We start from the raw sequence: 111,366 nt of genomic DNA, 5'->3' as shown, positions 1-111,366 counted from the left end.
CGTGCAGCTGACCCCGCCGGGGTCGGCCTGCTCGATCGCGATCGGCAAGGGCCTCACCCGCATGACGCCGGGTTCCCTCGACAACATGCAGGTCGTCGTCACCGACATCGAGGAGGCGTACGAGGACCTGCGCGGCCGGGGAGTCGAGGTGACGGAGATCCAGGACCTGCCGTGGGGGTCCTTCGTCTACTTCTCCGACCCGGACGGCAACGGCTGGGCGGTCCAGCAGACCACGCCGCGCAAGTCGGCCGAACCCGGCGCGTGACGCCGGCCGGCCGCGGCCGGCGTCACTGCCCGCGCCGCACGGTGCGGGCAGCGCCGTGCGGCAGGGCCGGGCGGGTCTGGCGCGGTCAGGCTTGGTCAGGCTCGGTCCGGCGCGGTCAGGCCCCGGCTGCGGCGTGGTGGTGGTCGAGCTCCCAGGCGTGGTGCTTGAACTCGTGGCGGAAGTCGGCGTGGTCCTCCCACTGGCGGGCGATGCCGCGCAGCACGTCCCAGTGGTGCTCGACGGACTGGTCGATGACGCGGCGCACGGCCGGTTCGGCGGATTCCCGCTTCTCGATGAGGCCCTTGACGGCCGAGGCCTCCAGGACGGAGTTGCGCAGCGCGCGCAGCGCACGGGAGGTGTCGTCCATGGAGAAGCCGTGCTCGCTGCCCGTCGCCTCGTCGAACAGCGGGGTGAGCCGCGCCTCGATGAAAGCGGTGATCCGCTCGAAGTGCTGCACGTCCATCGGGGGCTTCCTCTCCTGCCGGACCACCGCGTGGCCCGGCGTCTCCACTGCTGGTGCCGTTCGCGGCCATTATGGCCGACGCTCCTTCCCGGTGATCTATTTTGAAGATCCACTACGAGGAGGGGACGTGGTACGGGTGGACGGGCGTACAACGCTGGCGGAGCGGTTCGAAGAGCACCGCTCTCATCTCAGGGCGGTGTCCTACCGGATGCTGGGCTCGCTCTCCGAGGCCGACGACGCCGTCCAGGAGGCGTGGCTGCGCCTGGACCGCTCCGACGTCGGGGAGGTCGAGAACCTCGGCGGGTGGCTGACCACGGTCGTGTCGCGGGTGTGCCTGAACATGCTGCGCTCGCGCGGGACCCGGCGCGAGGACCCGTGGGAGGCCCGCTCCACCGAACTCGCCACCGGCCGTGAGGACCGTGTCGACCCCGAGCAGGAGGCCGTGATGGCCGACTCGGTCGGGCTCGCGCTGCTGGTGGTGCTCGACACGCTGACGCCCGCCGAACGCCTCGCGTTCGTGCTGCACGACCTGTTCGCCGTGTCCTTCGACGAGATCGCACCCCTGCTCGGCAAGACCTCCGCCGCCACCCGGCAGCTCGCCAGCCGGGCCCGCCGCAGGGTCAAGGGGGCGCCGCTGGTGTCCGGGGCGGACCTGACCCGCCGGCGCCGCGTCGTGGAGGCCTTCCTCGCCGCCACCCGCGGCGGCCATTTCGACGACCTCGTCTCGCTGCTCCACCCCGATGTGGTGCTCCGGGCCGACCGGGCCGTCGGCCCCACCCCGAGGCCGCTCGTCGTCACCGGGGCGGTCACCGTCGCCAAGGGCGCCATGGCCGCGATGCAGCGGGCACGGTCCACGCAGCCGGCGCTGGTGGCCGGCACGGTGGGCCTCGCGATGGCTCCGCTGGGGCGGCTGTCGCTGGTACTGGAGTTCACCGTCGAGGAAGGCCTGATCACCGGGATCGACATCACGGCGGAACCGGAGCGCCTCGCCGGACTGGAACTGGCCGTGCTCGACGCCTGAGGCCGCGCCCGCCCGCCCCGCCCAGGAAGCGGCCGTAGCGATTCCGTGCCGCGGCCGCACCTTCTGGGCCCGGCACGGCGCTCCCATACTGGCGCCGTGACCGACTTCGTCAAGCACCTGCCCCGGGCATCGATACCCGAGGGCGCGGTCCGGTTCTGGGACGTCGACGACGCCCGGCGCTGGCTCGGCGTCCGGGTCCCGGCCGCTTTCGCACCCGTCCGCGGAGCCTGGCTCCTCGGCGCTACGGTCGTCCTCTCCCTCGTCCTGACGTCCTGGAACGGCGCGCAGCCCGCAGGGCTCGGCGCCGTCCGTCCCGGCCCGGCCGGCTACGGCCTGGCCGTCCTGCTGGCCGCCCTGCCGCTGTGGTTCCGGTACCTGCCCGCGGCCGTCCTGGCCGCCGCTCCCGTCCTCGCCGCGGACGCCGCCGTCGCCGCGGCCCGCGCCTCCGGCGTCGCGGGCAGGACCGGCCGGGTCCTGGCCGTCGCCTGCTGCGCGTGGGCGTTCACCGGGGCGCTGCTGCGGCTGCGTGCCCGCCGCCGCCGGCGCGCGCTGTCCCTCGCCGCCGCCGGCCCGGCCCGGTTCCCGCTGCCGTCCCCGCTCCCGGACGCGCACCGGCGCCGCGGTCTGACGGGGCTCGTCCTCGGGTGCCTGTGCTGTGCCGCGGCCGCCGCCCTCGCGGGCACGGGGGCCGGGCCCGACCCGTACGCCCCGTCGGGCCGTCAGGTGGCCGCCGGGGCCCTGCTGATCGCCGGCTCGGCACTGCTGGGCCGGGGTGCGGGCAGCCGCCTGGCGGCGTGGCGGGTGCACGCACGTCCGCAGCCCGCGCTGCTGGTCGGCGTACGCAAGGACCCGTCGGGGCACCTGTGGCTGTACCCGGACGCCGCCACCCGCAGCGCTCCCCCGCTGATCTGCCTGTCCGGGACGGCCCGGAACTCCCGCACGGGGCGGCGCACGCTCTTCGCGGGCTCCGAGCGGAGCCTGCGCACGACGCACCACGACGTCGACCTCACGGCGGAGCCGGTCGAGGCCGTCCTGTACGGCGTCGTGCACGAGGGGGCCGAAGTGGTCCTGGAATGCGCCGTCTACGAGGGCGGCACCCGGCTCGTCCCGCAGGTGACCGCCGCCCCGCTGCTGGTGCGCCGCCGCCACGCGCCGGCCGGCTGGCAGCCGTCCACCGGGTCCTTCCGTGAGCGCGTACGGGAACAGCAGCGCCTGGCGCGCGAGTTGCAGGCGGAGCGGGACCGCGAGCGCAAGGAGTCGCGCGGCTCCGACACCGCGGCGGCCGGCTGCGGCGGCGGCGACTGCGGCGGGGGCTGCGGCGGTTGTGGAGGGTGCGGCTGACACGCGCCCCTACGGCGCGAGCAGGACGTCCAGTTCCTCCAGGGCGCCCTCGGCGATCCGCCGGGTCAGCGCCTCGGCGCGGGCGGCGTCGCCCTCGCGCACCGCCTCGGCCACCTGGACGTGCAGGGTGACGGCGGCGGGGTCGGGGTCGTGGAACATCACCTCGTGCTCGGTGCGCCCGGTCAGCACCTCGGCGACGACGTCCCCGAGCCGGGCGAACATCTCGTTCCCCGAGGCGTTCAGCACCACGCGGTGGAACGCGATGTCGTGCCGCAGATAGTCCTCCAGCCGGTGGCCGCGCGAGGTGCGGACCATGCCCAGGGCCGCGGCGGTGAGCTCGGCGCAGTGCTGCGGCGTGGCCAGCCTCGCGGCGAGCCCGGCCGCCACCGGCTCGATCGCGGAGCGCAGCACGGTGAGGGAGCGCAGCTGCCGGGGCCGGTCGGGGCCGGCCAGCCGCCAGCGGATCACCCGCGGGTCGTAGACGTTCCACTGGTCGGTCGGACGCACGGTGACGCCGACCCGGCGGCGGGACTCGACCAGGTGCATCGACTCCAGCACGCGGACGACCTCGCGCACCACCGTGCGGGACGCGTCGAAGCGTTCGGCGATCTCGTCGGTGCGCAGGACGCTGCCGGGCGGGTACTCCCCCGCGGCGATCGCGAGGCCGATCGTGTCCAGCACATGGGAGTGGAGGCCCTGGCCGGGACCGCTTCCGGCGGCTTCGGTGGTCATGGCGCAAGCGTACGGTGACGACCCCTCGGGCAAAAGATGTGATGTATTCGACCTGGGGCTTGAATACGTAGTACTTAATGCGCTTCAGTGGTGCCGCACGAACCGATGTCGACGAGGACAGCGAGGTGGACGTGAGCACCCAGCGCGTCATTGTGGTGATGGGCGTGGCCGGCACGGGCAAGACGACCGTGGGCCGGCTGCTCGCGGAACGGCTCGGCCTTCCCTACGCGGAGGGCGACGCCTTCCACCCGGCGGCCAACGTCGCCAAGATGGCGGCCGGCCACCCGCTGGACGACGCGGACCGGTGGCCCTGGCTGGATGCCGTCGGCGAGTGGATCCGCAACCGCGCCGGGGCGTGCGGCGGCGTGATCGCCGCGTCCTCGCTCAAGCGCGTCTACCGCGACCGGCTGCGCGCGGCGGCCCCCGGGGCCGTCTTCGTGCACCTCACCGGGGAGCGGCCGCTGGTCGAGGAGCGGATGGCGGCGCGCAAGGGCCACTTCATGCCCACCACCCTGCTGCAGTCGCAGTTCGCGACCCTGGAGCCGCTCCAGGACGACGAGCTCGGCGTCGCGGTCGACGTGGCCGGCTCACCGCAGGACGTCACCGAGCGGGCCCTGGCCGCGCTGGGCCGGCTCTGCCCGTCCGAGAGCTGAGGGAACGTCACCGTGACCAGTCTCAGCCTCCCGGCACTGACGGCCGCCGCCGGCGCCGCGCCGATCACCTCCGCCGGCAACACGCAGCTCGGGATCGCCGTCCTCGCCGCCATCGCCCTCATCGTCCTGCTCATCACCCGCCTCAAACTGCACGCCTTCCTGGCGCTCACCGTCGGCTCGCTGGCCCTCGGTGTCTTCGCGGGCGCGCCCCTGGCCAAGACCATGGCCAGTTTCACCGCCGGACTCGGCGCCACGGTCGCGGGTGTCGGCGTACTGATCGCGCTCGGCGCGATCCTCGGCAAGCTGCTCGCGGACTCGGGCGGTGCGGACGAGATCGTCGACACCATCCTGGCCCGCGCCAAGGGCCGGGCCATGCCGTGGGCGATGGTGCTGATCGCGTCGGTGATCGGGCTGCCGCTCTTCTTCGAGGTCGGCATCGTGCTGCTGATCCCGGTGGTGCTGCTCGTGGCCAAGCGCGGCAACTACTCCCTGATGCGGATCGGCATCCCCGCGCTGGCCGGACTGTCCGTGATGCACGGGCTGATACCGCCGCACCCCGGGCCCCTCGTCGCCGTCGACGCGCTCCACGCGAACCTGGGCGTCACCCTCGCGCTCGGCGTCGTCGTCGCCGTCCCGACCGTGATCATCGCCGGGCCGTTGTTCTCCCGGTACGCGGCGCGGTGGGTGGACATCCCCGCGCCGGAGGAGATGATCGCCCGGGCCCGCCCCTCGGAGGAGCCCGAGCACCGCCCCCGGTTCGGGGCGACGGTGTTCACCATCTTGCTGCCGGTGGCCCTGATGCTGGTCAAGGCCCTCGTCGACATCGTGGTCGACGATCCCGCGAACCCGGTGCAGCGCGTGACCGACGTCGTCGGCTCCCCGCTGATCGCGCTGCTCGCGGCCGTGCTGGTGGGCATGTTCACCCTCGGCCGGGCGGCCGGCTTCACCCGCGCGCGGATCTCGGTCACGGTGGAGAAGTCCCTCGCCCCGATCGCGGGCATCCTGCTGATCGTCGGCGCCGGCGGCGGCTTCAAGCAGACCCTCATCGACGTGGGCGTGGGCGGGATGATCCTGGACGTGTCGCAGAACTGGGCCGTCCCGGCCCTGCTGCTGGCCTGGCTGATCGCCGTGGCGATCCGGCTGGCCACCGGGTCGGCGACCGTGGCCACCATCTCCGCGGCCGGTCTGGTGGCCCCGCTCGCGGCGGACATGTCCACCACGGGGACCGCGCTGCTGGTCCTCGCCATCGGCTCCGGCTCGCTCTTCTTCAGCCACGTCAACGACGCCGGTTTCTGGCTGGTCAAGGAGTACTTCGGGATGACCGTCGGGCAGACGGTGAAGACCTGGTCGGTGATGGAGACGGTGATCTCGGTGGTCGGCCTGGGCTGCGTCCTGCTGCTGTCGCTCGTGCTGTAGCCGCAGCCGTACCTGTAGGTCCTTGCGGTCCTGGAGCCGTCACGGGTCCTGCAGTTGGGCCGCGGCGAGGGCGAGGCCGCCCGCAGCCGTCGCGCAGCGGGCCGCCAGGTTCTCGACCTCGGCGCGCAGGGCCTCCGTCTCCCGCCCCTGCCATCCCGGCGACCAGGCCGCGGCCCTGCGCAGCCGGAGCGCGTGCGTGCGCAGCGCGGCGGCGTGGCCCTGCAGGCTCCCGTTCTGGGGCCGCGGCGCCGGCCGGAGCGGGCGCGGCCGCTGGGGCGGCCGGGCCGCGACCCGACGCCGGACGACGGGAGCGCGATCGGGATCGGGGCCCGCCGGAGGCCGTACGGGCAGGCCCGGGCCGCTGTCGCAGAAGGCCCACAGGGCGGCGCCGAGTCCGAGGAGCGGCCGGGCCGGTTCGGCCCGGCCGGTGGCGACCTGCCAGCCGGCGTGGTCGTTGAAGGGGTTCGCGTCGGTCAGCGCGTGCCAGGCGAGGATGTCGGCGAACGACGGTGCCAGCAACGAGAACGCGTGCTCGGCGCCCCGCTCGCGCATGATGGCGCGGAACAGCCGGACGGCCTCGGCCTGACGGCCGGCCTCGACGGCCCGCAGGACGGCCGCGGTGCCCGGGTCCTCCCGCAGTTCGGGGCGGTCGGCACTGACCGCCCGGATCCGGGCCTTGAGTCCGCAGACGGCGATGCTGACGGCGAGGCTCTCCCGGCCGGCCAGGACCCCCGCGAGCCGGCCGGCGCGGGCCGCACCCCGGCCGCGCGCGGCCCAGCCGAGGCCCGCCGGATCGGTGAGGGTGCGCAGCAGGGTGCGCCAGCCCCGCCTGGCGCGGCCTCCCCCGGCGAGTGCCGCCGCGGGCAGGCGGGCGCCGAAGGCAAGACCGGAGGCGTAGCGGGCGGCCTCGCCGACCGCGTCGGCGGCCTCGGCAAGTGCGCGGCACGGGGCGTCGAGCTGGTCGGCGTCCGGGGCGGTGGACGCGGAGGTCGCGGCGTCGGACATGGGATCCTCGTGGGTTTCGGCAGGGGCGTACGGGCGTGCGGGGCAGGGTGGAAAAGCAGTGCGGGCGGGGCGGGTGCGCCGGGTGGTGCGGGTGGGACGGCGCCGGCGGGGAGAGCGCGTCAGCGGCGGGTGAGGGCGATCCGGATGCCGTGCGGATCGAGCGTCACGGGCAGGGGTCCGACCGGGTCCAGGACGGGCCGGGTGCCGGTGACCCGGTGGCCGCGCAGCACCTCGGCGCAGAACGCGGCGGTGATCATCAGTCCGAGCTGGTCGCCCGGGCAGCGGCCCCCGCCGTGGCTGAAGGGCGCCATCCGGATGTCGTGGTCGGCCCCGGGGTTCTTCCACCGGCCGGGTACGAAGACGTGGGCGGCCGGTACCCGTTCGGGGTCGCGCTGGTGGAACGCGGCGGGCAGGAGCACCGAGGTGCCGGCCGGGTGGCGCACACCGCGCCATTCGGTCTCGCCGCGGGTGACGCGGATCAGGTCGGGCACCACCGGGTACAGCCGCAGCGACTCGCGGACGCAGGCCCGCAGCCTGGGCAGTTCGCCCCGGGCCGGTCCGGCGGCGACTTCGGCGGCCGCTTCGGCGGCGGCCGCGTCCTGTTCGCAGGGGTGGGCGCCGAGCAGGAGCAGCGTGCGCAGCAGGGTGTCGGGGACGGCGTCCATGGCCAGCAGCCAGAGCCGGGCCTCGTCGCCGGGGTCGACGGCGCCTTCGGGGTCGGCGGGGCCGGCGTGGCGGGCGGCGCGGCCGGCGAGCGTGTCGTCGCCGGCGTACCGGACGTACTCGCCGATGCGGGCGCGGGCCTTGTCGTCCACCGAACGCGCGGCGCGCCTCGGGCCGCCGCGCGGGCGCTTGTCCTCGGCGCGCAGCTGCGTGAGCCATCCGGCGAGTTCGTCGTCCTCGGCGGCCGGGTCGCCGAGCACGATCCGCCGGGCGGCCCGGTTCACCGCGTGCCGGGCCCGGGCGAGTTCGAGGGACCCGGTGGCGGTGAGGTACCGGGCCTCTTCGGCGACGGCCGTGAGGATCGGTCCGGCCGCGGGGTGCACGGGCACTCCGGCGGCCAGCACCTCCTCGTTCATCCGCCGCCGCTCGGCGCGCTGTTCACCGCGGGCGCAGCCGGCACCGTCCCCGTCGGGGTCGGGCTCGTGCGTGCTCAGGCCCCGGCACTTCTGCGGCGGGTCGGCCGCGAGGACTCCGACGGGTTCGGCGTAGAAGCGGCGCAGGTCCCGCGGGTCGAGGAGGACGAGGAGCGTCTTTCCGGACCGCGTGCGGACGAGAGCGGGCGCGTCCCCGTGCCGTGCGCGCAGGGCGCGGAGCGCGACGGCGGAGGCGCGTGCCCCGTCGGGCCGCCGGCGCAGCGGGCGGGGCCGGCCGGTGCCGGAGAGCAGGGCTCCCAGGGCGGCGAGAACGGTGGTCGCGGCCGCGGGGGACACGGTGGGCACGAGCGGTGCGGCGGGCCCGGGGGGCGCCTTGCGGAGCACCGCCCTCACGGCGGTCCGCCGGCCGGGGGCCTGCGCGCCGGGCGGCGGCGCGGGCGGCCCGGGGTCCCCGGGCGCCGGTGCGCCTCGGCGGGTCCGGCCGACGCCCTCCTCGGGGCGCAGGCGGACGGCCGGGCCGCCGTGCGTGCGGGGTGCGCCCCGTGCGGCGCGCACCGGCAGCCCGGTCCGTTCCGCGAGAGCCCGTACCCGGGCCTTGATCCCGTCGAGGGCGGCCCCTTGGACCGTACGCATCCGTGTACCTCCGCGGCGGGAACGACGACAACGGTCGGTGACATCGGCATCACCGTACGTCCCGGCCGCGGAGCGCGCGCTCCGAGCGCTACGTGCGGGGGATCCCGCCCGGCCCGCTGCTCCGTGCGGCTCCGTCCGGGGCGAAGACGGCCTCGCGGAAGGTGGTGCGCAGGGGCCCGCCGGCGGCCGGGACGAGTACGGCCCAGCGGTGGTGGCGGGGGGAGATCCAGACGGCGGGGCCCGGGTCGGTCGGGGCGTGGTGGGTCCAGACGCCGTGCGGGGCGGGGTGCCAGAGGAGCCCGCGGGCGGGGGTGAGTTCGCCCGTGCGGATGCGCAGGGACTCGGCCGTCCAGGCGGGGGTGAGGGGTGCCGGTGCGGTCGCGCCGTCTCCGGCCTCCGGAGCGCCCGCCGTGCCCGCGGCGCCCGGGCCACTCGGGTGCAGCAGGTGCCCCAGGAACAGGGCGAGGTCCGCGAGGGGCGCGCGGAGGGTGCCTTCGGCGAGGCGGGTGCGGGTCATGCCGAGCGGGTTCCAGACCCGTACGGCCGCGAGCTCGGCGAGGGTGCTGCCGCAGAGGTGCTCGACGAGACGGGTGAGGGCGGCCGTTCCGCCGGGGTGGGTGAGGAGGTGGTGGGCGGTGGTCCCGGCGGGGGTGTCCGCCGCGGCCTCGTCCCCGTAGGCGGTGAGCGGGGTGTGCAGCCGCAGCGCGCCCTCGTCGACGAGGGTTCCGACGGCCGGCCACAGCGCGAGGACGGCGGTGAGTCCGCCGACGTCGTGGACGTCGTCCGCGGTGCCCGAACCGGCGTGCGGGCCGTCGGGTCCGCCGACGGCCCACGCCGCGCCGGGATCGGCGGACTCCACGAGGGCCCGGACGGCGTCTGCCTGGTCGCTCAGGAGCGTCATGGTCGCCCACGCTAACGACCCGGGCCGCGGGCCCGCGGCAGGTCGCGCGGATCCGCGGCTCCCGCCACCCGAATGGGCCGGAGAGCCGCGGAGCCCGGACCGGAGGGGAGGGGGCGGGGCCGGCGGGCGCCCCGCCCCCTCACCGGATCAGCCCTTGTCCGGGCGGTCGGTCACCCGGAGCGTGTTGAGCAGGGGCTTGCCGAAGCCGGAGTGCGTCACGAAGCGGACGTTGAGCACCCCGTCGGTGACCGTGACCGTGTAGGTGCGGGTCAGGGCCTTGTAGGTGCCCGCCTCCAGGGCGATGTCGAGGGAGGGCAGGACCTGCGTGCCCTCGGCCAGGACGTCGAAGACGCGCTTGTTGGGCTTGGTGGAGGAGAGCTCGGCGAAGCCCAGCTCCACCGTGTAGGTGCCGTTCGGCACGTTGTCGAAGCGGTACTCGTACATGCCCTCGCGGGCGTTGCGGAAGAGCCGCTGCTCGTCCGTGCCGGCGATGGTGCGCCCGGTGGACTGGACGCTGCCGTTGCCCTGGTAGCCGTAGGAGCCGGCCGTGTACTTGCGGTCCGGGGACCAGGCGTCGCCGAGGGCGTCGGTGCTGCCGTAGCCGGAGCCCGCGTCCAGGGCGACCTGGTAGCGCGGGACGACGACCTTGACCGGGACGGTGAGGACCGGGGTGCGGCCGCTCGCCGAGGCGATCTTCAGGTCGGCGGTCAGGACCGTGCCGGCGGCCAGGCCGGTCGTGTCGACCGCGAGGGTGACCGCGGCCTTCCCGCCCGTCGGCAGCTCGCCGGCGGCCGGGGTGGCGGCCAGCCAGGCCGCGTCCTCGGTCACGGTGAACGCCGTGCCCAGGCCCGGGTTGGTGAGCTCCACGGTCCGGGTCCGCTGCTGGTCGGCCGGGAGGACGACCTCCAGGGCCGGCGTGGACGCCGTCACCCTGCCGGTGCGCAGGGACTGCGTGACCTTCGTGACGTCGGCGGCCTTGACCTCCACGGTGGCCGTGGCGGACTCGTACTGGGCCGCCGCGAGGGAGACGGTGCGCGAGCCGGAGGGGCTCTGGACGACGTACCCGCCGTCGGCGGCGGTGGTCGCCGACACGGCGGTGTCGCCCGTGCCGACGGTCACCGTGGCGCCCGCGACGCCGTTGCCGTCGTTGGCGTCGAGCACCCGGCCGGCCACGACGCCGCTCTTGGTGGTGCGGAAGGCGATGGAGAGGCCGTTGGTGATGACCGGGGTGTTGAAGGAGTACCTGAAGGCGTCGGTTCCGGTGGCGTTCTCCACGCCCACGGTGGCCGTGGAGCCGCCCTTGATGCCGCTGCCGCCGGTGCCCTTGTAGGAGTAGGTGACGGTGCCGTCCTCGCCGATGGCGGCCGAGAAGGAGAACTTGTCGGCCTGCGCCGACCAGTGGGACACCTCGCGCCACTCGATGACGTAGCTGCGGTGCGGGGCGGTGCCGGTGACCGCGGTGAAGACGCCCGAGCCGCTGCCCGCCGCGCCGACGACCAGGTCGTCCCAGAACGGGTAGAGGGCCGCGTTGGGCGTGGCCGTGCTCGGGAGGTCGCCGTTGATGTCGCCGGTGTGGTTGCCGCCGAAGCTGACCGTGCCGTTCGTGCCGATCCAGGCCTGGGCGTACGTCTTGCCGTACAGCGGCAGCGGGAAGGGCAGGTCGACCCGTTCGGTGGTGTTGTCGCCGGTCAGCGCGAGCTGGCGGCTCCCCTCCGCGTACGGCCGGTCGGCGGTGGCGCAGGCGTAGCCGTAGCCGTCGGTGCGCTCGGGGAGGTTGACCGCGACGGTGGTGTCGCCGCCGACGGTGACCTCGGCCGTGCCGCCGCTGAGGCAGCGGGAGGTGTGGGTGGCGTTCACCCGGTAGGTGCCGTGCGGCAGGGTGACCTCGAAGCGGCCCTGGGCGTCGGCGGTCGCGGTCACCGGGGTGTCGGCGATGGTGACGGCGGCCCCGGCGGCCGGCCCGGAGGCCGAGGCGACGGTGCCGGTGACCTTGCCGGAGGCCGCCTGGGTGAGGGTGAAGTCACCGGTGGCGGTGGCGTTCTCGGTCACCGTGGCGGTCGCGGTCTGCTGCCCGTAGCCGAACTTGGCCGCGGTCAGGGTGTACTCGCCGACCGAGAGGGCCGGGAAGGAGTAGCTGCCGTCGGCCGCCGTGGTGGCCGTACGGTCGATCGGGCCGTCGGCGGTGACCTTCACGCCCGCGAGGGGCTGGCCGCCGGAGCGGACGGTGCCGCCGAGGGCGCCGAGGGCGCCGCGCGGGGCGGCGTTGACGGCGGCGAGGACGTCGAGGCGGCCCTCTCCGAAGACGTTGTTGTCGGCGGCGTTGCCACCGCACTGGCTGCTGTCGGTGTCCAGGGCGGTGCCGTCCAGGAGCGACTCGGTCTGCGCGATGTCTCCTTCGAGGGCCGGGGCGGCGGACCACAGCAGGGCCACGGCGGCCGCGGTGTGCGGCGAGGCCATGGAGGTGCCGGAGAAGGCCTCGTACGCGCCGCCGGGGACGGAGGAGCGGACGTTCACGCCCGGCGCGGAGATGTTGGGCTTGACGATGCCGCCGGGGCCCGCGCCGCGCGAGGAGAAGGACGCGATCGCGTTGTTGATGTCGAAGGCGCCGGAGCTGTAGGAGCTCGCGTAGTCACCGGGCGAGCCGCTGGTGTTGCAGCCGGGTCCGGCGTTGCCGTTGGAGAAGGCCGGGAAGATGCCGGCGGCCCGCCAGGTGTCGACGATCTGCTGGTACCAGCTGTCGCCGCCGCTGCCGCCCCAGGAGTTGTTGACGATGTGCGGGGCGAGGTCGGGACGCGGGTTCTGGCCGTTCAGGTCCGTCGGGGCGACGATCCACTGGCCGGAGGCCAGCAGCGAGGCCTCGGAGCAGGAGTTGGACTCGCAGCCCTTGGCGGCGATCCACTTGGCGCCGGGGGCGACGCCGATCTTGTTGGCTCCGCCGTCGTCGCCGACCATCGTGCCCATGGTGTGGGTGCCGTGGTCGTTGTTGTCGCAGGGTGCGGCGCCCGCGCAGACGCCCGCCGGGTCGAACCAGTTGTAGGCGTGGGAGTAGCTGCCGTCCGCGTTCTTGCCGCGGTACTGGTTGGCGACGGCCGGGTGCGTGAAGTCGACGCCGCTGTCGATGTTGGCGACGACGATGCCCTCGCCGCGGACGCCGATCTGGTCCCACACCTGCGGGGCCTTGATCCGGTCGATGTTCCACTCGACGGCGTCGGCGACGGCCTTCTCGCGCTTGCCCTCGGCGGGCTTGGGGAGGTCGACCTTGTCGTCGGCGTCGATCCGGGCGACCTCGGGGCGCTGCGCGAGCGTGCCGGCGAGCTTCTCGCTGCCGACGACGCGGACCGCGTTGACGATCCAGTACGAGGTGTACTCGGCCCCCGCGCCTTCCAGGGCCTTGATGACATCGGCCTGGCTGCGCGCGGCGTGGTCCTTCTTCGTCCTCAGCACGGTCTCGGCCTTGGCGGCGCGGGTCTGCTGCTTCCCCGCGGCGGTGAGGTCGGCGGCGCTGTCGAGGTAGACCCAGAAGGCGGCTTTGGCGGAGCCGTCGAGCTGGGCGCGGAGCTTGGGTTCGATCTTGCGCTCGGCCGCGCTCGGTGCGCCGGGTCCGGGATCCGGTGCGGCGGCCGCGACGCCCGCGCCGAGCGGGAGCAGCAGGACCGAGGTGAGGGCGGCGAGCGCCGTGCGTAAGGACCGTGCGGACCTGCCCGGCCTCGTGGGCCTCAGGGCTCGTGAGGACCGCTTGTCGCGTTGGGCCACGTGTTGTCTCCTCGTACGCCGTGTGCGGGATGTGCGGGAAGGGTGCGCGTGACGTGCGCGGGTCATGGTGAAGGAGACGTCATGTTCATTACAAGAGGGCCTTATGAGCCGTTCCCCGCCCCAGGGCATGCCGTCTCTCCCGCGAACGCGCCGCCGCGCCCCGGTGGCCCTTCCCCGCCGGGCGGGCCAGCCTTGGAGGCATGACCGTGCCCGCCCAGTCGCCCGACACCCCGCCCGAGCCCTCCGTCGCGCTCGCCTCGGCCCGCGGCCGGTGGATCCTGCTGACCACGGTGCTGGGCTCGACCATGGCCATGCTGGACGGCACCGTGGTGAACGTGGCGCTGCCGCGCATCGGCGAGGATCTCGACGCCGATCTGGCGGTGCTCCAGTGGACGGTGAACGCCTATCTGCTGACCCTGGCCGGGCTGATCCTGGTCGGAGGCTCTCTGAGCGACCGCTTCGGGCGGCGCCGGATCTTCACACTCGGCGTGGTCTGGTTCGCCGTCGGCTCGCTGCTGTGCGGCCTCGCGCCGAACGCCGGGGTGCTGATCGCCGCCCGGGCCCTGCAGGGCATCGGCGGGGCGCTGCTGGCGCCCGGTTCCCTGGCCCTGATCCAGGCGTCCATCCGGGCCGAGGACCGGGGGCGTGCGATCGGCCTGTGGTCGGGGTTCGGCGGGGTGGGCGCGGCGGTGGGGCCGTTCCTCGGCGGCTGGCTGGTGGACGGGCCCGGCTGGCGGTGGGTCTTCCTGCTGAACGTCCCGCTGGCCGCGGTGTGCGTGCCGGTCGCCCTGCGGCACGTACCGGAGTCCCGGGACGCGCAGGCCCACGGGCGGTTCGACGTGGCCGGCGCGGCACTCGGCGCGGGCGCCCTGGGGCTGGTCACCTACGCCCTGATCGAGGCCCGGTCCGGATCGCCGGCGGTGATCGCCGCGGCGGTCCTGGGCATCCTGATGGGCGCCGCCTTCGTGTACGTGGAGCGGCGGCGGGCCGACCCGATGGTGCCGCCGGACATCTTCGCGTCCCGGCTGTTCACCGCCGTCAACCTCGTCACCCTGTGCGTGTACGCGGCCATCGGCGGGTTCTTCTTCCTCGTCGTGCTCCAGCTCCAGGTGGTGTCCGGGTACTCGGCGCTGGCCGCCGGGGCCGCGATGCTGCCCACGACCCTGCTGATGCTGCTGCTGTCCGCGCGCTCGGGTGAACTCGGGGAGCGGATCGGACCGCGCATCCCGCTCACGGTGGGGCCGGTGCTGTGCGCGGCGGGGACGCTGCTGATGCTGCGGGTGGGCCCCGCGGCCTCCTACATCACGGACGTACTGCCCGCGATGGTCGTGATGGGCATGGGCCTGGTGGCACTGGTCGCCCCGCTGACGTCCACCGTGCTCGCCTCCGTGGACCCCGGCCGGGCCGGACTGGCCAGCGGCATCAACAACGCGGCGGCGCGTGTCGCCGGGCTGCTCGCGGTGGCGGCGCTGCCGCTGCTGTCGGGGATGGGACCCGAGTCGTACCGCTCGGCGCCCCAGTTCGACGCCGCGTTCGGCCGGGCCATGCTCTGGTGCACGGGGGCCTTCCTGGCCGGCGCCGCCGTGGCCTGGGCGACCGTGCGCACCCCCGCGTCCAGGGCGTGCCACCCGCAGTGCCACACCTACTGCGCGGTGTCGGCCCCGCCGCTCGAACCCCGCGAGCGGGGTGGACGCACGGCGCCGGACTGATCCCGTGTGCTGGAGCGCGACGGCCGATCTGGTGGCCGGCACGGCCGTCGCCGCCGTCGGACTCGTCTGCGTGGCGCGCGTGCGCCGGGCCCGCGACCTGCCGGTGGCGGCGCTGCCGCTGCTGCTGGGCGTGCACCAGCTGGTGGAGGCCGCGGTCTGGGGTACGGGCGGCGGCTGCTCCCCGGCCGCCACCGCCTGGGCGGTGATCGCCCTGCCCCTGCTGCCGGTGTGGGTTCCCGTCGGGGTGCTGCTCGCGGCGGCGCCGGGGGTGCGGCGGCGCCTGTGGGGACCGGTGGCGGTCGGTCTCGCGACCGCCGCGGTCCTCGCGTACTCCCTCGCGACCCGGCCGGTGACTGCCGAGATCCGGGGCCGCACCATCGGCTACGGCGTGAATGTTCCGTGGATGCCGCTGGTCCTGACGGGCTATCTGTTCGCCACCCTGGGCGCGCTGCTGCTCGCCGGGGACCGGCGGCTGCGGACCCTCGGCATGGTGCTGGCCGCGGGGGCGCTGGCCTGCTCAGCGCTGTGGCGGCTGGAATTCGCCTCCACCTGGTGCGCCTTCGCCGCGGTCGCCTCGCTGCTGGTGCTGGGCTGGGTCCGGGGCCGCGAACCGGCCTCCGGGGACGCCTGATCGACCGAAAGTTACCTAGACGTATGTAGTGACTTCACACGCGAGCGGCAGTAGAACTCGTTCCCATTCCATCGAGAGTGAGGAACGTCACATGGGTGACAACGCCCTGCCCAAAAGAGGCTCCAATGGAATTTCACGCCGCGGATTTCTGGGTAGAACAGGTTCCATAATCGGGGCCGTGGCGCTGGCCGGTCACATCACCCCGGCCCAGGCCGCCGCGGCGGCCGCCGTCGCACCCGCAGCGATCGCCGACGGTGCCCGGGTGCCGGCCCTGGTCATCGGCACCGGCTACGGCGGCTCGGTCGCGGCGCTGCGCCTGGCCCAGGCCGGGGTCGACGTACAGATGATCGAGATGGGCATGAACTGGGACACCCCGGGCCCGGACGGCAAGGTCTTCCCGAAGGTGACCAGCCCCGACTACCGCTCCTTCTGGCTCCGTACGCGGACCAAGGCCCCGCTCAGCAACTTCCTCGGCTTTCCCATCGACAAGGACGTCCCCAAGTACACGGGGATCCTGGACGCCGAGGACTTCGCCGGCATCACGGTCTACCAGGGCCGCGGCGTGGGCGGCGGTTCGCTGGTCAACGGCGGCATGGCCGTCACGCCCAAGCGCGCGAACTTCGCCGCCGTCCTCCCCTCGGTGGACGCCGACGAGATGTACGACACCTACTACCCGAGGGCCAACGCCGGACTCGGGGTCGGGATGGTCGACCCGGCCTGGTTCGACACCGCCGACTGCTACCAGTTCTCCCGCGTCGGCCGCAAGCACGCCCAGCGGTCCGGCTTCGCGTGGACCTTCGTGCCCGACGTGTACGACTGGGACTACATGAAGCGCGAGGCCGCCGGCACCGCCACCAAGTCCGCCCTGGCCGGGGAGATCCTCTACGGCAACAACCACGGCAAGAAGTCGCTGGTGCAGACGTACCTCGCGCAGGCCCGGGCCACGGGCCGGGTCGCCGTCTCGGCACTGCACAAGGTCACCACGGTCTCCCCCGCCGCCGGCGGCGGCTACACGGTCACCATCGACCAGCTCAACACCACCGGCGACACCGTGGCCACCAAGACCGTCACCGCCGACCGGGTGTTCTTCGCGGCCGGCAGCGTCGGCACGTCCAAGCTCCTGGTCAAGCTGAAGGCGACCGGGGCACTGCCGAACCTCAACGGCGAGGTGGGCAAGGGCTGGGGCGAGAACGGGAACGTCATGTGCGGCCGCGCCAACCACATGTGGGACCCGACCGGCAAGCTCCAGTCGACCATCCCCTGCTCCGGCATCGACAACTGGGACGCGGGCGGCGCCTTCGCCGAGGTCGCCCCGCTGCCCACCGGGATCGAGACCTACGCCTCCTTCTACCTGTCGATCACGAAGAACCCCCACCGCGCCGAGTTCACCTGGAACGCCGCGACGGGCAGCGTGGACCTGAGCTGGCAGACGGCCTGGAAGCAGCCGTCGATCACCATGGCCAAGACCATCTTCGACAAGATCAATTCCAAGGAGGGGACGATCTACCGGACCGACCTGTTCGGCGCCTACAAGATCTGGAACGACACCCTCACCTACCACCCGCTCGGCGGCGCCGTCCTGAACAGGGCCACCGACAACTACGGCCGGCTGCACGGCTACACCGGTCTGTACGTGATCGACGGCGCGCTGATCCCCGGAAACGCCAGCGTGAACCCGTTCGTCACCATCACCGCGCTCGCCGAGCGCAACATCGAGAAGATCATCGCGACAGACCTCTCGTAGGGCCGCGTCCTCCCCCCAGCGGCCGGGGCCGTTCGGATCGCCGAACGGCCCCTTTTCCCTGCCCTGACAGGCCCTGACAGGCCCTGACGGGCCCCGCCCCGGCTCAGTGCCCGGGCAGCACGCAGACGCTGTCGAGGCCCAGCACGTGGTTGAGCCGCCCGAAGGCCAGCCAGGACCCGATGCTCATGGTGAGCTCCACGATCTCCAACTGGCTGTAGTGCGCGGTCATCCGGTCCCAGAACTCCTCGTCGAGCCCGTGGTGGTCGAGGGTGTACCGCTCGGCGTACTCCGCGGCCAGCCGGGTGCGCTCGTCGAACGCGTCGGTGGTGCGCCACTCGGTGACCGCGTCGGCGAACTCCTCCTCGACCTTCTGCCCGTCCCGCTCGGTACGCCAGTCCAAGCAGAAGACGCACCCGTTGATCTGCGCGACGCGCAGCCGGGCGGCCTCGAACTCGCGCAGTCCCAGGGTGGTGTGGGCGTACACCGACAGGGAGAAGTTGGCGGCGGCCATGCCGATCCCGGGGACCATGTCGCCCCACACGTACTCGATCGGGTGCTGGCCTTCGGGGATGTCGATCCTCATGACGGTTTCCTTCCGAGTCTGCCGGTGGCGGGGCGCAGCGGGACGTCGAGGGCGTCGTACAGGCCGGGCTCCGCCGCGACGAGCCAGTCGATGGCGCCGACGAGGCGGCCGACGGCGGTGGCGTTGCCGCCCGCGGAGCGGTTCTCGCCCTCGTCGGTGGCCTCGACGGTGACCTGGATGCGGGGGCGGCCCTCGATGACGACGCGGTGGGCGCCGTCGCCGCCGTCCGGCGGTACCGGCCAGTCCGGTGCGCACGAGGGGTGGATGCGGGTGACGTGCTCGATGACGATGCGGGGCTCCCCGCCGACGATGCCCTGGACCTCGAAGCGGATGGCGCCCTGGGTGCCCGCTTCGAATGCGCCCATGGTGCGGGTGGTCACGGTGGTGTCGAGGGCGCGGCGCTCCGACGTCTCGCGGATCTCGTCGAGTTCGACGCCGAGCGCCCGGGCCATCATCCGTATCTGGCCGCCCCACACCATCGTCGGGATCGAGGGCATGAGCATCATCGGTTCGAAGTCCATGGGGTGGCCCATGCCGATGAGGTTGCGGACGGAGTCCGGCTGGTCGTAGGTGGAGTAGTCGAAGATCTCCTGGCAGCGGACCGCGTCGATGGTGGTGCCGAGTCCGCTGAGCAGGAGCGGGAGTACGTCGTTGCCCCAGCCGGGGTCGACGCCGGAGGCGAAGAGCGAGCCGCCGCCCTCCGCGACGGCCGCCAGGACCGGGTCGCGGAACTCCGGCGGGGCGCTGCGGTGGTCGTAGAGCGGGTAGAGGGCCGGGCTGACGACGACCGCGCCCGCCCGGACGGCACGGGTGATGTCGGCGAGGGCCTCGTCGGGACGGACGTCCCCGGACGCGGCGTACACCACCGCTCGGGGGCGGCCGGCGAGTACGGCTTCGGCGTCGTCGGTGGCCTCGACGCCCAACAGGTGGTCGAGGCCACCGAGTTCGCCCGCGTCGCGGCCGACCTTGGCTGGATTGTGGACGATGACTGCGCGGAGTTCGAGCGCGGGATGGGCCGCGACGGCGCGGATGGCCAGACGGCCGACGTTGCCGGTGCCCCAGACAACCGTGGGAATCATGCGCGGAGGGTAGCCACCGCCCCCGCACCTTTCCATAGCCGCGCGGCCCGAACTCGCGCGCTGCGGGCGGCTACTGGTTCTGGCCACCCAGGACGAAGAGGAGGTAGACGAAGAAGGCGAAGAGGTGGCCCACGAAGAGGTAGGCGATCAGCCGGATGATCAGGCCGCGCGGGAACTTGGCCTCGAAGCGCGCACGGACGCCGACGGGCTCGTCGGCAGGGGGCACGGGGGTCATGGGTGGGCTCCTCGCCTATCGGTGGTGCGTGGTGGTCGTGGCCCCGCCGAGGCAGAGCCCCGCGAGGCTGCTCTGGAGCAGGGTGTGGACGAACAGCAGGTCGGCTCCGCCCGGGGAGGCGGCGCCGATCCGGTGCGGGGTGAGGGAGTCGAAGTGGGCGCTGTCCCCCGGCTCCAGCAGGTGCTCGGCCTCGCCCAGGTGCAGGCGCAGCCGTCCCTGGAGGACGTAGAGCCATTCCTCGCCGGGATGGACGCGGACCAGTTCGTCCGGTCCGCGTCCGTCCGCTCCGCGGCCGTGCGGCACGTGGACGCGCAGGGCCTGCATGCCGCGCCCGGCGCCGCCCGCCTGCCAATACGTCCAGCCGTCGGCCTCGCGGGCTCCCGGCCCGCCCGCCCGTACGATGGGATCGGCGACGGCGGGGGTCTCGCCGAGCAGCTCGGAGACCGTCGTACCGTAGGTGCGGGCGAGCCCCAGCAGGAGCGGCAGCGAGGGCTGGCGCCGGCCGGTCTCCAGCCGGGACAGGTGTGCGGGCGACAGCCGGGCCCGCGCGGCTGCGGCCTCCAGGGTGAGGCCGGCCCGTCGGCGCAGCTCGCGCAGCTGCGGCGCCACGGCGGGCAGCTCGTCGACCGCGTCGTGCGGGTGGTCGGGGTCGGGACCGGGTGTCATGTCCTCGATTGAGCCAGAATCTTGCCTTCCTGGCAAACCTCCTTGCCTCTGAGGCAAAAGCGGCGGTCTCCACAGCTGCTACCACCAGCGGACCGGGTAGCCGTCCGCCGCCCGGCGTGCCCGGGAGGCGGCCACGCCGCCGAGGACGAGGAGCACGGTCGCGCCGAACAGCAGCGGGACGAACCGGGCCGGTGGCGGGGTCTGCAGCACGACGACGACGGCGGTCGCGCAGGCGGGTGAGTGCGGGGTCCGGGCGAGGGTCGTGGCGGCGAAGGTCAGGCCTCCCGCCAGGGCCGCGCTCCAGGGGGCGCTCGGTGCCACGGCGAGGAGCGCGTAGCCGGCCCCGGCGCCCAGGAGGTGCGCGACGACGACGGTCCGGGGCTGGGCGGTCGGCAGGGTGGGGGTGTGGTGGAGGACGGCGGCGCTGGCGGCCAGGGAGGGTATGAGGACCGGTTCGCCGATCATCGTGCCGACGGCCGCGAGGGCGAGGAGGACCCCGGCGACCGCGCCGGTGCGATGGAGGACCGCGACGGCGCCGGCCCGGGCACGGTGCAGGCGTCCGGGCCCGGTCCCCCGCGGGGGCGCTCCGGGTGACGGCCGGCGGGTCGGCACGGTGTCGAGGTCCACGAGGGCGGCTCCTGGCACGGCGGGTCACGGACAGGGACAAGGACAAGGTCGAGCGGGGGGCGGGGCGGACCCGCCGTGGTGCGCGCCGCCGTCGGGGCCGGCACGTGGACAGCCACCTTGGCCCGCCCGTCCATGGCCGTCCTATGACGCTTCGATGACGCGGCCGGCCGTGCCCCGGGCGACGCCTGCCGGGGGGCGACACCTTCGGGCCGGCTTCGGGGCCGGTGGGCCGCGCCCTCAGGAGGCGTTCCGCCGACCGAGCACCGTCTCGACGGTGTCGGCCTGCTCCGCGTCCTTGTCCGGGCGGTGCCTCACCACCCGCGCGAAGCGCAGGGCCACTCCGGCCGGGTAGCGCGTCGAGCGCTGCAGCCCGTCGTAGGCGATCTCCACGACCAGCTCCGGGCGCACCCGTACGGTGAAACCGTCGTCCGAGGTGGCGAGCGCCCGCAGTGCCTGCGTCTGCCAGCGCAGCATCTCGTCGCTCAGGCCCTTGAAGGTCTTGCCCAGCATGGCGTAGGTGCCGTCGGCGGCCCGGGCCCCCAGGTGCAGGTTCGACAGCAGTCCGGTACGCCGCCCGTGGCCCCATTCGGCGGCCAGCACGACGAGGTCCAGGGTGTGCACCGGCTTCACCTTCAGCCAGTGCTTCCCGCGCCGGCCCGCCGCGTAGGCGGAGTCCAGGGCCTTGACCACCACGCCCTCGTGGCCGCGGCGCAGGGTCTCGGCCCAGAACTGCACGGCCTCGGCCTCCTGGGCCGCCGGGTCCCGCACCTCCAGGCGGCGGACCCGGGCGTCCTCGGGCACGAGGGCGGCGAGGGCCTCGTGCCGCTCGCGGACCGGGAGGTCCAGCAGGACCTCGTCGCCGACGGCCAGGACGTCGAAGAAGTAGGGGACCACCGGCAGAGTCCGCCGGGCGGCGGCCACGTCCACCCGGGAGCCGACGCGGCTCGCGATCTCCTGGAAGGGGACGGGGCGGCCGTCCGCGGTCTGCCCGATGACCTCCCCGTCGAGGATGAACCGCTCCCCCGGCAGCGACCTGGCCAGTTCGGCGACCTCCGGCAGCCGCCCGGTGATCTCGTCGAGGGAGCGCGTGTAGACGCGTACCTCGTCCCCCTCGCGGTGGACCTGCACGCGGATCCCGTCGAGCTTCTCCTCCACGGCGCACGGCCCGAGCCCGGCCAGCGCCTCGGCGACGGACCCGGCCGTGCCCGCCAGCATCGGCTGTACGGGCCGCCCCACCGTCAGGGTCACGGCGCGCAGCGCCTCGGCGCCGTCGGCGAGCACCGCCTCGGCCACCCGCGGCAGGGAGCCGTCCAGCATCACCGCCCGGCGCAGCTCGGCGGCGGGTACGCCGGCGGCCGCGGCCACGCCCTCCAGCGCCACCGCGTCGAGTGCGCCCTGGCGCACTTCGCCCGACAGCAGGCTGCGCAGGAAGGCCTGCTCGGGTTCGGTGGCCGCGCCGAGCAGCCCGGCGACGATCCCGCTGCGCCGGGCGGCGGAGCCGGCGCCGGCCTGCGCCGCGAGTGCGCCGACCGCCTCGTCGACGTCGCGGACCCCGAGGGTGGGCTGCGCCGCGGGCGGGGTCTCCTGGGCCAGGGTGCGCCAGCCGATGCCGGGACGACCCTGCGGGAGGCGGCCGGAGAGGTAGGAGATGACGAGCCCGGCCTCCTCGGGCGGCGCGGCCGCGAAGAGCTCCGCGAGCAGCGCGGTCTTGCGGGACCGGGCGGAAGTGGCGGCGACTTCCCGTGACACGCGAGCGACCTCGGCCAGCAGCATGCGGCCATCCTGCCGCCCGGCGGCGCGGTGTGCAGGTCGGACGCCCGTACCGCAGGTGCGGTACGCGGGGGCCGCGGCCTAGTCCCTGAGAAGGTCGCCGGTTCCGCCTGTGGGTGCTCGGAGGCCGGGTGGCGGGCGTTTAGGGTGCCCGTATGAAGCTCCGAATGCCCCGGCGCCGCCGAGACCGCCTGCTGGCGGGCGCCGCCGCGCTGGCCGTCGTGGCGGGTGCCGGCACGTGGACGGCCGCGTCCGCGTCCGGCGACGCACCCGCCGTGCACCGCCAGGACCAGGTCCTGAAGATGCCCGGTGCCGACATCGACACCTCCTACTTCTTCACGGGCGACGGGGAGGACGACGGGGCGAAACGTCCGGCCGTGCTCCTCGGGCACGGCTTCGGGGGCAGCAAGGACGACGTCCGTGAACAGGCCGAGCGGCTGGCCCGCGACGGCTACGCCGTCATGACCTGGTCGGCGCGCGGCTTCGGCCGCTCCGGCGGCCGGATCGGGCTGAACGACCCCGAGCACGAGGTCAAGGACGTCTCCCGGCTCATCGACTGGCTCGCGGCCCGGCCCGAGGTGCGGCTCGACGCGGACGGCGACCCGCGGGTCGGGGTGTCCGGAGCCTCCTACGGCGGGGCCGTCTCGCTGCTGGCCGCCGGCCACGACCGGCGCGTGGACGCGATCGCCCCGGAGATCACCTACTGGAACCTCGCCGACTCCCTCTTCCCGGGCGGCGTCTTCAAGAAGCTGTGGTCCGGCATCTTCTTCACGACCGGCTCGGCCGGCGGGATGCAGCAGGCGGGGGCGGGGACGGCGCCGCAGGACGCGGACGGCGGACGGCCGCAGGACGGCGGGGCCGGACGGCCGGAGGCCGCCGCCCCGACCGGGACCGGGACCGCGAGCGGGTCCGCGACCGAGTCCGGGTCCGCGACCGGGTCCGGGTCCGGTTCCGGTCCGCAGGACGGCGCCCCGGCCGGGCCCGGCTGCGGGCGGTTCACGCCCGAGCTGTGCGCGATGTACGAACGGGTCGCCGTGGCCGGGAAGCCCGACGAGGAGGCCCGCACCCTGCTGGAAGGGCGCAGCCCCTCCGCGGTGGCCGACCGGATCAAGGTGCCGGCCCTCATCGTGCAGGGCCAGGACGACTCCCTCTTCCCGCTGGACCAGGCCGATGCCATGGCCGCCGCCATCGCGGCGAACGGCGCACCCGTGTCGGTGGACTGGGCGGCCGGCGGGCACGACGGCGGCATGCGCGAGGCGGACCGGGTGGAGGCCCGGGTGGCCGCCTGGTTCGACCGCCATCTCAAGGGCGACGAGGGCGCGGACACCGGGCCGGCGTTCCGGGTCTCCCGTTCCGGCGGGATCGACTCCACCGACGGCGAGGTGATCCTGCGCGGGGCGAGCGGCGAGCGCTACCCGGGGCTGGCTTCCGGCCCGAGGGAGTTCGCCCTGACCGGGCGGGAGCAGACCTTCACCAATCCTGCGGGCGGCGCGCCCCCCGCGCTGTCCTCGCTGCCCGGCATCGGCGGGCAGCTCGCCTCCTTCGGAGCCGGGCTCTCGCTGGACTTCCCCGGGCAGAACGCCCGCTTCGAGTCGGCGCCGCTGGACGAGGACCTGCAGATCACCGGGACCCCGACCGTAACCCTGAAGGTGAGGTCGACGGCTGCCGACGGTTCGGCCGTGCTGTTCGGCAAGGTCTACGACGTGGGGCCCGACGGACGACAGCAGGTGCTGCCCTCCCAGCTGGTGGCCCCACTGCGGGTGGAGAACGCGGCGCAGGGCACGACCGTGCGGCTGAGGCTGCCCGCGATCGACCACTCCGTCGCGGCCGGACACCGGCTGCGGCTCGTGGTCGCCGCCACGGACCTGGGCTATGCGACCCCGGCCGCGACGGCCGCCTACACGGTCTCGGTGGACGGCCCGCTGGCCGTGCCCGTCGCGCCGCAGGTCCGGACCGCCACGGCGGGGATGCCCGCCTGGACCTGGGGGCTGCCGCTGGGTGCGCTGGCCCTGGCCGCGGCGCTGCTCGGGGTCCGTCGGCCCGGCCGGGGCGCCGCCGGGGCGCGGGCCGGCGTACCGCAGCCGGACCCGGCGCTGGCCGGCGTACCGCTGCAGATCACGGGACTGACGAAGCGGTACGCGAAGTCGCAGGACCGGTACGCGGTGCGGGACCTGTCGTTCCGGGTGGAGAAGGGGCAGGTACTGGGACTGCTCGGACCCAACGGGGCCGGGAAGACCACCACCCTGCGCATGCTGATGGGTCTGATCTCGCCGGACGCCGGGGAGATCCGGGTGTTCGGGCACGCGGTGCGGGCCGGGGCGCCGGTCCTGTCGCGGGTCGGGGCCTTCGTCGAGGGCGCGGGCTTCCTGCCGCACCTGACGGGCCGCGCCAACCTGGAGCTGTACTGGCAGGCCACCGGCCGCCCGGCCGAGGACTCGCACATGGCGGAGGCCCTGGAGATCGCGGGGCTCGGCGACGCGCTGGAGCGCGCGGTGCGCACGTACTCGCAGGGCATGCGGCAGCGGCTCGCGATCGCGCAGGCGATGCTCGGGATGCCGGACCTGCTGATCCTCGACGAACCGACCAACGGTCTGGACCCGCCGCAGATCCGCGAGATGCGGGACGTGATGATCCGCTACGCGGCCGGCGGGCGGACGGTCATCGTCTCCAGCCACCTGCTGTCGGAGGTCGAGCAGTCCTGCACGCACCTGGTGGTCATGGACCGCGGGCAGCGGGTGGCGGCGGGCGAGGTCGCCGAGATCACCGGCGGCGGGGACACCCTGCTGGTGACCCTGGCCGAGCCGGTGGACGAGGTGACCGTCGAGAAGGTGGCGGCGCTGGAGGGCGTGGGTTCGGTGGTCGCGGCGGACGACGGGCTGCTGGTGCGGCTCGAAGGCGCGTCGGCCGCCGGGCTGATCGCCGAACTCGTGCGGCTGGAGGTGCCGGTGTCCGGAGTGGGGCCGCACCGCAGACTCGAGGACGCGTTCCTCACCCTGATCGGAGGTGCGGCGTGAGTACGGCGACGACGGCGCGGGAGGTGGCTCCGGGCTACCGGGCGAGCCGCACGCTGCCGCTGCGCGTGGAGGCGCTGCGGCAGTGGCGCCGGCGGCGGACGCTGGTGATGGGCGGGGTGCTGGCCGCGCTGCCCTTCATCCTGATGATCGCGTTCGCGGTCGGCGGCGGGCCGGGCAGCCGGGGCGGCGGGAACGGCCGGATCACCCTGATCGACACGGCCACGGCCTCGGGCGCGAACTTCGCCGCCACCTGCCTCTTCGTGTCGGCCGGCTTCCTGCTGGTGGTGCCGGTGGCACTGTTCTGCGGGGACACCGTGGCCTCGGAGGCGAGCTGGTCCTCGCTGCGCTACCTGCTCGCGTCGCCGGTGCCGCGGGCGCGGCTGCTGTGGAGCAAGCTGGTGGTGGCGCTGGGCTTCAGCCTGGCGGCCATCGTGCTGCTGCCGGTGGTGGCGCTGGCGGCGGGCACGGCCGCGTACGGCTGGGGTCCGCTCAAGCTCCCGGCGGGCGGCGCGCTGGCGGCCGGGGACACGGTGCCGCGGCTGGCGCTGGCGGTGGCCTTCGTCTTCGTGTCGCAGCTGGTGACGGCCGGCCTGGCGTTCTGGCTGTCCACGCGGACGGACGCGCCGCTGGGCGCGGTGGGCGGCGCGGTCGGCCTGACGATCGTCGGGAACGTGCTGGACGCGGTGACGGCGCTGGGCTCGTGGCGCGAGTTCCTGCCGGCGCACTGGCAGTTCGCGTGGGCGGACGCCCTGCAGCCGCAGCTGGAGTGGGGCGGGATGGCCAAGGGGGCGGTGGTGTCGGTGTCGTACGCGCTGGTGCTGTTCGCCCTGGCCTTCCGCGGCTTCTCCCGCAAGGACATCGTGTCCTGACCGGGCGGCCGACGACTGGCCGGCGGCGGGGCGGCCGGCACCCGGCCGCCTCGCCGCGACGAGCGCTCCCCATGCCCGCCCGGGCGTGGGGAGCGCTCGTCGGCGTTCACGGCCCCTACGCGGTGACGGCCCCTACGCGGTGACGGCCCCTAGGCGGTGACGGCCGGGGCGATCGCGTCGATCTCGGCGAGCAGGTCCGCGTCGAGGGGGCGTTCGCCGGCGGCCGCGTTGGCGCGCACCTGCTCGGCGGAGGTGGCCCCCGCGATGACGGAGGCGCAGCCGGGCCGGGCGGAGAGCCAGCCGATGGCCAGTTCGAGGACGGTGCGGCCGTGCTTCTCGGCGATCGCGGCCAGCGCCTCGACCACGTCGAGGCGCTCCTCGGTGAGGTAGGTGTCCCGGCCGTCGAGGCGGGAGCCGGCCGGCACGGGCGCGCCGCGGCGGATCTTGCCGGTCAGCAGGCCGTTGGCGAGCGGGAAGTACGGCAGGACGCCGACGCCGTAGTGCAGGGCCGCCGGGACCAGCTCGCGCTCGGCCGACCGCTCCAGCAGCGACCACTCGTTCTGCGCGGACACGAAGGGGACGGAGCCGGTCTCGCGGGCGACGTGGGCGGCCTCGGCCAGCTGCCAGCCGGTGAGGTTGGAGTGGCCGATGTAGCGGACCTTGCCCTCGGCGACGAGCTCCGTGAGCGCGGCCAGCGTCTCGGCGATGGGCGTGGCCGGGTCGGGGCTGTGCAGCTGGAGCAGGTCGATGTGGTCGGTTTCGAGGCGGCGCAGGGACTCCTCGACGGCGCGCCGGATGTAGGCGCGGCCGCCGCGGGACCCGGCGGCGGGGCCGTACTTCATGTCGACGCCGTCGTAGCCGAACTTGGTGGCGAGGACGACCTGGTCGCGACGGCCCTTCAGGGCCTGCCCGAGGTGCCGCTCGGAGCCGCCCGCGCCGCCGTAGATGTCGGCGGTGTCGAGGAGGGTGACGCCCGCGTCCAGGGCGGCGTCGACGACGTCACGGGTGGCCCGGGCGTCGAGCCGCCCGCCGAAGTTGTTGCAGCCGAGGCCGACGGCGGACACGAGCAGACCTGAACTGCCCAGGGGGAGATGGCGCATGCGTTTTCGTTCCTCCGACTCGGCGGGTGCATGATCAAAGAATCGTCAGTCTAGGCGCCCGGTCCGGCCGGGTCAGGGTGTCCGGCAGAGTGCGCGGTCGACCAGTTCGCGCAGGGCCTCCTCCTGCCGCTGCGCGGTCCGCGGGTCCGCGGAGCGGCTGTGCGCGGACACCGTGACGGTGCGCCGGCCGTCGGTGGTGGTGGCTGCGTGGACGACGTAGCCGAAGCCGCTTCCGCCGTGCCCGAGGTAGCCGCCCCCGCAGGACAACGGGGTCCGGAAGAGGCCCAGGCCGTCGCGGGTGCCTGCCGGGTGGCCGCCGTCGTCGGGCACCGCGACCATGGTCCGCATGGCGGCGAGCTCGGCCGGCTTCAGCAGCCGCCCGCCGGCCAGGGCGGCGAAGAAGCGGTTGAGGTCCCGGGCCGTGCCGGTCATCGAGCCGTCGGCCCCGCTGTCGAAGGGACGGTAGGGGATGGTGGTGTCGACCAGCGGGCCGTCGGGCGTGAACTGCTGGTAGTTGGTGGTGTGCGGATCCGGGAGGAAGGGGGTCGTGGCTTCGGCGGTGGTGTCCCGCAGGCCGAGGGGGCGCAGGATGCGGTCGTGGACCTGCTGCTGCCAGGTACGGCCGGTGACCTTCTCGATGATCATGCCGGCGAGCACGTAGTTCGTGTTGGAGTAGGCCCACCCGCCGCCGGCCGGGAAAGCGGGCGCGTGGCGCACGGCCAGGGCGACCAGTTCCTCCGGCCGGTGGGAACGCCACCGTTCGGCGAAGTAGGTGCGGGCACTGGGGTCGGGGAAGACGTCCTGGACGTAGTCGGACAGGCCGCTGGTGTGCCGCAGCAGGTCGCGCACCGTGATGGTCCGGCCGTCGTTGCCGTTCTCCGACACGACTCCGGGCAGCAGCTCTTCGACGGTCTGGTCGAGGGACATCCGCCCCTCGCCGACGAGCTGGAGGACGACGGTGGCGACGAACGTCTTGGTGGTGCTGCCCAGTCGCAGGGGGCCGTCCTGCGGTACGGGACGGCGGTCCGCCAGGTCCCGTACGCCGGAGGCGGCCGTGACCGTCCCGCGCGGGGTGTCCACGCGGACGGCCACGGCGGTGACCCCGGTGTCGCGCAGCGCGTCGGCGTCACGCTGCACGGACCAGGCCGCGGCGGGGTCGGGCGGCGCGGCCGAAGCGGTGGCGGAGGGCAGGGAGGACACGGCGAGGGCGAGAACGGCGGCGGAGGGCCACACAGCACGAATGATCATGAACCCGAGGCTAGGAACGGAAAGGACCACCGGCCATCGGGCCCGCGCCCTTCCCCATACGGGTGCCAGCCGGATGGACAGGCGCGCCGCCGGACCCGCCGGCGCGGCGCCGCGGGTCAGTCCTGCCGCAGGGCCAACTCCAGCAGACCGGGAAAGCGCGCGTCGAACTCCGGCCGCCTGAGCCGGTTGAGCCGCTTGGGGCCGGCATCGCGCTGCTCCAACAGGCCGGCATCCCGCAGTACGGCGAAGTGCCTGCTCAGGGTGGCTTTGGTCACCGGTACGTCGAAGCTCCCGCAGGAGCGTTCCCAGTCGTCGGCCCCAGCCAGTTCCTGTACGAGCATGCGCCTGACCGGGTCGGCGAGCGCGAGCAGGGCCGCCTCCAGCGGAACCTCGGCCGGGTCCGTATGGACCGGCGGGAGCCGGTGTCCCGGGCCGGGGGGCCTGTTCGCTGCCGTCATGGCGATGCTCCGTCCGTCGGGGTGACCAGAACCGGCGGTCACCGATTGCAGAGTGTTCGATGATTTGCGTACACTCCCGACTGTTCGTCTTGCATCGAACAGTCTACGGGGTCCGGCCCGATCCGCGGCACCCGTCCACCGGCTCGGACGACCCGGCTCCCTCCCCCGTCCCCCTTCTCCCCTTTCATCCCGCACGGAAGGACGAGTACGTGACACCCCATGAACCCGCCCCCACCCCGGCCCCCGCCCCCGCGGCCCTGCCCGGCCCGACTCTCTTCGCCGCTTGCCTGGGCTTCGTGGTCGTCATCCTCGACGTCAGCGTGGTCAACGTCGCTTCCAAGGCGCTCACCGGTGAGTTCGGCGACAGCCTCGCCGGCCTGGAATGGGTGATCAACGGGTACACCCTCACCTTCGCCGCCTTCCTCCTCACCGCGGGCGCGCTGGGCGACCGCTTCGACCCCCGGCGCATCTTCGTCGTGGGCTTCGCCCTCTTCGCCGTGACTTCCCTGGCCTGCGGCGCCGCCCCCACACTCGCCACCCTCGTCGCCGCCCGCGTTCTGCAGGGCGTCGGGGCGGCCCTGATCGTGCCGTCCTCACTCTCTTTGGTGAACACCAACTTCCCGGACCCGGCCCGGCGCACCAGGGCAGTCAGCCTCTGGGCGGCCGCGGGCGGACTCGCCCTCGCGCTGGGCCCGGTTGTCGGCGGACTTCTCGTCGAAAACCTCGGCTGGCGTTCGATCTTCTACGTCAACATCCCCATCGCCGCCGTCGGCATCCTGCTCACTCAGCGCTACGCCCAGGCCGCGCCGGCACGAGACTCCTCGCGCCGCCGTTCGCTCGACCTGCCCGGCCAGTTGCTCGCCATCGCCGGCCTCGGCGCGCTGACCGCCGCCATCGTCGAGGCCAACTCCCGGGGCTGGGGCGACGTACTCGTCGTCACCTGTATCGCCGTCTTCGCCGCCGCCCTGATCGGCTTCCTCGCCGTCGAACGACGCAGCGCCGACCCGATGCTGCCCCTGCACCTGTTCGGCCGGCGGGCGTTCAGTGCCACCTCGCTCATCGGCGTCCTGCTCAACTTCGCCTTCTACGGCCTCATCTTCGTCTTCAGCCTCTTCTTCCAGCAGGTGTGGGAGTACTCCCCCATCACCGCCGGGCTCGCCTTCCTGCCCATGACCGGCGCCATCATGGCCGCCAACCTGGCCTGCGGCCCCCTGGTCAAGAAGTACGGTCCGCGCGGCGTGCTGCTCACCGGCAACCTCCTCGCCGCGCTCGGGTTCCTGGCCGTCGCCCCGGCCGTCGGAGCCGACTCGTACCCGGCGGTCATCGTCCCGTTCCTCGTCGCGGGATTCGGCATCGGCCTCGTGGTCCCCGCCATGACCAACGCAATGCTCGGCGCGGCCGACCCGGCCAACGCGGGCATCGCCTCCGGTGTCCTCAACGCCTCCCGCCAGTTGGGAGGGCTTGTCGGTGTCGCCTTCATGGGCCTCCTCGTCGGGCAGGCCGCCACCGGACACTTCCTGACCGGACTGCGCGCCGCCCTCCTCTCCGCCGTCGTCGCGCTGGCGATCGCCGCCGTCCTGAGCGCCACCGCAATCCGCAGGGCCCCCGTTCCCGCAATCTGCGCCGCGACCACCAGGACCCCCTCGAGGCTTCCCGCCACAGCGGCTGGGCCGACGGATCCGGCGTCTTCGCCGGCCACCACGACCGCGCCGCCGCCTTCGACGAGGAACTGAACCCGCTGTACGGCATCGGCCGGTAGCCCCCTCAGCGAGCGCAGGTGCTTCCCGACGCCCCAACTGGCGGGGAGCGCCATACCGAGGTGCGGTAGTCCTTCCTCGGCGACCGGCTCCGAGGTCACGGTTCGAGCCCTTCCAACCAACCAGGCGGTCGTATCCAGGGACCGTTGCAGGGCTGGTTCAAAGGGGTCGGGGTCGGCCTCGGCCAGGGCGCGTTTCACGGGCGGTTCGGGCGGTCTCCCTGCCTTTAGGGTGGCTTCGTCTCCTGCCTGTAGCCCCGGCGCGGGGGTTGCGGCTTCACCAATGCGGGCCGCCCCCGAGCAGGCGGGCCGGTGCTTGCCGGCGCACGTGTTGGTGGGCCTGAACCAAGTAGCTGCGGCCACCGCCCCTGGGGAGGTGGGGATGGTGGCCGCCCGACGGGATGAGCGGACTCATGGACTTGCCGAGCTTGGAGCCCGCCGAGGCGTCGTAGTGCGGCGCCCACGGGTTGAGGCCCCGTTCCGCCCGCACGCCGGCTGCTTCCACCTCTCGTTCTCGTCGGCGATCGTTCCGCTCTCATTGCGGCTGGGCACCCGGTGCAGGGGGGCGCCGCGCAGCCCCTCGCTGACGGTCATCTTGTCGGTCAGCACCGGGTAGGCGTTTGTGTAGATGCAGGCGTGCGGGAAACGCTTGGCGCCGTTGTTGAAGCAGTCGGCCGAGTCACAGCGGATACCGTGGTGGGCAGATTGGCGCCCGGCACGCATTCGGGGGTGATTTCCGGCTTCAGGTTCGGGCCGAGGGTCCGCTTCTCCAAGGGGTTCCACCCGTCGTACTTGACCTGGCCGGTTTCAGCCGGAAGAAGATGCGGGTGGCGCGGGTGTCGTTGTAGCCGATGGCGGCGGCCTGGAACCCAATGGTATTGGTGCCCTTCAGGACGGGCTTGCCGTCCACCTTCTTGTAGTACCTGTTCTTGAATTCGCATTCCTGGCACCACTGGAACCGGTTGCAGACGCGGCCGTCGGGGTCTTGGGCATCCGGGGAACCGAGACAGTGGTCCATTCCTCCGGCGGCCCGTTTCGGGCACACCGAAGGAATGGAACCGGGCAACCCCTGCTCACATCAACGGAGAATGCGACAGTTCCTGATCGCATTTGGCTAGTTGTGGTACAGACCTGCCGCCCCCGGCGGCGCTAGTTTCACTCAGCACTCACCTCACAGATCACACACAGGGGAAAGCGATGACGCGCCGTACGAAAACCCGCCTGAGCCGAGGGCTCGGAGCGCTCTTAACCACCGCGACGGCCGCCGTGGGCCTGGTCGCCACCCCGGCCGCCGCCACCCCGGCCGCCGCCATTCCGGCCGCCTCCGGGCAGACGGTCCAGCCCGGCCAGGCCTGTACTGCGGCCGATCTCGGCAAGCGCCACCCGATCATCAAGAGCACGGAGGTCGCCCCGACGATCACCCACTTCAAGGGCTGGTACGTCACCGCGGGCTCGACCGGCAACCAGAACGTCACCACCAGCACCCAGACCACCGTCTCGGTCTCCGTCGGCCTCAACGGCGAGATCAAGGGCGATTTCGCCGTCGAAGCCCTCGGCAGCGTCGGTGCGATGCTGGGCCTGAACGTACAGGTGAACTACTCCTCCACCAGCAGCGAGTCGACCTCAGTCAGCTGGAACTTCAACGACCCCGGCTACTACGGCGTCTACAAGGGCACCAAGAAGGTCACCGGCACCTACGGAAGCCTCAACTGCAACCGCGTCCAACAGGCCGACGGAAGCTGGGCGCTGAAGTGGATCGAGGGACCCGACAGCGGCAGCTACACGACCTACACCGCCCTCGAAGAGGGCGCGGTGCGCTGCGAGGACAAGGTGCCCGCCAACAGCATCATGCGCAAGGCGCAGGGTCTCCTGGACTGCGAGACCCCGGCCCGGGCCGGACACGCACCAGGGCCAGTGGCCTCCGCCAAGGCCACGGCCGGGAACGCGGCAGCGGAGGACACGGTGAAGGACACGGCGGACGAGGCGACCACCGCGCACACCAGTGCGCCCGCCACGCGGGCCGCCCTGAACTGCCAGCCTGACGTCTACAGAATCCACGTCCCCGGCAAGCCCCTGAACTGGAGCGCACCGCTCCTGGCCAACGACGGCATCCGGCTGCGCGAGTCCAACTGGACCAGCGCCCACCTGGACAACTGGCGCCTGTGCAACGTCACGGAGACCAACGGAGTCCTCGAAGCGACTTTGTGGAACTGGGGCAACGGCGGATGCGCGACCATCCCCGCCAACATCGCCAACCAGGAGCAGGCCCACCTGACGACGGCCACCTGCGGTGAGGACGACCTCCAGCGGTTCTACGTCTACCGCGACGTACCCGGCAGCTCGAAGATCGGTCTGCAGAACAAGTACACCGGCTCGATGCTGGGCCACGACCGGTACGCGGACGGAGAGTTGATCCGCCAGTACTCCAGCGGCAGGCAGAACGGTACGGGTACGTACGCCCTGGTGAAGGTCTGACCCTTCCCCGCCTGACGCGGCCCCCTCTGGCCCAGGTCGCCCGACTTGCATCTCGGGTGAACCGAGGTCGGGCGTCCTGGGCCTACGCCACGGACATGCCGTAGACGCCTGAGCGGCTCTGAGTTCCCGGCGGGCACACCGCCTCCAGCCGCAGGTTCCCGCCCACAAGGTCCCGCCACGGCGCGAGCAGGTTCTCGGCGTCGGCGTACCGGCCCAGGACCTTCCAGGACACCACCGGCGCTCCCCCGCCGGCCCCCGCGTGCGCGGCCGACACCAGTGGGCACAGCCGCCCCCACTCGCTGCGCTGCGGGCCAGGAGCTCGACCCGCAGCGGCGGCTCCACCACGTGCGCGCCGCCGCGCGCAGAGGTCCGGCGTCGGGGCGGGACGGTGCGTGCGGGGCAATGGCGACATCGACGCCGAAGACGGGTCGGCCCCCTGCGTCCAGGTCGGCCTTCGCGAACCGCACGGCGCCGGTCACGGTGCCATACCTCCTCCCAGGGCGCACTACAGGAGCCGAGCCACCGGATGCGACACCCGAACGCGTCATCCGGCCAGCGCCGTGGCCGCCGGCACCATCGGGGCTGAGGATCTGCTGTGAGTCCGGTCGGCGAGACCTCTCACCCTTGCGTGAAACGTGAACAACGGGGAGGGTGAGCGTGAACAAGGTGTTCACTGTTTACCGCTGAACGCGCTGACCGTGCCCGGGACGCCCAGCCGGCCGGCGCTGCACACCGAGGTTGTCCATGCAGGGTGTCCACCGTCTTGTGCCCATCAGATTGCGCCGACTCGCGCGGACGCTGCGCCGCCAGGGCGGAGTACCGCCCCAGCCCAGCTCCGCCGGACGCGAACGTGTCGGCGACCGGCCCCCTTCCAGTGGGCTCACCGTCTCCGAGGAAAGACTGCTCGAAGAGGTACCGGGTCTGATCAGCCGCCATGGACGACTAGCCCTCGTACGTGACGACCTCCTCCCTGCCGATGCCCCTGCGGCCAACCTGCGGGCCACTGCAGAGGCACTCGAAGCTGCTGCAGTCCCCTATGCGCTGGTCCCCGATGGCGAGCTCCTTCATCGGGTGGCCATCGCCCCAGGAGACCGGAATGCAGCCTTGAAGGCCTGCGCCTCCGCCTTTACCGGGCTCCCGATCTACGCACGTCTCCTCACGGAGCACGGCGAGGCTGACGACGTACTTGCCGAGGAGCTCCAGACAGCGGTCGAGGCCTTGGAAGCGGGCGGGGACGCAGCCGCGGGCTCCTCGCCGAGCGGCAGAGGCAGGGAAGGGCAGGCTGCGCCTGGTAGGCGTGTGCGGGCTGTGCGCCTCTATCAACCGGTTGTCACCTCCGGACGGACCTTGGCGTACGGGCCTGAGATGGGTTGTGACCTGGAGTTCTGGGAGTACCCGGAGTCCGGCGAAGGAGCCGTCGCCGTTCTGCGTGAAACCCCCTATGGATGGTGGGTTCCCTCTCTGGCCTCCTCGACCGTCAGCCGAATCGGCGGTCGCGACTACCCCGTCGTCGACTGCTTTTCGGGCCGCTTCCCCGAGGACATCGACTTCCCGATCGATGCAGTGATCACATGGGTGGACGCTTCCGACCCTGCCTGGCGACTCCGCCGGGACCAGGCCGCCGAGACGGCAGTAGCTGCCGCTGCCGACAATGACGACGGCTCCCCCAGAGTCGACCTCGCCGAAAACCGGTTCCGTGATCGCGGCGAGCTCCGCTACTGCCTGCGGTCCATAGCCGCCTACGCCCCTTGGGTGCGGCGCGTCTTCCTCGTCACCGACCGCCAGGTTCCGGCATGGCTCATAACGGACCACCCCGGTGTCACTGTCGTCGATCATCGCGAGATGGGCGCTGATCCCCATGCCCCTGCCGTTTTCAACTCGCATGCCATCGAAAGTCGGCTGCATCACATCCCTGGCCTGGCCGAGCACTTCCTCTACTTCAACGACGACATCTTCCTGGGCCGGCTCCAGAAGCCCCAGAACTACTTCCTGCCCTCCGGGCTGCCGAAGGTGTTCCACGACTGGAGAGCTGTTGACCCCGGTGGCCGGGACGGCGACGACGTGTTCACTTCCTCCCAGAAGGTCACCAGGCAGGCTGTCGAGGTTGCCGTCGGCCGCACCTACGCGCACATACTGGCTCACGCCCCCTACCCCATGACGCGCTCGCTCTTCGCCCGTGTCGAGGAACTGCTGCCCGGCCGACTCGCAGCCACCGCCCGGTCGGTGTTCCGTAGCGCCGACGATCTCGCACCTGTCACACTTGCCGCGCACATCGCACTTGCCGAGGGGCACGCGGTAGAGGGGGACGCGCTCTCACACGTCTACGTCAGCACCGCATGCCGCAGCGAGATCGAACGGTTGCCCGTGCTGGTCCGGGAGCGTGAACACGACACCTTCTGTCTTGCCGACGACGAGATTCTTGAAGAATCGGCACTGCCGGCAGCTCAGCAGCGAAACGTCGTCGCTGCCTTCCTAGAGGCGTACTTTCCGGTGCCTTCCCCGTTCGAATAGCCGGACCGGCTCACATCCCGGGGGCAGGGCCTCCACTCTGCGGAGCTGGAGCCGACGATCCCAGGACGGAGATCAGCGGCACCCCGTCAAGCCCGCACCCGGCGCGAGTTCGATACGGAGCCCAGGCGGGCGGCACCGTCATCGCCACCCCCGCGAGCACGGGCCGACGCTGACGATTTGCCGGCTGTCAGTCAGCTCCTCGTACCCGGGCCGCGTACGCGGCGAGGCTCCCGGCCGCCTCCCCGGCCGGATCCCGGTCCCGACATGGAGGTCTTCTCGAAGCGCCCGATGCGGGGCGCCGAGGCTGCTGACCCTCCGGCCGGCCTCCACGCGTGCTCGTCGCGGCCCGCCCGCCGGATCCTTGCGCTGGGGGCTCGCGGATCAGGCCGGGTAGCCTCAGCCGCGTGCCTCGCCATGCGAAGAAGCCCAGACGGCTGGTCGTCGACGGACGCGTGTTCATGTGGACCATGCGCCATACCCACCGGAGGGACGACGAGGGCCGGGCCGCGGACTGCCGCCAAACCCTCACGCTGTCCCCGCAGCCCGCCGGCACCGGAGGCCCGCTGCGCATCGTCTTCGCCGACGGCCCCGGCCGGTACGTCCCGGGCGGGGCTCCCTTCGGCTCCGGGGACGTGGGCTTCACGCGGGGCGCCGACCTGAACCTGCACGAGCCGGGCGCCGTGCGGGCCCTGCTCGACGTGGCGATGGCCCGTGGCTGGCAGCCGGGAGAGCGACGCCCGGTGGAGATCGACGGCTGGTCCCTGCTGGTGGAGGCGGCAGCCGCGCGAGCCGGGGGCGCCGGCCCCGAGAGTCCGTAGGGGCGGCCGACGGACGACTCCGTGGGCCCACCGTTCTGCACCACGGGCACACACTGCCCCGGGCCTCCGCCGGCCATGTCCTGCGGGGGAGGGTGCGGTGGTCGAATCCGTCCTGGTCGCAGATGAGCATGCGCCGCCTCCCGAGAACGGCAACGGGCCAGCCTAGAACGGCCGGGTGGGGTGTCCGCCAGCCCTCTCCCCCGTTCTGCGGCGCGGCTGCGTCCGAATCAAGTCGATCGTTACGCACACTTACCGACCGCATTCGATCGCCTCGCTTCGCATCTTGACCGCTTGCCGCGTCCCCGGAGCGCAGGACTCGTTCAAACCGTCTGCACGGGTGAATCGCACAGACTGCCGCCAAGGGCGCAGATGTCCTGATATGCGCTACGGGACGCCCTGGCGGGACTAGAACGGGTGCCCCCCACGCACCGACCGGCCCGTCCGGTCGGCGACTTCGAGAGGACGGCCTCGTGAGCCACTCGCAGGACGACAACCCGATCACCCCCGTCACCCCGGCGCAGTTGAACCGGATCGCCGGGCAGGGCATCTTCACCTCGCCCACTTCCGTCGACCCGGCCGCCGTCAACGTCGCCGAGGCGCTGGTCGCCACCCTGAACGGCTCGGCCGAGGCCCCGCTGCTCACCCCCGAACTCCAGAAGCTGACCGAGCAGGTGCGGCAGAAGGCGGCCATCGGCTTTCCCCGCATCACCGCCGACGACGGAGTACGGCTCTCCGCGCACACGATCAAGCTCAACACCTCGGAGCCCCGTCCCGTCGTGATCGTGCCGTCGGGCTGGACGCCCTTCGGCTGGATCCTCTTCGAGTACGCGTACCTGCAGCTGGCGCTGCGCGGCTACCACGTGCTGGCCTACACCCCTCGGGGCATCGGCCTCACGTCTCCCCTCCCGGGCGGCTCCTTCATCGACGCGCCCTGGACCTCCGAGGGCACGATCGACGTGGCCGGCCCGCTGGACTGGGCCGACGGCTCCACGGTCATCGACTACGCGCAGCAGCACTTCGACCCGAGCAGGATCGTCTTCCTCGGCGAGTCCTACGGGTCGGGCATCAGCCAGCTGGTGGCGGCCCACGACCCGGCGGCCCGGGTGGACGCGGTCGTCGCCCTCAGCACGTGGGGCGACCTGGCCGACAGCCTCTGCCAGAACGAGACCCGGCACCTGGCGGCGGTCAAGGCGCTGATCTCCTTCACCGGCGGCCCGGTCGAGCGGAAGTTCAACCCGGCCATGCAGCAGATCCTGGCGGACTTCGAGAAGGGCGAGAACCTCGACGAGGTCGTGGCCTGGGGCAAGGAGCGGTCGCCGTCCTCGTACGCCGACCAGACCAACGCCCGCGGCATCCCCACCTTCTTCTCCAACACCTGGCACGAGACGCTGTTCCCCGTCAACACCGTCGTCGAGCACTTCGAGCGGCTCACCGTGCCCAAGCACCTCAACCTGTGGATCGGCGACCACGCGGCACCCGAGGGCGCCGGACTCACGATCCCGTCCAGCGGGCCGAACCTGCCCGTCGAGGAGGCGTTCGCCTGGCTCGACCACCACGCGCTCGGTGCCGACAACGGGGTTGGCGGCTGGCCCGCGGTCAACAGCCAGATCATGTTCACCTACAAGACCGCGGACGACGCCATCACCGAACCGGCCGTCCGCGAGCCCCGCGAGGCGTGGTCGGACGTCACCACCTCCACCGAGACCTGGTACCTCACCACCACCGGGTCGGGGCGGCAGGACGGCGGCCTCGGCACCGCGCCGGAGTCGGGATGGAAGTCCGAGTTCACCGCCGGGGAACTCACCGAGGCCACCGCGGTGGACGCCGTCATCACGACGGGCCAGGCCGAGTGGAAGGGCAACCCGAAGACGTACACCACCGGTACCTTCGACCGCCGGCGCCTCGCCGTGTGGAGCGGCGGCCCGCTCCAGGCCGGCCGCCGCATCCGCGGTGTCCCCGAGCTCACGCTGACCGTCCGCAGCTCGGCGACCGCCACGACCCTGGTGGCCTACCTGTTCGACGTCGCGCCCGACGACACCGCCCGGATCATCACGCACGAGCCCCTCACCGTGTCGGAGCTGTCCCCCGGTGAGGACCGCACGGTCGCCTGGCGGCTCCAGGCGGCCGGCTACGACCTCGCCGCGAACCACCGGCTCATGCTCGTGGTGAACGGCAGGGACCAGCTCTACTCCGACGCGGGCAACGGTGCCCGCAGCACCACCACGATCACGTCCGCCGAGGACGCCGCCCGCCTGGTTCTGCCCCTGGGATAGTTCCCGGGCCGGGGACAGGACACCCGCGCCGCGTCTCCCCCACCCCGCCGGGGCGGTGGAGGCGGGGCGCGAAGGGTGACATAGCGTGCCCCTCATGGATCAGGAGCACATGTCCGGACCGGCCGCCGCCGTCGAAGGCACGGGCGCGGGCGGCGGCGACGGCGCGGTCGACGGCGGCGACGGCACGGTCGACGGCACGGCCAGGCGGCGGTTCCTCGCGATCGCCACGGGCGCAGCGACCGCCGCGGGACTCGGCGCGGCGGCCGGCTGCGCCGGCGGGGACGGGGGCGGGAACCTCCGGGCCGGCGCCGGCGAGAAGGGCGCCGCCCCCGCGCCGGACGGCAAGCCGCCCGCCGGAGGGTCGCAAGGCTTCGACGTGAAGGCCGAGAACGCCCGCCCGGGCAACGCCGACTGGGCCGTGACGAAGGCCGGGCCGGCGCGGGCCGTCGAGGGCTTCGCCGACAAGGTCAGTGTGCTGCCCGGTGAGTCCTTCGGCCTGTACGTGTCGACGACCGCACCCCGGTTCACCGTCTCCGCCTACCGCATGGGCTGGTACGCCGGCGCCCGCGCCCGGCTGGTGTGGCGTTCGCAGGCCCTGACCGGAGTGCGGCAGCCCGAGCACACCGTGGATCCCGGCACCCGGATGGTCCGCACGCGGTGGGCCCGGACCACCACCGTCGAGACGAAGGACTGGCCGGAGGGCAGCTACCTGCTGCGCCTCGACGCGCAGGGCGGCGAGGGCGGCCAGCGTTTCGTACCGGTGACCGTCCGGTCGGCGGCGACGGCCGGGCGCACGGTCGTGGTCAACGCCGTCGCCACCTGGCAGGCCTACAACCGGTGGGGCGGGTACGGCAGTTACGACGGTCCCAGCGGCGGCTACGCCTCGCGCTCCCTCGCCGTGTCCTTCGACCGGCCGTACGAGTACGACGACGGCGCGGGCCTGTTCCTGGTGTACGAGGCCCCGCTGATCGCACTGGCCGAACGGCTCGGCATACCCCTGGCCTACGCGACCACCACGGACGTGGCGCGGGAGAAGCGGCTGCTGGAGGGCGCCGCCGCGGTGCTCTCCCTCGGGCACGACGAATACTGGTCGCCCGAGCAGCGCGCCCACTTCACGGCCGCCCGCGACTCCGGCACCAACATCGCGGTCCTGGGCGCGAACTGCTGCTTCCGCCGGATCCGGCTGGAGGCCTCCGAGCTGGGGCCGGACCGCACCCTGGTCTGCTACAAGTCCTCCTACGCCCAGGACCCGGGCTTCAAGAGGGGCCATCCGGCGACCGTGGACTTCCGCTCGGCTCCCGGAGCGGACCCGGAGAGCTCCCTGCTCGGCGTGATCTACGACGGCTACCCGGTGGACGCCCCGTACGTGGTGACCCACCCCGGCCATTGGCTGTTCGAGGGCACCGGGGTGAAGGCCGGCGACCGCTTCGAGCACCTGGTCGGGGTGGAGTACGACAAGGTCGACACCGGTTTCACGACGCCCCGGCCGATCGAGATACTGGCCCACTCCCCCGTGGTGTGCGAGGGCCGCCCCAGCCACCAGGACACGGCGTACTACACGGTGCCCAGCGGTGCCGGGGTCTTCGCGACGGGCACGATGCGGTGGGTGGAGGCCCTGGACGCGACGGGCGACGGCCGCAGCGGACGCAACCACGGCCTGGACGCGCGCTCCGGTGCGCTGACGACCCGGGTGACGGAGAACCTCCTGCGGGCGTTCGCGGCGGGCCCGGCCGGCCGCTCCCATCCGGCGCAGGACAACGTCAGGGCGGTGTACGGGGGTTCGTGATCCGGGGGTGGCGGAAACGGGCTTGGCTCCGGCCCGCCGGGATGTCTAGGATCGTGATCACGGCATCGCGTGTCGGTCACCGACCGGGTGAGGCATGGAGGTGCCCGTGAGGTGCCTTCCGGAGGCATTCACCCATGGCCGTACAGCTCAACCACACGATCATCCACTCCCGTGACAACCGGGAGTCCGCCGAGTTCCTGGCGAACATCCTCGGTCTCGAAGTCGGCACCGAGTGGGGGCCGTTCGTCCCCGTCGACACCGCCAACGGCGTCACCCTGGACTTCGCGACCATCCCGGCCGAGTCCATCACCCCGCAGCACTACGCCTTCCTCATCTCCGAGGAGGAGTTCGACACGGCGTTCGAGAAGATCCGCTCGGCAGGGGTCCCGTACTTCGCCGACCCGCACCGCAGGCTCCCGGGCGAGATCAACCACAACGACGGGGGCCGCGGCGTGTACTTCACGGACCCCGCCGGGCACGGGATGGAGATCATCACGCGCCCGTACGGCTACCAGGAACCCGCCGCCACGGGCAGGTAGACCACGTGGGGCGAGCCCGTGTCGGGGTGGACCTCGACACGGGCCCGCACCCCGTACACCTCGGCCAGCAGCTCCTCGGTGAGTACCTCGCCCGGCGGCCCCGAGGCCGCGACCCGGCCGCCCGCGAGGACGTACAGCCGGTCGCAGAACGCGGCCGCGAGGTTCAGGTCGTGCAGGACGAGAAGGCCGGTGGCGGGCAGGGCCCGGACCAGGCCGAGGACCTCCAACTGGTAGCGGATGTCGAGGTGGTTGGTCGGCTCGTCGAGCGCGAGCAGTCCCGGGTCCTGGACGAGGGCCCGGGCCACCAGGACGCGCTGGCGTTCGCCCCCGGACAGCTCGTCGAAGCGGCGGGCCGCGAAGGGGCCCGCGCCGACGGTCTCCAGGGCGTCGGCGACGCGCCGCACGTCGTCCGGGCCGTCCTGCTCCCAGAAGCGCTTGTGCGGACTGCGGCCCATGGCCACGACCTCGCGGACGGTCAGCCCGAAGGTGCCGCTCGCGTCCTGCGGCACCACGGCCACGCGCCGCGCCCGTTCCTTGACGGTGAGCGCGCCCGCGTCCGCGCCGTCCAGCAGCACCCGGCCGGCGGTCGCCCGCAGGGCCCCGTAGACGCAGCGCAGCAGGGTGGTCTTGCCGCTGCCGTTGGGACCGACGACGCCCACCGTCTCGCCGGGCCGGGCGGTGAGGTCGATCCCGTGGAGCAGGACGTGCCCGTCGGTCTCGTAGCGCACGCCCTCGACGGCCAGTTCCACCGGTCGGGCCGGTCCGGTCCCTTCCGTCGCCCGGTCCTCCGTCGCCCGGTCCTCCGTCATCCCATCACCCCTTCGGTACGGCTGGAGCGGCGCAGCATCCAGAGGAAGAACGGCCCGCCGACGAGCGCGGTGACCACGCCCACCGGTATCTCCTCGGGGGCGGCCGCCGTACGGGCGATCAGGTCGGCCAGGATCAGGAACACCGCCCCGCCCAGGGCGGCGACGGGCAGCAGGGCCCGGTGTCCGGCGCCCACGACCATCCGGGCGGCGTGCGGGACCATCAGCCCGACGAAGCCGATGGCCCCGCTGCACGCGACGAGCACGCCGATGACGAGGGAGGTCAGGACGAACACGGCGGCGCGGAAGCGTCCGGTGTCCAGTCCCAGGGTGTGCGCGCCCTCCTCCCCGGTCAGGAGCAGGTCGAGCGGCCGGGCGAGGGTGAGGAGCAGGGCTCCGCCGACGAGCAGCGCGACGGTCGGCAGGGCCAGTTCGTCCCAGCGGGCGCCGCCGAGACCGCCGAGGGTCCAGAACAGCACCGAGCGGATCTGGTCGGGGTGCGCGGCGAGCACGAGGACGAGGCTGGTGACGGCGGACAGGATGTACTGGACGGCCACGCCGGCCAGGATCAGCCGGCCGGTCGTCATGGTGCCGCCGCGCCGGGCCATCGCGTAGACGGCGACGAGCGCGGCCATGGACCCCGCGAACGCGGCCAGCGGCACGCCCATGCCGAATCCGGCCGCGGCCGTACCGAAGACGATCACGAGGACGGCTCCGGCGGAGGCCCCGGAGGAGGCGCCGAGGAGGAACGGGTCCGCGAGCTGGTTGCGCACCAGGGCCTGGAGCACGGTGCCCGCGACGGCGAGGCCCGCTCCGACGACGGCGCCGAGGAGGATCCGCGGCATGCGCACGTCCCAGACGATGGAGGCGAAGGCGCCGGTGGGCCGGTTCCCCGACAGGCCCCCGACGACGATGTCGAGGACCCGGCCGGGGGCGATCCGTACGGGCCCCAGCGCCAGGCCCGCGATCGCCGAGACGGCGAGCGCGGCGGCCAGGACGGCGAGGACCGCGCCGGTGCGCAGCCTCACGCGGGGTTCGGGTGGAGCTGGCTGCCCAGCGATTCCACCGCGTCCGCCACGCGGACGCCGAGGACGGCCGAGGAGAGCGGCAGGACGACGAACCGCCGGTTCTTGACGGCGGGCACCTCGGCCAGTGCCGGGTCGTTGAGCAGGCGCTGCTTCTTGGCCTCGACGGTGGTGCCGCCGTAGTCGTAGATGAGGACGACCTCGGGCTTGCGCTCGATGACCTTCTCCCAGGCGACGTCGCCGAAGGTGTCCTGGAGGTCGGCGAAGACGTTGGTGCCGCCGGCGAGGGAGATGATCTCGTTGCCCACGCCGTTGCCCCCGGAGGTGGAGGCGGTGGCCTCGCCGGAGTCGTAGGCGAAGACGGTCGGCCGGGGCCGGTCCTTGACGCGGGCGGCCACGGCGTCGATGCGGCGCTGCTCGTCCTCGATGAGCTTCGCGCCCCGGTCGGGTACGCCGAAGGTCCGCGCGACCTCGGTGATCTCGGTCTTGAGCTGGTCGAGGCCGACTTTGCCCCCGGTGCAGTACTCCACGTTGAGGCGGGAGTTGATGCCGGACGCGGCGAGGCCCTCGCGGTCGCGGCCCTGCGCCTTGTCGAAGGCGCTGGCGTAGCCGCCGTAGACGAAGTCCGGGTCGGCCCCGAGCAGGACCTCCTTGGACGGGTACTCCTCGGCCAGCACCTTGATCTTGTCGTAGGCGGGCTTGTAGGCGGGCAGCACGGCGTCGTCGAGGTAGGCGGTACCGGCGATCCGGTCGCCGAGGCCGAGGGCGAGCATCAGCTCGGTGGCGTGCTGGTTCATGGTGACCGCCCGCCGGGGCGGGGCCTGGTAGGTGCTGCTGACACCGCAGTTGGTGAGGGTGTACGGGAAACCGGGCGCGGCGGAGGCGTCGGCCGCGGCCCCGTCCTGCCCGGCCCCGGGCGAACCGGCGCAGGCGGTCAGGGATATCAGGAGCGCGACGGGGGTGAACGCGCGCAGGGCGGCGCGGGAACGCGACATGGCGGGGCCTCTCCGGGGGATCCGCGTCCCCTGGTCGACGTGAAGGAGCAGGGGCGGTGCGTCAGTGTCTGACTCCCGGCGTCCCGTGCGGGGACGACCGGTCACAGTGGCGGGACCGCACCGGAATCGCACCGGTTTCCTGTCCTGCACCGCCTGGTTGTGCGCCCAGTCTGCCAGAACGCCCAAGCGACCCGGGGCGGCCCCCCGCCCCGCCCTCCGGGACACCACCCGCCGGCGGGCTCTCGCCGGCGCACCCGCCCCGAAGCCGGCGGGCAGACGGACGGCAGGTCGGGTATGGGCGCGGCAGAGCCCCGTCGAAGCTTCGACGGGGCTCATGCCCGGCAGGGGCGGCAGGATTCGAACCTGCGGCCTACGGTTTTGGAGACCGTTGCTCTGACCAGCTGAGCTACACCCCTTCGGCGAGACCAACCATGGCACGGCCGGGCCCGGCGATCCAGTGAATTCCCCTCGAGTCGCCCGACGGGATCAGCGGCAGAGCTCCATGATCATGTCGTCGAAGCCGGGGAACTCCTCGGCGGCCAGCTCGACCACCGCGCCGGCCGTACGCCGCGCGTCGGGGGCGAACCGGTCCGCGACGGCCGTCAGGGCTTCGTCCGGGCGCGAGGTCAGGTCGGCCCCGTACGGCGCGGCCGCCTCGTACGGGCCGCAGCCGTCGGCCAGCAGCCACAGGAAGTCGCCCAGATCGCGCGCCACGACGCCGGTCTCCCCCTCGGACCCGAAGAAGACCACGGGCTGTTCGGCGAGCGGCCGGCCCGGGCGGACCAGCCAGAACGCCGCGTACCCGCCGGAGCCGTCCTGGCCGAAGACGCGGAAGGCACTGCCGTCCAGGTCGTTGTTCCCCGTCCACGCCCGCAACCAGTCGTCGGTGTCCTCGGCGGACAGGAAGGCCTCGAAGGGCTCGAAGTCGACTCCGTCGCCGTCCGCGTAGTCGAAGGGGACCGCCAGGGCGGCGGCGAGGGCGGCGGGGAACTGTCGATCGTCGGTGAGCGTCACTCGCACACACTAACGGGACGGCGTCGGCGGGTCAGGCCTGGGCCGGAAGGTAGCCGCCGCGGGAGGTGCCGGAGCCCAGCAGGTGCGGCCAGTCCAGCGTCTGCGGCAGTGCGTCGAGGGACAGGACCACGGCCCCGCCCGCCCGTTCCGCGTCCGCGCACCAGTCGGCCATGTCGCCGGGCCGCAGGCTCCCGTCCGACCCGTCGAGCACCGGCGCGACCATCGCGGGAACGACGAGCCCGGCGTCGCCGGGACCGTCGACGACGCACAGCGTCAGCTTGGGGACGATGCTCCACCCGTCGCAGCGGGGCACCGCCCCGTCCTGCGCGGCCAGCGCCGGCAGGGCGGCGTGCACGGGAGCTCCGGCCATCAGCAGGACCGGGGTGGCGCCTCGGACGAACAGGGTCTTCTCGGGATCGAGCAGCATCGGGCCACCCTCGCAGATCGGTGCGGCCGAGTTCCGGCCACCCCCTTGACCACTCTGGTCCAGACCAATAGTTTCCGGCATGCACCGCCGCACGCGCTCACGCCCACTCCTCGCATCCGCAAAGGAAGCCCATGCGCCGCAGCATGCTCGGCAGACTGGCCGTAGCCGCCTGTTCCCTCTCCCTGCTGACCGCCTTCGCCCCCGCCGCCGTCGGCGCGGACGGCGGCGCCACCGCCGCGGGCGGATCCGGCCGCTCGTACAAGAAGGTCGGCTACTTCACCCAATGGGGCGTCTATGGACGGGACTTCCAGGTCCAGGACCTCGATGCGAACGGCTCCGCCGGCAAGCTCACCCACATCAACTACGCCTTCGGCAACGTCAGCGCCGAGGGCAAGTGCTTCACCGGGAACGTCCCCGGCGAGGCCGACGCCTGGGCCGACTACGCCCGCCCGCTGGACGCCGCGAACTCCGTCGACGGGGTCGCCGACACCTGGGACCAGCCGCTCGCCGGCAACTTCAACCAGCTGCGCGAGCTCAAGGCCAAGCACCCCGGACTCAAGGTGCTGATCTCGCTGGGCGGATGGAGCTGGTCCACCCACTTCTCCGACGCCGCGCTGACGCCGGCGTCCCGCAAGGCGTTCGTCGAGTCCTGCATCGACCTCTACATCAAGGGCAACCTCCCCCAGGACGGCACCCGCGGCGGCGCCGGAGCCGCCGCCGGCGTGTTCGACGGGATCGACCTCGACTGGGAGTGGCCCGGCTCCGCCGGCGACACCGACACGAAGTACCGGCCCGAGGACAAGCGCAACTTCACCGCCCTCGTCAAGGAGTTCCGCACCCAGCTCGACGCGTACGCGCGCAGCCAGAAGAGGAAGGCCGCGTACGAGCTGACCGCCTTTGTCCCGACCGCCCCCGCCAAGATCGACGCGGGCTTCGACGTCCGCCGCATCATGCGCGACCTGGACTTCGTCAACCTCCAGGGCTACGACTTCCACGTATCCGGCGAACCGAGGACCGCGCAGCAGTCCGCCCTGTACGCCCGCGGCGACTTCAGCGTCCACGGCACCGTGGAGGCCTGGCAGCGGCGCGGCGCACCCGCGCACAAGCTCGTGATGGGCATGCCGTTCTACGGGCAGGGCTGGACCGGAGTCAGTGGCGGCGGGGACGGCCTGGGCCAGCCCGCCACCGGGCCGGCCCCGGCCACCTGGGCCGCCGGGTACGAGGACTACAAGGCGCTGAAGAAGCTCGCCGATTCGGGCGCCTACCAGGTCCACCGCGACCGGCGGGGCGGCCACGCCTGGCTCTTCGACGGCACCACCCTGTGGACGTACGACGACCCCCAGGTGCTGCGCGCCAAGACCGGCTACATCCGCGAACACGGCCTGGGAGGCGCCATGTTCTGGTCCCTCGACGCGGACACCGCCGACGGGGAGCTGATGACGGCCGTCGACCGGGGCCTGCGCGGCCGCTGACCGGCGCCGCCGGGCCGTGGACGTCCGTCCGGCCCGGCGGCGCCCCTCCACGTACGCTCCCCGGCATGACGCAGCAGCAGAAGCAGCAGCAGAAGCAGACCCAGGCGCTTACGCGGGCGGATTCGACGGTGCGGGCGGTCAACCGCCTCACCACGCGCTGGGCCGCGCTGGCCGCTCCCGGCACCGGAGGGACCGTCTTCACCGCGGCCGGGGTCTGGCCGCTGCTCGCCCTGCTCGCGGACGGCGCCGGCGGGCCCGCCCGCGACGAACTGGCGCAGGCGCTGGGCATACCCGCCGAGGACGCGGCCGGGGCCGCGCGGGAGCTGCTGGCCGCGCTGGCCGGCGTACGGGGGCTCGGCACCGCGACCGGCCTGTGGGCCGCGGCCGGCCTGCCGCTGGCGGAGGGGTGGTCGGCGAAGCTCCCGCCCGGCAGCCGGGGCACCCTGACCGGGGACCCGGACGGGGACACCAGGACCCTGGACGGATGGGCGTCGGACCGGACCGGCGGCCTGATCGAACGCATGCCGGTCACCCTCCGGCAGGACACCCGCCTCGTCCTCGCCTCCGCGCTCGCGCTCACCCTGAAGTGGGCGGAGCCCTTCCGGGAGTTTCCGGGCCGGCCGTCCGAGGGCCCCTGGGCCGGGCGCGCCCTGCGGCAGCTCTCGCGCACCACGTCCTCGCTGGATCCGGTACGGGTGGCCGAAGGCGCGGCCGGGCCGGTCACGGCCCTTACGGTCGCCGGCGCCGGCGACACGGACCTGGACGTGCACCTGCTCCTCGGCGCCCCGGCGGCGCCGGCCGCCGACGTCCTGGCGACCGGTGTCGCGGCCGCCTGCGGAGCCCTCCCCTCGGTCGCCGGCCCGGCCCTCCCGGACGGAACCCCCGGACCCGGCCTGGCGATCGCGACCGTGGAGGCGTTCGGCCCGCAGCCCCGGCTGTCCGTGTCCACGGCGGCCTTCTCGCTGTCCGCGGAGCACGACCTGCTGGAGGACGCGGCGCTGTTCGGGCTCCTGACCGCGACCGACGGGGCCCGGGGGCACTTCCCCGGCATCAGCGCCGAACCGCTGGCCATCGGCTCGGCACGGCAGTCGGCCGTGGCCCGGTTCCACGCCGCGGGGTTCGAGGCGGCCGCCGTGACCGCCATCGCCGCCAGGCCCGGCGGGGCTCCGCGGCAGCCGGTGCACCGGGCCCGGCACGCCGAGGTCCGGCTCGACCGGCCGTTCGGGTTCCTGGCCGTCCACCGCACCTCCGGGCTGGTCCTCGCCGCAGGCTGGGTCACCGATCCGGATCCGGCGGCTCAGCCCGGGCCCGGGGCCCCCGGCCTGCTCCCTCCGCCGCCCTTCCCCGGTGTGCGGCCGCCAACGCCGCCGTCTCGGTGAAGGCGGGGACCCGCCCGGTGCCGCCGCGGCCGGAGACCGACAGCGAGGCGGCGGCGGCGCCGTGGGCCACGGCGTCCGCCAGGGTGTCGCCGAGGACGAGCCGGGCGGTCGCGGTGCCCGTGAAGCAGTCGCCCGCACCCGTCGCGTCGACGGGCGCCGGGTTCACGGGCACCGGGTGGTAGTCGGCACGCGTGCCGTCGTCCAGCAGCAGCCGGCCGGCGCCCGCGGTCACCGCCACCGCACCGGCCCCCAGCGCGCGCAGGCGGGCGGCGGCCGTGCTCGGGTCGGCGGTGTCGACGAGGGCCAGCGCGTCGGCCGGACAGGAGGCTTTGAGCAGCCCGGTCAGCGGGGCGATCCGGGCGAGCAGCTCGCGGGCCTCGGCCCGGCCGGTCAGCCGGGGGCGGAAGTTGGGGTCGTACGTCAGGTGCCCGCCCGAGGTGTGGACCAGGCGGGCGGCGGCCAGGACGGCGGCCCTGCTGCTCGGTGACAGCGCACCGGTGATCCCGCTGGTCACGAGCGCCCCGCAGCGGGTCAGCAGGGCGCGCCAGGATCCGATGTGCCGCGGCGCGAGGGTGGATCCCGCGCTGCCGGTGCGCCAGTAGACGAACTCGCGGTCGCCGTCGGGGTCGGCGGAGAGCAGGTAGGCGCCGTTGGGTCGCGGGGCGCGGCGGACGTGGGAGACGTCCACACCGAGTTCGGCGGCCCTGCGCAGCAGCGGGACGCTGAGCTCGTCGTCCCCGACCACGGCCAGCAGGGCGGTGCGGGCTCCGGCGGCGGCCGCCGCGGCCGCCGCGTTGAGGGCGTCGCCGGAGTAGGAGAGACGGGCCCCGGTGCCGGCGGCGGCCTCGCGCAGAGCGGTGCCCGCGTGGATCTCGACCAGGACCTCACCGAGTACGAGGACGTCGTAGCCCGTGGCGGCCCGCCCGGTCACGGCCGGAGCCCCCGCGCCCCGGCTCCCGGTCACCCGCCCGGTCACGGCCGGAGCCCCGGGGCCGTGGCGTCACGGCCCGCCGGTCCCCCGCGACCGGGCACCCCGCGGCCGGGCCCCACCGCCCGGGAGCGGGTGAACACGGCGGCGAGCGCGTCCGGGTCGGCCGGCAGTCCGCTGCCGATGCCGACGGCGGTGGCTCCGGCGGCGATCCAGTCGGGGACCTCCCCGGGCCGGATGCCGCCGGCCGGGACGAGCACCGCGTCCGGCAGGACGGCGCGGAGGGAGCGGATGAACCCCGGGCCGCCCACATGGGCCGGGAAGACCTTGGCCGCTCCGGCCGCCCGGACGGCGGAGGCGATCTCGGCGGGGGTGAATCCGCCCTCGATGAAGACGGCTTCGCGTCGCGCGGCGACCTCGCGGACCTCGGGCGCCGGGTACGGGGAGACCAGGAAGGCGGCGCCCGCGTCCAGGGCGGCCCGGGCCTGCGCGGCGGTCGTCACCGTCCCCACGCCGATCAGGGCGGACCGCCCGTGGCAGTCGGCCAGTTCGGCCGTACGGGCGACGGCCCCGGGCCAACCGGGGGTGGAGGTGGTCAGCTCCACCGCGCGGCAGCCGGCGGCGAGCAGGGCGGTGGTGGCGTGGACGGCCTCGTCGGCACCGGTGTTGCGCAGCACCGGAAGGAGCCGCTGGGCGGCCAGCACCTCGTACGGGTGGCTGGACATGGGAACCCTCCCCACTTGTTCCACGTAGTGGAACTGCGTATCGTTTGATGGAACGATGTGGTCCAGACCATACACACTCAGGGAGTTGTCGTGCCGACGAACGGCGAGGAAGACCCCGTCCCCGGCGGAGTGCGCGCGGGCCGGTCGTCGGCCGCCGGTTCGGCGGCGGAGAAGTCCCTGCGCGTCCTGGAGGCGGTGGCGGCCCCGGGCGGCCCGCACCGGCTGACCGATGTGGCGGCGGCCGCCGCCGTGCCCAAGTCGAGCGCTTTCCGCATCCTCGCCTCCCTGGTCGACCAGGGCTTCGTCCGCCAGGAACCCGAGAGCCGCTACGGGGTGGGGCCGCGGCTGCGCGCGCTGTCCGCCCTGGTCGACGGCGGACAGCCGGCCGGGATCGGGCGCATCCTCGGCGAACTGCAGCGGAGCACCGGACAGACGGTCCACCTCGCCCTGCACACCGGGGAGACCATCACCTACATCCGCAAGCTGGAGGGCGACCAGCCCTTCCGGACGGCCTCCCGGGTCGGCCTGCGGATGCCGCTCCACACGACGGCCATCGGCAAGGCCGTCCTGGCCCACCTGCCCGCCGGGGAGGTGGCCGAGCGCGTCGCCGCCACCGGACTGCCGCGCCGGACACCGAACACCCTCACCACCCCGCAGGCCCTGTACGCGCAGTTGGAGGCGGTCCGCTCCCGCGGCTACGCGCTCGACGACGAGGAGAACGAGCCCACCATCCGCTGCATCGGGGCGGCGGTGCTCGGACCGTCGGGCCGGCCGGTCGGCGGGGTCAGCGTCACCACCGTCACCTTCCTCGTCCCCCGGGAGGAGATCGAGTCGTACGCGCCCGCCCTGCGCGCCGCCGCGGAGGCGCTTGCTCCCCTTCTGTGACCCCGGTGGGTGCCCGGAATTGGCCTCCGGGAAAATTCTTCCGATTAACTGTTATCGAGGCCCCCGTCGGCGGTCTCCCATGTATCGGGCATCATCGACCGCCGGTACGGACAGGGACACTCACATGACTACTCAGCACACCGCAGCGCTGGTGGCAGCGGCCCGCGCGGGCGATCCCCGCGCGCAGGACGAGCTCGTCGGCACCCACCTCCCGCTCGTCTACAACATCGTCGGGCGGGCCCTGGGCGGCTCCTGCGACGTGGACGACGTGGTGCAGGACACGATGCTGCGGGCCCTCGACGGGCTGGGCGGCCTGCGCGCGGACGAGTCCTTCCGGTCCTGGCTGGTGGCCATCGCGATGAACCGGGTGCGGGCGCACTGGCAGGCCCGGCAGAGCGGATTCGGCGAGAGCACCCTGGAGTCGGCCTGGGACGTGGCCGACCCCGGCGCGGACTTCGTCGACCTGACCGTCGTACGCCTCAACCTGTCGGGCCAGCGCCGTGAGACGGCCCGGGCGACGCGCTGGCTGGAGCCCGACGACCGGGGGCTGCTGTCCCTGTGGTGGCTGGAGTGCGCCGGGGAGCTGACCCGGGCGGAGGTCGCCTCGGCCCTGGAGCTGTCCCCCCAGCACACGGCGGTCCGGGTGCAGCGGATGAAGGCGCAGCTGGAGGCGGCGCGGGTGGTCGAGCGCGCCCTGGACGCCCAGCCGGGCTGCGAGGAGCTGCGGTCCGTGCTGGCGGGCTGGGACGGTCAGCCGTCGGCGCTGTGGCGCAAGCGAATAGCCCGTCACGCGCGTGAGTGCGTACGGTGCTCCGGGCTGTGGAGCGGCCTGGTCCCGGCCGAGGGGCTGCTGGCCGGTCTGGCTCTCGTCCCGGTCTCGGCGGCCCTGCTGGAGGCGGTGCGCACGACCGGAACGGCCGGCTTCGCCCCAGCCGCCTTCGCGGACGACGCGCTCGCCGTGAACGGCGCGCACGGCGCCGACGGCGGGTTCGGCCCCGACGGCGGGTTCGGCGAAGCCGCGACGCAGCTCACCCCGGTGGCCAGTACGGGTGCCGGCGGCCGGGGCGCCCTGCGCAAGCGCCGGCAGGGCCGGCGCCGGGTGGTCGGCGGCGCGGTGGTCGCCGCCTGCGTCGCCGGCGGCGGCCTGGTCTACGTCGGAGGACTCCCCGGTTCGGGCAGCGCGAAGGAGGACGCGGGCGCGTCCGCGGCGCCGCTGGCGGCGCTCTCGGCCACGGAGTCCGCCGGAGCCCCCTCCCCGTCGTCGTCCCCCTCGCCCTCCGCCTCGGCCTCCCCCTCCCCCTCCGTGTCGGCCTCGGCGAGCCCGTCGGCCAGCCCGAGCCCCACGCAGAGCCGCAGCACCTCGCCCAGCCCGCGCACCTCGGCGCCCAAGCCGGCGCCCGCGCCGCCGGGCATCGCCGGCCAGGTGGTGGCGCTGGTCAACACCGAGCGGGCGGCGGCCGGCTGCGGCCCCCTCAAGGAGGACCCGCAGCTGCGGGCCGCGGCGCAGGGGCACTCCGACGACATGGCCGCACGGAGCTTCTTCGACCACACCAACCCGGACGGCAAGGACCCCGGGCAGCGCACGACGGCGTCCGGCTACCGCTGGTCGACGTACGGCGAGAACATCGCCAGGGGCCAGCAGAACGCGCAGTCGGTGATGGACTCGTGGATGAAGAGCCCGGGCCACCGCGCGAACATCCTCAACTGCTCCTTCAAGGACATCGGCGTGGGTGTCCACCAGGGCGCGGGCGGCCCCTGGTGGACGCAGAACTTCGGCGCCAAGTAGGAGGCGCCCGCCGGGCGGCCGGGCCGGAGCCCCGGCCGCCTCAGCCACGGGCGAGCGCGCGCAGTCCCGCGACGCAGTCCGGGTGGCTCGGGGCCCAGCCCAGCTCCGCCTTCGCCCTGGCGTTGGACACCCGCATGTTCGTCGTGACCATCCGGTGGACGTACGGGTAGGCGCGCATCAGCCAGGTCGGAGCGTTCAGGGGCTTCGGAGCGGCGAACGCCTCCGCGACCGCCTTCACGTGCGCGCCGAAGCCCATCGGCGTGTCGTCGACGATGTTGTAGGCCTGTCCGGCCCGGCCGCCCTCGACGGCGAGCGCCACGGCCCGGCCGGCGTCCGCGAGGTCGACCCAGGGCAGGATCCGCCCGTGGTCGGCGACCGCGGGGAGCTTGCGCCGGCGCAGCAGCTCCACGAGGGCGTCGGTGCCGCCGGCCCCGTAGAACAGGCCGAACCGCAGGGCGATCCCCTCGATGTCCCCGGCGCCCAGGACGAGTTGCTCCTTGACCCGCATGGCCTCCACGTGCCGGTCCACCGCACGGTCTCCGGCCGGTCCGAACGGGTCCCCGGCCTCGGTGACCACATGCCGGCCGAAGTCGCGGTAGCCGTACCCGAAGACCATCGATTCGGCGATGACGCGCCGGGCACCGAGTTCGCGGGCGGCCTCCATCAGGTGCCCGGTCCCGATGAGCCGCAGGTCGTCGGTGGCGTACATGTCCCGGTGTCTCATCGGGGCGTCGCGCAGGGCGGTCGCGGCGTGCACCACCGTGTCGATCCGCAGGCCCTCGACCGCGCGCAGCAGCCCGTCACGGTCCATCAGGTCGGCCCGCACATCGGCGTCCGCGCCGCGGCCGAGGCCGGTCACGGTGTGGCCGGCGCGGGTGAGCGCGGCGGTGATGTGGCGTCCCAGGACTCCGCTCGCCCCGGCCAGCAGTACGTTCTTGGTGTCGGTCATACCCTCAGGACCGGCGGCCGGCGGCGGATGTGACACCCGGGCGCGTGACCCGCGTCACGTCTCTCCCCCGCATCACTCCCGTTCCCCGTGCTCCTCCCTTTCCCCGCGTCACTCCCGTACGTCATCGCTCCGCGCCGGCCGGGCGCCTGCCCCGGGCCGCCCATGCGCGGGCGGCGAGGGCGACCGAGCCGTCGGGGCGGACGGGGAGGCTCGCGGCGAGCCGCCCGCGCAGCCGATCACGGGCCCCGGGGGTGAGGGTCGCGACGTAGCCGGGCGCCGGCCCCTGGCCGGAGAGGAACGGCTCCCACAGGTCCTCGAAGCGGCCGAAGACCGTGGGCACCTCGATGGGGGCGACCGTCACGTCGACCAGCCCGGCACCGCTCCAGAGGCCGCGCAGCGGGCCGGGCCGGCACAGCGTGAACCGGCGGCCCTCGTCGAGTGCCGCGGCGGCCGGATCGAGGGCGGTCGCGGCGTCCCAGAAGCGGCGCAGGAGGGCCATGCCGTCGGCGTAGTCCCAGACGTACGCGGCGACGAGGCCGCCCGGCCGGACCACCCGGGCGGCCTCGGCGACGGCCGTCCCGGGCGGTTCGAGGAAGTTGAGGGCGAGCCCGCTGACGACCGCGTCGCACACGGCGTCGCGCAGCGGCAGCGCCGACGCGTCGGCCACGGCGAAACGGGCGGGCCCGGGCACGGCGGCGGACCGGGCCGCACGCACGAACTCCCCGGACCGGTCCAGCCCCAGTACGGTGCGCGGCCGGCACCGGGATGCGACGGCCCCGGTCAGTGCCCCGGTGCCGCAGCCGACGTCCAGCCAGCACAGTCCGGCCGGTTCGCCGAGCCGTGCCACGAACACCTCGGCGACCCGGCGGCTCCACCGTCCCATGTACCGCTCGTAGGCGTCGCCCTCCGCCCAGACGTCGGACGGGCCTCCCTCCCGCATCCGGCGCGGCTAGTGGTGGAAGCCGGACCGGGGCTCGGCGGCCGGTACGGGCGGGGGCGAGGCCGTGAGGTGTTCCACGGCCCGGCGCAGGTCCTCGACGAGCAGGGCGATCTGGTCGCGGGTCACGCCGTGGCGGACCAGTACGCGCTGGATGACGGTGTCGTCGCGGTTGGCGGGCAGGGGGTACGAGGGCACCTGCCAGCCGCGCATGCGCAGCCGGTCGGAGAGGTCGTAGAGGGTGAAGGGGGAGGAGGCCGGGTCGGTGAGCGTGTAGGAGACGGCGGGCAGGGCTCCCTCGCCGTCGTAGAGGAGCGTGAAGGGGCCCATGTCGGCGATCTGCCGCGCCAGGTACTGGGCGGTGTCGGCGCAGGCCTGCTGGACGCGGGTGTAGCCGCCCCGCCCGAGGCGCAGGAACAGGTAGTACTGGGCGACGATCTCCCCGCCGGGGCGGGAGAAGTTGAGGGCGAAGGTCGGCATGTCGCCGCCCAGGTAGTCCACCTTGAACACGAGGTCGGCGGGCAGCAGGTCGGCGGAGCGCCAGATGATCCAGCCGACGCCGAGGGGCGCGAGCCCGTACTTGTGGCCGGAGGTGTTGACCGAGGCGACGCGCGGCAGCCTGAAGTCCCACACCACGTCGGGGTGGAGGAAGGGCGCGACGAAGCCGCCGCTGGCGCCGTCGACGTGGATGGGGATGTCCCACCCGTGCTCGGCCTGGATCCGGTCGAGTTCGGCGGCGAGTTCGGCGACGGGCTCGTAGTCGCAGGTGTAGGTGACGCCGAGGATGGCGACGACGCCGATGGTGTTCTCGTCGACGTACTGGGCGAGCTGGTGGGGCTGCAGGCCGGTGGCGCCGGGCTCCAGCGGGACCTGGCGCAGTTCGACGTCGAAGTAGCGGGCGAACTTGTCCCAGCAGATCTGGACCGGCCCGCAGACGAGGTTCGGGCGGTCCGTGGGGAGCCCTTCGGCGCGGCGGCGCTCGCGCCAGCGCCACTTGAGGGCGAGCCCGCCGAGCATGGCGGCCTCGCTGGAGCCGGTGGTGGAGCATCCGGTCGCGGTGGTGCCCGCGGGGGCGTTCCACAGGTCGGCCAGGATGTTGACGCACCGGGACTCGATCTCGGCGGTCTGCGGGTACTCGTCCTTGTCGATCATGTTCTTGTCGAGACAGACGTTCATCAGGCGGTGCACGCCCTCGTCCGACCAGGTGGTGCAGAAGGTCGCGAGGTTCTGGGCGGCGTTGCCGTCGAGCAGGAGCTCGTTGCGCAGGAGCTCGTACACGACCTCGGTGGGCGAGTGCTCCTCCGGGATCCGGTACTTGGGGAGGATCTGGCCGCTCAACGTGGACGCGAACACGTCCGTGTCGGCGTCCTGGTCGGATGCGTCCTTCGTCTCATGCAGAGCCATATCGGGACTATAAGTGACGAAACTTATCATTCACCGGCAGAACGGGCATCGACGCGGGGCGGGGTCCGGCGGTCGCCGCCGGACGGAGCCCCCGGTGACCGCCGGCCGCCGCGGCCGGGCCGCAGGCCCGACCACAGGCCCGACCACAGGAGGGCCGCGGCCAGGAGGGCGGCGCCTCCCAGCAGCCAGGGCAGCGGGCCCGGCGGGAGGAGGCTCGCGACGGAACCGGTGAGGGCGGCCGACAGTTGCAGGGCGAGGGACTGGACGGACAGGGCCGTGGCCCGCCCCGACGCTCCGACCCGGCGGTGCATCAGCTCGTTCTCGTTCGGGCCCGCCGCGCCGCGGCCCAGGTAGACCAGCCCGAAGCCGGTGGCGGCCAGGACCGCCGGGCCCACCCCGCCGGCCGCCGCCGTGGCGCCCAGCAGGAACAGGCCGCCGGCGGCGGCGCCGAGTCCGATCAGGACCGCGCGCTCTCCACCGCCCGCGAGCCTGGCGGCGAGGGGGGCGAGGTGGCTGCCGACGGCGGAACAGGCGAACCCGGCACAGGCCAGCAGGGCGAAGAGCACCGCACCCGACTCCGGAGCACCCGTCAGGGCCGCGGTGCGGCCCGGGGTGAGCAGTTCGACCACGGCCAGCGCACTGCCGGCGCCCGCCGCGCTGAGGAGCACCCGGCGGACCAGCGCGTCGCGGCCGCCGAGGCGCAGCCCGCTCCCCACGGTGGCCGGGATCCCGCGGAGCACGCCGCGCAGGGTCGCCGGCGGCCGGGGCGGCTCGGGCAGGGCCGTCAGCGCGTACAGGACGAAGCCGACCACGACCGCCGCCCCCAGCAGCAGCGGGACGGACAGGGGCAGTACCAGCCCGGAGGTCGCCCCGCTCAGCCGGTCGCCGAGGTCCGGCCCGAGTCCGAGCAGCCAGGGCAGGGCGCCGCCGAGCAGGGTGCCGCCCGCGAGCGCGGCGGAGGTCGCCGAGGCGCCGCGGGCCAGGCCGGTGCGCAGGTCGGCGCCGGGTCCGGACCGGGCGTGGACGGTGTCGACGTACCAGGCCTCGGCCGGCCCGCTGGACAGGGCGCGCCCCGCGCCCATCAGGGCCATGCCGAGTCCGAGCTGCCAGGGGGCGGTGCCCAGGGCCACGAGGAGGAGTGCGGCCAGGTTGGCGACGCCCGCGGCGGCCAGGACGGCGCGGCGCCCGAGGACGTCGGACAGGCCACCGGTGGGCAGTTCCAGCGCGGCGGCGGTGAGGGAGTGCGCGGCGAAGCATCCGGCGACGGCCGCCAGGGTCATCCCGCGCTCGGTGAGCAGCAGGATCAGCGGGGCGATGGTCAGCCCGATCGGCAGCCAGAACAGGACGCAGACCGTGACGTAGCGTCGGCGCGCGGCGGACGGCTCCGGTATGCCGTTCACGACGCGCCCTCCACTGCCGAGCCTGCGCCTGCGTCCGCGCCGTTGCCGTCGCCGTCGCCGTCGAGCGGGGCGGCGGCGTCCGGTGCGGACGCGGCCGGGCGCGGAGCCAGCGGCAGGCCGGCGGTGAGCAGGACGACCTGCACCGCGCGCGGGTCGCCCGCGTCACGCGCGGTCAGCTCCTCCAGCCTCCGGGCGAACGTCTCCCGGAGCTCGGCGAGGGACTCGGGGGTCAGCCTGGGCATCAGGTCGCTGATCCCGGAGGGCTCCACCCATTCCGGGCCCAGCCGGCCGTCGGCGATGTCGGCTTCGTACCGGGCCAGGCACTCCTCCAGTCGCTGGATCTGCACCCGGCGGGAGAGGTTGACGTAGGCGCGGCTGCCGGGCGTGGCCTCCATGGCCCTGTTGCTCCAGGAGGTCAGGGCGTGCACCGCCCGCCAGCGGCGCTCCCGGCCGTCGCGGTGCTCGGCCTCGGCGACGAACGCGTACTTGGCCAGGACCCGCAGGTGGTAGCTGGTGGAAGCGGACGACTCCCCCGTGCTGACCGCCAGTTCGCTGGCGGTGGCCGGGCCGTCCGCCCGGAGCATCCCGAGCAGCCGGATGCGCAGGGGGTGCGTGAGGGCCTTGAGTGCCGCCGCGTCCTGTTCGGGATCGAGTACGCGCTTTTGATCTTCGCTGGGCATGAGGGGGAGCGTAGAGCGGCCGGCACCCTTTCCAGAAGTATTTTTGCAGAAAGTTTTTTGCAGAGTCCGCCGGCGCCACATTCTCTGATGGGACGTCAACTCTCAGTGGTCGGTGCGGAGGTACGCGTCCAGCCCGGCGGCGCCGGCCAGCAGGGAGCGGCCGCGGGATGACAGGCGGTCGCGCCAGGTGCCCAGCGCCGCCTCCAGCGGCTCCAGGCCGCCGGCCGAACGGACCTCCGCGAGCAGGGGTGCGATCTGCGCCGGCGGATAGCCGCCCCGCCGGAGCTGGTGGGTCAGGCGGGCGTCCCGAACGGCGGCTCCGTCGTAGACCCGGTAGCCGGTCAGCGGATCGCGGCGCGGCCGGACGAGCCCGGCCCGCTCCCATGCGCGCAGGGTCGCGGGGCGGATGCCGAGTTGCCGCGCGAGCGGACCGATGAAGGTGTCGCCGGACGCGGGCGCGTCCCGGACGGGCACCAGGTCGCGCAGGGCGTTCTCCACGGCTCGGAGGGTCCGCCGGTCCTCCAGCAGCTGGGCGTGGCCCTCGTCGACGAGGCGGAGCGCCTCGTCGACCGCGCCCTCGTTCACCGCCCGCATGATCGCCGTCGCCGCCTGGTGGCCGTGGCCGGGCACGAGGGCGAGGAAGGCGTCCAGGGCGCGCGCGTGCAGCCGGGTGTAGGTGCGGTAGCCGTGGGGCGTGCGGTCGGCGGCCGGAAGGGCGCCGGCCTCCTCGTAGTTCCTGATCGCCTGCGTGGACAGGCCGTGGCCGCGCGCCAGGTCGACCGGCCGCAGCTTCTCACCGCTTTTAAGGTTTCTCCCCATGCTGCCCACGGTATAGCGGAAAAGTTTCAACCGGAGCTTCAACGATAGCGTTGAAGGCATGGCCACTGACATCCAGGACACCGTGCACGCCGTCGACGCCGCTGCCGTCATGGGGCTGCTCGCGGCCCGGCCGCGGGTGCTCGCGCTGGGCGAGCCCACCCACGGCGAGGACGCGCTGCTCGACGTGCGCAACGAACTCTTCCGGCAGCTCGTCGAGGAGGAGGGCTACCGGACGATCGCGATCGAGAGCGACTGCCTGGCGGCGCTGCGCGTCGACGCGTACGTCACCTCCGGCGCGGGCAGCCTCGACGAGGTCATGGCGCGCGGGTTCAGCCACGACCTGGGCGATTCCGCCTCCAACCGCGAACTCGTGCGCTGGGTGCGGGCGTTCAACGAGGGCCGGTCCGCGTCCGATCGGCTCCGCTTCGCCGGCATCGACGGCCCGCTGGAGTGGACCGGAGCCGCGAGCCCCCGCGAGGCCCTGACCTCGCTGCACGGCTACCTCGCCCGCCACCTCGACGCCGGACTGCTCCCCTGCACGGTCCGGACGCTCGACCGCCTGCTCGGAGCCGACGAGCGGTGGACCGAGCCCGCCGCGATGACGGACCCGGCCCGGTCGGCGGGCCGGTCCGCCGAGGCTGCGGAACTGCGGCTGCTCGCCGACGAACTCGCGGCCCTGCTCGACGCGCAGACGCCGCACCTGATCACGGCGACCTCCCGGGAGGAGTGGGAGCGGGCCCGCCTGTACGGGCGCACCGCCACCGGCCTGCTGCGCTACCACCACGGGATGGCCGACCCCTCCCCCGGCCGCATGGCGCGGCTGACCGGCGTACGGGACCTGATGATGGCCGACAACCTCCTGGCCCTCGCCGAGCGCGGCCCCACCCTGGTCCACGCCCACAACAGCCACCTGCAGCGGGACGTGAGTTCCATGCAGATGGGGGGCCGGCGCGTGGAGTGGTGGGGCGCGGGCTCGATCGTGAGCGCGCGCCTGGGCGGTAGCTACGCCTTCTTCGCGACGGCCCTCGGCACGATCCGGCACCGGGGAGTGGAGTCCCCGCAGCCGGGCACGCTGGAAGGACTGCTGTACGCGCTCCCGGACGACGTCTGCGTGGTGGACTCGCCCGCCCTCGGCGCGGCGCTGGCCGGCGCCCTCGCCTCGCCCCGGGCGTCCGCCTGGTTCGGCTACTTCCCGTTCGAGCCGGCCCACTTGACGGCGACCGACGGGCTCGTGTTCATCAAAGACATCCCGCAGGGCCGGGCCGCGTCCATCTGACCGCCCCCCTGACACTCCGCTTCCGGCCGACTCTGCAGTGTGACACCGCTCATACGACCCCCGTTCTCCAGCAGAAATTACTGTCCAGTAGACTCAATCCCGCAGATCTTCCCGTCCGGCCCTCTGGAGCCGGGCCGGACGGGAAGATCATCCAACTTGTTCTACCGGCAACTTATCCGCCGATGTCCGGATACCAGCCAAGGCCCTCCCGAGCGCTGATACCTCTTCGGGCATGAACAAGATCACCCGCCGTCAGGCTCTGGGGACAACTGCCGGTGCACTCACCGTCCTCGGCCTGACCGCCGCAGCAACGAGCGTCGCCACGAGCGCCGCCGCGACCCCCGCCGCCGCACCCACACCCCCGGGCACGGTCGACGAGGTCTACCAGGGCCGCCGCATCCAGATCACCACGGGCGGCGGAGGCCACCACGGCGGCCACCACTCACCCGGCCAACCCACCGTCCGGATAGACGGCAGAGAACTCCACATCATGCGCAACGCCGACGGCAGCTGGATCAGCGTGATCAACCACTACGAGACGTTCACCGAGCCCAAGCTCCTCGCCCGCGCCGCCGTCCGCGACCTCCAGGGCGCCCCCCTCGTCCCCTTCGGAGGTGCGGCATGACCGTCCGCAAGAACCAGGCCACGCTGACCCCCGACGAGAAGCGCGCCTTCACCTCGGCGCTGCTGGAGCTCAAGCGCAACGGCAGCTACGACCGCTTCGTCACCACCCACAACGGCTTCATCATGAGCGACACCGACTCGGGCGACCGCGTCGGCCACCGCTCCCCCTCCTTCCTGCCCTGGCACCGCCGCTTCCTCCTGGAGTTCGAGGAGGCGCTGCAGAAAGTGGACGCGAGCGTCGCGCTCCCCTACTGGGACTGGACCGTCGACCGCACCACCCGCTCCTCCCTGTGGGCCCCCGACTTCCTCGGCGGCACCGGGCGGGCCCGTGACGGGCAGGTCATCGACGGCCCCTTCGCCTACTCGACGGGCCGCTGGAACGTAGACGTCCGCGTCGACGGCCGCCCGTACCTGCGGCGCGCCCTCGGCACCGGCGTCGCCCAGCTGCCGACGCGGGCGGAGGTGGACTCCGTACTCGCCATGCCGGTCTACGACATGGCCCCCTGGAACAGCTCCTCCAACGGCTTCCGCAACCACCTGGAGGGCTGGCGCGGCGCCAACCTGCACAACCGGGTGCACGTGTGGGTCGGCGGACAGATGTCCTCCGGGGTCTCCCCCAACGACCCGGTGTTCTGGATGCACCACGCCTTCATCGACAAGCTGTGGGCGGACTGGCAGGCCAAGCACCCGCAGTCCACGTACCTGCCCGCCGCGGGCACGACGAACGTGGTGGACCTGGGCGACACCATGCGGCCGTGGAACAACGTGACCCCGGCGGACATGCTCGACCACCGGAAGTTCTACACGTTCGACACCGAACCGGTCGCCGCCAACCAGCGGTAGTGCAGTTCGGGGCGGCCGACCTGGCCGTACCGGGGCGTGCGGTCCGCACGGCCGGTGTCCACCAGGTGCTCCAGGTAGCGGCGGGCGGTGATCCGCGAGATCCCGGCCGCCTCGGCCGCCCCCGCCGCGGTCAGCCCCTCGGTCGCGGCCCGCAGCAGGGCCGCGACCCGGTCCAGGGTCGGCGCGCTCAGCCCCTTGGGGAGCTCGGCCGGGCGGGGCGCGCGCAGGGCCGCCATCGCCCGGTCGACGTCGTCCTGGCCGGCCGCCTCGCCCGCCGCCTGGCGGAACTCGGCGTAGCGCAGGAGCCGTTCGCGCAAGGTGGGAAAGGCGAAGGGCTTGAGGACATACTGGACCACGCCGAGCGAAACGCTCTCGCGGACCACGGCCAGGTCCCGGGCGGACGTCACCACGATCACGTCGACGGGATGCCCGGCGGCCCGCAGTCCGCGTGCGAAGCGCAGGCCGTGGCCGTCGGGCAGGCCGAGGTCGAGCAGCAGCAGGTCGACCCGGGTGCGCTCCAGCACCCGGGTGGCCTCGGCGAGCGAGTGGACGGCGCCGACGGCCGTGAAGCCGGGCACCCGGTCGACGTAGAGCGCGTGCGCGTCGGCGGCGACCTGGTCGTCCTCGACCACCAGCACGCGCACCCCGGTCCCGCTCACTGCGGGCCCACTCACTGCGGGCCGCCCGCGGCCGGGGTCCGGTCGGCGGACGGGCCGGCGGCCCGGTCCGCGGCCCGGTCGGGCGCCGTGGGCAGCCGTACGGTGAACTCCGCGCCGCCTCCGGGTCCCTGCGCGGCGACCACCGCGCCGCCGTAGCGCTGCGCGACCTGGGCGACGAGTGCGAGGCCGAGCCCGCGCCCCTCCCCCTTGCCCGACCAGCCCCGGCGGAACACGTCCACGCCTTCGGGCAGACCGGGCCCGTTGTCGGCGACCCGCAGCAGCAGCTCGTCGCGCTCGGGCCGCAGGGTGACCGCGATCCGCGCTCCGGGGACGGCCGTCACCGCGTCGACGGCGTTGTCTATGAGGTTGCCCAGCACCGTGACGAGGTCGCGGGCGGGCGGCAGTCCGCCCAGGTCGGCGAGGCTGCGGCTGTCGGCTGTGACGACGAGCTCGACGCCCCGTTCGTGCGCCTGGGCGGCCTTGCCCAGCAGCAGCGCGACGAGGACCGGCTCCCCCACGGCGGAGACCACCTCGTCGGTGAGGGCCTGGGCCAGTTCCAGCTCGGCGGTGGCGAAGTCCACCGCCTCCTGCGCACGGCCGAGCTCGATGAGGGAGACCACGGTGTGCAGCCGGTTGGCCGCCTCGTGGGCCTGGGAGCGCAGCGCCTGCGTGAAGCCCCGTTCGTGGTCCAGCTCTCCGGTCAGCGACTGCAGTTCCGTGTGGTCGCGCAGGGTGACGACGGTGCCGCGGCGGCCGCCGCCGGCGACCGGCGAGCTGTTGACGACGAGCACCCGGTCCGCCGTCAGGTGCACCTCGTCCACCCGGGGCCGGTCGGCGAGCAGCACACCGGTGAGGGGGGCCGGCAGCCCGAGGTCGGCGGCCCCGGTGCCGGTGACGTCCCCCGGCAGGCCGAGCAGCTCGCGGCCGGCGTCGTTGATCAGGGTGATCCTGCGCTGCCCGTCGAGCATGAGCAGCCCCTCGCGCACCCCGTGCAGGGCCGCCTGGTGGTAGTCGTACATCCGGCTGAGCTCGGCCGCGTTCATGCCATGAGTGTGGCGGCGCAGGCGCGCGTTGACGACGTACGTGCCCGCACCGCCCAGGGCGAGCGCGCCTCCCGCGACCCAGACGAGCGCGGCGAGCTGCGCGCCGAGCCGGTCGCTGATGGCGCGGACGGTGATGCCCGCGCTGACGAGGCCGACGATCCGGCCGTCGTCCTCCAGCGGGGTGACCACGCGGATGGAGGGGCCGAGGGTGCCGGTGTAGGTCTCGCTGAAGGTCTCGCCGCGCAGGGCCGGGGCGGTGTTGCCCAGGAAGGGCTCGCCGATCCGGCGCGGGTCGGGATGCGTCCAGCGCCTGCCGTCGGGCGCCATGATCGTCACGAAGTCGACCCCGGAGTCCACGCGGACCTTCTGCGCGTAGGGCTGGAGCTCGGCCGACGGGTCGTTCCCGCGCGCCGCTCCCCGTACGGCCTCGTGTACGGAGGGTGAGTCCGCGACCGCGCGGGCCACGGCCCCGGCCTGGCGCGCGGCGGCCTCCTCGGCCTGGCCCCGGGCGGTGGCGTAGGCGAAGACGGCGCAGCCCGCGACGACCACGGCGACCAGCAGGACCTGCATGGCGAAGAGCTGGCCGGCGAGGCTGCGCGGCGGACGAGGGAAGCGGAACATGGCGCTCAGTGTGCACCGGGTCGTGAACTCAATGAACGCAAGGGTGACCGGGGTCACAGCCCTGGGCGATGGTCTCCCCGGACGACTTCACCACCAGGAGGCATCGTGGCCGCCAGGCGCGACAGAACGCACTATCTCTACATCGCGGTGATCGCCGCGGTGCTGCTCGGCATCGTGGTCGGGTTCGCCGCACCCGGCGTGGCCGTGGAGCTCAAACCCCTCGGCACGGGCTTCGTGAACCTCATCAAGATGATGATCTCGCCCGTGATCTTCTGCACGATCGTGCTGGGCATCGGCTCGGTCCGCAAGGCCGCCAAGGTCGGCGCCGTGGGCGGACTGGCCCTCGGCTACTTCATGGTCATGTCCACCGTGGCGCTGGCCATCGGCCTGCTGGTCGGCAATCTCCTGGAGCCGGGCAGCGGGCTGCAGCTGACCGAGGCGGCGCGCAGCGCCGGCGAGGCGCAGGCCAAGGCGGGCGGGGCCGAGAGCACCCCGGAGTTCCTGCTCGGGATCATCCCGACCACGCTGGTCTCCGCCTTCACCGGCGGTGAGGTGCTCCAGACCCTGCTGGTGGCGCTGCTGTGCGGTTTCGCGCTCCAGGCCATGGGTGCGGCGGGCGAGCCCGTGCTGCGGGGCATCGGGCACGTGCAGAAGCTGGTGTTCCGGGTCCTCGCGATGATCATGTGGGCGGCTCCCGTGGGCGCCTTCGGGGCGATCGCCGCGGTGGTCGGCGCGACCGGCATCGACGCGCTGAAGTCACTCGCCGTGATCATGATCGGCTTCTACACGACCTGTCTGCTCTTCGTCTTCCTGGTGCTGGGCACGCTGCTGCGCGTGTGCACGGGCGTGAGCGTCTTCGCCCTGCTGCGCTACCTCGGCCGGGAGTTCCTGCTGATCCTCTCGACCTCCTCCTCGGAGTCGGCGCTGCCGCGGCTGATCGCGAAGATGGAGCACCTGGGGGTCTCGCGGCCGGTCACCGGCATCACGGTGCCGACCGGTTACTCCTTCAACCTGGACGGGACCGCGATCTACCTGACGATGTCCTCGCTGTTCGTCGCCGAGGCGATGGGCACGCCGCTGGCCCTGGGCGAGCAGATCTCCCTGCTGCTGTTCATGATCATCGCCTCGAAGGGCGCGGCCGGGGTGACCGGCGCGGGTCTGGCCACCCTCGCGGGCGGCCTCCAGTCGCACCGGCCCGAACTCGTCGACGGAGTCGGCCTGATCGTGGGCATCGACCGCTTCATGAGCGAGGCCCGGGCCCTGACGAACTTCGCGGGCAACGCGGTCGCGACGGTGCTCATCGGGACGTGGACGAAGGAGTTCGACCGCGAGCGGGCCGCCGAAGTCCTCGCGGGACGACTGCCGTTCGACGAGAAGACGCTGGTCGACGACGGACACGGTACGGAAGGGGCAGAACCGGACACGGCCCCGGAGGCGGCCCCGGACGCGACCGCCGCGCCGGTCCCGGCACGCACCCCCAAGGACGGCGTACCCGTCTAGGCCCCTCCCCCGGACGGTCCGCCCCCACGGGCCGGCCGGGCAGGGCTCGCCCCCACGGTGCCCAGCCCGGCCGGCCCACCGCATTCTCCGCACTTGTACCCATAGTCGGTATTCGGCCACCGATAAACGAACCCCGGTGCTGTAAAAGGTACTTCCGCAACCGGCCGCGTGCATGACATCTTGCGTCCACCACTTGTTTCGTACGGCCCGGCCTGACCACCGGGTCAACGGAGGACGCATTGATACCCCACATATCCAGCCGACCTCGGCGTACCCTCGTGCTGGCCGCCACCCTCGGCGCGGCCCTGGCCTTCGGGGCTCCCGCCGCGCTCGCCGGCACCGCTCCGGTCTCTCCGTCCGGCTCCGCCGCCTCCGCTCCCGCGGCGGCGCCCCAGGCCGCGGCCCCGTCTTCCCAGAGTGCGACCTGGGTTGCCGGCACCCGCGCCTACCTCGTGATCACCGCCCCCGGTGACACCACGGCGGTCCGCAACGCGGTCACCGCCAACGGGGGAACGGTCTTCCAGTACTACGACGCGATCGGCGTCATCACCGCCCACTCCGCGTCGGCCTCCTTCGCCGCCACCATGCGCGGCGTCAGCGGGGTCCAGCAGGTCGGCGCCACCCGCACCTCGGACGTGCCGGCGGACGCCTACAACCCGGCGCTGCCCGCCAACCCGGCGCAGTCCACGACGCCTTCGGGCGAGCCGGTCCGCGCCGACATGACCCAGATCAAGGCCGACCAGGCCTGGGCCGTCACCACGGGCTCCGCGTCCGTCAAGGTCGGCATCCTGGACACCGGTGTGGACGACCAGCACCAGGACCTGGCCCCGAACTTCAACGCCGCGGACTCCGCGTCCTGCGCGTACGGCAAGCCGGACACCCGTACGGGCGCCTGGCGCGACGTCGGCACCCACGGCACGCACGTGGCCGGTACGGTCGCCGCCGCCAAGAACGGCAAGGGCGTCATCGGCGTGGCCCCGGGCGTGAAGATCTCCTCGGTGCGCATCGCCGAGCCGAACTCCTCGCTGTTCTTCGCCGAGAACACCGTCTGCGGCTTCATGTGGGCCGGTGACCACGGCTTCAAGGTCACCAACAACAGCTACTACACCGACCCGTGGCAGTTCAACTGCCCGGACAACGCCGACCAGGCCGCGATCATCGAGGGCGTCAAGCGCGCCCAGGAGTACGCGGAGGGCAAGGGCTCGCTGCAGGTCGCGGCGGCCGGCAACTCCAACCTCGACCTGGCCAACAAGACGACCGACACCGAGAGCCCGAACGACTCGACGCCGGTCACCCGCACCATCACCAACGCCTGCCTGGACATCCCGACCGAGCTCCCGGGCGTGGTCACGGTCTCGGCGATGGGCACCACCGCGAAGGCCTCGTACTCCAACTACGGCCTGAACGTCGTCGACGTCACGGCCCCCGGCGGGGACACCACCGGCATCTACAGCACCCTGCCGGGCGGCAAGTACGGCTCCATGAGCGGTACCTCGATGGCCTCCCCGCACGTCGCCGGTGTGGCGGCGCTGCTGGTCAGCACCAACCCGGGCATCACCCCGGCGCAGCTGCGCGACAAGCTGGCCACCCAGGCCAACGACGTCGCCTGCCCGTCGGACAGCCGCTGCAAGGGCACCACGGCGAAGAACGGCTTCTTCGGCGAGGGCCAGGTCGACGCCCTGAAGGCGGTCGGCAGCACCCCGCCGCCCGGCAAGTACTTCGAGAACACCGCGGACGTCGCCATCGGTGACAACACCACCGTGGAGAGCTCGCTCACCGTCAGCGGCGTGACCGGCAACGCCCCGGCCACCCTCAAGGTCGGCGTGAACATCGTCCACACCTACATCGGTGACCTCAAGGTCGACCTGGTCGCCCCGGACGGCAGCGTCTACACGGTGCACAACCGCTCGGGCGGCAGCACCGACAACATCAACCAGGTCTACACCGTCAACGCCTCCTCCGAGGTCGCGAACGGCACCTGGAAGCTCCGGGTCAACGACAACGCCGGCGGCGACACCGGCAGGATCGACTCCTGGAACCTCACCTTCTGAGGTTCCGGTGACCGGCTAGGGCACAGGAGCCACTAGCGCTGGAGCACGTCGGCGAGCCAGTCGAAGACGACGTCGCAGTGCTGCTGCGGGGCCATCGGGGAGCAGTGCAACTGCGCCCCGGTGGCCTTCGTCAATTTCACGTACTCCCGCCGCGTGCGGAGCAGTTCGTACATCTCGCGCGGCTGGCCCGGGTAGAACTGCTCGAAGTCGTAGTCCAGGACGAGCGTCGGGGCCTTGATCCGCCCGACCACCTTGGTGATGTCGAGACCGATGGCCACCTGGGCCGGTGTCCACAGGTCCGTGAGGACCTTGCCCTCGCGCGCCTGGCGCAGCGCCTGCCGGGCGAAGATCTCGAAGCGCTTCTTGACGGTGAAGGCCAGCTGCGGGGTCAGTTCCGGAACGACCTCCTCGTTCCAGATCCGGTTGGTCTCCGCCTTGTCGGGCGTGACGATGTCGCGCAGCTCCTTGTCGAAGCCGAGCCAGGGGCTGAGGCAGCCGGGCATGGCCACGACGGCGGCGAGCCGGTGCTCGAAGGCGGCGGCGCGCGGGGCGAGGTTGCCGCCCATGCTCAGTCCGGTGATGGCGATCCGGTCGCCGTCCACGTCCTCGCGCCGCAGCAGCCAGTCCACGATCGGGCTGACCACCGTCTCCCAGCGGGTGGTGAAGGGGATCTCCTCCACGAACAGCAACTGCCCCTGGCCGGGGCCGTCGTAGACGAGGGCGTTCCAGCCCCGGTCGATCGCCGCGGACACCCCGTAGGTCCACATGTCGAGGTTCTGGCCGTCACTGCCGTTGGTGAGGATGACGGTGGGGCGCCGCTCGGCGGGACCGTCCGGACGGAAGAACCAGATCGGCAGCCGGGTCTTGTCCCACGGGACGCTGTCCGTGACGGCGGCCGGCGTACAGAGCTTCGCGAAGGTGTCCCAGGCTTTGCGACCCGACCGGTAGACCGCCTCCTCGTCACCCGGCGCGTCGGTGCCCAGGACGTAGAACAGCGCCTGGGCGTAGTACTGGGCGGCCCGCAGCGAGCGGAAGCGGCGGGTCTGCGACGGTGTCCCGCCGCCGTCCCGGCCCGCGGCGGGCGGTGCGGCGAGCCGGTCGCCCCAGGACCGGAAGGTGTCGGTGTACGTCTGCTCGGACAGACCGGCCGCGTTGATGGTGTTGACCGCGGTGAGCACCTCGCCGACCTCGGAGGCGCGCATGCCGGCGGCTCCGAGCGCGAGCAGCCCCGCGAAGTTGAAGCCGGGGTCGGTGAAGAGCTTCATCGCTCCGGGCGCCGGATCCGCGGCCGACGGGGACGGCGCGGAGGAGGCGGACGGCGTCGACACGGCGGCCGCGGTGCAGGCGGTGCTCCCGACGGCGAGCGCCCCGGCTCCCGCGGCCAGCCCGGTCAGGGCGGCGCGGCGGCTGACGGAAGCGGGCTGGTGCGGTGTGCTGGCGGTCATGCAGGGGACGCTACGACGCGCCCCCGCGCCCGTGGTGCCGCCGCGCCCTCCCCTACTCCGAACGGGACCCCGCGCAGGGCTCAGCCACTGCGGAGGGCTCAGCCACTGCGCCGGGTGCGCAGGACGCAGTCGCCGCACAGGCCACCGCCGCCCGGGACCCGGTAGTAGAGGCAGCAGCTGCGCCGTACGAAGGCCACGCCGAGCCCCTCCTCGTGGATGAAGTCCCCGGTGCCGGCGAGCGCGCCGTCCTCGGCCAGCAGGTCGCGCACCAGCCCGGGGGCCGCGCCGCCCGGGACCCGGTCGATCAGCACCCGCAGCGCGCCGACCAGCCCGGACGCGGCGTTCCCCCGCAGGACCGTCGGGGAGAGCCCGTACCGCTCCCGCAGGGCCGTCTGCAGCAGGGCCAGGTTCTCCAGGACCGACTCCCCGAGGCCCTCGGCGGGCCGGGCCGCGGGCTCGGGCAGCCAGAGCTGGAGCGAGCCTTCGTCCGGCAGCCGCCACCACACCCGGTCGGCGGCAAGGTCCGGCACCCGCCCGGCCAGGGCCGCGCACCCCAGCCCGATGGACCACAGCCGGGAGGCGATCCCGAACTGGGCGGTCGAGGCTGCCACCCTTCCGGGCCCGCTGCCGATCCGGCGGCCGACCTCGGCCACGTACGGCTCCAGCTGTCCGCCGTACAGCGCGGTGAGCGGACGGAAGCCGGGCCCGGGCGGCTCCTGCCCGGGAGCGGCGGTGAAGAAGGGCCCCACGTCGGCCAGTCGCCGCAGTACGTCGTCCATACGGGGCATGATCTCAGGCCCCGCGCGGGGCGACCCCGGTGCACCCCTCAGAGACCGGCGAGGAAGTCCAGCAGGGCCCGGTTGAAGGCCTCCGGCTGCTCCACTCCCGGCAGGTGCCCCGCCCCCTCGATCACGGTGAGCACCGAGTGCGGCAGCAGCGCGTGCAGGGCCTCGGCCTCCGCGACCGGGGTGAAGACGTCGTCGGCGCCGACCAGCACCAGGCAGGGCTCGGCGGCGCCGGCGAGCACCGGACGGTAGTCGGGGCGCTCGGCCCGGCCGCGCTGTGCGGCGGCCGCGCCCTCGGGGTCGGTCCCGCACATCATGGCGGTGACCCGGGCCGCGGCCTCGGGCATGGCGGTCACGTTGTAGGGCGCCAGCATCTTGTCGATCACCTCTTCGGCGTAGGGCCGCATGCCCTCGGCGATCAGCCGTTCGGCCGTCTCCCGGCGCAGTTTCGCCCCGGCTTCCGTCTCGGGCGCCGGGGAGGTGTCGCAGAGCACGAGGGCCCGTACCAGACCCGGGTGGCGCAGTCGCATCTCCATCGCGATCTGACCGCCCATGGACACACCAACGACGACCACCTGTTCGATGCCGAGTCCGGCGAGCAGGGCGGCGAGATCGTCCGCGAGATCGGCGAGCAGGGCCTTGCCCGGCAGCACCGGGCTGTCTCCGTATCCTCGCAGGTCAGGCGTGATCACGCGGTATCCGGCGGCCGTGAGGGCGGCCGTCTGGGGGGCCCACATCGTGCGGTTGAAGGGATGTCCGTGGATCAGGATTACGGGCGCTCCGGCGCGGGGACCCAAGTCGTCGAAAACCAGCGTCACACCATTGCCAAATTGGGGCTTCATGGAAGGACTTTAAGGGGCTACATTGAGCCACTCGCGTTCACCTGACAGCCGGTTGCCTTTCACTCGTGTTTTGCACGGGGGGCGACGTCATGGACGCAGACTGTGCAACCACCCCACCGCCCAGAAGGACCGAAGGCTCCGTGCCCGTACCCGTACACCTCGCGGGCCGCACCGTGCGGCTCGAGCCCCTCGCACCCCACCACACCGAGGCCCTGGCCGTGGCCGGTGCCGAGGATCGTACGACTTACGCCTTCACCCCCGTACCCCACGGGGTGCAGGCGTCACACGAGTACATCGACCGCGCGCTCGCCGATCAGGCCGCGGGTCGATCGCTCCCGTTCGCCATCGTCAGAGCCACTGACGGGCGCGTGGTCGGTTCGACCCGGTTCCTGGAACTCGACTACTGGCAGGGGCCACTGGTGTGGCCCGCCGTGCCGGGCGTCCCGTTCGGCGATCCGGCGACGGCGATCCCCGATGCCGCCGAGATCGGCAATACCTGGCTGTCCCCGACCGCCCAGGGAACCGGCATCAACACCGAGGCGAAGCTGCTCATGCTCCGCCACGCCTTCGAGACCTGGGGGGTCCGGCGCATCTCGCTGCGCGCCGATGCGCGCAACGGCCGGTCGCGGGCCGCGATGGAACGTCTCGGCTTCACCTGTGAGGGGGTCCGCCGGGCCCATTCGCGGGGGCTGGACGGCGCCGTCCGCAGTACCGCCTTCTACTCGATCCTCGACGAGGAGTGGCCGGCCGTACGGTCGATCATCGAGCTGAGGCTGTCGGCGGGGGCGCAGCGCAAGCGCCGCCGCAAGACCCTGATCCCGGCCTAGCCCGGACCGGACAACGACAAAAACGGTCCTGCCCCGGCGCCCTCGTCCGAGGAACGCCGGGGCGAGGGCCGAGTCCCGTCCCCGGCAGGCAGTGGACGACCACCAGATCGCCACCTCCCGGTGCTGTGCGGCACCGGGCAATGGGCTGCCCCAGGAAACCCCAAGAGAAGGGAAAGTGTGCAACCCCGGCGTACTTTCGTTCATCTTCCGAACGGAAGAACCGAGACGTCGGACCACCGCCCCTCCTGGGGGCAGCACCAGCCGGAGAGCCACCGCACATGTCGTACGCACCCGAGGGGCAGCAGCACCAGCCTTACCGGCGGGAGGGGCAGAGCCCGCAGCCGCCCTACGGCGAACCGTACGGGCAGCCGTACGGGCAGCAGCCGCACGGGCAGTCCCCGTACGCCGAGCCGTACGACGGGCCGACCCGGGCGTACGACCGGCCGCCGCAGGGGCAGTGGGAGCAGGAGCAGTGGGCCGAGCAGCCCGAGCCCCCGCGCCGCAGGTCCCGGGGCAAGCGGTGGCTGATCGCCGGTGTCTCGGTCCTGGCGCTGGCGGGCATAGCCGCCGGCGTCATGGCCTACTACGAGATACCCCCCTTCACCGACAAGGGCTCGGCGGTGTCCTTCGGGCCCGGCGGGGGCGGCAAGGAGTCCGGTCAGGGCGGCGCGGGGGCCCAGCAGCCGGCGAACTCCAAGATGCTCATGCCGACCGGGCCGGCGGCCGACTTCAAGAACTCGATGACCCTGGCCGACGGCACGCACGTGGCCGTGACCACCCTGGACGGCAAGAAGTCCGGCTTCAAGGGCAAGGTCTGGGTCTGGGCACCCAAGGAGTACAACGACCCGAAGTTCGCCAAGAGCGGCTTCCCGGTCATGATCGCCCTCCCCGGCGGGGCCGGCTACCCGAGCAACTACTGGATGGGCACCGACCTCGGCCTCCAGACCAGCATCAGCAAGTGGTACGCGGAGGGCAAGAGCAAGCCCTTCCTGCTGGCCATGCCCGTGCTCAACCCCGGCCCGGACGACAAGGGCGTCTACTGGGACGGCTCCGACATCCCCGGGCAGCCGAAGATGGGCACCTGGCTCACCGAGGACGTCCCGGACCTGATGAAGGCGAACTTCCGCACGGTGAAGTCCCGTGACGGCTGGGCCTTCATGGGCTCCTCAACCGGCGGCTTCGCGGGCATGAAGGCCGTGCTGAAGCACCCGGACAAGTTCAAGGCCGTGATCGCCTCCGGCCCGGACATCGTCCCGGACTCCTCCCTGTGGAAGGGCCACGACAAGGAGAAGGCCGAGAACAACCCGGAGCTGCTGGCCAAGCAGCTCATCGACACCAAGGGCCCGGACGTCTACATCGCCTTCCAGGTCGGCGACAACGAGAGCAACAAGAAGACCCTGCCGGACGTGCAGAAGTTCGTCGCCACCTTCGGCAACAAGGGACCGGTGCACACCAGCCTGCGGGTGATCCCGGGCGGCCAGCACAACGCCAAGACCTACGTCCCGAACATGGGCGAGGGGCCGATCCAGTACATCAGCAAGGTCATGGAAGGACCGGTCGAGTAACCACCGGGTCCTGCGCCCGCTCCGGCTCCGGCCCGCCGAACGGCTTCGGCGGGCCGTCGCCGTTCCAGGGCGCCCAGCCCGGGTCGCCCGTCGTCGCGAACCGGACCCAGGCCCCGTGCATCTCGTCCGCCAGCTCCTGCGGGGTCTCCCGGCCCGCCAGCCACCCGGCCTCGGGCACGGACAGGGTGTCGAACACGAAGCCGAGCTCCAGGGCGTGGCAGGCCCCGAGCCCCGGGACGCCCGAGCACCAGGAGAACTCGTACAGGAAGCTCGGCGCCGCCCGCCGGGCCCCGGCGAGCCTGCGCAGCGGATCGCGCAGCAGCCGGTCGGTGAACAGCTGCCCGGCGAGTTCGGCCGGACCGGCCCCGGGCAGGGCGGTGCGCAGCGCGGCCACGGCGGCGCGGTCCTTGCCGGTCCGGGTGCGGGCCAGTGCCACGGCAAGCGGCCCCATCCGGTCCAGCACCCGCATTCCGCCGGTGGGGGCGAGCCAGAGCCGGTACTCCTCGGTGGTCCACCCGAACAGCAGCGGCACCGCGCCGGAGGCGGGGTCCTCGTCGGCGGTCAGGGCGTCGAGGGGGTCCACGGGCAGCGTGTCCGGGTCGACGACCAGGCCGAAGGCGGGTCCGCCGAGGAGGGGGCCCGATCTGCGCAGGACGGCCGCCTGGGCGGCCATGAGGTCGGGCAGGGCGGCGGCGGTGAAGGCCGCCGCGGTGGCCTCCACCTTCAGCAGGGAGGCCATCCGCCGCACCATGGCGCGTACCCGGGGGCGCGGCAGGGCCTCGGGGGCGCCGCTCTGCAGGACCGCCCGGTGGAAGAGTCCGGCCGCGCGGGGGGCGGCCAGGAGGGCTCCGATGCTGATGGCTCCGGCGGATTCGCCGAAGAGGGTGACGCGGGCCGGGTCTCCGCCGAAGGCGGCGATGTTGTCGCGGACCCATTCGAGGGCGGCGATCTGGTCCAGCAGACCCCGGTTGGCGGGCGCGTCGGGGAAGAGCCCGTACCCCAGGACGCCGAGGCGGAAGTTGACGGAGACCAGCACGACGCCGTCGCGGGCGAAGGCGGATCCGTCGTAGACGGGCACGGCCGAGGAGCCGCGGGTGTGCGCCCCGCCGTGGATCCACACCATGACCGGCAGGCCGGCACCGGGGGCCGGCTCGGGGGTCCACACGTTCAGGTTCAGGCAGGCGTCGCCGGGGACCACCGGGTCGGGCAGCAGGGCCGCGAACGTGGGCGGGTAGGGCACCTTGGGCGCCGTCGGACCGAAGGCCGCGGCCTCGCGCACGCCGTCCCAGGCGGCCGGGGGCGCGGGCGGTGCCAGGCGGAGGGCGCCGACGGGTGGGGCCGCGTACGGGATGCCCAGGAAGACGGAGATCCCGTCGGCCCCGGTACGGCCCTCGACCGTGCCGGCCCCGGTCCTGACCCGCGGCCGGCCGACGCCGGCGGCGACGCCCTGTGCACTCATCCCGTCCTCCTGCTGCTGGTACCGGTCCCGCACCGTCGCACAGCCGTCCAACGGGTGACAAGGCGTGACCGGGCCGGGGACCGGCCCGGTTGGACGGGCATGCGAATCCTGCGTATCCCCCACACTCTGCCCGTCCTGCTGCTGGCGGGCATCTCGTGCATCGCCGGTCCGGCCCACGCCGCGGGGGCGGACTTCCAGTACGTCGGCCAGGACGACCGGGTCCACGGGCTCACCGCGCCGCGGGGCTGCGTGGCGGCCGAAGGAGGCGGCGGCCGTGCCGTGACCAACGGGACCCGCGCCTCGGCGACCCTCTACCAGGGCCCCCGCTGCACCGGCCGGGTCATCGGGACGCTGCGGCCCGGTGACGCCGTTCAGGTGCGGCCCGCCTTCGCCTCCGTCGCATTCGCCGTCACCGGGTAGGCGCAGGGGCCGTGACCCCTCGGCCCTCCCCGCGTTGTATGCCATGTCAAATGCCACAGATTCTGTGGCACCCCATATCTCACGAGGAGATCTTGATGTCGCGTATCGCGAAGGCATTCGCCATCACCGCTGTCACCGGTAGCGCCGTGGTCGCCGGTGCGGGCCTGGCTGTCGCCGATGCCGGAGCGCACGGTGCGGCGGTCGGCTCCCCCGGTGTCCTGTCGGGCAACCTGCTCCAGGTTCCGGTGCACGTCCCGGTCAACGTCTGCGGCAACACGGTGAACGTGATCGGCCTGCTGAACCCCGCGTTCGGCAACACCTGCGTCAACGCGTCGGGCGGCGGCGCCGACCACCACACCGAGGGTGCCGGCTACGGCCACTGATCGCCTGCACGACCGAAGGGCCCCCGCCGCTCGGCGGGGGCCCTTCCCCTGTGCTCATTCGTAGCGGTACTGACCCTGGTGGCCGAGGACCTCGCGCGGGGTCACGTTCCAGGGCGGCATCGGCTCGTCGAGGGCGATCACCCGGCCGCGCTGGAGGTCGCCGAGGGCCAGGGGCGCCGCGGGCAGGTAGCCGGAGCGGGGGTGCTTGCGCTGCCAGCGGTCCCAGATCAGGTCGACGAAGGCGTGGTGCAGCCAGAACGCGGGGTCGTTGGGCGCCGTACCGCCCGTCATGTGGCCGCCGATCCACTGGTGGACCTTGTTGTGGTTGCGCCAGCGCTCGCTCCTGGGGGCCGCCCAGCCCTCCAGCTTGTTGCGGAATCCGCCCGCCGTGGCCGTGGAGTCCCAGGGCGACACGTCGTAGACCGGGTCGTCGATCGCCCACTGCAGTTCGGCCGGGGTGGGCAGGGCGATCGGGTTCTGCGGCCTGCCCAGGTTGCGGGTGAGGAACGCGGCCTCCGTGATGCCCACGGTCACCGTCCAGTTGCCCTTGTCGTAGGCGAACGGCCCGGTCATCACCTTGCGGTCGGTCGAGCGGCCGGTGCCGCCGAGGAAGTCGTCCGCCCAGAGCGGGGAGACGGGGCTGGTGTCGGTGGTCCAGTCCCAGTACGGGACGGACACGCCGGGGTCGAGCTGCTGCAGCTGCTTCTCGAACTCCAGCAGGTAGAGCCGGTGCCACGGGAAGAAGGACGGCGACATGTGCCCGACGCGCAGCTTGCGGTCGCGGTCGGGCACGAAGTACTTGTCGTGGGTGCGCACCAGGGCGTCGTAGGCGCCGCTGCGCTTGAGCTCCAGTACCGCCGCGGTGAACCGCTTCTTCTGGGCGCTGGTGAGGTTCTTCTGGTTCTGCCGGACGTGCAAAGCGTGGGTCCTCCCGTTCCCATTGGTCGGTCAGCCGTGGTGCGGGGCCGCGAACGCCAGCTGGGTCGTGCCCAGTTCGTCGACCGCGGCCCGGGCCAGTTCCAGTGGGGTCGCGTAGGACTGGAAGTGGTTGACCCCGCTCAGGTAGCTGCCGTCGGCCCGGCGCATGACGTGCAGCGGGCGGCCGTCGATGCGGACCCCGGCGACGTCCACGGCGATGTGCCGGCCCCGGTACGTCTCCTCTTCCAGCGGTGCCGGCGTGAGGGTCTGCCGGGGCCGGCGGGCGCGCAGTACGGGGGCCAGGGCCGCACCCGTACCGGCCAGCACGGCCGCGGTGAACGCCGTGCGCAGGAGGGCGCGTCGGGTCAGAGGTGCGGCGGCGGTTGCTGCGGACATGCGGTCTCCCTCGCTCGGTGGCCGGCGGCTACGGGTCTAACGCCGCGCGGCGGGCGAGGTCACCGGTGGGCGTCGCGGAGCTGCTTGTAGAAGAGGGTCGTCGGGTGGAGCCGGCCCGCCGGGTCGGTGGCGTAGTCGGGGATGGTGCCCGCCTCGATCCAGCCCGCCGAGCGGTAGACGTGCTCGGCGCCGCTGCCGGTCTCGGTGTCCAGGAACAGCAGGAGCACCCCGGCCCGGACGGCCTCGGCCTCCGCGTGCGCGAGGAGGGCGCGGGCGGTGCCGCGGCCCCGGGCGGCCGGGTGGACCATGAGCTTGCGCAGTTCGGCGCGGTGGCGGCCGTTGGGCTTGGACTCCCGGTACCAGCTGACGGTGCCGTCGATGGGGCCGTCGGCGCCGGCGCGGGAGACCCACAGGGCGAGGGATCCGTCCTCGACGGCGGGCAGCAGGGAGTCCCACCAGGCGGCGGCCGCCCGGTGGTCGAGGCCCTCCAGGAAGCCGAGCGAGGAGCCGTCGCGGACCACGGCGTGCAGGAGGGCGGCGAGTTCGGCGCGGTGGGTGCGCAGTCCGGTCGCGGACAGCGCGGTGATCACGGCGGTCATGCGGTGAGCATACGGATCAGTCCTGTACGTGCCGCAGGCGGGGCAGGTGCAGGTCGCGCAGGACGGCGGTCATCCGCAGGGCGAAGACCAGGCCTGCGGAGACGCACGTGGTGGCCGTGTCCCCGGCTCCGGCAGCGTGCAGGGCGAGGTGGACGGCGGCGCCGGCGAGCGCGGCGGTCGCGTACACCTCCTCCCGCAGCAGCAGGGGCGGGAACTCTCCGCACAGGACGTCGCGGACGACCTCGCCGGTGACTCCGGTCAGCACGGCGAGGATGAGGACGGCGACGGGCGTGACGTGGGCGTCGATGGCCGCGCGGGCCCCGATGACGGTGACGACGGCGAGTCCGACGGCGTCGACGACCATGAGGGTGCGGTGCGGGAGCGTGGGCCGGCGGCGCAGGTGGAGCATGGTCGCCACGGCGACGGCGGCGATGACGACGAGCAGCAGCCGGTCGTGGGTCCAGTAGAGCGGGTGCCGGCCGAGGACGAGGTCGCGCAGGGTGCCGCCGGAGAGGGCGGCGGCGAAGGCGAGGACGAGCCCGCCGAAGGGGTCCATGCCGGCCCGGTGGGCGGCCAGTACGCCGGAGGCCGCGAAGGCGGCTATGCCGAGCAGGTAGAGGGCGTGCAGCACGGCGCGCCTCCTTCACGGGGCGGGACGGGGCGGGGGTCGGGGCGACCCGTCGAGACTGCCGCACCGGGCGCCGCCGCCGCATCGGCCGTCCGGCCGGGGCCGAGCAGGCGGAATCGGCCGAAGGGACGAGCACGGGGCGGCCGGCGGCCGGGGCTGCCCTGCCGACGCCCTTGCGTACGGGACCCGTCGCGTACCCGGTCGACCACGTGCCGCCCGCGCAGTTCGGCTGCGAGCCGCTTCCGGGCGGCCGGCCGGGCCGAGCCCCGGTCGCCCACCCGCAGGTCCGGGGGCGGCGGGGCCGGCGGAGCCCGCAAGGGCGCGGGCATGCGTCCGGTCGGGCACCCGCCGCCGCAGGCCGGGGCCCTTCAGGGAGCGGGGAGTTCCGCGAAGTCGGCGACCAGGCCGCGGTGGTGGCCGGCCGTGCCGAGGGCGAGGGAGTCGGCCTTGGCCCGCTTGAGGTAGAGGTGGGCCGGGTGTTCCCAGGTCATGCCGATGCCGCCGTGGAGCTGGACGCACTCCTCGGCAGCGCGGACGGCCACCCCCGAGCAGTAGGCCTGGGCGACGGCGACCGTGAGCGGCGCGTCGGGGGCCCCGGTGGCGAGGGCGTCGGCCGCGGCCCGGGCGGCGGCCCGGGCGGAGGCCACGTCGAGCCAGAGCCGCGCCAGGCGGTGCTTGAGGGCCTGGAAGGAGCCGACGGGCCGGTTGAACTGGTAGCGGCCCCTGACGTGTGCGACGGTCTCGGTCAGGCACCACTCGGCCAGCCCGACCTGCTCGGACGCGAGCAGTCCCGCGGCGCAGAGCAGCGCTCCCGCGACGGCCGCCCGGGCCGTCGCGGGGTCGGCGAGGCGGGTGCCCGGGGCTCCCTCCAGGGTGATGGTGGCCAGCGGACGGGTCAGGTCCAGCGGGACGAGCGGGGTCACACCGGCCTCTTCGGCACGGACGGCGTGGAGCCCGGTGTCGGCCAGGACGAGCAGGACGTCGGCGGCCACCGCGTCCGCCACGGCGGTGACCGTGCCGGTCAGGGCCGCGCCGCCGGTGTCCCGCACGGGCGCGGGCAGGCGCGCCCCGGGGGCCAGGGTCAGCGGCAGCGCCGGGACGCAGACGGTGCGTCCCGCGGCCAGTTCCGCCAGCAGCGGTGCCGCTTCGGGGGTGTCGCAGGCGAGCAGGATCTCCGTGGCGAGCACGGCGCTCGTGAGGTAGGGGACGGGCGCCACGGCGCGGCCCAGTTCCTCCAGCACCACGGCCGCCTCGCGGTGCCCCGCGCCCTGGCCGCCCAGCTTCTCGGGTACGAGGAGGCCCGCCGCGCCGATCCCGGCGGCGAGGGTGTGCCACAGGGCCGGGTCGTGCGGCCGGCCCGTCTCGGCGCGGTCGAGGATCCCCTGGGCGTCGCACCGGTCGGTGAGGAGCGAGCGTACGGCGGCGCGCAGTTCCTCCTCGGCCTCGGAGTAGAGGAGGTCGGCCGGTGCCGCCGGCGGTGTCGGGGCCGTCGGTGCCGTCATCGGGAGAGGTCCTTCCATGCGAGGTCCTTGTCGTCGCGCGGCTCGGGGGGCAGGCCGAGGACGCGTTCGGCGACGATGTTGAGGAGGATTTCGCTCGTGCCGCCCTCGATGCTGTTGCCCTTGGCGCGCAGGTAGCGGTAGCCGGCGTCACGGCCGGTGAAGTCGACGAGTTCGGGGCGGCGCATGGTCCAGTCCTCGTACAGGAGGCCCTCCTCCGCGAGGAGTTCGACCTCCAGGCCGCTGATCTCCTGGTTGAGGCGGGCGAAGGTCAGCTTCATGCCCGAGCCCTCGGGGCCGGGCTGGCCCGCGGCGAGCTGCTGGCGCAGCCGCTCCCCCGTGAGGCGGGCCACCTCGGCCTCGACCCACAGCTCCAGCAGCCGCTGGTGGAGGGCGTGGGTGCGCAGGGCCGGGCGTTCGCGCCAGGCCGCGGCGACGGGTGCGATCATGCCGCCCTCGCGGGGGATGCGCATGCCGCCGATGGAGACGCGCTCGTTCATCAGGGTGGTGCGGGCGACCGCCCAGCCCTGGCCGACGGCGCCGAGGCGGTGGGTGTCGGGGATGCGGACGCCGGTGAGGAAGACCTCGTTGAACTCGGCCTCGCCGGTGATCTGGCGCAGCGGCCGGACCTCGACGCCGGGGTCGTGCATGTCGCACAGGAAGTAGGTGATGCCCTGGTGCTTGGGCAGGGCCGGGTCGGTGCGGGCGACGAGGATGCCCCAGCGGGCGTTGTGGGCGCTGGACGTCCAGACCTTCTGGCCGTCGACGGTCCATTCCCCGGCGCTTTCGTCGAGGACGGCGCGGGTGGCGAGTGCGGCGAGGTCCGATCCGGCGCCGGGCTCGCTGAAGAGCTGGCACCAGACCTCCTCGCCCAGCCACAGGGGGCGCAGGAAGCGCCGCTTCTGCTCCTCGGTGCCGTACGCGAGGATCGTGGGCGCGGCCATGCCGAGGCCGATGCCGATCCGGCGCGGGTCGTTGTCCGGGGCGCCGGCGGCCTCCAGTTCGGCGTCGACGACGGCTTGGAGGGTACGGGGGGCGCCGAGCCCGCCGAGGCCCTCGGGGTAGTGCACCCAGGCGAGTCCGGCGTCGAAGCGGGCGCGGAGGAACTCGGTGCGGCCGGTGCCGGCGGGCGGATGCGCGGCGAGGAGTTCCCGGGTGCGGGCGCGCAGCGCCTCGGCGGTGGTGGGGGTGCTGGGGGTGGCTCCGGCGGTCATCGGGCGGCCCCGTCCAGGCCCGGGACGACCACCAGGCGGCCGGTGGTGGTCCCGTCGGCGAGGCGCTGCACGGCGTCGGCGGCCCCTGCGAGCGGGACGCGTTCGCTGACCAGGGGTGTGACCGCGCCTTCGGCGGCGAGCCGGGTGAGCTCGGTGTGGCAGGCGAGGACGGCCGCGGGGTCCTTGGCCGCGTACAGGCCCCAGTGCAGGCCGAGCACGGAGTAGTTCTTCACGAGGGCGTGGTTGAGGGCGGGGGCGGGGACGGTGCCGCTCGCGAAGCCGACGACGACGATCCGGCCCTCGAAGGCGACGCACTTGGCGGAGGCGGTGTAGGCGTCCCCGCCGACCGGGTCGTAGACGACGTCGACGCCGCGGCCGCCGGTGAACTCCTTGACGCGGGGGGCGATTTCCTCCGCCGTACGGTCGATCACCAGGTCGCAGCCGAGTTCCTCGGCGGTGCGGGCCTTGTCCTTGCCGCCGACCACCCCGATCACGGTGGCTCCGGCCGCCCTGCCCAGCTGGACGGCTGCGCTGCCGACCCCGCCGGCGGCCGCGTGGACGAGGAGGGTCTCGCCGGCCCGGAGGCGGGCGCGGCGGTGCAGGCCGAACCAGCCGGTCTGGTAGCCGATGTGGAGGGCGGCCGCCTCGGCGTCGTCGAGGGTGTCCGGGGCAGGCAGCAGGGCGCGGGCGGGCGCGGTGACGTACTCGGCGAACCCGCCGTGCGGCAGGCTGGGGTTGGCGATGACGCGGCGGCCGTCCTCGGTCTCCCCGCAGACCTCGACGCCGGGGGTGAAGGGCAGCGGGGGTTTGATCTGGTACTGCCCGCGGGCGAGCAGCGCGTCGGGGAAGTTGACGTTGGCGGCGAGGACCCGGAGTTTCACCTCGCCCTCGCCGGGGACGGGTTCGGGAACCTCTTCGAGGCGCATGGCCTCGCGGGGCTCTCCGGGGGTATGTACTCGCCATGCCTGCATCCGGGGCCTCCAGCCGCCGTCGAGGAATCACGCTCCGGGCGCATACTAAGCGGTCGCTTGCCCTCCTGTGAACCGTTGGCAGGCGCACATGCCGCCCCGCCTCCAACAACACGCGTCATTTCAGGCCACATTCGCCACACCGTCAGGCAAGATGTGGCGTGCACGTGTCATGACTCAACGGGGAACTGCACCTGTCCAGGGGGGACCACCACATGAGAAGAAGCATGTCCGCGGCCGCAGCCGCGGTCGTTCTGGCCGGCCTGATCACCGCGGCCGGCCCGGCCGCCGCGGCGACCGACGCGAAGTGCGCGCCGAAGATCCAGGTGCTCGGCTCGATCGGGGACGAGTCGTACTACCGCGACATGCCGCAGAGCCAGGGCGTCCACGACTTCGGTGCGGACGGCCTCGCCGTCGGCGTCTCGGGCTACAAGCCGGTCTACTGGACCGGCACCACCGTCCACCGGGTCCCGCTCACCGACCCGAACGTGTCGGGCCAGGTGCTCGCCGTCAACGCGCACGGCCTGATGGTGGGCGTCCTCCGCGGCTCCGGCAGTGCCTCCCTGTTCACCTACCAGGCGGGTGCCGCGGCGATCACCCCGCTGCCGGGCAGCGACGGCTCGGACCTCGAGGCCGACGTCAACGACGCCGGGTACGTGGTCTCCCGCTCCGACAGCTGGATCGCCACCGTCTGGAAGGACGGCCAGAAGGTCCGCGAGCTGCCCGTCCCGGCCGACGCCGGCCCGGGGACCCGGATCACGATGGTCACCGGCATCAACAACCACGGCGACATCCTCGGCATGGCCACGCAGGACCACGAGGTTCCGGAGACCGGCGAGCACCTGGAGAACACCCACCCGGTGCTGTGGCCGGGGGACGGCGGAGCCGCCCGGCTGCTGGCTCCCACGATGAACGACAGCTACGTCCAGGACCTCGACGAAAGCGGCCGGGTCGTCGGCTACGACTGGTCCGGGCCGTGGTACGAGTACCGCACGTGGGTCTGGGAGCCCCCGGTCGGCGGCCCCGGCACCTCTCCCGGCGGGCTGAGCTCGCACCCGTACGCCACCTTCGAGGCGATCAGCCCCACCACGAACCTCAGCGTCGGCACGGCCAAGTTCCACCCGGACCAGATGACCCTGCCGGACCAGGCACTGCTGCGGGCCGGTTCCGGCCCGGTCAAGGCCCTGCCGCGGCTGGCCGCGGGCGGCGCGAGCATGGCGGACGCCGTGTCGGACGCCGACCGGGTCGGCGGGGCGGCGGTGAACGCGAAGGGCAGGCTCAAGCCGGTGATCTGGACCTGCGCGACCAAGCAGGCGTACAACCCCGGCAGCTAGCAGCCGCCCTCCGGGGATGGCGATCTGAGCGCCCGCGCGCTATCGATGGGCGGATGGAGAACCCTCAGCGCGGCCTGCCCGCGCCGCCGCCGCCCGGTGCCGCCGCCCTGCCCCCCGGTACGTTCGCGGGCCAGGTGGTCCTCGTGACCGGCGGCGGCACCGGGCTGGGCAAGGCCGTGGCGGCCGAGTTCGCGCGGCTCGGCGCCGACCTGCTGATCGCGGGCCGGCGCCCCGAGCGGCTCAAGGCAGCGCAGGACGAGCTGGCCGCCGTTCCGGGCGCGGGCCGGGTGAGCGCCGCCGTCTGCGACATCCGGGACCCGGAGCGGGTCGCGGAGGTCTTCGACGCGGCGCAGGCGGCGCTCGGGCTGCCGGACGTCCTGGTCAACAACGCCGCAGCCAATTTCCCGTCCCCGGCGGAGGACCTCTCGCCGAACGCCTGGCGGGCGGTCGTCGACATCACCCTGACCGGCACCTGGTTCATGACCCGCGAGTTCGGCCGCCGCCACCTCGCCGCCGGCACCCCCGGGTCGATCGTCAACATCGGCGCCTCGTACGCCTGGACCGGCGGGCCGGGCTTCGCCCACAGCGCCGCCGCCAAGGCCGGGGTGAAGAACCTCGTGGAGACCCTCGCCGTGGAGTGGGGCCCGTACGGCATCCAGATCAACGGGCTCGTCCCGGGCCTGTTCCCGCACGCCGACATGACCGCGGACATCCGCGGCGGACTGGACCGCGCCGCGCCCGGCGCCAAGGACGCCCGGCAGCCGGCCCTGCGGGTCGGGGAGCCGCGCGAACTGGGCTGGGCCGCGACCTTCCTGGCCTCGCCGTACGCCCGGTTCGTCACCGGCCACACGCTGGTCGTCGACGGGGCCAACTGGCAGCGCCGGACGGTGGTCAGCCCCGAGGTGGTCCCGGTACGGGAGCAGCTGGGGCGCGGGCCCTTCCGCGCCGGACCGGGCGGGCCCCGCCCGGCGGCTCAGCCTCCGGCAAGCGCATAGCGCCGCTCGCGCGCGGCGGCCGCGGCCGGTCAGCCCCCGGTGAAGCGGGGCGGCCGGCGCTCCGCCTGGGCGCCGTAGCCCTCGCGGGCGTCGTCCGAGGCGAGCGTGAGGGCCGCGGTCATCGCCACCCGGTCGAGGGCCGCGGGGAGGGCGGCGTCGGCGTAGGCGTCGACCGCGCGCTTGATGCCCTGGACCGCGAGGGGGGCGTTGGCGGCGATCTCCGCCGCCAGGGCACCGGAGGCCGCCGCCAGTTCGTCCGCCTCGACGAGGAGTTGAACCAGGCCCAGCCGTTCGGCGGTCGCGGCGTCGATGCGGCGGCCCGTCAGGGCCAGGAACTTCGCCCAGCCGGCGCCCGCCTCGCGGGCGATGCGCAGGTCGCCGCCCGCGTCGACCGCCACGCCCAACCGGGCCTCGGGGAGGGCGAAGACGGCGTCCCGCGCCGCCACCCGGATGTCGGCCATCAGCGCCAGTTCGAAGCCGAAGCCGAGGCAGTAGCCCTGGACGGCGGCCACCACCGGCTGCGGGAGCCGGGCGAGGACCGCGAAGCGCTCGTGGACCCAGCGGATGCCCTCGTAGTAGTTGCGGGTGCGTTCGGCGGCGGAACCGCCGGTGATGGCTCCGCCCGGGGCGGTCACGTCGATGCCCGCGCAGAAGGCCCGGCCCTCGGCCCGCAGCAGCACGGCCCGCACCGCGGGGTCGAAGCGGATCCGGTCCGCGAACAGTCCGAGCTGCCGGCTGGACTCCCAGCTCCAGCCGTTGAGTTTGTCGGGGCGGCAGAGGGTGAGGACCGCGACGCCGTCCGCGACGTCCAGCCGCAGCCGCTCCTCCCCCTCCGCGATCTGTGTGGAGATGGTGTCGATCACCTTGTCCCGCACCTCCGGCCCCGACAGCTGCCCGATACCTGATGGACCGTCAGGCTAGGGGTGGGAGGGTCAGCGGGGGAAGACCTCGAACGCGACCGCCGGACGGCCGCCGAACCGGGCCGCGACCCGCTCGGCGTTGCCGGTGAGGAAGGTGCGGACGTACTCCTCGGGGTCCTGGTCCGTCAGCGCCTCGATGTAGGCCTTGTGCTCCATCAGGGAGAGCACCGACCGCTCCAGGCCCGGACCGGCGTCGGCCGCGTGCGTGGGGGTGCTGGTCCCGGCCACCGCCACCCAGCGGACCCCGTCCCACGGCTCCAGGCCCTGCTCGGAGATGAGCTCCGGGAAGATCCACCGGTTGCCCGCGTCGGCAGCCGCGTCCAGGGTGGCCCGGCCGACGGCCTTGTGGTCGGGGGTGTTCCAGTAGCCGCCGCCCTGCTCCCCGCCCCACGTGTCGCGGTGGTTGAGGGTGATGACCAGCTCGGGACGGTGCCGGCGGATGGCCGCCGCGATGTCCCGGCGCAGGCCGAGCCCGTATTCGACGACCCCGTCGCGGTGGTCGAGGAACTCCACCGCGGACACGCCGACCACGGCGGCGCTCGCGCGCTGCTCCGCCTCGCGCACCGGGGCGCAGTCGGCGGGGGCGAGGGAGTCGATGCCCGCCTCACCGCGGGTGGCCAGGAGGTACACCACCTCCCGGCCGCCGTCCGTCCAGTCCGCGATGGCGGCCGCGCACCCGTACTCCAGGTCGTCCGGGTGGGCGACGACGGCGAGGGCACGCCGCCAGTCGGTGGGCATGGGCTCCAAGGGGGCCTGCTGATCACGTTGTTCGGTCATGCGTCGCACAATAGGCGAATGGACCGTCACGGACAGGTAGTGGCTCTTCTGGATGCCGGCGGGACCTTCTTCGAGCCCGCCCGTACGGCGTTCCCGGGCGCGGACGAGGCCGCCTGGGCGCGCGCGGCGCTGCTGGATCCGGGGGCGGCCGGCCCCGGTGGCGCCTGGCGGCTGGACTTCCGCTGCTTCGCGATCGCACGGCCGGGCGGCCGGTGGGTGCTGGTGGACGCGGGGGTCGGGCCGGCGGACGGGCCGGCCGCCGGGTGGGCGCCGGTGCCCGGGCGGCTGCCCGCCGCCCTCGCGGCGGCCGGCATCGCACCGTCCGACGTGGAGACGGTGGTCCTGACCCACCTGCACGAGGACCACGCGGGCTGGACCGCGGGCCCGGGCGGGGAACCGTTCTTCCCCGCCGCGCGCCACGTCGTACAGCGGGCGGAGGTCGCGGCCCTCGACCGGGACGACCCGGTGTGGGAGTGGACGGTGGCCCCGCTGCGGGAGACCGGGCAGCTGCACGAGGTGGACGGGACGCACCGGCTGGGAGCGGGCATCACCCTGCTGCCCACACCCGGGCACACCCCCGGCCACCAGTCGGTGCTGGTGGAGCAGGGCGGGGCGGGCCGGGACGTCCTGGTCACCGGTGACGTGCTGGTGCACGCGGTGCAGTGGGCCGATCCGGCGGTCCCCTACTCGCACGAGCGCGACCGGGCCGCCGCGCGCGCCTCCCGCGAGGGACTGCTGGCGCGGGCGGCGCGCAGCGGCGCCCTGCTGGCCACGGCCCATCTGACCCGTGCCTTCGTGGAACCGCCGGACGCCGCGGAGCCGGGCCCGCCGCGCTGAATGCGGGTGCGGGCCCGGCCGGTCAGGCCTCGTCGCGTACGAGGGCGAGCAGGCGGTCCAGTACGCGGGGGCCGCCCGCGCGCAGGCCGTCGTGCTCGAACTCGTCCGTCACCCAGGTCCGCAGGCCCCGCACGGCGCGGGCCGTGCGCAGCGAGTCCTCCACGTCCACGTACATGTCGTCGTGGTAGATCGCGGCCGCCACCGGCACCTCGTTGGCCGCCAGCCGCTCCGGATCGTAGAGCGGCTGCCAGCCGGTACGGGCGGCCAGCAGGTCGGCGGTCTCGCGCAGCGGGGCGAGGGCCGGGTCGGTGGTGAAGTGCCAGGGGTGGATGGTCTCGCCGGTGAAGAGCACGGGTTCGTCGCCCGTGAGGGCCTTGCGGGCGTCGAAGCGGGGGTGTTCCGCCCGCACGCGGTCGGCGGCCCAGGCCGTGGGAGCGGCCGGGTCCTGGGCGTAGATCGCCTCGTGGACCAGCGCGTAGAGGGGGTGCCCTGCGAAGGAGAGGAGGCCGCGGGCTCCTTCCAGGAAGGCGTCGGAGAGGGCCGGTCCGCAGGAGGTGGGGACGAAGGCGTCCTCCAGCAGGTAGTGGAGCTGGTGGCTGCCGTCGCCGCCGCCGAGGAGGATCCCGAGGGACTGGAAGGCCTCGACCGTCAGGACGTGGCCGCCGGGGAGTTCGGCCGGCTGCTCCGCGAGGTGGGCGGCGATCCGGCGGGCCCTCTCGACGTCCATCGGGTAACGGGCGTAGTGGGCCGCGTTCTTGCGCGCGATGCGCGGGTAGGCGGCCCGGTAGACCTCGTCGGCGGTGGCCGTCAGCGACGGGAGGCCGCCGGTGATCAGGGCGGCGGTGAGCCCCTCGGGTGCGCTGGAGAGGTAGCGGACGGTGCAGAAGCCGCCGAAGCTCTGGCCGAGTACGGTCCAGGGCGCGCCACCGGTGAGTCCGGGGCGGATCGCCTCGGCGTCGCGCACGATGGAGTCGGCGCGGAAGTGGGCGAGGTGCTCGGCCTGCTGGGCGGGGGTGCCGCGCAGCGGCAGCGTCTGGCGGTTCACCGGGGTGGACCGGCCGGTGCCGCGCTGGTCCAGCAGCAGCACCCGGTAGTCCTCCAGGGCCCGCTCCAGCCAGGCCTGCCGGCCGACGAAGCGGCGGGCGCCGAAGCCCGGGCCGCCCTCCAGGTACAGCAGCCAGGGCAGGCTCTCCGGGTCCTTGCCGGTGGCGACCACCTCTCGGCCGTACAGCTCGATCCGCTCCCCGTCCGGGCGCGCGTGGTCCAGGGGGACGGAGAACCGGTGGTCGGTGAGGACCGTGCCGGGCTGGCGGTAGCTGTGGACGACGGTCACGGACGGCCCCCAGGGTGACGAGGTACGGAGTTCCGCGCCCCGGCCGGGTGAGGCACGGGCGGGCGCGGCGGCGGTCCGCCCGAGTCTAGGCCGTGTCCGGGGCGCAGGGCGCGGTGGGGGCTTACCCCGGCCGGCCTTCCGTGCGGCGCGGCGGACCGGGGCGCACGGAAGGCGGTGGCGGGGCTGACGGGGCTGACGGAGCGGAAGGGGCTGGGTCAGAACTCGACGACCGAGCGGAGCACCTCGCCGCGCTCCATCCGGGCGAAGGCCTCCTCGACCCCGTCGAGCGGGATGGTCTCGGAGACGAAGGCGTCCAGGTCGAGGCGGCCCTGCAGGTAGAGATCGATCAGCAGGGGGAAGTCGCGCTCGGGCAAGCAGTCGCCGTACCAGGAGGACTTCAGTGCGCCGCCGCGGCCGAAGACGTCCAGGAGGGGGAGTTCGAGCTTCATCTCCGGGGTCGGGACGCCGACCAGGACCACCGTCCCGGCCAGGTCGCGCGCGTAGAAGGCCTGCTGGTAGGTCTCGGGGCGGCCCACGGCGTCGATGACGACGTCGGCCCCGTTGCCCCCGGTGAGGGCCTGGACGGCCTTGACGACGTCCTCGGTGCGGCCGTTGACGGTGTGCGTGGCGCCGAGTCCGCGCGCCCATTCCAGCTTCCGGTCGTCCAGGTCCACCGCGATGATCCGCGAGGCGCCCGCCAGGCGGGCGCCGGCCACGGCCGCGTTGCCCACTCCCCCGCAGCCGATGACGGCGACGGAGTCGCCCCGGCCGACGTTCCCGGTGTTGAGGGCGGCGCCGAGGCCGGCCATCACACCGCAGCCGAGGAGTCCGGCCGCGGCCGGGGAGGCGGCCGGGTCCACCTTGGTGCACTGGCCGGCCGCGACCAGGGTCTTCTCGGCGAACGCGCCGATCCCGAGCGCCGGGGAGAGCGGGGTGCCGTCCTCCAGCGTCATGGGCTGGGTGGCGTTGTGCGTGGCGAAGCAGTACCAGGGGCGGCCGCGCTTGCAGGCCCGACAGGTGCCGCACACCGCACGCCAGTTGAGCACGACGAAGTCGCCCGGCGCCACGGAGGTGACGTCCGGCCCGACGGACTCGACGATCCCGGCCGCCTCGTGTCCGAGCAGGAAGGGGAACTCGTCGTTGATGCCGCCTTCGCGGTAGTGCAGGTCGGTGTGGCAGACCCCGCAGGCCTGCACCCGGACGAGGGCCTCGCCCGGTCCCGGGTCGGGCACGAGGATCGTCGTCGTCTCCACCGGTGCGCCCTTGCTCCGGGCGATGATCCCTCGTACGCGATGTGTCACGTCGTACCCCGTTCTGATCGGTTCGGTCTGGATCAACGAACGTACACGGACGGCACCCGGTAAGGGAGTTGTGTCACGCTTCGGCGCGCGACCCGGCCAGATCCGGTGGTACGGCGGCGCGAAGTGCGGCGCCGAAGGCGGCCACGGCCGGATGGGTGCCCGCTCCGCTGCGGAAGGCGAGGCCGGTGCGCCGCTGCATCACCAGGCGGGTGAGGTGCACGGCCGGGTCCGCGGGGCCCGCGACCCCGAGCTGGGGCACGACGGCCACGCCCTGGCCCGCGGCGACCAGTGCGAGCACGGTGGCGAACTCGTCCACCTGGTGGCGCACGCGGGGCGTGAAACCGGCCGCCTGGCAGGCCCTCGTGGTCATGGTGTGGCAGAGGGTGCCGGGTGTGGCGGTGATCCACGGCGAGCGGGCGTGGGCGCGCAGGACCGCGCCCTGGTCGGGCGCCGCGGGTGGCTGCGGGAGGTCGCCGACGCACGGACGGTCGGCGTCCGCCCCACGCGCCCCGGGCGTTCCGCCCGCGGGCTCGGCCAGGTACATCGCCTCGCCGTACAGGGGCTCCGTGGTCAGGCCCGGTTCGCGCTCGGCGGGTACGAAGTCGTACGAGTGGACCAGGGCGACGTCCAGGTCCCCGGCTCGCAGGGCGTGGGCGACCGCCGCCGGGTCGGTCTCGCAGACCATCGGCTCCAGACCCGGGTGGCGGCGGGCGAGGGCCACCAGGGCCGCCGGGACGATGGCGCGGGTGGCGGTGGGGAAGGCGCCGATCCGCAGCGCTCCGGCGAGGCCTCCGCGGGCCTCCGCGAGGTCGGCGTCCGCCTGCTCCAGCCGTTCCAGGACGGCCTCGGCGTGCCGGACCAGGTTCTGCCCGGCCGGGGTGAGCCGGACCCGCCGCCCGGTGCGCTCCAGCAGGGGCAGTCCCGCCTCCCGTTCCAGTACGCCGAGCTGCTGGGACACCGCCGAAGGGCTGAAGGAGAGGGCCTCGGCCACGGCGGCGATCGTCCCGCGGCGGGCCAGTTCGCGCAGCAGGCGCAGGCGCCGTACATCGAGCATCGGCTCAGCTTACGTGTTGCCTAAGAAACGTGAACTGGATTCGGCGCTCGGGTCGGGTCAGGCTCATGGGCATGGCACAGGACACGGCACAGGACATGACGCGACCCACGACGCAGAGCACCATGGCAGGCACCACGGCCGACAACGCGCCGGCGGTCGCGCTCCACGGGATCCACGTACCGCTCGTGACCCCGTTCGCGCGCACCGGGGAGATCGCGGCCGAAGCCCTGGAGGCGCTCGCCCACGACGTGCTCGACGGGGGTGCCACCGGGATCGTCGCCCTCGGCACCACCGGGGAGGCGGCCTGCCTCGACGGGGCGGAGCGCGACCTCGTCACCGGCGTGTGCGCCCGGGTCTGCCGGGAGCGCGGCGCGATGCTGACCGTCGGCGCGGGTGCGGCCGGCACCCGGGCTGCGGAGGCCTCGCTGGCCGGGCTGGCCCGGTGGCCGCGGACGGGGGCGGCGCTGGTCACCGTACCGTCGTTCGTACGGCCTTCGGCGGCAGGGGTGTTGGCGCACTTCGGGCGGCTGGCCGAGGTGAGTCCCGTACCGCTGGTCGTCTACCACGTCCCGTACCGCACGGGGCAGCCGCTGGACGCCGCCGCGCTGCGGGCCCTCGGCTCCCTCCCCCGGGTCGTCGGCGTGAAGTACTCCGCCGGCGGCCTCGACCAGGACGCGGTGGAACTGCTCGGCGACCGGCCCGCCGGCTTCCACGTGCTGGCCGGGGACGACGTGTACGTGTCGCCGATGCTCGCCCTGGGCGCGTCGGGCGGGATCCTGGCCTCGGCGCACCTGGCGACGGAGCGGTTCGTGGAGCTCGCCGCGGCCTGGGCGGCGGGGGACGTGGTGCGCGCCCGGGCACTGGGGCACGTGCTGGCCGGGCTGTCGTCGGCGGTCTTCGCCGAGCCCAATCCGGCCGTCGTCAAGGGCGTGCTGCACGCCCTGGGCCGCATCCCGTCCCCCGACGTCCGGCTTCCCCTGCTCCCGGCCTCGGAGGCGGCGGTGGCGTCCGTCCTGGAGCGGCTCGCGGCGCTCGAGGCGGCCCTCGCCTGACAGGCCTCGGGAGAATGAACACCGGAGGGGGAAATCAACGCCGGAAAGAGTCCCTGATGGGCGATTTGACCTCTACGCGCGAGTCGCCCGAATGAGCCCGTCAGGGGCTGGACTTGTCCCTATTGACCCCAGGTCGGCGACCCGGCTCCGAAACCGTGACGTCAGTCACGCGGAACACCTCAACATCATTTCTCGCACGAGGCCGATTCCCTTTTCCCGGAAAGGGAATCGGCCTTTTCGCCGAGATGCCCTCAAGGTCATTTCCGGGGCGGTTTGCGAGATGTCGATCTATCGGCGGAATTCGGGGCTTGTTCCCGCCCGGCGGGCTCACCTACGGTCACCTCACTCCAGGTGAAGGGCGGCCGAATACGGCCCCGCCACCCGGGTCTCCCGTCCCCCCACGTGAGGAATTCCGCCATGCCTGCAAAGGGTAAGCACCGTCGGCCGAAGCAGAACCCGATCACCCGCAAGCTGGCCCTCGCAGGCACCGGCGGGGCGGCGCTCACGCTCCCGCTGATCAGCGCGACCACCGCAGGAGCGGTCGGCACGAACGCGCCGGCGGCAGCGGTGACCAGCGTCACCGCGGCCACCGCGGTGAACGTGGCCGCGGCCCCTCCCACCACGTATTCCGTGGTCGTCGGTGACACCCTTTCGGAGATCGCCGCGGACCACTCCGTCAGCGGCGGATGGAAGCAGCTCTACGAGGCGAACCGCGCGGTGGTCGGTGACAACCCGTCGGTCATCCGGCCCGGTATCAAACTGACCCTCGGCGCCAAGGAGGAGGCCGCCACGGCCGCGGGAACCGCGGCGAAGGCCGCCGCCAAGCCGGCCTCCTCCTACGCGAACAATCTCGACGGGTGGATCCGGGAGTCCCTCGACGTGATGGCCAAGCACGGTATTCCCGGAAGCTACAACGGAATTCACCGCAACGTGATGCGGGAGTCCTCGGGCAACCCCAAGGCGATCAACCTGTGGGACATCAACGCCCGGAACGGAATCCCCTCCAAGGGTCTGCTCCAGGTCATCGACCCGACCTTCAAGGCCTATCACGTGCCCGGCACTTCGACGGACTCCTACGACCCGGTGGCCAACATCACCGCGGCCTGCAACTACGCGGCCGCCCGCTACGGCTCCATCGACAACGTCAACGGCGCCTACTAGCGGCTGCGGCCGCCGCCCCGACCGCCCGCCGCGGCGCGCAGCAGGATCCGCAGGGGCGCCGTGAGGCCGTAGCCGACGTCCCGGCGCAGGGCTCCGGCGCCGGCCCGCTCCACCGCGGTCAGCTGGTGCGCCATGAGGTCGGCCATGGTGGCGACGACGGGGCGCAGGCCGGGCTCGGCGAGGTCGAGGAAGCCGTGGGTGGCGTCGAGGGCCGCGCGGGCGCGCCCGGCCTCGGCGGCGAGGAGGGCCCGTACGGCAGGGGTGTCACGGGCCGCCTCCAGGTCGGCCCGGGTCACGGAGTGCTCGTCGAGGCGGGCGCGGGGGATGCAGAGCCGGCCGTCGGCCAGATCGCCGTGGAGGTCGGCGAGGAAGTCGACGCGCTGGGCCGCGTCGACGAACCTGCGCCAGCCGGCGGCCTGTTCGGGATCCGGGCCGCCCTGGTACTGCAGACCGGTGAAGACCAGCACGCCGGGCCAGGCGTACGCGTCGAGGTAGGCCTGGAAGTCCGCCTCGTCGGCGAAGCCGTCGAAGGCGGCCTCCGCGGTGGCGGCGCCCGCGAGGAAGCGGGTCACCCAGTGCGCGGGCAGGCCCCGGGAGTCCACGGCGTGGGCGTAGGCCCGCAGCACGGGGTCGGGGCCGCCCCCGGACTTCAGGGCGGCCTCGACGTGCTCGGTCAACGCGGCCAGGCCGGCGGCCCGTTGCCGCGGGGTGCCGGTCTCGGCCACGTCGTCGACGAGGTTCATGAAGGCCAGGCCGGCGGCGAGGGCCGGTACCAGGGGCGGGGCGGCGAGCAGGCGCAGCGCCAGGTACGGCGCGGATTCGCGGCGGAGCACGCGCCGGGCGGCCTGCGTGTAGTCGTCCCGCAGCCGGGTGCCGGATATCCCTGCCGCCGTCAGGGTGGTGCGCCAGGTGGGCATGGTGGGTCGGGCTCCTCGGTGTACGCGGATGCGGGTGCGGGCCGGCGCAGGACGGTGCGGGGCCGTACGGGGCCGCCGGATCAGGTGGCGGTGACCTTCCTGAGGCTGCCGTCGGTCTTCCACAGGACGTAGCCGCCGCGGCCGTACTCGTCGCTGAGGTAGGTGCGGATCGAGGGGACCTGGTCCATCATCCAGGGGTCGATGATGACGTGGCGCGAGGTCGGCTTCTCGACCTTCAGGTCCTTCTTGGACTGCTCCAGCATGCCGGGCAGCGCGTCCCAGTTGACCGTGGCCATGTCGATCAGCGGCTCCCCCTCGTCGACCGTTCCGTCCGGGCCGGTGCGGCTGGCCACCCCGTCGCGGTACTGCCAGGAGTCGACGGTCTCGGCGCCGGCGGCCGTGGGGATGGAGGCGAGGATGTAGCCGTCGTAGAGGGTCATGTCGACGAAGGTGGTCGTGCCCGTCTCCTTCTTGAACGCCTCCAGGGCGGTGCGGACGTTCCCCGGCGTCATCATGCTGCCGCGGGGCGCGTCCGCCTTCTGCGCGCTCGCCTTCGGGGCGGGAGCGGAGGACGCCTCGCGTCCGGGCGGCGCGGCGGAGGTGGTGGCGGCGCCGCCCTTCGCCTTGTCCTCGCCGGAGTTCCCGTCGGGCAGCAGCTGGACGATGCCGATCACGCCGGCCGCCAGCACCGCGGTGACCACGCCGCCGATCAGGGCGGGGCGCCGGCGCGGCGCGGGCGCCACCGGCACGGGCGTGGTGGCGGCCGCGTACGGGGAGGCGCCCGAGCCGTACGGCGACGGGGTGTGGGGCGTGTGCGGCGTGTGGGGCGTGCTGTTCGGCGCGTAGGGACCGAACTGCCCGTACGGGCCCGCGGCGGCCGGGGGGGCGACCGGCGGCGCGGCGGCCGGCGGCGCGGTGGCCGGCGCGGGGCCGGGGCCGGTGCCCGTACCGGAACCGAGAGCGGCGCTCGCGTCCCGGAGCAGTCGTTCCAGCTGGGTGCCGTCGGGACGGGCGGCCGGGTCCCGGACGAGGAGCTGCTCCAATACGGGCCCCAGCGGGCCGGAGCGCACCGGCGCGGGAATCGGCTCGTCGAGCACGGCGACGACCGTGGCCAGGCTGGTGGCCCGGCGCAGCGGATTGGTCCCCTCCGCGGCCACGTAGAGGAGCATGCCGAGCGACCACAGGTCGGAGGCGGCGAGCCCCTCCTCCCCGCGGACCCGCTCGGGGGCGATGTACTCCGGGGAGCCGATCAGCACGCCGGTCGCGGTGAGTCCCGTGGAGTCGTGCAGCGCGGCGATGCCGAAGTCGGTCAGCACGGCCGACCCGTCGGGACGCAGCAGCACGTTGGCGGGCTTCACGTCACGGTGGAGGATCCCCTCGGCGTGCGCGGCGCGCAGCGCGGACAGCACGTCGAGGCCGAGCCGCACCGCCTCGGCGGGCGGCAGGGGGCCGGATTCCAGGCGGTCGTGCAGGGAGCCGCCCCGGACCATCTCCATGACGATCCAGGGGTGCCCGTCCGTGCCCGCCGCGGGCTCGACGATGTGGTGGATGGTCACGACGTGGGGGTGGGCGAGACGGGCGAGGGCGCGTGCCTCGCGGACGGCGCGTTCGCGCATCTGGTCCGCGAGGCCGGGCTGGGCCGCGGCGGTCGCCGGGTCCGGCGGCCGCACCTCCTTGAGCGCCACCTCGCGGTGCAGGGCGATGTCGCGCGCCCGCCAAACGGTACCCATGCCGCCGCTGCCCAGGGGCGCGACCAATTCGAAGCGCCCGTCGATCAGCTGTCTGCCGGCCTCACTCGTGTCCATGGCGGATCATCGTAGGCGCCTCCACCGTCAGCAGTGTCGCCGGTCCACCGTGACGGTGCCCTGGACGGTGGTGACCGTGCGGTCGTAGCACCCGCCGGGTGCCTGCGACCCGTACAGCCGGTGGCGGGCGGAGGTGGTGGCGACCGCGTGGCGCTGGTCGCGCGGGACGTTCGCGGTGTAGGTGGCATCTCCCGTGTACCGGTCGTCGAGCCGGGAGACGTCGACGGTCCTGCCGCCCCGCAAGGTGACGGTCTCCGCGCGGTCGCCGAGGGTCAAGGCCGTGCGCAGCCGGTCGCCGGCGCCGAGGGTGGTCTCGCCGTCCATGGTGTAGGTGCGGTCGGTCCGGGTGGTCGTCGGCCCTCGCGTCACGCTCTCCTGGTCGGTCCAGGTCGCGGTGAGCGCGTCCCGGCTCTCGCCCTCGGTCCAGCGGTGGACGGAGGTGTGGTGCACGGAGCGGGCCACGGTGGTGGCCACCCGGCCGCGGGAGGTGTTCAGGTATCCGGCGACGGTCAGCCGGTGGTCGCCCCCGGTGTCCACGCGGTGCTGTTCGCCGGGGCCGGCCGGCGTCCAGCGGGAGTGGCCCGAGGGGGCGCTCTCCTCGTACCGGGTCAGGGCGCCGGTGACGACCTGGCGGGCCTCGTCCTGCCACAGGAGCAGGTTGGTGGGGGTGCTCCAGCCGCTCTGTCCGGCCGACAGCCCGGCGACGGTGACCTCGATGCGGTGCGGGCGGCCGTCGTTGAGGAGGGCGGCGTAGGGCGTGAGGTCGTAGCGGATGGGCTGGACGTCGAAGGCGCGCGGGCCGGGGGTGACGTACCAGAGGAAGGGGTTGGACCAGCCGCCGGTCCAGACGGTGGGGAAGGGCGCGGCGATGCCGGCGAGCCGCCCGTCGACCAGGACGCGGACCTCGCGGTGGGGGCCGCCGTCCGCCGTGCAGGAGTACGGGGCTCCGGCGGGGGTGGTCATGTACCAGTACTCCTCGCAGCCGCCGCCGGAGCCGGTGGCGTACACCTCGGCCAGCAGCCGTTCGGTGTTGCGGGGCGTGGTGATCACCGGGGTGGTGAGGGGCAGGACCCGGTCGGGGGTGTCGGGAGCGGGGGTGCTCCCTCCGGCGGCGTAGAAGGTCAGGGTCACCGTGACGTCGATGACGCCGGTGTAGGTGTCGTTCACGACGTTGCCGATGAGCATCTCGACGGGCTGCGGGCGGGCGAGGGTGTCGCGGTAGCGGGTGACGTCCTTCTCGACGGACCAGGTGATGCCGTCGGGCGAGGGCTGGGGCGTCGAGGTGCGCAGGATTTCCACGCCTCCCAGGGAGAGGTGGCCGAGGCGGTCGTACTGGCGGCCCTTGACCTTGCCTTCGAGGCGGAGCACCACCGCCGCCCAGTCGGCGGCGCCACAGCCGGTGGGGGGCGCGTAGTCGCCGCGGTAGGGGGTGAAGTCGCGGAACTGCGCCTGGGCGAGGGTCACCTCACAGGACCGGGTCGCGGGCCGCGGGACGGCCGGAGCGGCGGTGAGGGGGTCGTGCCAGTCGGTGCCGAACTCGGCGGGCGGCGGGTCGGCCCGGGGCAGGCCGTGCGCGGGTCCCGCGGCGGCCAGGGTGCCGGCGGCCAGCGCGATCGCGCCGAGCAGGCCCGTGATCCTGTGTCGTCTCATGGACCGGCAGTGAAACCCGGTGCGCCGGGCGGCGGCCAGGGCAGCGGGGCCGGACCTGGCCGGTTCTCGTCGTCAGCCGCGCAGGATGACGACGCCGTCGTCGTCGGCGTGGACGGTGTCCCCGGCGCGGAAGGTGACCTCGCCGATGGTGACGGGCTCGTCCACGGCGCCGGCGCCGGTCTTGCCGCTCTTGCGGGGGACGGTGCCCAGGGCCTGCACGCCGAGGTCGAGGCCGCCGAGGGCGACGCTGTCGCGGACGGAGCCGTTGATGATCAGGCCGGCCCAGCCGTTGCGTTCGGCCGCGCCGGCGATGAGGTCGCCGACCAGGGCGGTGCGCGGCGAGCCGCCGCCGTCCACGACGAGGACGGCGCCCTCGCCCGGGGTGTGCAGGAGTTCGCGCAGCAGGGCGTTGTCCTCGTGGCAGCGGACGGTCCGCACGGGGCCGGCGAACAGCCGGCGGCCGCCGAACTGCCGGAAGGCGGTGGTGCAGATGTCGAGGGTCTCGCCGTGCTCGTCGTACAGGTCGGCGGTGGGGACGGGGGTGATGCTCATGTCGGTACCGGTTCCTCGCTGTTCGTTCTCGTACGTCGCGCCGTGCGGCCAGGGTAGTGGGGCCGGCACCGGGGCGGACGGGGTGGGGCCGGGAGGCCCGGACAACGGCCGGAATCCGACCCGCCGGGCGGTGGCGCCCCGGGGACACGAGGTCGGCGAAACGTTTCAGCAGAGCGTCCGCACCTCCCGGGATCAGACGGGCACCCGTCCCCCGGGCACCGCCAGTTCGGCCGCGGCGGACGGCAGGCGGGCCGGTGGGGCGGCCGTCGGGGCGGCCGGCGCGCGGGTCAGCAGGACCACGCCCCACGCCGCCACGAGTGCTCCCGCCCCCGCCAGCACCAGCCCGGCCGGACCGCCCTGGAGGCGTTCCCCGAGCAGGACCGCGCCGATGGCGGCCGCGGCGAGGGGATTGGCCAGGTTCACCACGGCGAGCGGGGCGCCGAGCCCGCCGCCCCGGTAGGCGCGCTGGGACAGCAGCATCCCGCCGACCGCGAACACCACGACGAGCAGGGCCACGGCGACGACCCGCACACTCAGCAGGGAGCCGCCGCGGCCGCCGGCGACGGCCACGGTCTGGGTCAGCGCGGAGGCCACGGCGGAGGCCAGCCCGGAGGCCGTGGCGTGCCGCAGCCCCGCGCCCGGGTCCCGGACCGCGGTCAGGAGCAGGATGACGGCCAGGGTCGTCCCGGAGACGGCCAGCGCCTCGGCCAGCGTGAGGGTGTCGTCGGGGGCGGGTCCGGAGGCCGGGAGCAGCAGCAGGCCGAGCCCGGCGACGGTGGCGAGCGTGCCGCGCCACTCGGTGCCCGCGACACGGCGGCCGGCCCGGCGCGCGCCCATGGGGACGGCCGCCACCAGGGTGAGCGCGCCGAGCGGCTGCACCAGGGTGAGGGGCCCGTACCGCAGGGCCGCCGCGTGCAGCAGGGCGGCGGCCGCGTTCAGTCCGGCCGACCACCACCAGACGCCGGAGCCCAGCAGTGCCCCGGCGCTGCGGGCCACGCCGGCGCGGGCGAGCCGCTCCTGGGCGACGGCGCCGGCGGCGTAGGTCACGGCCGAGGCGAGGCAGAGCCCGACGGCGAGGGCGGTGTCGTTCACTTTCCCGCTCCCACGGCCCCGGCGGTGCTCTTCTGGCGGGGCAGTCCGCGTACGGCGCGCTCCGCCTCGGCGTCGTCGGCGCCTTCGCCCGCGCCGGTGTCCGTGCCCGCGCCGGTGTCCGTACCGGTGTCCGCGCCGTCCCGATCGCCGGCGCGCGGCCGCGGCACCAGCAGCAGGGCGATCCCGAGCAGGGCGGCGGCGACGATCGCGTCGAGCCAGTAGTGGTTGGCGGTGCCCACTATCACCAGCAGGGTCACCAGCGGGTGCAGCAGCCACAGCAACCGCCAGGGCGAGCCCTTTCCGCCCTTTCCGCCGCGGGTGGCGACGATCACACCGATGGCGAGCATCAGCGCCCAGCCGAAGTGCAGCGAGGGCATCGCGGCGAACTGGTTGGCGAGCGTGTCGGTGTCCGGTGCGGCCCGGTAGACGGTGGGCCCGTAGACCTGTCCGGTGTCGATGAGCCGGGCGGCCGGGAGCATCCGCGGGGGCGCCAGGGGATAGGCGAGGTGCAGTACGAGCGCGGCTCCGGTGAGCACGGCGAGCACCCGGCGGGTCCACAGGTAGTGCGCGGGTCGGCGGATGTACAGCCAGACCAGGAAGAGCACGGTGGCGGGGAAGTGGACGGCCGCGTAGTAGGTGTTCGCGGTGGTCACCAGCGCGTCCCCGTGCAGCAGCAGCCGCTGTACCGCGCCCTCGCCCGGCAGGTGCAGCAGGCGCTCGGCGTCCCAGATCCGGTCGGCGTTGCGGAAGGCCTCGCCGGTGCGGTCGGTCGAGAGCAGCCGTCCCGCCTTGTAGACGGTGAAGAAGCCCGCGACGAGCAGCAGCTCGCGTATGAGGCGCCGGCGGGCTGCTCTCCGTCCGGCTGCCGGCCCGGCAGGCGTGGTGTGGGCGGTCATTGCCCGGTCTCTCTTCCTGTTGCGCGCACAGCGACACGCCAGTGTATCGATACATTGGCGTATCGATACGCTGGTGTACCGATACGTTCGCGTTCCCGTACACTTCCCGGCAGAAGCACCAGCAGAAGCACCAGCAGAAGCACCAGCCGAGGCGCCCCCGAGGAGAGCCGCAGCCCATGACGTCGACGCCGACCCCCGCGCGCCGCTCCAAGATCACCCCGGAGCGGGAGCAGGAGTTCTACGAGGCCGTCCTGGAACAGCTGCGCGAGCACGGCTACGAGGCCCTGACGATGGAGGGCGTCGCCGCCCGGGCCAGCTGCGGCAAGTCCACGCTCTACCGGCAGTGGAAGACCAAGCCCCAGCTGGTGGCAGCCGCCCTGCGCTCCGCCCGGCGCGGCACCCTCGCCGCGGTGGACACCGGGAGCCTGGCGGGCGACCTGCGCGAGGCGGCCCGGATCGCGGCCGGCACCTCGGGCCGGGACACCCGGCTGACGCAGGCCCTCGGGCACGCCGTACTCAGCGACGAGGCGCTCCAGGCCGCCCTGCGCGAGGCCCTGGTCGACCCCGAACTGGCCGCCTTCGACGCGATGGTGGAGCGCGCGGTGGCCCGTGGCGAGATCGCCGCGGACCATCCCGCCGTGGAGTTCCTCCCGGCCCAGCTGATGGGTGTGCTCCGCATCCGGCCGGTGCTGGAGGGACAGTACGCCGACGCCGCCTACCTGATCCGGTTCGTGGAGGCGGTCATGCTCCCGTCCCTGGGTCTCGCGCCCGTCCGGCCCGACCGCCCCGGCCGTCCTGCCCGGCCGACGGCCGGCCAGGCCCCCTGAACCGGCGGGCCGTCGTCCCGGTGACCGGACGACGCCCCGCCCGCGCTGCCTCGTGGGGACGGCGGCAGCGCGCCACCCGGACCGGGCGGCGGCCACTCACCCGAGTGGCCGCCGCCCGCTCTGAGCGGACCCGCGGCGGTGTGCGCCGCATTCAGCGGACCCCGCCCATGGCCCGGGTGAACTCCTCCGGGTCGGTTTCGAAGCCCTCCAGCCGCAGGTCGAAGGACCAGGCGCCCGAGGCGTCGCGGGTGAACTCGGCCACGGTGGCCGCCGTAGCGCCCGGCAGGCCCGCGAAGTCGCCCTGGGCGAGGTCGGTGTGACCCTCCCGGATCCGGAAACCCGTGCCCGCGACAGCGGCGAAGGTCTTCGCACCCTCCGCACCGGCGCCCGCGCCGCCCCCGGCGTTCTGGATGACCACGCCGACGACCACACGGCCCTTGTCCGGGGACATCCTGTGCAGTTCGACGGTCATCACCTCGTCGAAGCCGAAGCCCTGGCCGGTGTGGCTGTCCCGGTTGAGGGTGATGGTTCCGTCCGGCGACCGGCTGCCGAAGTGCACGAGCTGGACGGGCGTCCCGTGCGGGTCCGCCGCCCCGTAGACCGCGGCGACTATGTCGAGGTCGTTCGCCGGAGCGCCGGCCGGGCTGGGGTCCCACCGCAGCGCGACCTCCACCTTGGCCAGTCCTTTGCGTACACCGGTCACCGAACTCCCCCTTCGTCTGCGGGTATTGCCCGCCCATGATCCCACGGGCCGCCCCACCCGGGCCGAACGGCCGTACGTTCCCGGCCAATCGGTCCGGATCGGGCCCCGGCGGGCTACCAGTCGCCGTCCTGTACGGGATTGCCCGGCCTCGGGGCGTTTCCGAGTGGCTTGACCTGGCCGGGTGCGGGTTCCGCCCACGGGGTGTGGTCGTCGCCGAGCCACTCCCCCACCGGCTTGACCCCGCTCAGGGCGTCGGTCGGCGCCAGATCGTCGGCCGAGTCGTCGTAGTAGTCGAACCAGGGCAGCCCGGCCTTGGTGTAGGCGGCCCGGTCGACGGGCGAGGGCGGAGCCTCCTCCCCGGTGATGCGGCGCCAGGCGGGCGGGGTCACGAGGTGCACGAAGATCCGTGCGCCCGGCTCCTCGGCCCAGTCGGACAGCGGGCGTTCGTCCCGGTAGACCTCCTGGTGCATGCTGCCGCCGACGCCGAGCCCCATCGCGGGGGCCGCGGGCGGGCCGGACCTGCCGCTGCCCGGGCGGGCGCCGCGGGGCGCCGCGCCCGGTGCGGGCGGCGCCATCATCGGAGCGGGCACGGGGCCGCCGAAGCCCCCGCCCATGGGGGCCTGGGCGGGCGCAGCCCCGTAGAGCCCCTCACCCCCGGCCGGCGGCGGGGGCGGCGTCAGGCGCGCCCGTTCGGCCCGGTGCCACTGGGCCAGCGCCTCGCGGCCCAGCGGGAACGCCTGGAGCTGCACGCCGCCGGTGGTCTCCTCGCCGGTGACCTGTCCCTCGACCGTGGCGCCCAGCCCCAGCGGCACCGCGACGAACTGGCGCACCGTGCCGTCCCCGGAGTTGATCCCGTCCAGCCAGGGCTGCCGGGGCAGCACCACGTAGTTCTGCGGGGTGCGGGCCAGGCGGCCGCTCCACCGCTCGCCGGACACGGCGCACACCTTGCCCACCCCGACCTGGAGGGCGGTGGGCGTCCGGGTCCCGCCGAAGCTCAGCCACATCGCCTCGCGGAGGTACACGGGCAGCATCACGCCGCCCTTCGCCAGCCACTCCGGCGGAACCGTGTCGGGGTAGTCCTCGACCCGGCGCAGCGGGAATTCCCCCAGCCCCGGCGGAAGTGAATGCGTTCCGGATTCGGGCAGGCGCAAGGTCCGTATGAACCGGATCTGCACCCCTTCTCCCATATGCAGTGCATTTCCGTCCACGCGTACCGAACCTGTACCCACACCCGCCCCTTTCTGCTGGTCACACCCGGTTTTGCCGAAGAAATTCCGGTAGAGCCGGATCGTTATCCTCAAGTTTTGCTCAAATGTAGTGACGCTACGGCCGCCCTCTTCCTAGCTTCCTCGTACACATGTCTCGACGTGTCGTACGTTCTCGCGGTTCCACACGCCCGGCGATCCCGGTGACGCGTCCCGCGTTCCCCCAGGAAAGAGTGCAAGCATGAAGGTTCCCCAGGCCGGCGCGGTCGCCGCAGTGATCGCCCTCGCCCTGACCGCCTCCGGGTGCGGTGGTGGAGAAGAGGACAAGGGGACCCTTCCCATCGGCATCAAGTTCGACCAGCCGGGCATCGGCATGCGCGAGACCGGCGGGACGTTCACCGGCTTCGACGTGGACGTCGCCACCTATGTGGCCAAGGAGCTCGGCTACAAGGCGGAGCAGATCGAGTTCAAGCAGGTCATGAGCAACGACCGCGAACTGCTGCTCCAGTACAACGAGGTGGAGTTCGTCGTCGCGAGCTACTCGATCAACGAGAAGCGCAAGGAGAAGGTCGATTTCGCCGGCCCGTACTTCGTGGCCCACCAGGATCTGCTGACCCGCGCGGGCGACACCTCGATCACCAAGGCCGAGGACCTCAATTCGAAGACGATGTGCTCGGTGACGGGTTCCACCTCCGCCGAGAACCTCAAGAAGAACCTCGCCCCCAAGGCGGCCCTGCTGGAACTCGGCGGCTATTCGGACTGCGTCGTCGCCCTGCAGGAGGGCCGCGTCGACGCCATGACGACGGACAACGCGATCCTGGCCGGGTACGCCGCGCGCAAGGGCAACGAGGGCAAGTTCAAGCTGACGGGCCAGAGCCTCAGCAACGAGAACTACGGCATCGGCGTCAAGAAGGGCGAGAAGGATCTTCAGCGCAAGATCAACGACGCCCTGAAGAAGATGGTGCAGGACGGTTCCTGGGAAGCGGCCGTGAAGAAGAACTTCGGCCCGGACTACAAGCACGAGCCGGCTCCGGCGATCACCACCGGCAGCTGACGCGCGCAGCGCCGGTGGCCGTGACCCCTCGATGCCGGGGTCACGGCCACCGTCGCGTTCCGGCGCCGGTCAGGCCACCGGTGCCTTGCCGCGCAGCACGGTCAGGAACTCCCTCATCCAGGCGGAGTGGTCGGGCCAGGCCCTGGCAGAGACCAGGGTGCCGTCGACCACCGCCTCGGAGTCCTCGTACTCCGCCCCCGCGGCCTTCATGTCCAGCTCCAGCGCCGGGTACGCGGTCACCCGGCGCCCGGCCAGTCCCCCGGCCGCGGCGGTGATGAGCGGACCGTGGCAGATCTGCGCGATGGGCTTGTCGGCCTCCGCGAAGGCGGCCAGGATCCGCCGCACCTCGGGGTCGTTGCGCAGGTACTCGGGGGCCCGGCCGCCCGGGACGACCAGGGCCGCGTAGTCCTCGGTCACCACGTCCGCGAAGGCCAGGTCGGCGGGCCAGGTGTAGCCGGGCTTCTCGGTGTAGGTGTCGAATCCGTCCTCGAAGTCGTGGACCACGAAGCGCAGTTTCTTCACCTGCGGTGCCGCGATGTGGACCTCGTACCCCTCCTCGCGCAGACGCTGGTACGGGTACAGCACCTCCAGCGACTCGGCCGCGTCGCCGGTCACGATGAGGATCTTCACTGCCATGGGCTGCTCCAGAGAGGGCTCTTCACGAACGGGCCGGCCCCGCCGGGGCCACCGCTACCCTGCCCGCGGCCGCCGGGGCGCACACCCCTGGCCTGCACCTCCCGGACACATGTTTTTTGCCTGATGAGCACATGACAATGCCATCCTCTTGTCTGCCACCTGATCCCCCGCCAATTCCCCGGGCGGGGACGGTGCGTACGGAGAGGTACCCCCCACCCGATGAGAATCTCGCGCCTGACCCCCTGGGCGGCCGGCCTCGCCGCCGTCGCCCTGGTCGCCGTACCGGCGGCCGCGTCCGCCGGCCAGCAGGAGACGGCGGCGGCACCCCGGACCCCCGGGGCCGCCCCCGCCGCGTACGACACGTACTACGCGCCCGCCGAGGGCAAGACCGGTGCCGCGCTGAAGGCGGCCCTGCACGACATCGTCAAGACGCAGTCCAAGGTCAGCTACGACGGGGTGTGGAACGCCCTGAAGGCGACCGACCAGGACCCGGCCAACCCGAACAACGTCATCCTGCTCTACTCCGGCCGGTCGCAGTCGAAGTCGTCGAACGGCGGCGGCGCCAACGACTGGAACCGCGAGCACGTCTGGGCCAAGAGCCACGGCGACTTCGGCACGGCCACCGGCCCGGGCACCGACCTGCACCACCTGCGGCCCGAGGACGTCACCGTCAACAGCACCCGCGGGAACAAGGACTTCGACAAGGGCGGCAGCCCGGTGAGCGAGGCCCCGGGCAGCCTGACCGACGCGGACTCCTTCGAGCCCCGCGACGCGGTCAAGGGCGACGTGGCCCGCATGCTGCTCTACATGGCCGTCCGCTACGACGGCGGCGACGGCTTCGCCGACCTGGAGCTGAACGACAAGGTCAACAACGGCTCCGCCCCGCTGTTCGGCCGGATCAGCCTGCTCAAGCAGTGGAATCAGATGGATCCGCCGGACGCCTTCGAGCAGCGCCGCAACCAGGTCATATTCGACACGTACCAGCACAACCGCAACCCGTTCATCGACCACCCGGAGTGGGTCGACGCCATCTGGTGACACCGCACGGCGGCCCCGGCGGCCTCCGGGGGTTGACGCGCGTCAGGCCGGGTATTCGCAGGCCAGAGGCTGCGGACCGCGCCCGACGGCGGCAGCCCACGGAGGTACGTCGTGATGGACGGAGCCGGCCTCTCCGATCGCGAGCAGCGCGCCCTCTCCGCGATCGAGGCAGAACTCAGGGGTGACCGCGCCCTCGACCGGATGCTGCGGTCGGGGCGCCGCCGGCGCCGTGCCGTCTGGGCCTGCGTGTGGGGAGCCGCGACGGCGGCGTTGTTCGTCGCGGCCTCCGTCACCGTCTCCGAGCCGCTGCTCTGGGGCTGCGCCGCCGCCTGGGCCCTGACGGTGGTCACGGCCCTGCCGCCGGCCGTCGAGTGGGGCCGCGCCCACCACCGCAGACGGGTCCCCGGACGCCCGGGCGGCCCCGGACGCCCGCAGGAGTGAGCGGGCGGACTCAGAGCCGGCCGGCGAGGGCCTGGAAGTCGGACCAGGGCAGCTGGGGCGCCCGCGCGTCCCACACCTTCTGCGACAGCGCGGCCAGCGGCATCCGGATGCCGGCCGCCACCTGGTCCTGGGTCTGTGCGCCGGACAGGTCGGCCCAGACGGCGAGGCGCCCGCCGAGTATCTGACCGTCGTAGGAGGCGGGCACCGGGGTGGTGCCGCGCAGGACCAGCGGGGTCCACTGCTCGTAGATGCGCCGGCCGGTGGGGTAGGTGAACTGGTTCGGCTCGCCGAGCACGTAGTAGAGGTACTCGTCGTTGAGGTTCACGAGCTTGCGGCCCTCGCGCAGGTACTCCAGCGGCGGTCGGGCGCCGATCTCCTTGCCGGTCCAGTACTCGACCTGGATGTCCTTGGCCGCGCTGGTGACCCCGCCGGCGAAGAACCCGTCGTTCCACGCCTTGAGCGCCTTGCCCGACGGGCGGACCACGTCGGCGCGGTCGTTCAGCCATCCCGTGGCCAGGTCCTGCACACGTGCCGAGGGCCCGTAGCGCTGCTGCGCCGCGCGGGCGAGCTGCGGGAAGGAGGCCTGCGGGTCGCGGACGACCAGCGCCTGGTACTCGTCGGCGCCCAGGTGCCAGGCTCCGCCGGGGAAGAGCGGCCGGTACTCGCGCAGCAGGTCGTCGATCAGCTTGGCGGAGGCGGGGTTGGATATGTCGACCGCGCCCTTGACGGCCCTGCCGTTCACGTCGCGCAGCTGCAGGTCGGGGTGGGCGCGCAGCACCGCGCCGAGGTGTCCGGGCGAGTCGATCTCGGGGACCACCGTGATGTGCAGCCGGGAGGCGAGCGCCGTGATGTCGCGCACCTCGGCCTTGGTGAGGTGCGGGGTGGAGACGATCTCGGGGTGGCTGTCGGACTGGATCCGGAAGGCCTGGTCGTCGGAGAAGTGCAGTCCGAGCTGGTTGAGCTTGAGGTCGCCCATCTCGCGCAGCCGGCTCTTGATCCACTCGGGCGTGAAGTGCTTGCGCGCTATGTCGAGGTTGAGGCCGCGCTGGGGCTTGGCCGGGGCGTCGCGCACGGTTCCCTCGGGGGCCGAGCCGGAGGCGCGCACGGCCTGCTTGAGGGTGCGCGTGCCGTAGAAGACCCCGGCCTCGGCGGGTCCGTTGATGCGGACACGGCCGTCCTTGACGGTGAGGGTGTACGACTCGGGGTTGCCCGCCCCCTCCACCGAGAGCTCCACGTCGCCGGCGCGCGGCGCGGCCGACTCTCCGTACGTGATCCCCAGTTCCCCGGCGAGCAGCCGGGCCTCGTCGGAGAGTGCGGCCGTGTCGTCCTGTGCGACGACCACGCGGGCGCCGGGGGCGGGCTTCCAGCCGGGGCCCCGGGCCGCCTCGTGTTCGCGTACGGCCGGGATGGTGCGCGGTGGGGTGGACAGGGCGTAGGTGGGGGACGGGGCCGGCGGGGTGGGGGCCGCGGCCGGGGTGGTCGCCGTGCCGGCGCCCTGGGCGGTGGGGCTGGGGGCGCGCACTTCGTCGGAGGCGGCCGTACAGCCCGGCAGGGCAAGGGTGACCAGCGCGGCGACCCCTGCCGTCGCGATGGCGTGGACCCTTCTGCGCTTCATCGGTTTCCGCATCATGCACCCGTGTCCCCCGTACCAACGTGGCACGGGGGACACGGGCGCGCGACCCGGCGGTCTCAGCGCAGGGCGTCGAGCGCCGCGCCGGCGAAGGCGTGGTCCTGGTCGGGGGCGCCGCCGCCGACGCCCACGGCGCCGATGAGCCGGCCGTCGCGGTGGACGGGCAGCCCGCCCGCGATGAACAGCAGGGGGCGGTCCAGGGCGGTGGGCAGGGTGTGGAAGGGGCCCTCGGGGCGGACCGCGTCGGCGAGGTCGGCGGTGGGCGCGTCGAGCTGGAGGGCCGTGTAGGCCTTGCGGGTGCTGGTCTCGCCGGAGATCAGCACGGCGCGGTCGTCGCGCCGGAAGGCGAGCAGGTGGCCGCCGGCGTCGAGGACGGTGACGCTGACCGTGGCCCCGGCCGCCTCGGCCGCGGTCCGGGCGGCGGCGACGAGGATCTCGGCGTCCTCGGTGGTCAGGGGCACGACGGCGGTGCGGGCGGGGGCGGCGGTGGGGGTGGACATGCCGGTTCTCCTTGCGGGGTGCGTACGGGGAGGGGTGGATCAGTGGTGGGCGGGTGCGGCGGCGGTCGCCTCGCGGGCACCGGCGGCGGCGACCGGGTGGCCGCCGTGGGCGGTGCGGCCCGCGGTGCGGCCGGCCGTACGGCGCTCCAGTGCGCCGGACACGAGGGCCAGTACCAGGGCCGAGGCGGCGAGCGCGGCGCCGACCCAGTTGGGGGCGGTCCAGCCGAGGCCGGCGGCGATCACGAGCCCGCCGAGCCAGGCGGCGAGGGCGTTGCCGAGGTTGAACGCGCCGATGTTCACGGCGGAGGCCAGGGTGGGCGCGCCGGCGGCCTGGTCGAGGACGCGCTTCTGGAGCGGGGGCACGGTCGCGAAGCCGAGGGCGCCGATCAGGACGACGGTGACGGCGGCACCGGCCTTGGTGTGGGCGGTGAGGGTGAAGACGGCGAGGGTGACGGCGAGGGCGGCCAGTGCCGTGTAGAGCATGGGCATCAGCGCGCGGTCTGCGTAGCGGCCGCCGATGAGGTTGCCGGCGACCATGCCGAGACCGAAGAGGACGAGGAGCCAGGTGACGGAGGAGTCGGCGAATCCGGCGACTTCGGTCATCATCGGCGTGATGTAGGTGATGGCCGCGAAGACGCCGCCGAAGCCGAGGACGGTCATCGCCATCGCGAGCAGCACCTGGACGTTGCGGAAGGCGGCGAGTTCGCTGCGGATGCGCACCGCTCCCCCGGGCCGGGGCAGCTCGGGCACCAGGCGGGCGATGCCGAGCAGCCCGACGACGCCGAGCGCGGCGACGATCAGGAAGGTGACGCGCCAGCCGAGGGTCTGTCCGACCAGGGTGCCGAGGGGCACGCCGACGACGTTGGCCACGGTCAGGCCGGTGAACATCATGGCGATCGCGCCGGCCTTCTTCTCGGGGGCGACGAGCTCGGCGGCGACGACGGCGCCGATGCCGAAGAAGGCTCCGTGGGCGAGCGAGGCGACGACGCGGCCGGTCAGCATGACGCCGAAGGCGGGGGCGAGTGCCGAGAGCACGTTGCCCGCGATGAAGAGGCCCATGAGCAGCATCAGCATGCGCTTGCGGGGGATGCGGGTGCCCAGCACGGTCATGAGGGGGGCGCCGAGGACGACGCCGAGGGCGTAGCCGGTGACCAGGAAGCCGGCGGTGGGGATCGAGACGCCGTAGTCGGCGGCGACCTCGGGGAGCAGGCCCATGATCACGAATTCGGTGGTGCCGATCCCGAAGGCCCCGACGGCGAGGGCGAGAAGTGCGAGAGGCATGGGGAGGTGCCCTTCAGGGGGTGGTGGTGCGGGTGCGGCCTGCGCTCATCGATGCTGCCGCTGCTTACGTGCGTCCACATTAATTGCAGACGCGGGATATTTGCAAGCGCGGGCTATTGCGGAGGTGGCATATCCTGGTCCGTGGACGGGCGTCGAACGCCCGGACGGCATGCCCCGCACGGCATGTTTCGACGCTTCGACGGAGGAGCCCATGACGGCCACGGACAGCGCCCTGACCGCCCTCTCCCAGGGCTGGTGCGCCCTCTCGCTCCTGCACGGCCGGATCGAGGCGCACATCGAGCGGGCCCTGCAGGCCGGGCACGGCCTCAGCGTGCGCGAGTACTCGCTGCTCGACGTCCTCAGCCGCCAGCACGACGGGCCGGGCGGGCACCTGCGCATGCACCAGGTCGCCGACTCGGTGGTGCTCAGCCAGAGCGCGACGACCCGGCTGGTGAGCAGGCTGGAGGACCGCGGCCTGCTCAACCGCTACATCTGCGACACCGACCGGCGCGGCATCTACACCGACGTGAGCGGGTCCGGCCTGGCCCTGCTGGCCGCCGCCCGCCCCACGAACGACACCGCCCTGCGCGAGGCCCTGGACGAAGCCGCGGGCAATCCGGAACTGGCTCCCCTCGTGGCGGCCGTGGAGAACCTCCGCAGGCCGCAGCCGTAAGGGGGGTGCCCTCGCCGGGGCACCCCCTGGGCCCACCGCCCACCCCGTACCGCCTGCCGGCTACCGCCTACCGCCCGGGGGACGGCGGGGACGAGGTGACGGCCGCACCCGGCGTCACGGACGAGCCGGGCGGGCCGGGCGACGGCGTCACCGATCCCGGCCGCGGCGGGGACGCCTGGGCCGTCGGGCCCGCCGACCGGGAGGGCGTCGGGGATCCGGACGGCCCCTGCGAGGCGTCCCCGCTCGGAGTCGCGCCCGGCCTGCTCGGCGAGGGTGACGGCGGAGCCCCGGTGGACGGACTCGGGTTCGTCACCCGCGGCGGGGTCGCGGGCAGCTGCGGCCCGGGCTCCGCGTCCGGGGCGAACAGCAGGTATCCGATCCCGGCTGCCGCTGCCGCCACCAGACCCGCCAGCGGCAGCGCGAACCGCCTCAGCCGTTCCACGGGGCGCCGTCCGCCCCGCGCCGCGGGCGGACTCGCCGGGCGCAGCCGGCGGACGTCGATGCTGTCGGCGCGCGCGTCGAGCGCCTGCCGCAGCCTGCGCTCCACGGGGCGCTCGCCCGGGTGTTCGCCGAGGCGCTCGCCGTCGGGCGTCATATCCGTCCCTCCAGATTCCGTTCCAGCGCGTCCAGGCCGCGGCTCGCGTTGGACTTCACCGCGCCCCGGCTGATGCCCAGGGTGGTCGCTATCTCCGCCTCGCTGAGGTCGGCCCAGTACCGCAGTACGAGGACCTGCCGGCGGCGGGGTGTCAGGCGGGCCAGCGCGGCGAGCACCTCGCGGTGCGCCTCGTCCAGGACCACGCGGTCCTCGGCGGACGGTATGTCGACCGCGGGCGGCGGGGTCCAGGCCCGTGCGGTGCGCCTGCGGCGCAGGACCGACCGCGCGGTGTTGACGACCGAGGTGCGCAGGTAGCCGAGGGCGTTGTCGACCTCGGTGATCTGCTCCCCGTGGCGCCGGTACAGGGCGGTGAAGGCGTCCTGGACCACGTCCTCGGCGGTGGCGAGGTCGTCGACGAGCAGCACCGCCAGCCGGACCATGCCCAGCCGGTGCGCGTGGTAGAGCTCGGTGACGGTGGGCGGTCCCGGGGCCTGGCCGCCCGGGTGGTCGTGGTCGTGGGCGCGGGGAGCGCCGTACGGAGAGCGGTACGCCGGACCGTACGGCCGGGGCGGGACCCGCGGGGCGGTGGAGCGCTCGCGGCGCAGCAACGACCACAGGCCCCGCCACGCCCGGCCGAGACCGGGCGTGAGGGGGCCGACGGGTGGTGCGAGGTGGAGCACGGGGTTCCTCAGCTGTTCGCGCGGCGCCGCACGGCGTAGAGGGCTCCGGCGCCGGCGAGGATCAGACCGGTCGCCCCCGCCCCCATCGCGACGGTCGTCGCCGAGGAGCCAGTATGCGCGAGCTCGGCGCCCTCGCCCGCCCCGGGTGCCGCCGCGGGCGCGGAGGGGGACGCGCTGGGCCCGGCACCGCCGCCCGCGGCGCTCGGGGAGGCACTGGGGGCGGCGCTGGGGGACGCGCTGCTGCCGTCCTTTCCGGTGGCCGACGGGGTGCTGACCGAGGGGGCGGGCCGGGGGCCGCCCTCGCTGGGCGAGGCACTGGCCGGGACGCTGACCGACGGGGAGGGAGCGGCCGAGCTGCCGCTCGCGGCGTACGCCGGGCCCGCCAGGGCCAGGGCCGTGCCCGCGACGGCTGCGGCGACGGCCGTGCGGCGGACGGCCGGGGGAACGGCCAGGGGGACACGCTTGAGGTTCTTCACGGTGGTTCTCCACGGTCGGGTCGGGGGTGCGGGACTGCGCCCCTTCACCCCCGCACGACGCGCGACCCTCCGGGAGGTTGCCGCCCCTGCGGAAAAACTTTCCGCCCGCCGTCCGGCAGGCCGACCAGGGCCGCGCCCAGGGTGGCGATGCCGTCCTCGATCTCCCCCGCGGTGCCGGCCGCGTAGCCGAGGATCAGGCCCGGCGGGCCGGGCCGGTGGCGGTGCCAGGACAGCGGATGGGCCTTGACCCCGAGGTCCAGGGCCGCCGCGGCCAGCTCCGTGTCGTCGAAGCGGGCGCCGTCGAAGGTGACCATCAGGTGCAGACCGGCGGCGGCTCCGTGGACCCGGGCCCCCGGCAGCCGCTCGGCGACGGCACGGAGCATGGCGTCGCGGCGGCGCCGGTGGCGTCGCCGGACGAAGCGCAGGTGCCGCTCCAGCTCGCCCGAGTCCATGAGCCGGGCGAGGACCAGCTGGGCGAGGACCGGATTGCCGAGGTCCGCGTAGCGCTTGGCCGCGGTCACCGCGTCGCGCAGGCGCGGCGGGACCAGCAGCCAGCCCAGCCGCAGCGCGGGCGCGAGGAGCTT

The 111,366-nt window shown here is 73.7% G+C and carries 102 protein-coding genes, 1 tRNA gene, 1 pseudogene and 1 riboswitch (2 of these 105 cut by a window edge); of the genes and pseudogenes, 40 read left to right on the top strand and 64 right to left on the bottom strand.

All coding sequences use genetic code 11. The features are described from left to right. Positions 1-265 carry the 3' portion of a VOC family protein gene (locus AB0O53_RS03450; RefSeq protein WP_350989447.1) on the top strand. Its footprint begins 122 nt before the window's first position, so the window shows 265 of its 387 coding nt (coding positions 123-387); its start codon lies beyond the left edge, outside the window; the stop codon is at positions 263-265. Between the two features lie 115 nt (positions 266-380). On the opposite strand, the gene AB0O53_RS03445 is transcribed toward AB0O53_RS03450, so the two are convergent. Then, positions 381-728 carry a hypothetical protein gene (locus tag AB0O53_RS03445; RefSeq protein ID WP_350989445.1) on the bottom strand — a complete coding sequence of 116 codons (348 nt, stop codon included), beginning with the start codon at positions 726-728 and terminating at the stop codon, positions 381-383. A gap of 136 nt (positions 729-864) precedes the next feature. On the opposite strand from AB0O53_RS03445, the gene AB0O53_RS03440 reads away from it, so the two are divergent. Next, complete coding sequence (locus tag AB0O53_RS03440; protein ID WP_350989443.1) at positions 865-1,749, top strand: sigma-70 family RNA polymerase sigma factor; 885 nt, start codon at positions 865-867, stop codon at positions 1,747-1,749. A 96-nt stretch (positions 1,750-1,845) separates the two neighbouring features. After that, positions 1,846-3,090 carry a hypothetical protein gene (locus tag AB0O53_RS03435; protein ID WP_350989441.1) on the top strand — a complete coding sequence of 415 codons (1,245 nt, stop codon included), beginning with the start codon at positions 1,846-1,848 and terminating at the stop codon, positions 3,088-3,090. Between the two features lie 9 nt (positions 3,091-3,099). Here AB0O53_RS03435 and AB0O53_RS03430 read toward each other — a convergent pair whose 3' ends face one another. Further along, positions 3,100-3,822 carry a FadR/GntR family transcriptional regulator gene (locus AB0O53_RS03430; RefSeq protein ID WP_350989439.1) on the bottom strand — a complete coding sequence of 241 codons (723 nt, stop codon included), beginning with the start codon at positions 3,820-3,822 and terminating at the stop codon, positions 3,100-3,102. Between the two features lie 131 nt (positions 3,823-3,953). Here AB0O53_RS03430 and AB0O53_RS03425 point away from each other — a divergent pair, with 131 nt between their 5' ends. Together AB0O53_RS03425 and AB0O53_RS03420 are read left to right on the top strand one after the other, a co-directional pair. Next, on the top strand, positions 3,954-4,475 hold the full coding sequence (locus AB0O53_RS03425; RefSeq protein WP_350989689.1) for a gluconokinase: 522 nt from the start codon (positions 3,954-3,956) through the stop codon (positions 4,473-4,475). 12 nt (positions 4,476-4,487) lie between these two features. After that, entirely contained in the window at positions 4,488-5,891 is a 1,404-nt protein-coding gene (locus tag AB0O53_RS03420; protein ID WP_365192997.1) for a GntP family permease, read from the top strand. Positions 5,892-5,930: 39 nt separating this feature from the next. On the opposite strand, the gene AB0O53_RS03415 is transcribed toward AB0O53_RS03420, so the two are convergent. The 4 genes from AB0O53_RS03415 to AB0O53_RS03400 form a co-directional block, all read right to left on the bottom strand. Further along, positions 5,931-6,896, bottom strand: a complete 966-nt coding sequence (locus AB0O53_RS03415; protein WP_350989436.1) for a hypothetical protein — start codon at positions 6,894-6,896, stop codon at positions 5,931-5,933. A 119-nt stretch (positions 6,897-7,015) separates the two neighbouring features. Further along, the gene (locus AB0O53_RS03410; protein ID WP_365192994.1) at positions 7,016-8,626 is read right to left on the bottom strand and encodes a cytochrome P450; all 1,611 of its coding nucleotides are present in this window, start codon (positions 8,624-8,626) and stop codon (positions 7,016-7,018) included. A gap of 88 nt (positions 8,627-8,714) precedes the next feature. Further along, positions 8,715-9,527 carry a serine hydrolase domain-containing protein gene (locus AB0O53_RS03405; RefSeq protein WP_350989434.1) on the bottom strand — a complete coding sequence of 271 codons (813 nt, stop codon included), beginning with the start codon at positions 9,525-9,527 and terminating at the stop codon, positions 8,715-8,717. A gap of 147 nt (positions 9,528-9,674) precedes the next feature. After that, positions 9,675-13,280, bottom strand: a complete 3,606-nt coding sequence (locus AB0O53_RS03400) for a S8 family serine peptidase (RefSeq protein WP_365192992.1) — start codon at positions 13,278-13,280, stop codon at positions 9,675-9,677. 200 nt (positions 13,281-13,480) lie between these two features. Between AB0O53_RS03400 and AB0O53_RS03395 the strand changes: the two genes are divergently transcribed. From AB0O53_RS03395 to AB0O53_RS03385, 3 genes are all read left to right on the top strand, one after another. Then, positions 13,481-14,989 carry an MFS transporter gene (locus AB0O53_RS03395; RefSeq protein WP_365192990.1) on the top strand — a complete coding sequence of 503 codons (1,509 nt, stop codon included), beginning with the start codon at positions 13,481-13,483 and terminating at the stop codon, positions 14,987-14,989. 4 nt (positions 14,990-14,993) lie between these two features. Beyond that, a complete protein-coding gene (locus AB0O53_RS03390; protein ID WP_350989428.1) occupies positions 14,994-15,620 on the top strand; it encodes a DUF6629 family protein in 627 nt (208 codons plus the stop codon). Positions 15,621-15,711: 91 nt separating this feature from the next. Continuing rightward, positions 15,712-17,364, top strand: coding sequence for a GMC oxidoreductase (locus AB0O53_RS03385; RefSeq protein ID WP_350989426.1), 1,653 nt, complete (start codon positions 15,712-15,714; stop codon positions 17,362-17,364). A 103-nt stretch (positions 17,365-17,467) separates the two neighbouring features. Here the strand turns inward: AB0O53_RS03385 and AB0O53_RS03380 are convergent, their stop codons facing one another. The 6 genes from AB0O53_RS03380 to AB0O53_RS03355 form a co-directional block, all read right to left on the bottom strand. Beyond that, a complete protein-coding gene (locus AB0O53_RS03380; protein ID WP_030664537.1) occupies positions 17,468-17,947 on the bottom strand; it encodes a carboxymuconolactone decarboxylase family protein in 480 nt (159 codons plus the stop codon). Then, positions 17,944-19,026 (bottom strand): NAD(P)H-dependent amine dehydrogenase family protein, encoded by a 1,083-nt coding sequence (locus AB0O53_RS03375; RefSeq protein ID WP_350989424.1) that lies wholly within the window; start codon positions 19,024-19,026, stop codon positions 17,944-17,946. The genes AB0O53_RS03380 and AB0O53_RS03375 overlap by 4 nt, the downstream gene beginning before the upstream one ends. Before the next feature lie 70 nt (positions 19,027-19,096). Further along, a complete protein-coding gene (locus tag AB0O53_RS03370) occupies positions 19,097-19,261 on the bottom strand; it encodes a DUF6126 family protein (RefSeq protein ID WP_167751146.1) in 165 nt (54 codons plus the stop codon). 15 nt (positions 19,262-19,276) lie between these two features. Next, positions 19,277-19,927 (bottom strand): helix-turn-helix domain-containing protein, encoded by a 651-nt coding sequence (locus AB0O53_RS03365; protein ID WP_350989421.1) that lies wholly within the window; start codon positions 19,925-19,927, stop codon positions 19,277-19,279. 78 nt (positions 19,928-20,005) lie between these two features. Beyond that, positions 20,006-20,554, bottom strand: coding sequence for an HPP family protein (locus tag AB0O53_RS03360; RefSeq protein WP_350989419.1), 549 nt, complete (start codon positions 20,552-20,554; stop codon positions 20,006-20,008). Positions 20,555-20,791: 237 nt separating this feature from the next. Further along, positions 20,792-22,327, bottom strand: a complete 1,536-nt coding sequence (locus tag AB0O53_RS03355) for an ATP-dependent DNA ligase (RefSeq protein ID WP_365192987.1) — start codon at positions 22,325-22,327, stop codon at positions 20,792-20,794. 152 nt (positions 22,328-22,479) lie between these two features. On the opposite strand from AB0O53_RS03355, the gene AB0O53_RS03350 reads away from it, so the two are divergent. Continuing rightward, a complete protein-coding gene (locus AB0O53_RS03350; protein WP_365192985.1) occupies positions 22,480-25,338 on the top strand; it encodes an alpha/beta fold hydrolase in 2,859 nt (952 codons plus the stop codon). Then, positions 25,335-26,207, top strand: coding sequence for an ABC transporter permease (locus AB0O53_RS03345; RefSeq protein WP_350989413.1), 873 nt, complete (start codon positions 25,335-25,337; stop codon positions 26,205-26,207). The genes AB0O53_RS03350 and AB0O53_RS03345 overlap by 4 nt, the downstream gene beginning before the upstream one ends. A gap of 149 nt (positions 26,208-26,356) precedes the next feature. Here the strand turns inward: AB0O53_RS03345 and AB0O53_RS03340 are convergent, their stop codons facing one another. The 3 genes from AB0O53_RS03340 to AB0O53_RS03330 form a co-directional block, all read right to left on the bottom strand. Continuing rightward, entirely contained in the window at positions 26,357-27,307 is a 951-nt protein-coding gene (locus AB0O53_RS03340; RefSeq protein WP_350989411.1) for an aldo/keto reductase, read from the bottom strand. A 72-nt stretch (positions 27,308-27,379) separates the two neighbouring features. Then, a complete protein-coding gene (locus AB0O53_RS03335) occupies positions 27,380-28,555 on the bottom strand; it encodes a serine hydrolase domain-containing protein (RefSeq protein WP_350989409.1) in 1,176 nt (391 codons plus the stop codon). A gap of 116 nt (positions 28,556-28,671) precedes the next feature. Next, positions 28,672-29,013, bottom strand: coding sequence for an ArsR/SmtB family transcription factor (locus AB0O53_RS03330; protein ID WP_350989408.1), 342 nt, complete (start codon positions 29,011-29,013; stop codon positions 28,672-28,674). Between the two features lie 209 nt (positions 29,014-29,222). Between AB0O53_RS03330 and AB0O53_RS03325 the strand changes: the two genes are divergently transcribed. Further along, positions 29,223-30,746: an MFS transporter gene (locus AB0O53_RS03325; RefSeq protein ID WP_365192983.1), complete on the top strand. Its 1,524-nt coding sequence runs from the start codon at positions 29,223-29,225 to the stop codon at positions 30,744-30,746. A 1,220-nt stretch (positions 30,747-31,966) separates the two neighbouring features. After that, positions 31,967-33,244, top strand: coding sequence for a hypothetical protein (locus AB0O53_RS03320; protein WP_365192981.1), 1,278 nt, complete (start codon positions 31,967-31,969; stop codon positions 33,242-33,244). A 136-nt stretch (positions 33,245-33,380) separates the two neighbouring features. Here the strand turns inward: AB0O53_RS03320 and AB0O53_RS03315 are convergent. Next, positions 33,381-33,750, bottom strand: a pseudogene (locus AB0O53_RS03315) (DNA polymerase III subunit alpha); the annotation flags it as partial. Between the two features lie 238 nt (positions 33,751-33,988). Between AB0O53_RS03315 and AB0O53_RS03310 the strand changes: the two are divergent. The 5 genes from AB0O53_RS03310 to AB0O53_RS03290 all read left to right on the top strand — a co-directional run bounded on the left by AB0O53_RS03310 (position 33,989) and on the right by AB0O53_RS03290 (position 41,171). Next, positions 33,989-35,755: a stealth family protein gene (locus AB0O53_RS03310; protein ID WP_365192979.1), complete on the top strand. Its 1,767-nt coding sequence runs from the start codon at positions 33,989-33,991 to the stop codon at positions 35,753-35,755. Positions 35,756-36,159: 404 nt separating this feature from the next. After that, a complete protein-coding gene (locus tag AB0O53_RS03305) occupies positions 36,160-36,573 on the top strand; it encodes a hypothetical protein (protein ID WP_350989397.1) in 414 nt (137 codons plus the stop codon). Positions 36,574-37,043: 470 nt separating this feature from the next. Further along, positions 37,044-38,846 (top strand): alpha/beta fold hydrolase, encoded by a 1,803-nt coding sequence (locus AB0O53_RS03300; protein WP_365192977.1) that lies wholly within the window; start codon positions 37,044-37,046, stop codon positions 38,844-38,846. Between the two features lie 94 nt (positions 38,847-38,940). Further along, entirely contained in the window at positions 38,941-40,632 is a 1,692-nt protein-coding gene (locus AB0O53_RS03295; protein WP_365192975.1) for a N,N-dimethylformamidase beta subunit family domain-containing protein, read from the top strand. A 134-nt stretch (positions 40,633-40,766) separates the two neighbouring features. Continuing rightward, complete coding sequence (locus AB0O53_RS03290; RefSeq protein WP_365192973.1) at positions 40,767-41,171, top strand: VOC family protein; 405 nt, start codon at positions 40,767-40,769, stop codon at positions 41,169-41,171. Here the strand turns inward: AB0O53_RS03290 and AB0O53_RS03285 are convergent. The 6 genes from AB0O53_RS03285 to AB0O53_RS03260 form a co-directional block, all read right to left on the bottom strand. Beyond that, complete coding sequence (locus AB0O53_RS03285) at positions 41,141-41,980, bottom strand: ABC transporter ATP-binding protein (protein WP_365192971.1); 840 nt, start codon at positions 41,978-41,980, stop codon at positions 41,141-41,143. The two genes, AB0O53_RS03290 and AB0O53_RS03285, sit on opposite strands and share 31 nt — an antisense overlap. Beyond that, entirely contained in the window at positions 41,977-43,005 is a 1,029-nt protein-coding gene (locus AB0O53_RS03280; RefSeq protein ID WP_350989387.1) for a FecCD family ABC transporter permease, read from the bottom strand. Before AB0O53_RS03280 ends, AB0O53_RS03285 begins: the two co-directional genes overlap by 4 nt. Next, positions 43,002-43,997: an ABC transporter substrate-binding protein gene (locus AB0O53_RS03275; RefSeq protein WP_350989386.1), complete on the bottom strand. Its 996-nt coding sequence runs from the start codon at positions 43,995-43,997 to the stop codon at positions 43,002-43,004. Before AB0O53_RS03275 ends, AB0O53_RS03280 begins: the two co-directional genes overlap by 4 nt. 62 nt (positions 43,998-44,059) lie before the next feature. Beyond that, a riboswitch (cobalamin riboswitch) is annotated at positions 44,060-44,139 on the bottom strand. 200 nt (positions 44,140-44,339) lie between these two features. Next, positions 44,340-44,413 (bottom strand) — tRNA-Trp (locus AB0O53_RS03270). Between the two features lie 70 nt (positions 44,414-44,483). Next, positions 44,484-45,011 (bottom strand): SMI1/KNR4 family protein, encoded by a 528-nt coding sequence (locus AB0O53_RS03265; protein WP_365192968.1) that lies wholly within the window; start codon positions 45,009-45,011, stop codon positions 44,484-44,486. A gap of 31 nt (positions 45,012-45,042) precedes the next feature. Then, positions 45,043-45,438 (bottom strand): hypothetical protein, encoded by a 396-nt coding sequence (locus AB0O53_RS03260; protein WP_350989382.1) that lies wholly within the window; start codon positions 45,436-45,438, stop codon positions 45,043-45,045. A gap of 131 nt (positions 45,439-45,569) precedes the next feature. Between AB0O53_RS03260 and AB0O53_RS03255 the strand changes: the two genes are divergently transcribed. Further along, positions 45,570-46,910: a glycoside hydrolase family 18 protein gene (locus AB0O53_RS03255; RefSeq protein WP_350989380.1), complete on the top strand. Its 1,341-nt coding sequence runs from the start codon at positions 45,570-45,572 to the stop codon at positions 46,908-46,910. Positions 46,911-46,975: 65 nt separating this feature from the next. Next, positions 46,976-48,289, top strand: a complete 1,314-nt coding sequence (locus AB0O53_RS03250) for a serpin family protein (protein WP_365192966.1) — start codon at positions 46,976-46,978, stop codon at positions 48,287-48,289. Here the strand turns inward: AB0O53_RS03250 and AB0O53_RS03245 are convergent. Both AB0O53_RS03245 and AB0O53_RS03240 read right to left on the bottom strand, forming a co-directional pair. Next, positions 48,186-49,220 (bottom strand): PfkB family carbohydrate kinase, encoded by a 1,035-nt coding sequence (locus AB0O53_RS03245; RefSeq protein WP_350989376.1) that lies wholly within the window; start codon positions 49,218-49,220, stop codon positions 48,186-48,188. The genes AB0O53_RS03250 and AB0O53_RS03245 overlap by 104 nt on opposite strands. 41 nt (positions 49,221-49,261) lie before the next feature. Then, entirely contained in the window at positions 49,262-49,942 is a 681-nt protein-coding gene (locus tag AB0O53_RS03240; RefSeq protein WP_350989374.1) for a bifunctional 4-hydroxy-2-oxoglutarate aldolase/2-dehydro-3-deoxy-phosphogluconate aldolase, read from the bottom strand. 90 nt (positions 49,943-50,032) lie between these two features. Between AB0O53_RS03240 and AB0O53_RS03235 the strand changes: the two genes are divergently transcribed. Both AB0O53_RS03235 and AB0O53_RS03230 read left to right on the top strand, forming a co-directional pair. After that, the gene (locus tag AB0O53_RS03235) at positions 50,033-50,827 is read left to right on the top strand and encodes an IclR family transcriptional regulator (protein ID WP_365192964.1); all 795 of its coding nucleotides are present in this window, start codon (positions 50,033-50,035) and stop codon (positions 50,825-50,827) included. Between the two features lie 124 nt (positions 50,828-50,951). Beyond that, entirely contained in the window at positions 50,952-52,613 is a 1,662-nt protein-coding gene (locus AB0O53_RS03230) for a sigma-70 family RNA polymerase sigma factor (RefSeq protein WP_365192962.1), read from the top strand. Between the two features lie 40 nt (positions 52,614-52,653). Here the strand turns inward: AB0O53_RS03230 and AB0O53_RS03225 are convergent, their stop codons facing one another. The 6 genes from AB0O53_RS03225 to AB0O53_RS03200 form a co-directional block, all read right to left on the bottom strand. After that, positions 52,654-53,562: an NAD-dependent epimerase/dehydratase family protein gene (locus AB0O53_RS03225; RefSeq protein WP_350989368.1), complete on the bottom strand. Its 909-nt coding sequence runs from the start codon at positions 53,560-53,562 to the stop codon at positions 52,654-52,656. Between the two features lie 121 nt (positions 53,563-53,683). Further along, a complete protein-coding gene (locus tag AB0O53_RS03220; RefSeq protein ID WP_365192960.1) occupies positions 53,684-54,502 on the bottom strand; it encodes a class I SAM-dependent methyltransferase in 819 nt (272 codons plus the stop codon). Between the two features lie 9 nt (positions 54,503-54,511). Next, entirely contained in the window at positions 54,512-55,903 is a 1,392-nt protein-coding gene (gad, locus tag AB0O53_RS03215) for a glutamate decarboxylase (protein ID WP_365192958.1), read from the bottom strand. Between the two features lie 26 nt (positions 55,904-55,929). Next, positions 55,930-57,303 carry an MFS transporter gene (locus AB0O53_RS03210; protein ID WP_365192956.1) on the bottom strand — a complete coding sequence of 458 codons (1,374 nt, stop codon included), beginning with the start codon at positions 57,301-57,303 and terminating at the stop codon, positions 55,930-55,932. Next, entirely contained in the window at positions 57,300-57,983 is a 684-nt protein-coding gene (locus AB0O53_RS03205; protein ID WP_365192954.1) for an ArsR/SmtB family transcription factor, read from the bottom strand. Before AB0O53_RS03205 ends, AB0O53_RS03210 begins: the two co-directional genes overlap by 4 nt. 102 nt (positions 57,984-58,085) lie before the next feature. Then, on the bottom strand, positions 58,086-58,802 hold the full coding sequence (locus tag AB0O53_RS03200) for a TioE family transcriptional regulator (protein ID WP_350989358.1): 717 nt from the start codon (positions 58,800-58,802) through the stop codon (positions 58,086-58,088). 58 nt (positions 58,803-58,860) lie between these two features. Between AB0O53_RS03200 and AB0O53_RS03195 the strand changes: the two genes are divergently transcribed. The 3 genes from AB0O53_RS03195 to melC2 all read left to right on the top strand — a co-directional run bounded on the left by AB0O53_RS03195 (position 58,861) and on the right by melC2 (position 61,545). Further along, positions 58,861-60,078 (top strand): erythromycin esterase family protein, encoded by a 1,218-nt coding sequence (locus tag AB0O53_RS03195; RefSeq protein ID WP_365192952.1) that lies wholly within the window; start codon positions 58,861-58,863, stop codon positions 60,076-60,078. A 232-nt stretch (positions 60,079-60,310) separates the two neighbouring features. Then, positions 60,311-60,703 carry an apotyrosinase chaperone MelC1 gene (gene melC1 / locus AB0O53_RS03190; RefSeq protein ID WP_350989354.1) on the top strand — a complete coding sequence of 131 codons (393 nt, stop codon included), beginning with the start codon at positions 60,311-60,313 and terminating at the stop codon, positions 60,701-60,703. Further along, entirely contained in the window at positions 60,700-61,545 is an 846-nt protein-coding gene (gene melC2, locus AB0O53_RS03185) for a tyrosinase MelC2 (protein WP_350989352.1), read from the top strand. Before melC1 ends, melC2 begins: the two co-directional genes overlap by 4 nt. Here melC2 and AB0O53_RS03180 read toward each other — a convergent pair. Both AB0O53_RS03180 and AB0O53_RS03175 read right to left on the bottom strand, forming a co-directional pair. Further along, positions 61,503-62,204, bottom strand: a complete 702-nt coding sequence (locus AB0O53_RS03180; protein WP_350989350.1) for a response regulator — start codon at positions 62,202-62,204, stop codon at positions 61,503-61,505. The genes melC2 and AB0O53_RS03180 overlap by 43 nt on opposite strands. Positions 62,205-62,215: 11 nt before the next feature. After that, complete coding sequence (locus AB0O53_RS03175; RefSeq protein ID WP_350989348.1) at positions 62,216-63,868, bottom strand: sensor histidine kinase; 1,653 nt, start codon at positions 63,866-63,868, stop codon at positions 62,216-62,218. A 105-nt stretch (positions 63,869-63,973) separates the two neighbouring features. On the opposite strand from AB0O53_RS03175, the gene AB0O53_RS03170 reads away from it, so the two are divergent. Continuing rightward, on the top strand, positions 63,974-65,368 hold the full coding sequence (locus tag AB0O53_RS03170; RefSeq protein WP_350989347.1) for a cation:dicarboxylate symporter family transporter: 1,395 nt from the start codon (positions 63,974-63,976) through the stop codon (positions 65,366-65,368). A 278-nt stretch (positions 65,369-65,646) separates the two neighbouring features. Beyond that, positions 65,647-67,419 (top strand): S8 family peptidase, encoded by a 1,773-nt coding sequence (locus AB0O53_RS03165; RefSeq protein ID WP_365192949.1) that lies wholly within the window; start codon positions 65,647-65,649, stop codon positions 67,417-67,419. A 32-nt stretch (positions 67,420-67,451) separates the two neighbouring features. Here the strand turns inward: AB0O53_RS03165 and AB0O53_RS03160 are convergent, their stop codons facing one another. From AB0O53_RS03160 to AB0O53_RS03150, 3 genes are all read right to left on the bottom strand, one after another. Then, positions 67,452-68,864, bottom strand: coding sequence for an alpha/beta hydrolase family protein (locus AB0O53_RS03160; RefSeq protein ID WP_365192947.1), 1,413 nt, complete (start codon positions 68,862-68,864; stop codon positions 67,452-67,454). Between the two features lie 98 nt (positions 68,865-68,962). Further along, positions 68,963-69,643 carry a (2Fe-2S)-binding protein gene (locus tag AB0O53_RS03155; RefSeq protein ID WP_365192945.1) on the bottom strand — a complete coding sequence of 227 codons (681 nt, stop codon included), beginning with the start codon at positions 69,641-69,643 and terminating at the stop codon, positions 68,963-68,965. 47 nt (positions 69,644-69,690) lie between these two features. Beyond that, positions 69,691-70,491, bottom strand: coding sequence for an alpha/beta fold hydrolase (locus AB0O53_RS03150; RefSeq protein WP_350989340.1), 801 nt, complete (start codon positions 70,489-70,491; stop codon positions 69,691-69,693). Positions 70,492-70,631: 140 nt separating this feature from the next. On the opposite strand from AB0O53_RS03150, the gene AB0O53_RS03145 reads away from it, so the two are divergent. Beyond that, positions 70,632-71,318, top strand: a complete 687-nt coding sequence (locus AB0O53_RS03145) for a GNAT family N-acetyltransferase (protein WP_030820224.1) — start codon at positions 70,632-70,634, stop codon at positions 71,316-71,318. A 278-nt stretch (positions 71,319-71,596) separates the two neighbouring features. Then, positions 71,597-72,883 carry an alpha/beta hydrolase gene (locus tag AB0O53_RS03140; protein WP_365192943.1) on the top strand — a complete coding sequence of 429 codons (1,287 nt, stop codon included), beginning with the start codon at positions 71,597-71,599 and terminating at the stop codon, positions 72,881-72,883. Here the strand turns inward: AB0O53_RS03140 and AB0O53_RS03135 are convergent. Beyond that, entirely contained in the window at positions 72,861-74,342 is a 1,482-nt protein-coding gene (locus AB0O53_RS03135; RefSeq protein ID WP_365192941.1) for a carboxylesterase/lipase family protein, read from the bottom strand. The genes AB0O53_RS03140 and AB0O53_RS03135 overlap by 23 nt on opposite strands. Positions 74,343-74,441: 99 nt before the next feature. Here AB0O53_RS03135 and AB0O53_RS03130 point away from each other — a divergent pair, with 99 nt between their 5' ends. Together AB0O53_RS03130 and AB0O53_RS03125 are read left to right on the top strand one after the other, a co-directional pair. Further along, positions 74,442-74,762, top strand: coding sequence for a hypothetical protein (locus AB0O53_RS03130; RefSeq protein ID WP_350989334.1), 321 nt, complete (start codon positions 74,442-74,444; stop codon positions 74,760-74,762). A 95-nt stretch (positions 74,763-74,857) separates the two neighbouring features. Next, positions 74,858-75,145: a chaplin gene (locus AB0O53_RS03125; RefSeq protein WP_350989332.1), complete on the top strand. Its 288-nt coding sequence runs from the start codon at positions 74,858-74,860 to the stop codon at positions 75,143-75,145. A 54-nt stretch (positions 75,146-75,199) separates the two neighbouring features. On the opposite strand, the gene AB0O53_RS03120 is transcribed toward AB0O53_RS03125, so the two are convergent. From AB0O53_RS03120 to AB0O53_RS03090, 7 genes are all read right to left on the bottom strand, one after another. Continuing rightward, on the bottom strand, positions 75,200-76,063 hold the full coding sequence (locus tag AB0O53_RS03120; RefSeq protein WP_350989330.1) for a tyrosinase family protein: 864 nt from the start codon (positions 76,061-76,063) through the stop codon (positions 75,200-75,202). 30 nt (positions 76,064-76,093) lie between these two features. Then, a complete protein-coding gene (locus AB0O53_RS03115; protein WP_365192939.1) occupies positions 76,094-76,459 on the bottom strand; it encodes a tyrosinase family oxidase copper chaperone in 366 nt (121 codons plus the stop codon). Between the two features lie 59 nt (positions 76,460-76,518). After that, positions 76,519-77,058: a GNAT family N-acetyltransferase gene (locus tag AB0O53_RS03110; protein ID WP_365192937.1), complete on the bottom strand. Its 540-nt coding sequence runs from the start codon at positions 77,056-77,058 to the stop codon at positions 76,519-76,521. Between the two features lie 16 nt (positions 77,059-77,074). Beyond that, the gene (locus tag AB0O53_RS03105; RefSeq protein ID WP_365192935.1) at positions 77,075-77,689 is read right to left on the bottom strand and encodes a trimeric intracellular cation channel family protein; all 615 of its coding nucleotides are present in this window, start codon (positions 77,687-77,689) and stop codon (positions 77,075-77,077) included. A 365-nt stretch (positions 77,690-78,054) separates the two neighbouring features. Next, positions 78,055-79,188, bottom strand: a complete 1,134-nt coding sequence (locus AB0O53_RS03100) for an acyl-CoA dehydrogenase family protein (protein ID WP_365192933.1) — start codon at positions 79,186-79,188, stop codon at positions 78,055-78,057. After that, on the bottom strand, positions 79,185-80,399 hold the full coding sequence (locus AB0O53_RS03095) for an acyl-CoA dehydrogenase family protein (protein WP_365192931.1): 1,215 nt from the start codon (positions 80,397-80,399) through the stop codon (positions 79,185-79,187). Before AB0O53_RS03095 ends, AB0O53_RS03100 begins: the two co-directional genes overlap by 4 nt. Beyond that, on the bottom strand, positions 80,396-81,370 hold the full coding sequence (locus AB0O53_RS03090) for an NADPH:quinone oxidoreductase family protein (protein WP_365192929.1): 975 nt from the start codon (positions 81,368-81,370) through the stop codon (positions 80,396-80,398). The genes AB0O53_RS03095 and AB0O53_RS03090 overlap by 4 nt, the downstream gene beginning before the upstream one ends. A 224-nt stretch (positions 81,371-81,594) precedes the next feature. On the opposite strand from AB0O53_RS03090, the gene AB0O53_RS03085 reads away from it, so the two are divergent. Together AB0O53_RS03085 and AB0O53_RS03080 are read left to right on the top strand one after the other, a co-directional pair. Beyond that, on the top strand, positions 81,595-82,701 hold the full coding sequence (locus AB0O53_RS03085) for a hypothetical protein (protein ID WP_365192927.1): 1,107 nt from the start codon (positions 81,595-81,597) through the stop codon (positions 82,699-82,701). A 53-nt stretch (positions 82,702-82,754) separates the two neighbouring features. After that, on the top strand, positions 82,755-83,696 hold the full coding sequence (locus AB0O53_RS03080; protein ID WP_350989314.1) for an SDR family oxidoreductase: 942 nt from the start codon (positions 82,755-82,757) through the stop codon (positions 83,694-83,696). A gap of 29 nt (positions 83,697-83,725) precedes the next feature. Here AB0O53_RS03080 and AB0O53_RS03075 read toward each other — a convergent pair whose 3' ends face one another. Beyond that, complete coding sequence (locus AB0O53_RS03075) at positions 83,726-84,559, bottom strand: enoyl-CoA hydratase/isomerase family protein (protein ID WP_350989312.1); 834 nt, start codon at positions 84,557-84,559, stop codon at positions 83,726-83,728. A 69-nt stretch (positions 84,560-84,628) separates the two neighbouring features. Next, a complete protein-coding gene (locus AB0O53_RS03070) occupies positions 84,629-85,393 on the bottom strand; it encodes a PIG-L deacetylase family protein (RefSeq protein ID WP_350989311.1) in 765 nt (254 codons plus the stop codon). 18 nt (positions 85,394-85,411) lie between these two features. Here AB0O53_RS03070 and AB0O53_RS03065 point away from each other — a divergent pair, with 18 nt between their 5' ends. Further along, positions 85,412-86,230, top strand: coding sequence for an MBL fold metallo-hydrolase (locus AB0O53_RS03065; protein ID WP_434094318.1), 819 nt, complete (start codon positions 85,412-85,414; stop codon positions 86,228-86,230). Between the two features lie 22 nt (positions 86,231-86,252). On the opposite strand, the gene AB0O53_RS03060 is transcribed toward AB0O53_RS03065, so the two are convergent. The 3 genes from AB0O53_RS03060 to AB0O53_RS03050 form a co-directional block, all read right to left on the bottom strand. Further along, positions 86,253-87,563, bottom strand: coding sequence for an alpha/beta fold hydrolase (locus AB0O53_RS03060; protein ID WP_350989307.1), 1,311 nt, complete (start codon positions 87,561-87,563; stop codon positions 86,253-86,255). 215 nt (positions 87,564-87,778) lie between these two features. Then, complete coding sequence (locus AB0O53_RS03055) at positions 87,779-88,864, bottom strand: S-(hydroxymethyl)mycothiol dehydrogenase (RefSeq protein ID WP_350989305.1); 1,086 nt, start codon at positions 88,862-88,864, stop codon at positions 87,779-87,781. Positions 88,865-88,937: 73 nt separating this feature from the next. Continuing rightward, entirely contained in the window at positions 88,938-89,918 is a 981-nt protein-coding gene (locus AB0O53_RS03050; RefSeq protein WP_365192924.1) for a LysR family transcriptional regulator, read from the bottom strand. Between the two features lie 122 nt (positions 89,919-90,040). On the opposite strand from AB0O53_RS03050, the gene AB0O53_RS03045 reads away from it, so the two are divergent. Together AB0O53_RS03045 and AB0O53_RS03040 are read left to right on the top strand one after the other, a co-directional pair. Then, complete coding sequence (locus AB0O53_RS03045) at positions 90,041-90,970, top strand: dihydrodipicolinate synthase family protein (protein ID WP_365193133.1); 930 nt, start codon at positions 90,041-90,043, stop codon at positions 90,968-90,970. A 417-nt stretch (positions 90,971-91,387) separates the two neighbouring features. After that, positions 91,388-92,131: a LysM peptidoglycan-binding domain-containing protein gene (locus tag AB0O53_RS03040; protein ID WP_365192922.1), complete on the top strand. Its 744-nt coding sequence runs from the start codon at positions 91,388-91,390 to the stop codon at positions 92,129-92,131. Here the strand turns inward: AB0O53_RS03040 and AB0O53_RS03035 are convergent. From AB0O53_RS03035 to AB0O53_RS03010, 6 genes are all read right to left on the bottom strand, one after another. Continuing rightward, positions 92,128-93,048 (bottom strand): squalene/phytoene synthase family protein, encoded by a 921-nt coding sequence (locus AB0O53_RS03035; protein ID WP_365192920.1) that lies wholly within the window; start codon positions 93,046-93,048, stop codon positions 92,128-92,130. The two genes, AB0O53_RS03040 and AB0O53_RS03035, sit on opposite strands and share 4 nt — an antisense overlap. 80 nt (positions 93,049-93,128) lie before the next feature. Next, the gene (locus AB0O53_RS03030) at positions 93,129-94,853 is read right to left on the bottom strand and encodes a serine/threonine-protein kinase (protein ID WP_350989297.1); all 1,725 of its coding nucleotides are present in this window, start codon (positions 94,851-94,853) and stop codon (positions 93,129-93,131) included. Between the two features lie 27 nt (positions 94,854-94,880). Then, entirely contained in the window at positions 94,881-96,503 is a 1,623-nt protein-coding gene (locus AB0O53_RS03025) for a peptide-N4-asparagine amidase (protein WP_435886575.1), read from the bottom strand. Between the two features lie 72 nt (positions 96,504-96,575). Further along, a complete protein-coding gene (gene rraA, locus AB0O53_RS03020; protein WP_350989295.1) occupies positions 96,576-97,055 on the bottom strand; it encodes a ribonuclease E activity regulator RraA in 480 nt (159 codons plus the stop codon). Positions 97,056-97,247: 192 nt separating this feature from the next. Next, entirely contained in the window at positions 97,248-98,147 is a 900-nt protein-coding gene (locus AB0O53_RS03015) for a DMT family transporter (RefSeq protein ID WP_350989293.1), read from the bottom strand. Then, positions 98,144-99,043 (bottom strand): phosphatase PAP2 family protein, encoded by a 900-nt coding sequence (locus tag AB0O53_RS03010; protein ID WP_365192917.1) that lies wholly within the window; start codon positions 99,041-99,043, stop codon positions 98,144-98,146. Before AB0O53_RS03010 ends, AB0O53_RS03015 begins: the two co-directional genes overlap by 4 nt. Positions 99,044-99,219: 176 nt before the next feature. Between AB0O53_RS03010 and AB0O53_RS03005 the strand changes: the two genes are divergently transcribed. After that, the gene (locus AB0O53_RS03005; protein ID WP_350989289.1) at positions 99,220-99,870 is read left to right on the top strand and encodes a TetR/AcrR family transcriptional regulator; all 651 of its coding nucleotides are present in this window, start codon (positions 99,220-99,222) and stop codon (positions 99,868-99,870) included. Between the two features lie 151 nt (positions 99,871-100,021). On the opposite strand, the gene AB0O53_RS03000 is transcribed toward AB0O53_RS03005, so the two are convergent. Continuing rightward, complete coding sequence (locus tag AB0O53_RS03000) at positions 100,022-100,573, bottom strand: TerD family protein (protein ID WP_350989287.1); 552 nt, start codon at positions 100,571-100,573, stop codon at positions 100,022-100,024. Between the two features lie 113 nt (positions 100,574-100,686). After that, positions 100,687-101,760 (bottom strand): hypothetical protein, encoded by a 1,074-nt coding sequence (locus AB0O53_RS02995; protein ID WP_403141217.1) that lies wholly within the window; start codon positions 101,758-101,760, stop codon positions 100,687-100,689. Positions 101,761-102,019: 259 nt separating this feature from the next. Here AB0O53_RS02995 and AB0O53_RS02990 point away from each other — a divergent pair, with 259 nt between their 5' ends. Beyond that, positions 102,020-102,832, top strand: a complete 813-nt coding sequence (locus AB0O53_RS02990) for a glutamate ABC transporter substrate-binding protein (protein WP_350989284.1) — start codon at positions 102,020-102,022, stop codon at positions 102,830-102,832. Positions 102,833-102,901: 69 nt separating this feature from the next. On the opposite strand, the gene AB0O53_RS02985 is transcribed toward AB0O53_RS02990, so the two are convergent. After that, complete coding sequence (locus tag AB0O53_RS02985; protein WP_350989283.1) at positions 102,902-103,468, bottom strand: DJ-1/PfpI family protein; 567 nt, start codon at positions 103,466-103,468, stop codon at positions 102,902-102,904. 219 nt (positions 103,469-103,687) lie between these two features. On the opposite strand from AB0O53_RS02985, the gene AB0O53_RS02980 reads away from it, so the two are divergent. Both AB0O53_RS02980 and AB0O53_RS02975 read left to right on the top strand, forming a co-directional pair. Beyond that, positions 103,688-104,506 carry an endonuclease I family protein gene (locus AB0O53_RS02980; RefSeq protein ID WP_350989282.1) on the top strand — a complete coding sequence of 273 codons (819 nt, stop codon included), beginning with the start codon at positions 103,688-103,690 and terminating at the stop codon, positions 104,504-104,506. A gap of 114 nt (positions 104,507-104,620) precedes the next feature. Continuing rightward, positions 104,621-104,947, top strand: coding sequence for a DUF3040 domain-containing protein (locus tag AB0O53_RS02975; protein ID WP_350989280.1), 327 nt, complete (start codon positions 104,621-104,623; stop codon positions 104,945-104,947). A 10-nt stretch (positions 104,948-104,957) separates the two neighbouring features. On the opposite strand, the gene AB0O53_RS02970 is transcribed toward AB0O53_RS02975, so the two are convergent. From AB0O53_RS02970 to AB0O53_RS02960, 3 genes are all read right to left on the bottom strand, one after another. Next, complete coding sequence (locus AB0O53_RS02970) at positions 104,958-106,562, bottom strand: beta-N-acetylhexosaminidase (RefSeq protein WP_365192912.1); 1,605 nt, start codon at positions 106,560-106,562, stop codon at positions 104,958-104,960. Between the two features lie 74 nt (positions 106,563-106,636). After that, positions 106,637-107,077, bottom strand: a complete 441-nt coding sequence (locus AB0O53_RS02965) for a GlcG/HbpS family heme-binding protein (protein ID WP_350989276.1) — start codon at positions 107,075-107,077, stop codon at positions 106,637-106,639. A 39-nt stretch (positions 107,078-107,116) separates the two neighbouring features. Next, positions 107,117-108,358: an MFS transporter gene (locus tag AB0O53_RS02960; protein ID WP_350989274.1), complete on the bottom strand. Its 1,242-nt coding sequence runs from the start codon at positions 108,356-108,358 to the stop codon at positions 107,117-107,119. Positions 108,359-108,569: 211 nt separating this feature from the next. Here AB0O53_RS02960 and AB0O53_RS02955 point away from each other — a divergent pair, with 211 nt between their 5' ends. Continuing rightward, a complete protein-coding gene (locus tag AB0O53_RS02955) occupies positions 108,570-109,031 on the top strand; it encodes a MarR family winged helix-turn-helix transcriptional regulator (protein WP_350989272.1) in 462 nt (153 codons plus the stop codon). Positions 109,032-109,098: 67 nt separating this feature from the next. Here the strand turns inward: AB0O53_RS02955 and AB0O53_RS02950 are convergent, their stop codons facing one another. The 4 genes in view from AB0O53_RS02950 to pdxR are tightly spaced (at most 44 nt apart) and all read right to left on the bottom strand, a layout consistent with a single transcriptional unit that may run on beyond the window. Beyond that, positions 109,099-109,626, bottom strand: coding sequence for a hypothetical protein (locus tag AB0O53_RS02950; protein ID WP_350989270.1), 528 nt, complete (start codon positions 109,624-109,626; stop codon positions 109,099-109,101). After that, positions 109,623-110,306 carry an RNA polymerase sigma factor gene (locus AB0O53_RS02945; protein WP_350989268.1) on the bottom strand — a complete coding sequence of 228 codons (684 nt, stop codon included), beginning with the start codon at positions 110,304-110,306 and terminating at the stop codon, positions 109,623-109,625. The genes AB0O53_RS02950 and AB0O53_RS02945 overlap by 4 nt, the downstream gene beginning before the upstream one ends. Before the next feature lie 8 nt (positions 110,307-110,314). After that, on the bottom strand, positions 110,315-110,782 hold the full coding sequence (locus AB0O53_RS02940; protein WP_350989266.1) for an LPXTG cell wall anchor domain-containing protein: 468 nt from the start codon (positions 110,780-110,782) through the stop codon (positions 110,315-110,317). 44 nt (positions 110,783-110,826) lie between these two features. Further along, on the bottom strand, positions 110,827-111,366 hold the final stretch of the coding sequence (gene pdxR / locus AB0O53_RS02935) for a MocR-like pyridoxine biosynthesis transcription factor PdxR (protein ID WP_365192908.1). 987 nt of this gene lie beyond the right edge of the window; the window shows 540 of its 1,527 coding nt (coding positions 988-1,527); its start codon lies beyond the right edge, outside the window — the gene reads right to left on this strand; its stop codon occupies positions 110,827-110,829.

It is taken from the genome of Streptomyces erythrochromogenes (assembly GCF_040684695.1).
GTDB lineage: Bacteria > Actinomycetota > Actinomycetes > Streptomycetales > Streptomycetaceae > Streptomyces > Streptomyces erythrochromogenes_C.
This window is presented reverse-complemented; position numbering and strand designations above follow the sequence as displayed.

Bases quoted from the DNA above. Each gene is read 5' to 3' on its own strand.
- AB0O53_RS03340 (WP_350989411.1), bottom strand. From the start codon at position 27,307: ATGCGCCATCTCCCCCTGGGCAGTTCAGGTCTGCTCGTGTCCGCCGTC.
- AB0O53_RS03005 (WP_350989289.1), top strand. From the start codon at position 99,220: ATGACGTCGACGCCGACCCCCGCGCGCCGCTCCAAGATCACCCCGGAG.
- AB0O53_RS03175 (WP_350989348.1), bottom strand. From the start codon at position 63,868: ATGTTCCGCTTCCCTCGTCCGCCGCGCAGCCTCGCCGGCCAGCTCTTC.
- AB0O53_RS03100 (WP_365192933.1), bottom strand. From the start codon at position 79,188: ATGACGGCACCGACGGCCCCGACACCGCCGGCGGCACCGGCCGACCTC.
- AB0O53_RS03350 (WP_365192985.1), top strand. From the start codon at position 22,480: ATGAAGCTCCGAATGCCCCGGCGCCGCCGAGACCGCCTGCTGGCGGGC.
- AB0O53_RS02980 (WP_350989282.1), top strand. From the start codon at position 103,688: ATGAGAATCTCGCGCCTGACCCCCTGGGCGGCCGGCCTCGCCGCCGTC.
- gad (WP_365192958.1), bottom strand. From the start codon at position 55,903: ATGGCTCTGCATGAGACGAAGGACGCATCCGACCAGGACGCCGACACG.
- AB0O53_RS03115 (WP_365192939.1), bottom strand. From the start codon at position 76,459: ATGTCCGCAGCAACCGCCGCCGCACCTCTGACCCGACGCGCCCTCCTG.
- AB0O53_RS03085 (WP_365192927.1), top strand. From the start codon at position 81,595: ATGTCCGCGGCCGCAGCCGCGGTCGTTCTGGCCGGCCTGATCACCGCG.
- AB0O53_RS02975 (WP_350989280.1), top strand. From the start codon at position 104,621: ATGGACGGAGCCGGCCTCTCCGATCGCGAGCAGCGCGCCCTCTCCGCG.
- AB0O53_RS03430 (WP_350989439.1), bottom strand. From the start codon at position 3,822: ATGACCACCGAAGCCGCCGGAAGCGGTCCCGGCCAGGGCCTCCACTCC.
- AB0O53_RS03260 (WP_350989382.1), bottom strand. From the start codon at position 45,438: ATGCTGCTCGATCCCGAGAAGACCCTGTTCGTCCGAGGCGCCACCCCG.
- AB0O53_RS03355 (WP_365192987.1), bottom strand. From the start codon at position 22,327: ATGCTGCTGGCCGAGGTCGCTCGCGTGTCACGGGAAGTCGCCGCCACT.
- melC1 (WP_350989354.1), top strand. From the start codon at position 60,311: ATGAACAAGATCACCCGCCGTCAGGCTCTGGGGACAACTGCCGGTGCA.
- AB0O53_RS03220 (WP_365192960.1), bottom strand. From the start codon at position 54,502: ATGCGGGAGGGAGGCCCGTCCGACGTCTGGGCGGAGGGCGACGCCTAC.
- AB0O53_RS03130 (WP_350989334.1), top strand. From the start codon at position 74,442: ATGCGAATCCTGCGTATCCCCCACACTCTGCCCGTCCTGCTGCTGGCG.
- AB0O53_RS03405 (WP_350989434.1), bottom strand. From the start codon at position 9,527: ATGACGCTCCTGAGCGACCAGGCAGACGCCGTCCGGGCCCTCGTGGAG.
- AB0O53_RS02995 (WP_403141217.1), bottom strand. From the start codon at position 101,760: ATGGGAGAAGGGGTGCAGATCCGGTTCATACGGACCTTGCGCCTGCCC.
- AB0O53_RS02985 (WP_350989283.1), bottom strand. From the start codon at position 103,468: ATGGCAGTGAAGATCCTCATCGTGACCGGCGACGCGGCCGAGTCGCTG.
- AB0O53_RS03250 (WP_365192966.1), top strand. From the start codon at position 46,976: ATGACGCAGCAGCAGAAGCAGCAGCAGAAGCAGACCCAGGCGCTTACG.
- AB0O53_RS03030 (WP_350989297.1), bottom strand. From the start codon at position 94,853: ATGGACACGAGTGAGGCCGGCAGACAGCTGATCGACGGGCGCTTCGAA.
- AB0O53_RS03415 (WP_350989436.1), bottom strand. From the start codon at position 6,896: ATGTCCGACGCCGCGACCTCCGCGTCCACCGCCCCGGACGCCGACCAG.
- AB0O53_RS03285 (WP_365192971.1), bottom strand. From the start codon at position 41,980: ATGACGGAGGACCGGGCGACGGAGGACCGGGCGACGGAAGGGACCGGA.
- AB0O53_RS03090 (WP_365192929.1), bottom strand. From the start codon at position 81,370: ATGCAGGCATGGCGAGTACATACCCCCGGAGAGCCCCGCGAGGCCATG.
- AB0O53_RS03320 (WP_365192981.1), top strand. From the start codon at position 31,967: ATGACGCGCCGTACGAAAACCCGCCTGAGCCGAGGGCTCGGAGCGCTC.
- AB0O53_RS03155 (WP_365192945.1), bottom strand. From the start codon at position 69,643: ATGGACGACGTACTGCGGCGACTGGCCGACGTGGGGCCCTTCTTCACC.
- AB0O53_RS03410 (WP_365192994.1), bottom strand. From the start codon at position 8,626: ATGCGTACGGTCCAAGGGGCCGCCCTCGACGGGATCAAGGCCCGGGTA.
- AB0O53_RS02970 (WP_365192912.1), bottom strand. From the start codon at position 106,562: ATGAAGCGCAGAAGGGTCCACGCCATCGCGACGGCAGGGGTCGCCGCG.
- AB0O53_RS03160 (WP_365192947.1), bottom strand. From the start codon at position 68,864: ATGACCGCCAGCACACCGCACCAGCCCGCTTCCGTCAGCCGCCGCGCC.
- AB0O53_RS03010 (WP_365192917.1), bottom strand. From the start codon at position 99,043: ATGACCGCCCACACCACGCCTGCCGGGCCGGCAGCCGGACGGAGAGCA.
- AB0O53_RS02955 (WP_350989272.1), top strand. From the start codon at position 108,570: ATGACGGCCACGGACAGCGCCCTGACCGCCCTCTCCCAGGGCTGGTGC.
- AB0O53_RS03025 (WP_435886575.1), bottom strand. From the start codon at position 96,503: ATGAGACGACACAGGATCACGGGCCTGCTCGGCGCGATCGCGCTGGCC.
- AB0O53_RS02965 (WP_350989276.1), bottom strand. From the start codon at position 107,077: ATGTCCACCCCCACCGCCGCCCCCGCCCGCACCGCCGTCGTGCCCCTG.
- AB0O53_RS03290 (WP_365192973.1), top strand. From the start codon at position 40,767: ATGGCCGTACAGCTCAACCACACGATCATCCACTCCCGTGACAACCGG.
- AB0O53_RS03200 (WP_350989358.1), bottom strand. From the start codon at position 58,802: ATGGGGAGAAACCTTAAAAGCGGTGAGAAGCTGCGGCCGGTCGACCTG.
- AB0O53_RS03125 (WP_350989332.1), top strand. From the start codon at position 74,858: ATGTCGCGTATCGCGAAGGCATTCGCCATCACCGCTGTCACCGGTAGC.
- AB0O53_RS03150 (WP_350989340.1), bottom strand. From the start codon at position 70,491: ATGAAGCCCCAATTTGGCAATGGTGTGACGCTGGTTTTCGACGACTTG.
- melC2 (WP_350989352.1), top strand. From the start codon at position 60,700: ATGACCGTCCGCAAGAACCAGGCCACGCTGACCCCCGACGAGAAGCGC.
- AB0O53_RS03110 (WP_365192937.1), bottom strand. From the start codon at position 77,058: ATGACCGCCGTGATCACCGCGCTGTCCGCGACCGGACTGCGCACCCAC.
- AB0O53_RS03080 (WP_350989314.1), top strand. From the start codon at position 82,755: ATGGAGAACCCTCAGCGCGGCCTGCCCGCGCCGCCGCCGCCCGGTGCC.
- AB0O53_RS03395 (WP_365192990.1), top strand. From the start codon at position 13,481: ATGACCGTGCCCGCCCAGTCGCCCGACACCCCGCCCGAGCCCTCCGTC.
- AB0O53_RS03070 (WP_350989311.1), bottom strand. From the start codon at position 85,393: ATGACCGAACAACGTGATCAGCAGGCCCCCTTGGAGCCCATGCCCACC.
- AB0O53_RS03135 (WP_365192941.1), bottom strand. From the start codon at position 74,342: ATGAGTGCACAGGGCGTCGCCGCCGGCGTCGGCCGGCCGCGGGTCAGG.
- AB0O53_RS03335 (WP_350989409.1), bottom strand. From the start codon at position 28,555: ATGATCATTCGTGCTGTGTGGCCCTCCGCCGCCGTTCTCGCCCTCGCC.
- AB0O53_RS03045 (WP_365193133.1), top strand. From the start codon at position 90,041: ATGGCAGGCACCACGGCCGACAACGCGCCGGCGGTCGCGCTCCACGGG.
- AB0O53_RS03205 (WP_365192954.1), bottom strand. From the start codon at position 57,983: ATGCCCAGCGAAGATCAAAAGCGCGTACTCGATCCCGAACAGGACGCG.
- AB0O53_RS03365 (WP_350989421.1), bottom strand. From the start codon at position 19,927: ATGACACCCGGTCCCGACCCCGACCACCCGCACGACGCGGTCGACGAG.
- AB0O53_RS03385 (WP_350989426.1), top strand. From the start codon at position 15,712: ATGGGTGACAACGCCCTGCCCAAAAGAGGCTCCAATGGAATTTCACGC.
- AB0O53_RS03225 (WP_350989368.1), bottom strand. From the start codon at position 53,562: ATGACCGACACCAAGAACGTACTGCTGGCCGGGGCGAGCGGAGTCCTG.
- AB0O53_RS03310 (WP_365192979.1), top strand. From the start codon at position 33,989: ATGCAGGGTGTCCACCGTCTTGTGCCCATCAGATTGCGCCGACTCGCG.
- AB0O53_RS03375 (WP_350989424.1), bottom strand. From the start codon at position 19,026: ATGATTCCCACGGTTGTCTGGGGCACCGGCAACGTCGGCCGTCTGGCC.
- AB0O53_RS03065 (WP_434094318.1), top strand. From the start codon at position 85,412: ATGGACCGTCACGGACAGGTAGTGGCTCTTCTGGATGCCGGCGGGACC.
- AB0O53_RS03445 (WP_350989445.1), bottom strand. From the start codon at position 728: ATGGACGTGCAGCACTTCGAGCGGATCACCGCTTTCATCGAGGCGCGG.
- AB0O53_RS03050 (WP_365192924.1), bottom strand. From the start codon at position 89,918: ATGCTCGATGTACGGCGCCTGCGCCTGCTGCGCGAACTGGCCCGCCGC.
- AB0O53_RS03295 (WP_365192975.1), top strand. From the start codon at position 38,941: ATGGATCAGGAGCACATGTCCGGACCGGCCGCCGCCGTCGAAGGCACG.
- rraA (WP_350989295.1), bottom strand. From the start codon at position 97,055: ATGAGCATCACCCCCGTCCCCACCGCCGACCTGTACGACGAGCACGGC.
- AB0O53_RS03035 (WP_365192920.1), bottom strand. From the start codon at position 93,048: ATGCCCACCTGGCGCACCACCCTGACGGCGGCAGGGATATCCGGCACC.
- AB0O53_RS03230 (WP_365192962.1), top strand. From the start codon at position 50,952: ATGACTACTCAGCACACCGCAGCGCTGGTGGCAGCGGCCCGCGCGGGC.
- AB0O53_RS03330 (WP_350989408.1), bottom strand. From the start codon at position 29,013: ATGACGGCAGCGAACAGGCCCCCCGGCCCGGGACACCGGCTCCCGCCG.
- AB0O53_RS03140 (WP_365192943.1), top strand. From the start codon at position 71,597: ATGTCGTACGCACCCGAGGGGCAGCAGCACCAGCCTTACCGGCGGGAG.
- AB0O53_RS03195 (WP_365192952.1), top strand. From the start codon at position 58,861: ATGGCCACTGACATCCAGGACACCGTGCACGCCGTCGACGCCGCTGCC.
- AB0O53_RS03040 (WP_365192922.1), top strand. From the start codon at position 91,388: ATGCCTGCAAAGGGTAAGCACCGTCGGCCGAAGCAGAACCCGATCACC.
- AB0O53_RS03275 (WP_350989386.1), bottom strand. From the start codon at position 43,997: ATGTCGCGTTCCCGCGCCGCCCTGCGCGCGTTCACCCCCGTCGCGCTC.
- AB0O53_RS02960 (WP_350989274.1), bottom strand. From the start codon at position 108,358: ATGCCTCTCGCACTTCTCGCCCTCGCCGTCGGGGCCTTCGGGATCGGC.
- AB0O53_RS02990 (WP_350989284.1), top strand. From the start codon at position 102,020: ATGAAGGTTCCCCAGGCCGGCGCGGTCGCCGCAGTGATCGCCCTCGCC.
- AB0O53_RS03255 (WP_350989380.1), top strand. From the start codon at position 45,570: ATGCGCCGCAGCATGCTCGGCAGACTGGCCGTAGCCGCCTGTTCCCTC.
- AB0O53_RS02950 (WP_350989270.1), bottom strand. From the start codon at position 109,626: ATGACGCCCGACGGCGAGCGCCTCGGCGAACACCCGGGCGAGCGCCCC.
- AB0O53_RS03095 (WP_365192931.1), bottom strand. From the start codon at position 80,399: ATGACCGCCGGAGCCACCCCCAGCACCCCCACCACCGCCGAGGCGCTG.
- AB0O53_RS03370 (WP_167751146.1), bottom strand. From the start codon at position 19,261: ATGACCCCCGTGCCCCCTGCCGACGAGCCCGTCGGCGTCCGTGCGCGC.
- AB0O53_RS03240 (WP_350989374.1), bottom strand. From the start codon at position 49,942: ATGTCCAGCCACCCGTACGAGGTGCTGGCCGCCCAGCGGCTCCTTCCG.
- AB0O53_RS03380 (WP_030664537.1), bottom strand. From the start codon at position 17,947: ATGAGGATCGACATCCCCGAAGGCCAGCACCCGATCGAGTACGTGTGG.